Annotated in this window: 108 protein-coding genes (2 of these 108 cut by a window edge); 50 read left to right on the top strand and 58 right to left on the bottom strand. The window is 63.4% G+C overall.

The window, feature by feature from the left end; all coding sequences use genetic code 11:
* Positions 1-1566, top strand: partial view of a ligase-associated DNA damage response DEXH box helicase gene (locus CFE35_RS05230; protein ID WP_292928625.1) — the 3' portion only. The gene continues 918 nt to the left of window position 1, outside the view; 1566 of the gene's 2484 nt are visible here — the last part of the coding sequence; its start codon lies beyond the left edge, outside the window; it ends in the stop codon at positions 1564-1566.
* 320 nt (positions 1567-1886) lie between these two features.
* Here CFE35_RS05230 and CFE35_RS05225 read toward each other — a convergent pair whose 3' ends face one another.
* The 4 genes from CFE35_RS05225 to CFE35_RS05210 form a co-directional block, all read right to left on the bottom strand.
* Positions 1887-2318: a biopolymer transporter ExbD gene (locus tag CFE35_RS05225; protein WP_292928623.1), complete on the bottom strand. Its 432-nt coding sequence runs from the start codon at positions 2316-2318 to the stop codon at positions 1887-1889.
* Between the two features lie 58 nt (positions 2319-2376).
* Positions 2377-2904, bottom strand: coding sequence for a biopolymer transporter ExbD (locus CFE35_RS05220; RefSeq protein ID WP_292928621.1), 528 nt, complete (start codon positions 2902-2904; stop codon positions 2377-2379).
* A 167-nt stretch (positions 2905-3071) separates the two neighbouring features.
* A complete protein-coding gene (locus CFE35_RS05215; RefSeq protein ID WP_292928619.1) occupies positions 3072-3839 on the bottom strand; it encodes a MotA/TolQ/ExbB proton channel family protein in 768 nt (255 codons plus the stop codon).
* Between the two features lie 105 nt (positions 3840-3944).
* Positions 3945-4604 (bottom strand): energy transducer TonB, encoded by a 660-nt coding sequence (locus CFE35_RS05210; RefSeq protein WP_292928617.1) that lies wholly within the window; start codon positions 4602-4604, stop codon positions 3945-3947.
* Between the two features lie 500 nt (positions 4605-5104).
* Here CFE35_RS05210 and CFE35_RS05205 point away from each other — a divergent pair, with 500 nt between their 5' ends.
* Both CFE35_RS05205 and CFE35_RS05200 read left to right on the top strand, forming a co-directional pair.
* Entirely contained in the window at positions 5105-5878 is a 774-nt protein-coding gene (locus tag CFE35_RS05205; RefSeq protein WP_292928615.1) for a hypothetical protein, read from the top strand.
* Positions 5879-5952: 74 nt separating this feature from the next.
* A complete protein-coding gene (locus tag CFE35_RS05200) occupies positions 5953-7269 on the top strand; it encodes a homoserine dehydrogenase (RefSeq protein ID WP_292928613.1) in 1317 nt (438 codons plus the stop codon).
* A 21-nt stretch (positions 7270-7290) separates the two neighbouring features.
* Here the strand turns inward: CFE35_RS05200 and CFE35_RS05195 are convergent, their stop codons facing one another.
* Entirely contained in the window at positions 7291-7737 is a 447-nt protein-coding gene (locus CFE35_RS05195) for a hypothetical protein (RefSeq protein WP_292928611.1), read from the bottom strand.
* Between the two features lie 115 nt (positions 7738-7852).
* Here CFE35_RS05195 and glpX point away from each other — a divergent pair, with 115 nt between their 5' ends.
* On the top strand, positions 7853-8845 hold the full coding sequence (glpX, locus tag CFE35_RS05190) for a class II fructose-bisphosphatase (RefSeq protein ID WP_292928609.1): 993 nt from the start codon (positions 7853-7855) through the stop codon (positions 8843-8845).
* Positions 8846-8922: 77 nt separating this feature from the next.
* Positions 8923-10068: a serine hydrolase domain-containing protein gene (locus tag CFE35_RS05185; RefSeq protein ID WP_292928607.1), complete on the top strand. Its 1146-nt coding sequence runs from the start codon at positions 8923-8925 to the stop codon at positions 10066-10068.
* A 16-nt stretch (positions 10069-10084) separates the two neighbouring features.
* On the opposite strand, the gene CFE35_RS05180 is transcribed toward CFE35_RS05185, so the two are convergent.
* The 3 genes from CFE35_RS05180 to rpoB all read right to left on the bottom strand — a co-directional run bounded on the left by CFE35_RS05180 (position 10085) and on the right by rpoB (position 20626).
* Positions 10085-11899 carry a HAMP domain-containing methyl-accepting chemotaxis protein gene (locus CFE35_RS05180; protein ID WP_292928605.1) on the bottom strand — a complete coding sequence of 605 codons (1815 nt, stop codon included), beginning with the start codon at positions 11897-11899 and terminating at the stop codon, positions 10085-10087.
* Between the two features lie 185 nt (positions 11900-12084).
* The gene (gene rpoC, locus CFE35_RS05175; RefSeq protein WP_292928603.1) at positions 12085-16365 is read right to left on the bottom strand and encodes a DNA-directed RNA polymerase subunit beta'; all 4281 of its coding nucleotides are present in this window, start codon (positions 16363-16365) and stop codon (positions 12085-12087) included.
* Between the two features lie 82 nt (positions 16366-16447).
* Positions 16448-20626: a DNA-directed RNA polymerase subunit beta gene (gene rpoB / locus CFE35_RS05170; RefSeq protein ID WP_292928601.1), complete on the bottom strand. Its 4179-nt coding sequence runs from the start codon at positions 20624-20626 to the stop codon at positions 16448-16450.
* Between the two features lie 621 nt (positions 20627-21247).
* Between rpoB and rplJ the strand changes: the two genes are divergently transcribed.
* Complete coding sequence (gene rplJ / locus CFE35_RS05165) at positions 21248-21763, top strand: 50S ribosomal protein L10 (RefSeq protein WP_292928599.1); 516 nt, start codon at positions 21248-21250, stop codon at positions 21761-21763.
* 63 nt (positions 21764-21826) lie between these two features.
* Entirely contained in the window at positions 21827-22204 is a 378-nt protein-coding gene (gene rplL / locus CFE35_RS05160) for a 50S ribosomal protein L7/L12 (RefSeq protein ID WP_292928597.1), read from the top strand.
* Between the two features lie 103 nt (positions 22205-22307).
* Here the strand turns inward: rplL and CFE35_RS05155 are convergent, their stop codons facing one another.
* Positions 22308-23495, bottom strand: a complete 1188-nt coding sequence (locus CFE35_RS05155) for an MFS transporter (RefSeq protein ID WP_292928595.1) — start codon at positions 23493-23495, stop codon at positions 22308-22310.
* Between the two features lie 161 nt (positions 23496-23656).
* On the opposite strand from CFE35_RS05155, the gene CFE35_RS05150 reads away from it, so the two are divergent.
* From CFE35_RS05150 to groL, 3 genes are all read left to right on the top strand, one after another.
* Positions 23657-25033, top strand: coding sequence for an MATE family efflux transporter (locus tag CFE35_RS05150; protein WP_292928881.1), 1377 nt, complete (start codon positions 23657-23659; stop codon positions 25031-25033).
* A 118-nt stretch (positions 25034-25151) separates the two neighbouring features.
* Positions 25152-25439, top strand: a complete 288-nt coding sequence (gene groES, locus CFE35_RS05145; RefSeq protein ID WP_067906513.1) for a co-chaperone GroES — start codon at positions 25152-25154, stop codon at positions 25437-25439.
* A 49-nt stretch (positions 25440-25488) separates the two neighbouring features.
* Positions 25489-27132, top strand: coding sequence for a chaperonin GroEL (groL, locus tag CFE35_RS05140; protein WP_292928590.1), 1644 nt, complete (start codon positions 25489-25491; stop codon positions 27130-27132).
* Between the two features lie 78 nt (positions 27133-27210).
* Here groL and CFE35_RS05135 read toward each other — a convergent pair whose 3' ends face one another.
* Positions 27211-27795 carry a TetR/AcrR family transcriptional regulator gene (locus tag CFE35_RS05135; protein WP_292928588.1) on the bottom strand — a complete coding sequence of 195 codons (585 nt, stop codon included), beginning with the start codon at positions 27793-27795 and terminating at the stop codon, positions 27211-27213.
* Between the two features lie 45 nt (positions 27796-27840).
* Between CFE35_RS05135 and CFE35_RS05130 the strand changes: the two genes are divergently transcribed.
* The 4 genes from CFE35_RS05130 (at position 27841) to CFE35_RS05115 (ending at position 33403) form a co-directional block, all read left to right on the top strand.
* Entirely contained in the window at positions 27841-29289 is a 1449-nt protein-coding gene (locus tag CFE35_RS05130; protein WP_292928586.1) for a carotenoid oxygenase family protein, read from the top strand.
* 79 nt (positions 29290-29368) lie between these two features.
* On the top strand, positions 29369-30556 hold the full coding sequence (locus CFE35_RS05125) for a serine hydrolase domain-containing protein (RefSeq protein WP_292928584.1): 1188 nt from the start codon (positions 29369-29371) through the stop codon (positions 30554-30556).
* A 235-nt stretch (positions 30557-30791) separates the two neighbouring features.
* Entirely contained in the window at positions 30792-32474 is a 1683-nt protein-coding gene (locus CFE35_RS05120) for a M28 family peptidase (protein WP_292928582.1), read from the top strand.
* Between the two features lie 122 nt (positions 32475-32596).
* Positions 32597-33403, top strand: coding sequence for a ferredoxin--NADP reductase (locus CFE35_RS05115; RefSeq protein ID WP_292928580.1), 807 nt, complete (start codon positions 32597-32599; stop codon positions 33401-33403).
* Here CFE35_RS05115 and CFE35_RS05110 read toward each other — a convergent pair.
* The 5 genes from CFE35_RS05110 to CFE35_RS05090 all read right to left on the bottom strand — a co-directional run bounded on the left by CFE35_RS05110 (position 33400) and on the right by CFE35_RS05090 (position 40243).
* Positions 33400-33921 carry a GNAT family N-acetyltransferase gene (locus tag CFE35_RS05110; RefSeq protein ID WP_292928578.1) on the bottom strand — a complete coding sequence of 174 codons (522 nt, stop codon included), beginning with the start codon at positions 33919-33921 and terminating at the stop codon, positions 33400-33402. The two genes, CFE35_RS05115 and CFE35_RS05110, sit on opposite strands and share 4 nt — an antisense overlap.
* Positions 33918-35129: a DUF445 domain-containing protein gene (locus tag CFE35_RS05105; RefSeq protein ID WP_292928879.1), complete on the bottom strand. Its 1212-nt coding sequence runs from the start codon at positions 35127-35129 to the stop codon at positions 33918-33920. The genes CFE35_RS05110 and CFE35_RS05105 overlap by 4 nt, the downstream gene beginning before the upstream one ends.
* Before the next feature lie 59 nt (positions 35130-35188).
* Entirely contained in the window at positions 35189-38368 is a 3180-nt protein-coding gene (locus tag CFE35_RS05100; protein WP_292928576.1) for an efflux RND transporter permease subunit, read from the bottom strand.
* Between the two features lie 16 nt (positions 38369-38384).
* A complete protein-coding gene (locus CFE35_RS05095; protein ID WP_292928877.1) occupies positions 38385-39602 on the bottom strand; it encodes an efflux RND transporter periplasmic adaptor subunit in 1218 nt (405 codons plus the stop codon).
* A gap of 341 nt (positions 39603-39943) precedes the next feature.
* A complete protein-coding gene (locus CFE35_RS05090) occupies positions 39944-40243 on the bottom strand; it encodes a DUF1153 domain-containing protein (protein ID WP_147159651.1) in 300 nt (99 codons plus the stop codon).
* A gap of 508 nt (positions 40244-40751) precedes the next feature.
* Here CFE35_RS05090 and mnmA point away from each other — a divergent pair.
* Entirely contained in the window at positions 40752-41972 is a 1221-nt protein-coding gene (gene mnmA / locus CFE35_RS05085; protein ID WP_292928571.1) for a tRNA 2-thiouridine(34) synthase MnmA, read from the top strand.
* A gap of 4 nt (positions 41973-41976) precedes the next feature.
* On the opposite strand, the gene CFE35_RS05080 is transcribed toward mnmA, so the two are convergent.
* On the bottom strand, positions 41977-42261 hold the full coding sequence (locus CFE35_RS05080) for a hypothetical protein (RefSeq protein ID WP_366557114.1): 285 nt from the start codon (positions 42259-42261) through the stop codon (positions 41977-41979).
* Between the two features lie 120 nt (positions 42262-42381).
* Between CFE35_RS05080 and CFE35_RS05075 the strand changes: the two genes are divergently transcribed.
* The gene (locus CFE35_RS05075; RefSeq protein WP_292928569.1) at positions 42382-43512 is read left to right on the top strand and encodes a serine hydrolase; all 1131 of its coding nucleotides are present in this window, start codon (positions 42382-42384) and stop codon (positions 43510-43512) included.
* Here CFE35_RS05075 and CFE35_RS05070 read toward each other — a convergent pair.
* Together CFE35_RS05070 and pdxH are read right to left on the bottom strand one after the other, a co-directional pair.
* Positions 43501-44499, bottom strand: a complete 999-nt coding sequence (locus CFE35_RS05070; protein WP_292928567.1) for a cation diffusion facilitator family transporter — start codon at positions 44497-44499, stop codon at positions 43501-43503. The two genes, CFE35_RS05075 and CFE35_RS05070, sit on opposite strands and share 12 nt — an antisense overlap.
* A 19-nt stretch (positions 44500-44518) precedes the next feature.
* Positions 44519-45130, bottom strand: coding sequence for a pyridoxamine 5'-phosphate oxidase (gene pdxH, locus CFE35_RS05065; protein WP_292928565.1), 612 nt, complete (start codon positions 45128-45130; stop codon positions 44519-44521).
* A 118-nt stretch (positions 45131-45248) separates the two neighbouring features.
* On the opposite strand from pdxH, the gene CFE35_RS05060 reads away from it, so the two are divergent.
* From CFE35_RS05060 to fabI, 3 genes are read left to right on the top strand one after another with little or no spacing between them, the layout of a single operon-like run.
* Positions 45249-46199 (top strand): DnaJ C-terminal domain-containing protein, encoded by a 951-nt coding sequence (locus tag CFE35_RS05060; protein WP_292928563.1) that lies wholly within the window; start codon positions 45249-45251, stop codon positions 46197-46199.
* A 56-nt stretch (positions 46200-46255) separates the two neighbouring features.
* Complete coding sequence (locus CFE35_RS05055) at positions 46256-47254, top strand: YihY/virulence factor BrkB family protein (protein WP_292928561.1); 999 nt, start codon at positions 46256-46258, stop codon at positions 47252-47254.
* Between the two features lie 13 nt (positions 47255-47267).
* A complete protein-coding gene (gene fabI / locus CFE35_RS05050) occupies positions 47268-48101 on the top strand; it encodes an enoyl-ACP reductase FabI (protein ID WP_292928559.1) in 834 nt (277 codons plus the stop codon).
* A gap of 7 nt (positions 48102-48108) precedes the next feature.
* Here fabI and CFE35_RS05045 read toward each other — a convergent pair whose 3' ends face one another.
* The 9 genes from CFE35_RS05045 to CFE35_RS05005 form a co-directional block, all read right to left on the bottom strand.
* A complete protein-coding gene (locus CFE35_RS05045) occupies positions 48109-48699 on the bottom strand; it encodes a hypothetical protein (protein WP_292928557.1) in 591 nt (196 codons plus the stop codon).
* Positions 48700-48799: 100 nt separating this feature from the next.
* Positions 48800-49312 (bottom strand): demethoxyubiquinone hydroxylase family protein, encoded by a 513-nt coding sequence (locus tag CFE35_RS05040; RefSeq protein WP_292928555.1) that lies wholly within the window; start codon positions 49310-49312, stop codon positions 48800-48802.
* The gene (locus CFE35_RS05035; RefSeq protein WP_292928553.1) at positions 49309-49803 is read right to left on the bottom strand and encodes a disulfide bond formation protein B; all 495 of its coding nucleotides are present in this window, start codon (positions 49801-49803) and stop codon (positions 49309-49311) included. The genes CFE35_RS05040 and CFE35_RS05035 overlap by 4 nt, the downstream gene beginning before the upstream one ends.
* A gap of 4 nt (positions 49804-49807) precedes the next feature.
* Complete coding sequence (locus CFE35_RS05030) at positions 49808-51148, bottom strand: S41 family peptidase (protein ID WP_292928551.1); 1341 nt, start codon at positions 51146-51148, stop codon at positions 49808-49810.
* A 96-nt stretch (positions 51149-51244) separates the two neighbouring features.
* The gene (locus CFE35_RS05025; protein WP_292928549.1) at positions 51245-52453 is read right to left on the bottom strand and encodes a peptidoglycan DD-metalloendopeptidase family protein; all 1209 of its coding nucleotides are present in this window, start codon (positions 52451-52453) and stop codon (positions 51245-51247) included.
* Positions 52454-52457: 4 nt separating this feature from the next.
* Positions 52458-52883 (bottom strand): 23S rRNA (pseudouridine(1915)-N(3))-methyltransferase RlmH, encoded by a 426-nt coding sequence (locus CFE35_RS05020; RefSeq protein WP_292928547.1) that lies wholly within the window; start codon positions 52881-52883, stop codon positions 52458-52460.
* Positions 52884-52957: 74 nt separating this feature from the next.
* Positions 52958-53365: a ribosome silencing factor gene (gene rsfS / locus CFE35_RS05015; RefSeq protein ID WP_292928545.1), complete on the bottom strand. Its 408-nt coding sequence runs from the start codon at positions 53363-53365 to the stop codon at positions 52958-52960.
* A 64-nt stretch (positions 53366-53429) separates the two neighbouring features.
* Positions 53430-54125 (bottom strand): nicotinate-nucleotide adenylyltransferase, encoded by a 696-nt coding sequence (locus tag CFE35_RS05010; protein WP_292928543.1) that lies wholly within the window; start codon positions 54123-54125, stop codon positions 53430-53432.
* A complete protein-coding gene (locus CFE35_RS05005) occupies positions 54089-55399 on the bottom strand; it encodes a glutamate-5-semialdehyde dehydrogenase (RefSeq protein WP_292928541.1) in 1311 nt (436 codons plus the stop codon). The genes CFE35_RS05010 and CFE35_RS05005 overlap by 37 nt, the downstream gene beginning before the upstream one ends.
* 296 nt (positions 55400-55695) lie before the next feature.
* Between CFE35_RS05005 and CFE35_RS05000 the strand changes: the two genes are divergently transcribed.
* Both CFE35_RS05000 and CFE35_RS04995 read left to right on the top strand, forming a co-directional pair.
* On the top strand, positions 55696-56880 hold the full coding sequence (locus CFE35_RS05000; RefSeq protein ID WP_292928539.1) for a peptidoglycan DD-metalloendopeptidase family protein: 1185 nt from the start codon (positions 55696-55698) through the stop codon (positions 56878-56880).
* A 4-nt stretch (positions 56881-56884) separates the two neighbouring features.
* On the top strand, positions 56885-57241 hold the full coding sequence (locus tag CFE35_RS04995; RefSeq protein WP_292928537.1) for a polymer-forming cytoskeletal protein: 357 nt from the start codon (positions 56885-56887) through the stop codon (positions 57239-57241).
* A gap of 75 nt (positions 57242-57316) precedes the next feature.
* Here CFE35_RS04995 and CFE35_RS04990 read toward each other — a convergent pair whose 3' ends face one another.
* On the bottom strand, positions 57317-57997 hold the full coding sequence (locus tag CFE35_RS04990) for a DUF1013 domain-containing protein (RefSeq protein ID WP_292928873.1): 681 nt from the start codon (positions 57995-57997) through the stop codon (positions 57317-57319).
* 165 nt (positions 57998-58162) lie between these two features.
* Positions 58163-59164, bottom strand: a complete 1002-nt coding sequence (locus CFE35_RS04985) for an NAD(P)H-quinone oxidoreductase (RefSeq protein WP_292928871.1) — start codon at positions 59162-59164, stop codon at positions 58163-58165.
* Between the two features lie 129 nt (positions 59165-59293).
* Between CFE35_RS04985 and CFE35_RS04980 the strand changes: the two genes are divergently transcribed.
* The 7 genes from CFE35_RS04980 (at position 59294) to CFE35_RS04950 (ending at position 66381) form a co-directional block, all read left to right on the top strand.
* Positions 59294-59512 carry a DUF1192 family protein gene (locus tag CFE35_RS04980; protein WP_292928535.1) on the top strand — a complete coding sequence of 73 codons (219 nt, stop codon included), beginning with the start codon at positions 59294-59296 and terminating at the stop codon, positions 59510-59512.
* A 182-nt stretch (positions 59513-59694) separates the two neighbouring features.
* On the top strand, positions 59695-62070 hold the full coding sequence (clpA, locus tag CFE35_RS04975; protein ID WP_292928533.1) for an ATP-dependent Clp protease ATP-binding subunit ClpA: 2376 nt from the start codon (positions 59695-59697) through the stop codon (positions 62068-62070).
* Positions 62071-62213: 143 nt separating this feature from the next.
* A complete protein-coding gene (locus CFE35_RS04970; protein ID WP_292928531.1) occupies positions 62214-62540 on the top strand; it encodes a hypothetical protein in 327 nt (108 codons plus the stop codon).
* Positions 62541-62598: 58 nt separating this feature from the next.
* Positions 62599-63603, top strand: coding sequence for a ligase-associated DNA damage response exonuclease (locus CFE35_RS04965; protein WP_292928529.1), 1005 nt, complete (start codon positions 62599-62601; stop codon positions 63601-63603).
* Between the two features lie 33 nt (positions 63604-63636).
* Positions 63637-65232 (top strand): cisplatin damage response ATP-dependent DNA ligase, encoded by a 1596-nt coding sequence (locus CFE35_RS04960; RefSeq protein ID WP_292928527.1) that lies wholly within the window; start codon positions 63637-63639, stop codon positions 65230-65232.
* A gap of 72 nt (positions 65233-65304) precedes the next feature.
* Entirely contained in the window at positions 65305-65706 is a 402-nt protein-coding gene (locus tag CFE35_RS04955; protein WP_292928525.1) for a globin, read from the top strand.
* Positions 65707-65742: 36 nt separating this feature from the next.
* Positions 65743-66381, top strand: coding sequence for a YoaK family protein (locus CFE35_RS04950; RefSeq protein WP_292928523.1), 639 nt, complete (start codon positions 65743-65745; stop codon positions 66379-66381).
* Here CFE35_RS04950 and CFE35_RS04945 read toward each other — a convergent pair.
* The 5 genes from CFE35_RS04945 to CFE35_RS04925 all read right to left on the bottom strand — a co-directional run bounded on the left by CFE35_RS04945 (position 66359) and on the right by CFE35_RS04925 (position 70389).
* Positions 66359-66646, bottom strand: a complete 288-nt coding sequence (locus CFE35_RS04945; protein WP_292928869.1) for a DUF167 domain-containing protein — start codon at positions 66644-66646, stop codon at positions 66359-66361. The genes CFE35_RS04950 and CFE35_RS04945 overlap by 23 nt on opposite strands.
* Positions 66627-67196 carry a gamma carbonic anhydrase family protein gene (locus CFE35_RS04940; protein WP_292928521.1) on the bottom strand — a complete coding sequence of 190 codons (570 nt, stop codon included), beginning with the start codon at positions 67194-67196 and terminating at the stop codon, positions 66627-66629. The genes CFE35_RS04945 and CFE35_RS04940 overlap by 20 nt, the downstream gene beginning before the upstream one ends.
* An 11-nt stretch (positions 67197-67207) precedes the next feature.
* Complete coding sequence (locus CFE35_RS04935; RefSeq protein WP_292928519.1) at positions 67208-67741, bottom strand: GNAT family N-acetyltransferase; 534 nt, start codon at positions 67739-67741, stop codon at positions 67208-67210.
* Positions 67742-67748: 7 nt separating this feature from the next.
* Positions 67749-68744: a porphobilinogen synthase gene (gene hemB, locus CFE35_RS04930; RefSeq protein ID WP_292928517.1), complete on the bottom strand. Its 996-nt coding sequence runs from the start codon at positions 68742-68744 to the stop codon at positions 67749-67751.
* A 64-nt stretch (positions 68745-68808) separates the two neighbouring features.
* Positions 68809-70389, bottom strand: coding sequence for a M23 family metallopeptidase (locus CFE35_RS04925; RefSeq protein WP_292928515.1), 1581 nt, complete (start codon positions 70387-70389; stop codon positions 68809-68811).
* 238 nt (positions 70390-70627) lie between these two features.
* Here CFE35_RS04925 and CFE35_RS04920 point away from each other — a divergent pair, with 238 nt between their 5' ends.
* A complete protein-coding gene (locus tag CFE35_RS04920; RefSeq protein ID WP_292928513.1) occupies positions 70628-71662 on the top strand; it encodes a DUF3667 domain-containing protein in 1035 nt (344 codons plus the stop codon).
* Between the two features lie 13 nt (positions 71663-71675).
* Here the strand turns inward: CFE35_RS04920 and CFE35_RS04915 are convergent, their stop codons facing one another.
* The 7 genes from CFE35_RS04915 to CFE35_RS04885 all read right to left on the bottom strand — a co-directional run bounded on the left by CFE35_RS04915 (position 71676) and on the right by CFE35_RS04885 (position 80419).
* Entirely contained in the window at positions 71676-72659 is a 984-nt protein-coding gene (locus tag CFE35_RS04915; RefSeq protein WP_292928511.1) for a quinone oxidoreductase, read from the bottom strand.
* A gap of 10 nt (positions 72660-72669) precedes the next feature.
* The gene (ftsH, locus tag CFE35_RS04910) at positions 72670-74610 is read right to left on the bottom strand and encodes an ATP-dependent zinc metalloprotease FtsH (RefSeq protein WP_292928509.1); all 1941 of its coding nucleotides are present in this window, start codon (positions 74608-74610) and stop codon (positions 72670-72672) included.
* Positions 74611-74700: 90 nt separating this feature from the next.
* On the bottom strand, positions 74701-75627 hold the full coding sequence (gene tilS, locus CFE35_RS04905; RefSeq protein ID WP_292928867.1) for a tRNA lysidine(34) synthetase TilS: 927 nt from the start codon (positions 75625-75627) through the stop codon (positions 74701-74703).
* 43 nt (positions 75628-75670) lie between these two features.
* Positions 75671-76678 carry a hypothetical protein gene (locus CFE35_RS04900; RefSeq protein WP_292928507.1) on the bottom strand — a complete coding sequence of 336 codons (1008 nt, stop codon included), beginning with the start codon at positions 76676-76678 and terminating at the stop codon, positions 75671-75673.
* Between the two features lie 66 nt (positions 76679-76744).
* The gene (locus CFE35_RS04895) at positions 76745-77716 is read right to left on the bottom strand and encodes a RodZ domain-containing protein (protein WP_292928505.1); all 972 of its coding nucleotides are present in this window, start codon (positions 77714-77716) and stop codon (positions 76745-76747) included.
* Positions 77717-77798: 82 nt separating this feature from the next.
* Positions 77799-80072, bottom strand: coding sequence for a phosphoenolpyruvate--protein phosphotransferase (ptsP, locus tag CFE35_RS04890; RefSeq protein ID WP_292928503.1), 2274 nt, complete (start codon positions 80070-80072; stop codon positions 77799-77801).
* A gap of 179 nt (positions 80073-80251) precedes the next feature.
* Positions 80252-80419, bottom strand: coding sequence for a DUF465 domain-containing protein (locus tag CFE35_RS04885; RefSeq protein WP_292928501.1), 168 nt, complete (start codon positions 80417-80419; stop codon positions 80252-80254).
* Positions 80420-80727: 308 nt separating this feature from the next.
* On the opposite strand from CFE35_RS04885, the gene CFE35_RS04880 reads away from it, so the two are divergent.
* From CFE35_RS04880 to CFE35_RS04850, 7 genes are all read left to right on the top strand, one after another.
* Complete coding sequence (locus CFE35_RS04880; protein WP_292928499.1) at positions 80728-80925, top strand: DUF465 domain-containing protein; 198 nt, start codon at positions 80728-80730, stop codon at positions 80923-80925.
* A gap of 138 nt (positions 80926-81063) precedes the next feature.
* Complete coding sequence (locus tag CFE35_RS04875) at positions 81064-81558, top strand: DUF1465 family protein (RefSeq protein ID WP_292928497.1); 495 nt, start codon at positions 81064-81066, stop codon at positions 81556-81558.
* Positions 81559-81624: 66 nt separating this feature from the next.
* Positions 81625-82584, top strand: a complete 960-nt coding sequence (locus tag CFE35_RS04870) for an MBL fold metallo-hydrolase (protein ID WP_292928495.1) — start codon at positions 81625-81627, stop codon at positions 82582-82584.
* Entirely contained in the window at positions 82566-83237 is a 672-nt protein-coding gene (locus CFE35_RS04865) for a DUF4230 domain-containing protein (RefSeq protein WP_292928493.1), read from the top strand. The genes CFE35_RS04870 and CFE35_RS04865 overlap by 19 nt, the downstream gene beginning before the upstream one ends.
* Positions 83238-83301: 64 nt before the next feature.
* Positions 83302-84042 (top strand): adenylate cyclase, encoded by a 741-nt coding sequence (locus tag CFE35_RS04860; protein ID WP_292928491.1) that lies wholly within the window; start codon positions 83302-83304, stop codon positions 84040-84042.
* Positions 84043-84098: 56 nt separating this feature from the next.
* Positions 84099-85088 carry a quinolinate synthase NadA gene (gene nadA / locus CFE35_RS04855; protein ID WP_292928489.1) on the top strand — a complete coding sequence of 330 codons (990 nt, stop codon included), beginning with the start codon at positions 84099-84101 and terminating at the stop codon, positions 85086-85088.
* Positions 85089-85103: 15 nt separating this feature from the next.
* On the top strand, positions 85104-86024 hold the full coding sequence (locus CFE35_RS04850) for a CDP-alcohol phosphatidyltransferase family protein (RefSeq protein ID WP_292928487.1): 921 nt from the start codon (positions 85104-85106) through the stop codon (positions 86022-86024).
* Between the two features lie 6 nt (positions 86025-86030).
* Here CFE35_RS04850 and CFE35_RS04845 read toward each other — a convergent pair whose 3' ends face one another.
* Complete coding sequence (locus tag CFE35_RS04845; RefSeq protein WP_292928865.1) at positions 86031-87368, bottom strand: MFS transporter; 1338 nt, start codon at positions 87366-87368, stop codon at positions 86031-86033.
* 5 nt (positions 87369-87373) lie between these two features.
* On the bottom strand, positions 87374-88183 hold the full coding sequence (locus CFE35_RS04840) for a hypothetical protein (RefSeq protein ID WP_292928485.1): 810 nt from the start codon (positions 88181-88183) through the stop codon (positions 87374-87376).
* Positions 88184-88300: 117 nt separating this feature from the next.
* Between CFE35_RS04840 and lipB the strand changes: the two genes are divergently transcribed.
* Positions 88301-88984: a lipoyl(octanoyl) transferase LipB gene (gene lipB, locus CFE35_RS04835; RefSeq protein WP_292928483.1), complete on the top strand. Its 684-nt coding sequence runs from the start codon at positions 88301-88303 to the stop codon at positions 88982-88984.
* Complete coding sequence (locus CFE35_RS04830) at positions 88981-89322, top strand: hypothetical protein (protein ID WP_292928481.1); 342 nt, start codon at positions 88981-88983, stop codon at positions 89320-89322. Before lipB ends, CFE35_RS04830 begins: the two co-directional genes overlap by 4 nt.
* 10 nt (positions 89323-89332) lie before the next feature.
* Here the strand turns inward: CFE35_RS04830 and CFE35_RS04825 are convergent, their stop codons facing one another.
* Positions 89333-90217: a CoA ester lyase gene (locus tag CFE35_RS04825; protein WP_292928479.1), complete on the bottom strand. Its 885-nt coding sequence runs from the start codon at positions 90215-90217 to the stop codon at positions 89333-89335.
* A gap of 32 nt (positions 90218-90249) precedes the next feature.
* Positions 90250-91359, bottom strand: a complete 1110-nt coding sequence (locus CFE35_RS04820) for an alkene reductase (protein ID WP_292928477.1) — start codon at positions 91357-91359, stop codon at positions 90250-90252.
* A gap of 268 nt (positions 91360-91627) precedes the next feature.
* Between CFE35_RS04820 and CFE35_RS04815 the strand changes: the two genes are divergently transcribed.
* From CFE35_RS04815 to CFE35_RS04805, 3 genes are all read left to right on the top strand, one after another.
* Positions 91628-92527 (top strand): DMT family transporter, encoded by a 900-nt coding sequence (locus CFE35_RS04815; RefSeq protein ID WP_292928475.1) that lies wholly within the window; start codon positions 91628-91630, stop codon positions 92525-92527.
* Between the two features lie 349 nt (positions 92528-92876).
* Positions 92877-93977 (top strand): inositol-3-phosphate synthase, encoded by a 1101-nt coding sequence (locus CFE35_RS04810; protein ID WP_292928473.1) that lies wholly within the window; start codon positions 92877-92879, stop codon positions 93975-93977.
* A gap of 99 nt (positions 93978-94076) precedes the next feature.
* Positions 94077-94817 (top strand): NTP transferase domain-containing protein, encoded by a 741-nt coding sequence (locus CFE35_RS04805; RefSeq protein WP_292928471.1) that lies wholly within the window; start codon positions 94077-94079, stop codon positions 94815-94817.
* A 9-nt stretch (positions 94818-94826) separates the two neighbouring features.
* Here CFE35_RS04805 and CFE35_RS04800 read toward each other — a convergent pair whose 3' ends face one another.
* The gene (locus tag CFE35_RS04800) at positions 94827-95282 is read right to left on the bottom strand and encodes a DUF2141 domain-containing protein (RefSeq protein WP_292928469.1); all 456 of its coding nucleotides are present in this window, start codon (positions 95280-95282) and stop codon (positions 94827-94829) included.
* Between the two features lie 338 nt (positions 95283-95620).
* Here CFE35_RS04800 and rpe point away from each other — a divergent pair, with 338 nt between their 5' ends.
* Genes rpe through purH form a run of 3 tightly spaced genes read left to right on the top strand, consistent with a single transcriptional unit; the run spans position 95621 to position 99818 of the window.
* Positions 95621-96283, top strand: a complete 663-nt coding sequence (rpe, locus tag CFE35_RS04795; RefSeq protein ID WP_292928467.1) for a ribulose-phosphate 3-epimerase — start codon at positions 95621-95623, stop codon at positions 96281-96283.
* 4 nt (positions 96284-96287) lie between these two features.
* Positions 96288-98210, top strand: coding sequence for a heparinase II/III family protein (locus CFE35_RS04790; RefSeq protein ID WP_292928465.1), 1923 nt, complete (start codon positions 96288-96290; stop codon positions 98208-98210).
* 15 nt (positions 98211-98225) lie between these two features.
* Positions 98226-99818, top strand: a complete 1593-nt coding sequence (purH, locus tag CFE35_RS04785) for a bifunctional phosphoribosylaminoimidazolecarboxamide formyltransferase/IMP cyclohydrolase (RefSeq protein ID WP_292928463.1) — start codon at positions 98226-98228, stop codon at positions 99816-99818.
* A gap of 51 nt (positions 99819-99869) precedes the next feature.
* Here the strand turns inward: purH and CFE35_RS04780 are convergent, their stop codons facing one another.
* The 10 genes from CFE35_RS04780 to CFE35_RS04735 form a co-directional block, all read right to left on the bottom strand.
* Positions 99870-100523 (bottom strand): cell wall hydrolase, encoded by a 654-nt coding sequence (locus CFE35_RS04780; RefSeq protein WP_292928461.1) that lies wholly within the window; start codon positions 100521-100523, stop codon positions 99870-99872.
* A 200-nt stretch (positions 100524-100723) separates the two neighbouring features.
* Positions 100724-101101 carry a DUF1491 family protein gene (locus CFE35_RS04775; RefSeq protein WP_292928459.1) on the bottom strand — a complete coding sequence of 126 codons (378 nt, stop codon included), beginning with the start codon at positions 101099-101101 and terminating at the stop codon, positions 100724-100726.
* Positions 101098-101613 carry a PaaI family thioesterase gene (locus tag CFE35_RS04770; RefSeq protein ID WP_292928457.1) on the bottom strand — a complete coding sequence of 172 codons (516 nt, stop codon included), beginning with the start codon at positions 101611-101613 and terminating at the stop codon, positions 101098-101100. Before CFE35_RS04770 ends, CFE35_RS04775 begins: the two co-directional genes overlap by 4 nt.
* Complete coding sequence (locus CFE35_RS04765) at positions 101588-102049, bottom strand: PTS sugar transporter subunit IIA (RefSeq protein ID WP_292928455.1); 462 nt, start codon at positions 102047-102049, stop codon at positions 101588-101590. The genes CFE35_RS04770 and CFE35_RS04765 overlap by 26 nt, the downstream gene beginning before the upstream one ends.
* 166 nt (positions 102050-102215) lie before the next feature.
* The gene (gene raiA, locus CFE35_RS04760; RefSeq protein ID WP_292928453.1) at positions 102216-102779 is read right to left on the bottom strand and encodes a ribosome-associated translation inhibitor RaiA; all 564 of its coding nucleotides are present in this window, start codon (positions 102777-102779) and stop codon (positions 102216-102218) included.
* Positions 102780-102833: 54 nt separating this feature from the next.
* Positions 102834-103523, bottom strand: a complete 690-nt coding sequence (gene dnaQ / locus CFE35_RS04755; protein WP_292928863.1) for a DNA polymerase III subunit epsilon — start codon at positions 103521-103523, stop codon at positions 102834-102836.
* 40 nt (positions 103524-103563) lie between these two features.
* A complete protein-coding gene (gene coaE / locus CFE35_RS04750) occupies positions 103564-104166 on the bottom strand; it encodes a dephospho-CoA kinase (RefSeq protein ID WP_292928451.1) in 603 nt (200 codons plus the stop codon).
* On the bottom strand, positions 104163-105017 hold the full coding sequence (gene aroE / locus CFE35_RS04745; protein ID WP_292928449.1) for a shikimate dehydrogenase: 855 nt from the start codon (positions 105015-105017) through the stop codon (positions 104163-104165). The genes coaE and aroE overlap by 4 nt, the downstream gene beginning before the upstream one ends.
* Complete coding sequence (locus tag CFE35_RS04740) at positions 105014-105598, bottom strand: nucleoside triphosphate pyrophosphatase (RefSeq protein ID WP_292928861.1); 585 nt, start codon at positions 105596-105598, stop codon at positions 105014-105016. The genes aroE and CFE35_RS04740 overlap by 4 nt, the downstream gene beginning before the upstream one ends.
* A 10-nt stretch (positions 105599-105608) precedes the next feature.
* Positions 105609-106454, bottom strand: a complete 846-nt coding sequence (locus tag CFE35_RS04735; protein WP_292928447.1) for a pyruvate, water dikinase regulatory protein — start codon at positions 106452-106454, stop codon at positions 105609-105611.
* Between the two features lie 347 nt (positions 106455-106801).
* Between CFE35_RS04735 and hemE the strand changes: the two genes are divergently transcribed.
* The 3 genes from hemE to rho all read left to right on the top strand — a co-directional run bounded on the left by hemE (position 106802) and on the right by rho (position 109779).
* A complete protein-coding gene (gene hemE, locus CFE35_RS04730) occupies positions 106802-107839 on the top strand; it encodes a uroporphyrinogen decarboxylase (RefSeq protein ID WP_292928445.1) in 1038 nt (345 codons plus the stop codon).
* A 75-nt stretch (positions 107840-107914) separates the two neighbouring features.
* The gene (locus CFE35_RS04725; RefSeq protein ID WP_292928443.1) at positions 107915-108358 is read left to right on the top strand and encodes a CopD family protein; all 444 of its coding nucleotides are present in this window, start codon (positions 107915-107917) and stop codon (positions 108356-108358) included.
* A 164-nt stretch (positions 108359-108522) separates the two neighbouring features.
* Positions 108523-109779 carry a transcription termination factor Rho gene (rho, locus tag CFE35_RS04720; RefSeq protein WP_292928859.1) on the top strand — a complete coding sequence of 419 codons (1257 nt, stop codon included), beginning with the start codon at positions 108523-108525 and terminating at the stop codon, positions 109777-109779.
* A gap of 28 nt (positions 109780-109807) precedes the next feature.
* Here rho and CFE35_RS04715 read toward each other — a convergent pair whose 3' ends face one another.
* Positions 109808-110191, bottom strand: coding sequence for a nuclear transport factor 2 family protein (locus CFE35_RS04715; protein ID WP_292928441.1), 384 nt, complete (start codon positions 110189-110191; stop codon positions 109808-109810).
* A gap of 92 nt (positions 110192-110283) precedes the next feature.
* On the opposite strand from CFE35_RS04715, the gene CFE35_RS04710 reads away from it, so the two are divergent.
* Positions 110284-111426 (top strand): aspartyl/asparaginyl beta-hydroxylase domain-containing protein, encoded by a 1143-nt coding sequence (locus CFE35_RS04710; RefSeq protein ID WP_292928439.1) that lies wholly within the window; start codon positions 110284-110286, stop codon positions 111424-111426.
* 7 nt (positions 111427-111433) lie between these two features.
* Here the strand turns inward: CFE35_RS04710 and CFE35_RS04705 are convergent, their stop codons facing one another.
* Positions 111434-112132 carry a dienelactone hydrolase family protein gene (locus CFE35_RS04705; RefSeq protein WP_292928437.1) on the bottom strand — a complete coding sequence of 233 codons (699 nt, stop codon included), beginning with the start codon at positions 112130-112132 and terminating at the stop codon, positions 111434-111436.
* A 111-nt stretch (positions 112133-112243) separates the two neighbouring features.
* Between CFE35_RS04705 and CFE35_RS04700 the strand changes: the two genes are divergently transcribed.
* Both CFE35_RS04700 and mnmE read left to right on the top strand, forming a co-directional pair.
* On the top strand, positions 112244-112519 hold the full coding sequence (locus CFE35_RS04700; RefSeq protein ID WP_292928435.1) for a DUF6489 family protein: 276 nt from the start codon (positions 112244-112246) through the stop codon (positions 112517-112519).
* 25 nt (positions 112520-112544) lie between these two features.
* A protein-coding gene (gene mnmE, locus CFE35_RS04695) for a tRNA uridine-5-carboxymethylaminomethyl(34) synthesis GTPase MnmE (protein WP_292928433.1) crosses the window boundary here: on the top strand, positions 112545-113769 show its 5' portion. It continues 71 nt past the right edge of the window; only the first 1225 of its 1296 coding nucleotides appear in the window; its start codon is at positions 112545-112547; the stop codon falls past the right edge of the window.

Raw genomic sequence — 113769 nt, 5'->3', positions numbered from 1 at the left:
CACCACGGCTCGCTCTCGAAAGAGGCGCGCCGTAAGGTGGAAGGCGCGATGGCGCGCGGTGAACTGCGCGCGCTGGTCTGCACCGCCAGCCTCGATCTCGGCGTCGATTGGGGCGATATCGACATGGTCGTGCAGATGGGCGCGCCCAAGGGCTCCTCGCGCTTGCTCCAGCGCATCGGCCGCGCCAACCACCGGCTCGACCAGCCGAGCCGCGCCCTGCTCGTCCCCGGCAACCGGTTCGAGTTTCTTGAGGCGATGGCCGCGCGCGATGCGGTGAACGAAGGCCAGCGCGATGGCGAGGATTTTCGCCCCGGAGGTCTGGATGTGCTGGCCCAGCATGTCATGGCGATGGCCTGCGCGGGGCCGTTTGGCGAGGCGGAGCTGCTCGCCGAAGTGCGCTCTTCGCTCGCCTATGCCTGGGTGAAGGAGGCCGTCTGGGAGCGCGTCCTCCAGTTCGTCGCCACCGGCGGCTATGCCCTGCGCGCCTATGACCGCTTCCAGCGCATTGTGCGCCTGAAGGACGGCACCTGGCGGCTGACTCACCCGCAGCAGGCCGCGCGCCACCGGATGAACGCGGGCATCATTGTCGATTCCGAAATGCTCGAAGTGCGTTTCCGCAATGGACGCTCGCTCGGCAGAGTGGAGGAAAGCTTCGGCGCCAGCCTCAGCCCCGGCGATACCTTCCGCTTCGCCGGGATGGACCTTGAGGTAGAGGGCGTGCGCGACCTCGAGCTCATCGTGCGCGGCGCGAAGTCCGCCGGGCAGATCCCCAGCTACAGCGGTGCAAGGATGCCGCTCACCACGCACCTCTCCACCCGGGTTCAGGCCATGCTCGCCGACCGTTCGGGATGGGCACGCTTCCCGGATGACGTGCGCGAATGGCTTGAAGTGCAGGGCTGGCGCAGCCGCCTTCCCGCCCCCGGCGAACTGCTGGTGGAGAGTTTTCCCCACGGCGGGCGCGCTTATACGGTTTACTACACCTTCGAAGGCTGGAACGCGAACCAGTCGCTCGGCATGCTGATTACCCGGCGGATGGAAGAAGCGGGGCTCGGGCCTATGGGATTCGTCGCCAATGACTATGCGCTCGGCGTCTGGGGCCTGCGCCCGGTCAAGGATCCCTCCTCCCTGCTCTCGCCCGATATCCTCACCCACGAATTCGTCGAATGGGTGCAGAACTCCCACCTCCTGCGCCGTGCCTTCCGGGAGGTTGCAGTGATTTCCGGCCTAGTCGAGCGCCAGCAACCCGGAGCGCGCAAGAGCGGGCGGCAGGTGACGTTCTCGACCGACCTGATCTACGACGTGCTGCGCAAGCACGAGCCCGAACATCTGCTGCTCGAAGCCGCATGGGCCGATGCCCGCGCTCGGATGACCGATGTGGGCAGGCTGGGCGCTTTGCTCGACCGCGCGGCTGCCGAGTTGGTGCACGTCGAGCTGGACCGCGTCACCCCGCTGGCGGTGCCGCTGATGGTGATGATCGGACGGGAATCGGTGCCGGCTGGCGCGGCGGATGACGAGCTGCTGTTGGAAGCAGAGAGCCTCGCATCGGCTGCCATGCGGGCAGAGTGAAGGGATTCTCGTTTCGCGCGGAGGCGCGGAGATGCACCACGACAGGAGTATATGCGGCTTCGGAGCAAGTGTGCCGAGCTGCCCCGGCCTGCCAACGGCGATGCGATCCGCCATGCGCTCGCCGAATTGGGCGCGTTGCCTGCGGGAGCGCAGCCATGGTGCTATTGACGGTCTCTGTGCGGACATTCCCTGAAATTTCAGGCCCACCCCCCATCCAGATTTCGTAAGCCTGCGCACGCCGTTGCCTCACCGCCACCGCCCAACGAAAAAGGGGCGGATTGCTCCGCCCCTTGATCGATTGTGGCTGAAAGCCCGCGCCGTTACTTGCTGAACGTCGCGAAGTTCTCGTTGCCCACGAAGCCGAACTTGCTGACCTTCACCTGGGTGATGATCTTGAGCAGGCGGTTCGCGATTTCATACGAGGCATATTCCTCCGGCTGGAACTGGAGTTCCGGCTCGGGGTTCATCGCCTTGGTCGCCTGAAGCAGCGAGACGAGGTTACCTTCGTTGATAGGCGAGCCGTTCCACAGAATGATGTTCTGCGTCGTCAGCACGAGCTTGTTCTTCACCGGATCGACCAGCGGCTTGTTCGTCGGCGGCGTCGCCTGCGGCAAGTCGATGTTGACCGAGTGGGTGGCCACGGGGATGGTGATGATGAACATGATGAGGAGCACGAGCATGACGTCGATCAACGGCGTCGTGTTCATTTCCATCATCGGCGAGCCATCGTCTTTGCCGCCGCTCATTGCCATAGGGGGTACTCCTGTCTGGTATCGTATGCCCGGTCGGGCGCCACAAACGGACTAGGGTTTAGCCGTTCGGATCAACCGGGGTGGAGATGAAGCCGACCTTGGGATAACCCGCCGACTGCACGTTGTAGATCGTTCCGGCAATGCACTTCCAGGGGACATTGACGTCACCGCGGATGTGGACTTCGGGGATCTTGTCCGGCTCCATGTTGGCTGCACCACCAGCGCGCTTCACGATCGCATCGAGGCGATCAAAGGCCTGCTTGTACAGTTCCATGTTATCGACCGGCGTGACGTTGTTCACGTACACGCGGCACTGGCCGACGCGCGAGGAACCTTCGTACCCCGCCTGGCCCGGGCTGCGCCCGCCGGAGTCGGTCGAGACGACCGTAACGAGGAGGTTCTCGACCTTGTCCTGCGTCTCTTCAGACGGCAGGACAGGGACCTTGAGCTTCTCGACGGTCTGGATCGCGACCGGAACCGCGATGAGGAAGATGATCAGCAGCACGAGCATCACGTCCACGAGCGGCGTGGTGTTGATGTCCGACATTGGGCGTTCTTCGCCCCCGCCGCCTACAGACATTGCCATTGGTTAGTTCCTATCCGATCTATGCACGGTGAACCGGTTCATCTCGGTCCCCAGTGAGGCATCCGCCACAAGCAGGGGCCCGTGTTGTTCCCGAAGTAGGGATGGTGGGCTCGCTTGTTACAACTAGGCCCAACAATCCCCGCTTCGTCTTTCCGCGTTTTCGGGACTTACTTCTTGGCCGGGGCAGCAGCCGGCGCAGCGGCCTTGGCAGCCGGAGCAGCGGTGACAGCAGGCTTCACCACGCCCTTCGAGGCGAGGTTGGCCAGCACGTCGGTGCTGAAGCCGGTGAGCAGTTCGGCGATGCGCTTGTTGCGAGCCTGCAGGAAGTTGTACGAGAGCACCGCGGGAACCGCGACGAGCAGACCGAGCGCCGTCATGATCAGAGCTTCACCGACCGGGCCTGCGACCTTGTCGATCGACGCCGAACCGGCGATGCCGATGTTGATCAGAGCGCCGTAGATGCCGACGACGGTACCGAACAGACCGATGAACGGCGAAGTTGCACCGACGGTTGCGAGGAACGGCAGACCGCCAGCCAGCTTCGCGTTGATCGAAGCTTCCGAGCGGGCAAGCGAATTGTGCATCCAGTCATGGCTTTCCGATTCGTCCATCTTGCCGGCAGCATCTTCCGCCGCAAGACCGTCATCGGCAATCTGGCGCCATGCCGAGTTCTTCTCGAGCTTGGCAGTGCCTTCACGCATGGTGGCAGCGCGCCAGAAAGCCGAAAGCGACTGGTGCTGCTTCATGACCTTCGACTGTTCCGCCCACTTCGTGAAGAGGATGTAGAACGAGCCGACCGACATGACCACCAGAATGCTGAAGGTCGAGAGCGGGATCCAGGCGGGCTTGCCACCGGGAAACAGGACTTCGGCAATACCAAACTTGTTCTGGGGCGCGGCAGTGGCAGCAGCTGCGGCGAGCGTGTGGATGAACATTCGGATCTTCCTCTTCAAAATATCGTAGCAAGGGTCAAAAAGATAAGCTCGGTCCTGGTGGTCACCCCCCGCCATCGGGGCAATGACCACTAGCGCCGGATCAGATCAGTCCTTCGGGATCACCCACCGGATCGAGTTCGTGTACGAACCCGTGGTCGGAGCGCCTTCACCATCCGTGGCCGGAGCAAACCGAGCGCGGCGGCGGACGTTGTCGCACGTGGCCTGATCGAGATCGGGACTACCGCTCGACCGGGTGACTTCGCACGACGTGACCTTACCGTCAGGGCCGACCGACACACGGAAACCGGTAACGCCTTCCCGCTCTTCACGCAGCGCGCGAGAGGGGTAGTCGTTCGACGTCGCCCAGTTGCCGGGACTGCCTTTGGGCGCGGGGCCCTTCGGCTGGAACTTCGGCGGAGGCGGCGGCGGCGGCGGCGGCGCAGCCGTGGTAAACACCGGAGCCGGAGGCGGCGGCGGTGCTTCGGTCACGGTCTGCACTTGCGGCGCAGGCGCGTTGAACGAGATCGGAGGCGGCGGCGCCACGATCGGCGGCGGCGGCTGGTCCTTCGGCGGAGGAGGAGGCGGCGGCGTTTCCGGCGGCTTCTCTTCCTCGATGTTAACCGCCGAGGTCACCTCTTTGACCTTCTTATATGCCTCATAAGCCAGCCCTGTCACCAAAGCATAGCCTAGGACGATATGAAGGATCGCAACGATGATGAGCGCGGTGATCTTGTTACCGCTCATCTGTTGGTCAGCGTATGCCATTCAGCTCCAAAACTCCTGATCTTCCGCAGGTCGCACACAGCGCAAGCGGTGTCTGCAACCACGGAATCGCGCATGGAATCACCCATCCAGCGCGATTGGCCAATCCAGCGATTTAATTCCACCCTGCCGGCAAACCGGACCGCCGACATCGGGTGCAAGGAACCCGGCGGCGGCTTTTGCGAGTTTTCATTGTTGAAATCCCCGACGACTGGGAGCTTTAACGCCGAAGGCATAGGCGCGCAAATGCTTTATCGGTTAACCTTCAATTCACGGTTTCGCTGCCTGAAACGTGCCATAGCCAAACCGGAGTCACTCCGGGGCCATTCCGGCGCACGTTGCCCCGGCTGCGAATCACAAGGACCCACGCAATGTTTCCGTCAGAATGTCCCCGCTTCGCCAAGCCCATCCGCCGGGCCGCAATGCTATTCGCCGCCAGTTTGGCGCTCACCTGCGGCAGCGCAGGCGCAAGTTACCGAGAAGAAATACCTTTGTCCGTCCCGATGACACCGGGACTGGAAGCCGATCCGGACCTTTCCTACGCCGACCTCGTCGATCTGGCGCTGCCAGCGAACGTCGTGCTCAAGGCAGAGATCCGCAAGGCGGTGCGCCTCAAGCCCGAAGAAGCGCCGGGGCTGCCCGCTGGCCGTGCGCGGTTCTATATCGAGGCGCGGACGTCTGCGCTGCTGATCGGGCCTGATCTGGGCGAATCGACCCGCTTCCTTGCCGATGTGCCGCTGGATGCGCGCGGCAAGCCGCCCAAGCGGGGCAAGGCGCCGGTCCTTGTGCTGGCCCGGACCGTTCCGGAACGGCCGGGTGAGCTCCAGCTCGTCGCCCCAGATGCGATGCTGCCGCTCACCCCCGCGCGCGAGGCGACACTCCGCGCGATCCTGACAGAGACCGCACAGAGCGATACCCCGCCCGCGATCACCGCCCTGCGCGAGGCACTGCACGTCTCCGGCAACCTTGCAGGAGAGGGCGAAACCCAGCTTTTCCTCGGCACGGCAACGGGTGCGCCCGTATCGATCTCGGTGCTGCGCCGCCCCGGCCAACCGGCCACATGGGGCGTGAGCTTCACCGAGATCGTCGATTCGGCAGCCCGCCCGCCGCTCCCCGCCACGCTCGCCTGGTACCGCCTCGCCTGCGGCCTGCCGCGCCGCATGCCCGAACGCGCCAACATTTCCGCGACGCTGGCCGACCGGCGAATCGCCGCCGAGGACTACGCGCAAGTGCTGGCCGATCTTGGCCCCTGCCTGCGCAAGCGGGCGACGCCCTGAAGCATCTGCTGCCGCTGGTTGCGGCAAAACATCGGCTCCCCTAAGGCCCCCGATAAGATTTAGTGAGGATCATCATGAGCGAACCTTTGCGCATCGCGCTGGCAGGCCTTGGCACCGTTGGCGGCGGCGTTGTCCGCCTGCTTGAGGCCAATGCCGCCCTCATTGCGCGCCGTGCCGGCCGGCCGATCACGATCAGCGCAATCAGCGCGCGCAACCGCAGCAAGGATCGCGGCGTCGATCTCTCGGGCTATGCCTGGGAAGACGACATGGTGATTCTCGGCGAACGGCCCGATGTCGATGTGGTTGTCGAACTCGTCGGCGGTGCCGATGGTCCCGCGCTCGCCCTCGCGCGGACCACGTTCGAAGCCGGCAAGGCCCTGGTTACCGCCAACAAGGCGATGGTCGCACACCATGGGCTCGAACTCGCTACCAAAGCCGAAGCCGCCAAGGTCGCCTTCAAGTTCGAAGCGGCGGTCGCGGGCGGCATCCCGGTAATCAAGGCGTTGAAGGAAGGTGCGGCCGCCAACTACATCGACCGAGTCTACGGAATCCTCAACGGCACCTGCAACTACATCCTCTCCACGATGGAGGACACCGGCCGCGATTTTGCCGACGTGCTCGCCGAAGCGCAGGCCAAGGGCTATGCCGAAAGCGACCCGACGTTCGACATCGACGGCATCGATGCAGCGCACAAGCTGGCGATTCTCTCCAGCATCGCCTTCGGCACGGCGGTTGATTTCAAACCTGTCGCCGCCACCGGCATCCGCCGCGTGCTCGCCGCCGATATCGCGCAGGCCGATGCGCTGGGCTATTATATCCGCCTGATCGGCATGGCCGAAACCGAAGTGGATGCGGCAGGCCAGCGCCGCCTGTTCCAGCGCGTCCACCCGATGCTCGTCCACCGCGATCACCCGCTCGCCCATGTCGATGGCGCAACCAATGCCGTGGTGGCGGAAGGCAACTTCGTCGGCCGCCTGCTGTTCCAGGGCGCGGGCGCGGGCGATGGGCCGACCGCCAGCGCCGTGGTGGCAGATCTCATCGACATCGCGCGCGGCGATATCGGCGCGCCGTTCTCGATTCCCGCCGCCGAACTGGAAAGCGCCGCCCCGGCGGAAAGCGGCCACCGCACCGGCAAGGCTTACTTGCGCTTCACCGTGGCGGATCGCCCCGGTGTGCTGGCCGAAATCACCGCCGCGATGCGCGATGCGGGGGTTTCGATCGAAAGCCTGATCCAGAAAGGCCGTGCCGCCATCGGCAGCACCGAGGCCGTGCTTGTCGCGATGGTCACCCACGAAGGCCCCGAAAGCGCCATCGCAGAAGCCTTGCGCCTGCTCGAAGGCTCCCCCAGCCTCGCCGCTGCACCGCTGGTCATGCATATCCTGGAGGATTGAGGCGCCAGCGGGCGCCCCCGCTCAAGGGGCCCGGATTTCCCCGCGCGCGATCTTGTCGGCATCTGAATCGGCCGGTGCTTCGGGCAGCTTGGTGATATCGAAATAGTACATTGGCGGAGGCACGCCGCCGATGCCGATGCAGCCCCGGCTGCAATCACGCAGGCCGCTCACGTTCGGCGCACGGATCATCCCATCCTTGGTGGAGCGTGCCGAATCGAGCTGATCGCGCATAGGCAGGCGCTCCTTCTCATTGGCCTCGCGGCCTCCGCAGACGACGATGCCGCCGTCCGGACCGGCCGTCTCGCAGCGCTTGGGCTGGCCTGCCGTGAGCAAGCGCTGCGCAATGGCTGCATTGGCGGCGGCCTCAGCCGAATCGGTCGGTCCCGCAGCATCGCCAGCAGGCACCTGCCCCGCTTCAGCAGCAGGCGCAGACTGCGCATAAGCCCCGCCAAACGCTCCGAAAGCCAAGTTTACGCATAGGAATGCGCGAAGCGCGTGCCTGTAAAGTATTCCGCGCCTCGACAACCGTGCATCCTCCCGTCTAGGGCAATCGTACTGCAGCCAATCAGCCCAAGGAGTCAACGTGACCGACGCACGCCCCGCACCCGCCCCCTCGCAGGTTCTCGATCGCGTCCTTGTGCTGGAGATGGTCCGCGTCACCGAAGCAGCCGCCATCGGGGCCTCGCGCCTGATCGGCCGGGGCGACGAGAAGGCCGCCGATGCCGCCGCCGTCGAAGCGATGCGCGCCGCCTTCAACGAACTCTACATGGATGGCACCGTCGTGATCGGTGAGGGCGAGCGCGATGAAGCGCCGATGCTCTATATCGGGGAAAAGGTCGGTGCCGCGCCGGGCAAGGGCCCGAAGATCGATATCGCGCTCGATCCGCTCGAAGGCACCACGATTACCGCAAAGGCCGGGCCGAACGCGCTTGCCGTGCTCGCGGTTGCCGAAGAAGGCGGCCTGCTCAACGCGCCCGATGTCTATATGGACAAGCTCGCGGTCGGCCCCGGCTACCCCGATGGCATCATCGACCTGAACCGCACGCCCACCGAAAACGTCAAGGCCGTGGCCGAAGCCAAGGGCGTGCGCCCGGAAGATATCATCGTCTGCGTGCTGGACCGGCCGCGCCACTCCGATCTGATCGCCGAACTGCGCGGGCTGGGCTGCGGCATCAGCCTGATCCCGGATGGCGACGTGGCGGGCGTGATCGCGGTGACCAACGAAGACACCGGGATCGACCTCTACATGGGCACCGGCGGCGCACCGGAAGGCGTGCTCGCCGCAGCCGCGCTGCGCTGTGTCGGCGGGCAGTTCAAGGGCCGCCTGCTGTTCCGCAACGAGGACGAAAAGAGCCGCGCGCGAAAGTGGGGCATCACCGATCTGAACAAGGTCTATGATCTCAAGGAACTGGCCAAGGGCGATTGCATCTTCGCCGCAACCGGCGTGACCGACGGCTCGCTGCTCGCGGGCGTGAAGACCAACAAGAGCGGCGTGATGACCACCGAAAGCGTGGTGATGCGCGCCAGCTCGGGCACGGTCCGCTGGGTCAAGGGCGAGCACCGCAAGGCGCGCTGATCGCCCACGCCGATCAAGCGAACGCATCGCGCCGAGCCAGCCCCGCAAGAGGGCTGGCCGGCCATGAGGAGAGAGACATGAAGGGCATTGCCGAATTCGAGGCAGCGGTCGCCGCAGCGAACCTGCCGGGCGTAGTGGCGCTGATCACGGACAGCAAGGAAACGCGCTACGCCAAGGCTTTCGGCATGGCCGATGCCGTGAATGGCGTGCCGATGCGCGAGGATTCGCTGTTCCAGATCGCCTCGATGACCAAGGCGCTGACCAGCACGGCGGTGCTCCAGCTGGCCGAACGCGGCCTGCTCGATCTCGACGCCCCCATCGGCGCGCTCCTGCCCGAACTGGCCGCGCCGCAAGTGCTCGACGGCTTTGACGCAGACGGCGCACCGATCCTGCGGCCCGCGCACACGGCGGTCACCATGCGCCATCTGCTGCTGCACACCTCGGGGTGCGCCTACACCTTCATGAACGCCGATCTGCTGCGCCACGCCATGGCCACCGGCAAGATGGCTGCTGGCAAGCGCGCCAGCCTCGATCTGCCGCTGATGTTCGATCCGGGCACGAACTGGCAATATGGCACCGGCATCGATTGGGCCGGTCTCGCCGTCGAAGCCGTCGCGGGCATGAGCCTTGGCGACTGGTTCGCGCGCGAGATCACTGGCCCGCTGGGCATGACGCAGACCGCTTTCCGTTCCGCATGGGATGCGAACGAACCGCAAGTCCACGTGCGCGAGGCCGATGGCGGCTTCAAGACGCAGGCCATGGTGCTGGGCGGCGGCGAGTACCACAACGGCGGCGGCGGGCTTTCCTCCACTGCGGGCGATTATGCCCGTTTCCTGCGCATGATACTGCGCGGCGGTGAACTGGATGGGGTGCGCGTGCTCTCGCCCGAGTCGGCCCGGATCGCGCGCGAAGATGCGCTCCCCGCACACTTGTCTGCGGGTGAGATGACCACCGCGATCCCGAGCTTCGCCACAGCCTTCAATCCGCTCCCGGGCCAGCGCGGCGGCTGGACGCTCGGCGGCTACCTCGTCAACACCGAGACCGGCCCGGCCGGCCGCTCGCCCGGCAGCCTGCACTGGGCGGGCATCTTCAATTGCTACTACTGGATCGACACAGACCGCGATCTGGCCGGCGTCATCCTCGCCCAGATCGCCCCGTTCGCGGATCCGGGCGTGCTCGATACGTTCACTGCACTCGAACAGATGGCCTGCGCCAACGCCTGATCAAACCGCCCGGCGGTCAGCTCGCAAGGGCGAACGCAGGCAGTTCCAGCGGCGCATCGACAGCCGTCTTGCGCCGCATGCTGTCTGGGGCAACCACGGCGGCTGGGCGTTTGGACACGTCGCGGGTGCGAAACGTGGCGACCAGTTCGTTGAGCCGGACGGCCTCGGCGGCAAGGCTGCGCGTCGCGGCTGACGATTCTTCCACCATCGCCGCATTCTGCTGGGTCATCCGGTCCATTTCGCCCATCGCGGCGTTGATCTGGTTGAGGCTGGCAGCCTGCCGGGTCGCCGATCCGGCGATGGTGCCCGTCAGCGCGCTGATCTCACCAATGCGGCGCACGATGGCCTCAAGCCTGGTCCCGCTTTCGCGCACCAGCTCGACGCCTGTGCCCACTTGCTCGCCGCTCGTGGTGATCAGCGCCTTGATGCTCTGCGCCGCATCGGCGCTGCGCTGCGCCAGCGCACGCACTTCGGTGGCGACGACAGCAAAGCCCTTGCCCGCTTCGCCGGCCCGCGCCGCCTCAACCCCGGCATTGAGCGCCAGCAGGTTGGTCTGGAAGGCGATTCCGTCGATCACCGTGATAATCTGGCCTATCTCCTGCGCAGACGTCTCGATTGCGGCCATGGCATCAATGGCGCGGCGAACGACCTCGCCGCCTTCGCCCGCCTCGCGGTCTGCCTGGGTAATCGTCTGGCTCACTGCCTGCGCGCCGGTCGCCGTTTCCTGCACGATCCCGGTTACGGCATCCATCGCCCGTGCCGTCTCGGCAATCCGGGCGGCTTGCGCTTCGTTGCGCAGCGCCAGATCATGCGACGCCGCACCGATCTCTGAAATGCTGCCCTGCACGCTCGCCGTGCCGATGCGCACGATCCGCAGTGCTTCCGCCAGCGAGGCCACAGCGGCGTTGTAATTCTCCCGCAGCCGCTCGTAATCCGGCGGAAACGGCTCATGGAGTTGATGTTCAAGGTCCTTGGCGGCCAATCGGGCAAGCCCGCCGGAAAGCGCCTGCACCACAGCCGCCTGTTCGGCAGAGGCTCGGCGGCGACCTTCCTCCGCCTCACGGAAGACCTCCATCGCGCGCGCCACCTGGCCAATTTCGTCGGGCCGGGCAGTGCCTTCGATCGCGACCCCGGTATCACCATCGGCCATGCGCTGCATCACCCCGGCTGTTTCGACCAGCGGCTTCACCACCAGCCGCTGCGCGGCGCGCGCGCTCCAATGGATCAGGCCCAGCATGGTGATCGCCAGCGCGCCGAGCCCGGCCAGTGCCAATGCAGTCATCGTCGCATTGCTGCGCGCCGTTTCGTTGCTGTAACTGCGGCTGAGCGCAACGATGCCCCGCACCTGCTCGCGCTGCACGCGGTAGATCGGCGCGATATCCATCGTGAAGGCTTCCTCCATCGCGGGACGATTGCCCGCCATGACCGCTGGCAGGAACTTCGCATCCATCACCTTCCAGAACCGGTCGGCAGCAGCGATGGTATCGTTCAGCGGCTGGCGCAGATGCCCCGGCACCGGCGCCGTTTGCCAGTAGGTCTTGCGCGCTTCGAATTCCGCGCGTTCGTCCTTGAGCTCGCTGAGATAGGGACCGGCACGCGAGGGATCCCGCAGGATCAGCGAGGCGTTGAGGTAGGGCTCGACGACAAAGGCCGGGGGCGGCAGCACATCCGCAAGGATCTCGGCCTGCAAGGCACTGCCCTGTGTCATCGGTCCACCAGCCCGGATGGCGTAAACCACCGCTGATGCCAGCGCGATGATCGCCAGCAGAATGCCGATCAGAAGCCGCGCGCCCCTACGCGCCTTATCGCCAAGCATAACGCCGCTGAGCATGCCAGAAACTCCAGTTTCAGCCCAGACACCTGGCGCTGATGTTCCGTCGCTTACCCGCCTGCACCTTGCCATGCTGTCCGCGCCATACCTGCAAGGATTACGTAGGGGCAGGAGATCGAATCAAAAAACCCCGCCGGCTGGGCCGACGGGGTCTTCAGATTGCTCATTCAGAGTGGATCAGGCGATCAGGCCTCATCGCCCTTGATCAGGTAATCACCGGCATCGGCATCAAGACCATGGGTCTCGCCTTCGACTGCCGCCAGCGGATCATCGCCGATTGCAGCTTCGGGGCCTTGCGCCAGCTCGGCAGCATGCTCTTCGGCCGCCGAAGCGGGCGCGATGAGCGATTCCTGCAGCTTGCGATACGAAGCCCGCAGCGCCGCATCGCGGCTGGTGGCCGCGACGCGCAGGCGGTTCATGCCAGCGCCCGTGCCCGCCGGGATCAGGCGGCCGACGATCACGTTTTCCTTGAGGCCGATCAGCGAGTCCCGCTTGCCTTCAACCGCCGCCTGCGTGAGCACGCGGGTGGTTTCCTGGAACGAGGCCGCCGAGATGAACGAACGCGTCTGCAGCGAAGCCTTGGTGATGCCGAGCAGCACCGGCTTGCCTTCGGCCGGGGCCATGCCCGGAGCCAGCTTGGCGTTGTATTCGTTCATTTCTTCCAGATCGACCTGCTCACCAGCCAGCAGCGTGGTATCGCCGCCATTGGTGATCTCGACCTTCTGGAGCATCTGGCGAACGATCACCTCGATGTGCTTGTCGTTGATCTTCACGCCCTGCAGACGGTAGACTTCCTGAATTTCCGCGACGAGGTACTCGGCCAGCGCCTCGACCCCCATCACTTCCAGAATGTCGTGCGGGTTGGGCGAACCGGAAATCAGGTTGTCGCCCTTCTTGACCCAGTCGCCTTCCTGAACGTCGATCACCTTCGACTTGGGGATCAGGTACTCGACCGGATCACCTTCCTCGGGGATGATCGCGATCTTGCGCTTGGCCTTGTAATCGCGAACGAATTCGATGCGGCCCGAGATCTTCGCGATGATCGCGTTGTCCTTCGGTATGCGCGCTTCGAACAGTTCGGCCACGCGCGGCAGACCGCCGGTGATGTCGCGGGTCTTGGCGGCTTCGCGGCTGGCACGCGCCAGCACGTCACCCGCCTGCACCGTCTGGCCATCCTCGACCGAAAGCGTGGTGCCCGGCGCCATCAGATAGCGCCCGGTTTCACCCGAGTTCTCGTCAAGCAGGGTCAGGCGCGGACGGAGGTCTTCCTTCTTGGCCCGGCCACCTGCGCGGTTTTCCGTCACGACGCGCTGGGCAATGCCGGTCGCGTCGTCGACCAGTTCGGTCAGCGTGCGGCCGTCGATGAGGTCCTGATAGCGGACCACACCCGGCTTGTCGGTGATCACCGGCAGGGTGAACGGATCCCATTCGGCCAGGCGTTCGCCCAGCTTCACGGTGGCGCCGCTCTCGTGCAGCAGGTGCGTACCATACGGCACGCGGTGCATCGCGCGCTCGCGGCCCTCGTTGTCGAACACCACGATCTCGCCGTTGCGAGCAAGGCTGAGGCGGCGACCGCGCGAGTCGGTGATCGTCGGGATGTCGCGGTACACAACCGTACCATCGCACAGCGATTCAAGGTTCGACTGCTCGTTGACCTGCGCCGCACCACCGATGTGGAACGTGCGCATCGTCAGCTGCGTGCCCGGCTCACCGATCGACTGCGCCGCGATGACGCCGACCGCTTCGCCGATGTTCACCGGCGTACCGCGCGCGAGATCGCGGCCATAGCAGGTACCGCACACGCCGACTTGCGCCGCGCAAACCAGCGGCGAGCGGATGCGCGCCGACTGTGCGCCCGCAGCTTCGATCTTCGTGATCGCGGCTTCGTCGAGCAGCGTGCCCTTGGGCATCAGCACTTCGCCGGTCTTGGCCTCGATCATGTCCTCGGCCAGCGTGCGGCCCAGGATGCGCTCGCCCAGCGAGGCGATCGTCGAACCGCCCTGCACGATCGCGCGCATTTCGAGCGCCCGCTCGGTGCCGCAATCGTCGACGGTGACGACGCAATCCTGCGACACATCGACCAGACGCCGCGTCAGGTAGCCCGAGTTGGCGGTCTTCAGCGCAGTATCCGCAAGACCCTTTCGGGCACCATGGGTCGAGTTGAAGTACTCAAGGACGGTCAGGCCTTCCTTGAAGTTCGAGATGATCGGCGTCTCGATGATCTCGCCCGAAGGCTTGGCCATCAGGCCGCGCATACCCGCCAGCTGCTTCATCTGGGTCGGCGAACCACGCGCACCGGAGTGGCTCATCATGTAGATCGAGTTGACCTGCGCCTCGCGGCCCTGATCGTCCAGCGGGGTGGCCTTGATCTCTTCCATCATGGCCGCCGCCACCTGATCGCCGCAACGGCTCCAGGCGTCGATCACCTTGTTGTACTTTTCCTGCTGGGTGATCAGGCCGTCCTGATACTGCTGCTCGTAGTCAGCCACCAGTTCCTTGGTCTCGCCGACCAGCGCATCCTTGGTGTCCGGGATGATCATGTCGTCCTTGCCGAACGAGATGCCCGCCTTGAACGCGTTGCGGAAGCCCAGGCTCATGATCGCATCGGCGAACAGCACCGTGTCCTTCTGGCCGGTGTGGCGATAGACCTGATCGATGACGTCGGCGATTTCCTTCTTGGTGAGCAGGCGGTTCACCAGCTCGAAGGGAACCGTGCTGCTCTTGGGCAGGCATTCGCCGATCAGCATGCGGCCCGGCGTCGTATTGTAACGCTTGAGGTACTGCTTCCCGTTCTCGTCGGTCTGCGGCACGCGCGCGACAATCTTGGTGTGCATGGTGACCGCACCAGTAAACAGCGCCTGATGCACTTCGGCCATGTCGGCCATCATCATGCCTTCGCCCGGCTCACCCTGACGGTCCATCGACAGGTAATAGAGGCCCAGCACCATGTCCTGCGAAGGCACGATGATCGGCTTGCCGTTGGCGGGCGAGAGGATGTTGTTGGTCGACATCATCAGCACGCGCGCTTCAAGCTGGGCTTCCAGCGAAAGCGGCACGTGGACGGCCATCTGGTCACCGTCGAAGTCGGCGTTGAAGGCCGAGCAGACGAGCGGGTGCAGCTGGATCGCCTTGCCCTCGATCAGCACCGGCTCGAACGCCTGAATGCCGAGGCGGTGGAGCGTCGGCGCGCGGTTGAGCATCACCGGGTGCTCGCGGATCACTTCGTCCAGGATGTCCCAGACTTCCTTGCGCTCCTTTTCGACCCACTTCTTGGCCTGCTTCAGGGTCATCGACAGACCCTTGGCATCGAGGCGCGCGTAGATGAACGGCTTGAACAGTTCGAGCGCCATCTTCTTGGGCAAGCCGCACTGGTGCAGCTTGAGTTCCGGCCCGGTCACGATGACCGAACGGCCCGAATAGTCGACGCGCTTGCCGAGCAGGTTCTGGCGGAAGCGGCCCTGCTTGCCCTTGAGCATGTCGGACAGCGACTTCAGCGGACGCTTGTTGGCACCCGTGATGATGCGGCCGCGGCGACCGTTGTCGAACAGCGCGTCAACGGCTTCCTGCAGCATGCGCTTTTCGTTGCGCACGATGATGTCCGGCGCGCGCAGTTCGATCAGGCGCTTCAGACGGTTGTTGCGGTTGATCACGCGGCGATAGAGATCGTTGAGATCCGAGGTCGCGAAACGGCCACCATCGAGCGGCACCAGCGGGCGCAGTTCGGGCGGGATCACGGGGATCACGTCGAGGATCATCCACTCCGGACGGTTGCCCGAATCGATGAACGATTCGACGACCTTGAGGCGCTTGATGATCTTCTTGGGCTTGAGCTCGGACTTGGTGGTGGCAAGCTCTTCCAGCAGATCCTTGCGTTCCTGGACCATATCGAGGTCCATCAGCATCTGCTTGACCGCCTCGGCGCCGATCCCGGCCGAGAACGCATCCTCGCCGTATTCGTCCTGCGCGTCGAGCAGTTCGTCTTCGGTCAGCAGCTGGTAGCGCTCGAGCGGGGTGATGCCCGGCTCGATCACGACATAGCTTTCGAAGTAGAGGATGCGCTCAAGCTGCTTGAGCTGCATGTCCAGCAAGAGACCGATGCGCGAAGGCAGCGACTTCAGGAACCAGATGTGCGCAACCGGCGCGGCCAGCTCGATGTGGCCCATGCGCTCGCGGCGCACCTTGGTGACGGTGACTTCGACGCCGCACTTTTCGCAGACGACGCCCTTGTACTTCATGCGCTTGTACTTGCCGCACAGGCACTCGTAGTCCTTCACGGGGCCGAAGATGCGCGCGCAGAACAGGCCGTCACGCTCGGGCTTGAACGTGCGGTAGTTGATCGTTTCCGGCTTCTTGATTTCGCCGAAGGACCAGCTGCGGATGCGCTCGGGGCTCGCCAGACCGATCTGGATCTGGTCGAAGGTCTCGGGCTTGGCGATCTGGTTGGTGAACTTGGTAAGGTCGTTCATTCTTCAATCCTCACTTGGAGGGAAATTCTAAGGGCGAGCAGTCAGTTGGCCGGCGGGCAGACGCCGCACCGGCCGAAGACTGTCACTCCGCCGCCATCGGCATGCCGTCGTCATCCTCGGGCTCATCGAGCGAGGAGAGTTCGACATTGAGACCCAGGCTGCGCATTTCCTTGACGAGCACGTTGAAGCTCTCGGGAATGCCGGCCTCGAAGGTGTCGTCGCCCTTGACGATCGCTTCGTAGACCTTGGTGCGGCCGACCACGTCGTCGGACTTCACCGTGAGCATTTCCTGCAGCGTGTAGGCAGCACCGTAGGCCTGGAGAGCCCAGACCTCCATTTCGCCGAAGCGCTGGCCGCCGAACTGGGCCTTGCCGCCCAGCGGCTGCTGGGTAACGAGGCTGTACGGCCCGATCGAACGTGCGTGGATCTTGTCGTCGACCAGGTGGTGGAGCTTGAGCACGTACTTCATGCCCACCGTGACCTTGCGGTCGAACGCTTCACCGGTGCGGCCGTCAAACAGCGTGACCTGACCCGATTCATCGAGCCCGGCGAGACGCAGCATGTCGGTCACGTCCTTCTCGACCGCGCCGTCGAACACTGGCGAGCCCATCGGCACGCCTGCGCGGACCGACTGCGCGAAGTCGATGATCTGTTCATCGGTGCGCGCCGCGATCTCGGCCGTGTAGTTGGCGCCGTAGATTTCGGACAGCAGTTCGCGCACCGCTTCGGGCGGCGATCCGGCTTCGGGGTTCGGATTGGCTTCGCGCCACGCATCGAGCGCCGCGCCGATCCGCTTGCCAAGGCCGCGAGCGGCCCAGCCAAGGTGCGTCTCGAAGATCTGCCCGACGTTCATGCGCGAAGGCACGCCCAGCGGGTTGAGCACGAAGTCGACCGGCGTGCCGTCCTCGAGGAACGGCATGTCTTCCTGCGGCAGAATGCGGCTGATGATGCCCTTGTTGCCATGACGGCCAGCCATCTTGTCGCCCGGCTGCAGCTTGCGCTTCACCGCGACGAAGACCTTGACCATCTTGAGCACGCCGGGGGCGAGTTCGTCACCGCGTTCGAGCTTTTCCTTGCGGTCCTCGAACTTCTCCTGGATCGCCTTCACGGCGGCGTCGTACTGCGCCTTGACCGCTTCCAGCTGCTGCTGGCGCGCATCATCGGCCAGCGCGAACTTCCACCATTCGTGGCGCTCGACATCGGCCAGCACCTGCTCGCTGATCTCTTCGCCCTTCTTCACGCCCTTGGGCGCGGCCGCCGAAACCTCGCCCAGCAGCATTTCGCGCAGGCGGTTGAAGGTCGCACGGTTGAGGATCGCGCGCTCGTCCTCGCGGTCCTTGGCGAGGCGTTCGATTTCCTCGTTCTGGATCGCGCGGGTACGGTCGTCGATCTCGATGCCGTGGCGGTTGAACACGCGCACATCGACAATCGTGCCCGAAACGCCCGGCGGCAGACGCAGCGAGGTGTCGCGCACATCGCTTGCCTTTTCGCCGAAGATCGCGCGGAGCAGCTTCTCTTCCGGCGTCATCGGGCTTTCGCCCTTCGGCGTGATCTTGCCGACAAGAATGTCGCCCGGATGCACTTCCGCGCCGATGTAGACGATGCCCGCCTCGTCGAGGTTGCGCAGCGCTTCCTCTCCCACGTTCGGGATATCGCGCGTGATGTCTTCCGGCCCGAGCTTGGTATCACGGGCCATGACTTCGAACTCCTCGATGTGGATCGAGGTGAAGACGTCTTCCTTCACGATGCGTTCGCTGATCAAGATCGAGTCTTCGTAGTTGTACCCGTTCCACGGCATGAACGCGACGAGCACGTTGCGGCCCAGCGCGAGTTCGCCGAACTCGGTCGAGGGGCCGTCCGCGATGATCGAGCCCTTCTCGATCAGATCGCCCACCTTCACCAGCGGACGCTGGTTGATGCAGGTCGACTGGTTCGAACGCTCGAACTTCTGCAGGCGGTAGATGTCGACGCCCGACTGGCCGGGTTCGATATCGCCCGAGGCGCGGATCACGATACGGGTCGCGTCGACCTGATCGACCACACCCGAACGCAGTGCCGAAATCGCGGCGCCCGAATCGCGCGCCACGGTCTCTTCCATGCCGGTGCCCACGAACGGCGCATCGGCCTTGACCAGCGGCACCGCCTGGCGCTGCATGTTCGAGCCCATGAGCGCGCGGTTGGCGTCGTCGTTTTCAAGGAACGGAATGAGCGAGGCGGCGACTGAAACGAGCTGCTTGGGGCTGACGTCCATCAGCGTCACCTGCTCGCGCGGGCTCATCACGAATTCGCCGTTCTGCCGCGCCGAGACGAGTTCTTCCGCGAACGAACCGTCCGCCGTCAGTTCGGCCGAAGCCTGCGCCACGGTGTGCTTCTGCTCTTCCATCGCCGAGAGATAGACCACGTCGCCGGTGACCTTCTGGTCGACGACCTTGCGGTACGGCGTTTCGATGAAGCCGTACTTGTTGACGCGGGCGAAGGTGGAGAGCGAGTTGATCAGACCGATGTTCGGGCCTTCCGGCGTTTCAATCGGGCAGATGCGGCCATAGTGCGTCGGGTGAACGTCGCGCACTTCGAAACCGGCGCGCTCACGCGTCAGACCACCCGGCCCGAGCGCCGAAACACGGCGCTTGTGGGTGACTTCCGAGAGCGGGTTGGTCTGGTCCATGAACTGCGAAAGCTGCGACGAACCGAAGAACTCGCGCACCGCGGCCACGGCGGGCTTCGCGTTGATCAGGTCGTTCGGCATCACGGTCGAAACGTCGACCGAGCTCATGCGCTCCTTCACGGCGCGCTCCATGCGCAGCAGGCCGACGCGGTACTGGTTTTCCAGCAGCTCGCCCACCGAACGCACGCGGCGGTTGCCGAGGTTGTCGATGTCGTCGACCTCGCCCTTGCCGTCCTTCAGGTTCACCAGTTCCTTAACCACGGCGAGGATATCCTCGGTGCGCAGCGTGGTGACGGTGTCCTCGCAGTCGAGGCTGAGGCGCATGTTGAGCTTGACGCGGCCCACCGCCGAGAGGTCGTAGCGGTCGGGGTCGAAGAACAGGCCGTCGAACAGCGCTTCGGCGGTTTCGCGCGTCGGCGGCTCGCCAGGGCGCATCACGCGGTAGATGTCCGAGAGCGCCTGATCGCGGTCCTCGGCCTTGTCGGCCTTCATCGTGTTGCGGATCCACGGACCCGTATTCATGTGGTCGATGTCGAGCAGTTCGAGGACGTCCACCCCGGCCTTGTCGAGCACTTCGAGGTTCTCGGGCGAAACCTCGTCGCCCGCTTCGATCCAGATGCGGCCAGTGCTTTCGTCGATCATGTCCTTGGCGGCATAGCGGCCAAAGATTTCCTCGGTCGGGATCAGCAGGTGCTGCAAGCCATCCTTCGCCGCCTTGTTGGCAGCGCGCGGCGAAATCTTGGTGCCTGCGGGGAACACGACTTCGCCCGAAGCACCGTCAACGATGTCGAACGTCGGCTTCGCACCGCGCCACTGGTCGAGCACGAAGGGAACCTTCCAGCCGCCCTCGGCGCGCGCCCACACGACCTTGGCGTAGAAGAAATCAAGGATCTGCTCACCATTGAGGCCCAGCGCATAGAGCAGCGCCGTGACCGGCAGCTTGCGCTTGCGGTCGATGCGAACGTTGACGATATCCTTGGCGTCGAATTCGAAATCGAGCCACGAACCGCGATAGGGAATGACGCGCGCGGCAAACAGGTACTTGCCCGAGGAGTGCGTCTTGCCGCGGTCATGGTCGAACAGCACGCCCGGCGAACGGTGCATCTGGCTGACGATGACGCGCTCGGTCCCGTTGATGATGAAGGTGCCGTTGTCGGTCATGAGCGGGATATCGCCCATGTAGACGTCCTGCTCCTTGATATCGATGAGGCTCTTGGTCTCGGTCTCGCTGTCGACCTCGAAGGTCGCGAGCTTGAGCGTGACCTTCATCGGCGCGGCATAAGTGATCCCGCGCTGACGGCACTCATTGGTGTCGTACTTCGGCGCTTCGAGCACGTAGCCATCGCGCTCCTTGATATCGAGGCTGGCAGTGCCGGCGAAATCCTGGATCGGGAAGACCGAGCGCAGCGTCTTTTCAAGGCCGGACACATAGCCCGTCGCCGGATCTGAGCGCAGGAACTGCTCGTAGCTTTCGCGCTGAACCTCGATCAGGTTCGGCATCTGCACCACTTCGTGGATGTCGCCGAAGATCTTGCGGATGCGCTTCTTGAAACCGGCACGGGCCGGCTTGGCCGAGGGAGTTGCCTTGGTAGCCATGGAAGGTTCAGCCTCTTGTCTGTCACTCGTGCCGGGCAGGTATCCCGGCGAAAACCACACGCGGCGTGTGGTGCCTGAAGGCGCGAAACGCGAAACGCCACCCATGGATTCCAGCTGGATTCCCGGTGGCATTTGGCATCATCGCGTCAGACGAAACCCGTACTGCTTCCTTCCTGGGCCATCCCCCGCGTATGGGACAGCCTTGCTCGAAGCCGTGGGCAAGAGCGGCCAACTAGGCGGAATGGGCTGATCTGTCAACTCAAACACCAACAGGCTCGGCGCCATGCAAGCGCTTGTCGGCACTGCTTCGCTTGACTCCTGCCCCCACTTGCGCCAGTGGCCGCCGCGACCGCAGGGCTTCGGCCCCGCGTTCATCCGTCCGAGACAGCTGGTGCAGGCTTCCTGCTTAATCTCCAGCCTAGACGGGGAAAAGAGATACCGGGTGCCTCAAGCACCCCTGGCCTGATGGTCCGCTCCCATGCGGAACGCCAGCCTCTCGTGCGGAACTTTCGCACGCTCCTTCCCCCCTCAGCGGACTCGCCCGTGGTGCATTTGCGCCATGGACAATGTAGCCGGCCGCGCGGGGTTCGCCCCTTGCGGTCATATGTGAAGGAGTATGGCATGGATCGTTCGCAGAAAGCCGAATCGGTCGCCTTCCTGAACGAGGTGTTTGGCGAAGCCGGGGCGGTGGTTATCACTCGCAACCTCGGCATGACGGTGGCCCAGTCCACCGCGCTGCGCATCAAGATCCGGGAAGCGGGCGCTTCGTTCAAGGTTGCGAAGAATTCTCTGGCCAAGATTGCCATCGCAGGCACCGATTACGAAGGGCTGAGTGAATTCTTCACTGGCCCGACCGCCATCGCCGCCTCGGCCGATCCGGTCGCGGCTGCCAAGGCCGTGGTCGATTTCGCCAAGACCAACGACAAGCTTGAAATTGTCGGTGGTGCGATGGGTAGCGTGGTTCTCAACGCAGACGGGATCAAGGCACTCGCCACGATGCCGTCGCTCGACGAGATGCGCGCCAAGCTGATCGGCCTCATCCAGGCTCCGGCAACCAAGATCGCCCAGCTCACGACCGCTCCGGCGGCCAAGCTGGCCCGCGTCTTCGCTGCCTACGCCGAGAAGGACGCCGCATAAGCGGCAGCAATCCGAAACCAATATCGCCCATCCGGGCAGACCATCATTCAGGAGTGAAACATCATGGCCGATATCGCCAATCTCGTCGCTGAACTTTCGAAGCTCACCGTTCTCGAAGCTGCTGACCTCGCCAAGGCTCTCGAAGAAGCATGGGGCGTCAGCGCCGCTGCTGCCGTTGCCGTTGCTGCGCCCGCCGGTGGCGGCGATGCCGCTGCTGCGGTCGAAGAGAAGACCGAATTCGACGTCATCCTGACCGGCGACGGCGGCAAGAAGATCCAGGTCATCAAGGAAGTCCGCGCGATCACCAACCTCGGCCTCACCGAAGCCAAGGCGCTGGTGGAAGCCGCTCCGAAGGCGATCAAGGAAGGTGTCAACAAGGCCGAAGCCGAAGACATCAAGGCCAAGGTCGAAGCCGCTGGCGGCACCGTCGAGATCAAGTAATCTCGATATCAGTTTCGCGGGTGTCTTGAAGCGCCCGTGTCACGGAAAGGGCGGGCCGCAAGGTCCGCCCTTTTTGTTTGGGGCCGAACCTGGGGCAACCGCTTCAGGCCCCCTCGATCTGCCGCACCGGGGGCAGCGCGAACTGGAACAGCAGCGCCCCAACCGCGCTTACCCCGGCCGCAAACACGAACGCGCCCACATAGGAACCGGTCGCATCGACGATCATGCCCGTCACGATCGGCCCGATCATCCCGGAAATGCTGGCGATGCCGGTCTGCCAGCCGATCCAGCTCCCGGCCAGCCGCGGCCCGGCATAGACCTGCCCCAGCCCCAGCACCATCGTCGGCCCGATCCCCATCGCCGTGCCGGTCAGCAAGAGCCAGACCAGCACCGCCGTGGGTGAAGCAGCAAAAGCCACGCCCAGAACGCCAATTGTCATGCCGATCTGCCCGCCCACCGCAAACCGGCGCAGCACCGTACCCTGATCGGCCCCGCGCTTGATCAGATGGTCCGAAACCTGCCCGGCGCACAGCGACGACAAGGCTTGAACGCCGAACGTCGCGGTCGCAAACACCGACATCGTGGCAATCGAGAAACCCCGGCTCGCCGTGAGATAGAGCGGCAGCCACACCACCACGAAAAACATGCAGTAATTGGCGGCTGCGTTGGACAAGCCCAGCAGCCACAACGCCTTCTGCGCCAGCAGCTGGCGATAGGGCATCGGCGGGCTGATCGCTTCGGCATCATGGCGCTGCGGCAAGGCGCGCACGGCCCAGAACCACGGCCCCAGCCACAGCAAGGTGCATGCGCCAAACACGATGAAGATCGTGCGCCAACCCCAGCCGCCCAGAATCGCGCCGCCTGCCAGCGTGCCCACCGCCGGACCCAGCGCGATGCCCGTCGCCAGAACCGCATTGGCAAGGCCGCGCCGCCCCGGCGGCACGTGGCGGGCAATCATCTTGGAGCTGCCCGAGAACGCGCAGCTTTCGCCCAGCCCGAGCACCATGCGCAGCACCACAAGCCCAGCCAGCCCGCCAACGAACCCGGTGAACAACGTGCTGGCCGCCCACACCGCCACGCCCGCCGCGTAGAGATGGTAGACCGACACCCGGTCCGCCAGCCAGCCAACGAGCGGCTGCGCAGGCCCATAGATCAGGAAGAAAGCCGAAACCGCGATGCCGAACTGCGTGGCAGACAAATGCAGATCGGACTTCATCAGAGGGGCGGCAACGCCAATAGCGCCGCGGTCGATGTAATTGAGCAGAACCGCAAGGCCAAGCAGTGCCACCATGACGGCAACAGCCCTGTTTTCGGCCCTGTTTACGGCGCTTTCCCGCGCTGCCGATGCCGTCATCCCTGCCCCTCTCCCCGATCAATGGGCATGAGGGTAGGGGCGCGCCTGCCCGCCGACAACACTTGTTCTTTGCGCTGCACACCGCCTATGGCCCGCTCATGTTCGAAAGCCCCCCAACCAGCTGGAATGCCGAATGGCGCGCGACCATGCGCCTTGCCGCGCCGCTGGTGGGCGCGAACCTGCTGCAGATGGCGGTCTTTGCGGTCGACGTGATCTTCATCGCGCGGCTCGGCCCCGTCGCGCTGGCCGCCTCGTCGCTGTCGGTTTCGCTGTTCGGCCTCCTCATCTGGAGCCTCACCGGCCTCGTCGGTGCGGCCTCGCCGCTAATCGCCGCAGAGATCGGCGCGCGCCGCCATGCTGTGCGCGAAGTGCGCCGCACCGTGCGCATGGCCGGATGGGCGGGCGTGATCGCAGGCTTCGGCGCAATGGGCGTGTGCCTCCTCGGCGGCCCGCTGATGCGCGCCACCGGGCAGAGCGAGGACGTGATCACGCTCGCCGTTCCCTTCCTGAATGTCCTGATGTGGGCCTCGATCCCCGCCGTGCTCTCGGCTTTGCTGCGCACCGTCGTCTCCACGCTGGGCCGCCCGATGATCGGCACGGTGATCAATGCGCTGGCAGTCGCGGTCAATGCGCTGGGCAACTACGCCTTCGTCTATGGCCACTTCGGCGCGCCCGAACTGGGCCTCACCGGCTCGGCGCTTTCGTCGATCGTCACCGGCCTCATCATGCTCGGGGCCTATGTCATCGTCATCCGCACCGATCGCCGCCTCAGGCGCTACCGCTTCGGCGGGCGCTGGTGGCGGTCGGACTGGACGCGCTTCGTCGATGTGCTGCGCATTGGCCTGCCGATCACCGCCACGATCATCGCCGAAGCGGGCATGTTCAACGGCGCGGCCTTCCTGATGGGCCGCATCGGCGAGGTGGAGCTGGCCGCACACACCGTCGCGCTCCAGTTCGCCGCCTTCACCTTCCAGGTGCCCTTCGGCATCGCGCAGGCCGCCACGATCCGCGTCGGCCTTGCCTATGGCGCGCGCGACAAGGCGGCGATCACGCGGTCCGGACAAGTCGCCATGGTCCTCGGCATCGGCTTCATGGCCGCGATGGCCACGCTGATGCTGGCGTTCCCCAACCTCATCCTCGCCGCCTATATCGATCCGGCAGACCCGGCCAACGCGCGCCTTGTGGCGCTGGCCACGCAGTACATGGTCGTCGCCGCCGCGTTCCAGATCTTCGACGGCGCGCAGGCCGTCGGCGCGGCGTTGCTGCGCGGGCTGCAGGATACCCGAGTGCCGATGGGCATTGCGCTGTTCGGTTACTGGATTCCGGGCATCGGCACCGCGCTGTGGCTGGGCCTGATGACCCCGCTGCAGGGCCTCGGCGTATGGATCGGCCTTGCCGTCGGCCTCATCGTTGTCGCCGCGCTGCTGCTCTGGCGCTGGCACCGCCGCACGGCGCTGGGATTGCTTCCGGCATAAAGAATCTTGCCCAGGGTGGTTGACGCCCCTTCTAGCCAAACCCATATGCGCCCTGCTGGCACTCTCCCCATGAGAGTGCCAAGTACCATTTCAGTATCATGGAACAAGGGAGATACCCATGACCTTCCGTCCGCTGCACGACCGCGTGCTCGTGCGCCGCGTCGAAGCCGAGGAAAAGACCGCCGGCGGCATCATCATTCCCGACAGCGCCAAGGAAAAGCCCGCTGAAGGCGAAATCGTCGCCATCGGTTCGGGCGCCCGCGCCGAAAACGGCACGATCACCCCGCTCGACGTCAAGGTCGGTGACCGCGTCCTGTTCGGCAAGTGGTCGGGCACCGAAGTCAAGGTTGGCGGCGAAGACCTGCTGATCATGAAGGAAGCCGACATCCTCGGCGTGATCGGCTGATCCAGCCGAACTTCCTTCTTCACATCCCTATCATTCAAAGGAAATCATCATGGCTGCCAAGGACGTAAAGTTCGGCCGCGACGCCCGCGAACGCATTCTGCGCGGCGTCGATATCCTCGCTGATGCCGTCAAGGTCACGCTGGGCCCCAAGGGCCGCAACGTCGTGATCGACAAGAGCTTCGGCGCGCCCCGCATCACCAAGGACGGCGTCACCGTCGCCAAGGAAATCGAGCTCAAGGACAAGTTCGAGAACATGGGCGCGCAGATGCTGCGCGAAGTGGCCTCGAAGACCAACGACCTCGCCGGTGACGGCACCACCACCGCGACCGTGCTGGCCCAGGCCATCGTGCGCGAAGGCATGACCGCGGTTGCCGCCGGCATGAACCCGATGGACCTGAAGCGCGGTATCGACATCGCCGTCGGCAAGGTCGTCGAGAACCTCAAGGCCCGCTCGACCCCGGTCAGCGGCTCGTCCGAAATCGCTCAGGTCGGCATCATCTCGGCCAATGGCGATATCGAAGTCGGCCAGAAGATCGCTGAAGCGATGGACAAGGTCGGCAAGGAAGGCGTGATCACCGTGGAAGAGGCCAAGGGCCTCGAATTCGAACTCGATGTCGTCGAAGGCATGCAGTTCGACCGCGGCTATCTTTCGCCCTACTTCATCACCAACCCGGACAAGATGACCGTGGAGCTGGAAAGCCCCTACATCCTGATCCACGAAAAGAAGCTCTCGTCGCTCCAGGCGATGCTTCCGGTGCTTGAAGCTGTCGTCCAGACCGGTCGTCCGCTCCTCATCATCGCCGAGGACATCGAAGGCGAAGCACTCGCCACGCTCGTGGTCAACAAGCTGCGCGGCGGCCTCAAGGTCGCGGCCGTCAAGGCTCCGGGCTTCGGTGATCGCCGCAAGGCCATGCTGGGCGATATCGCCACGCTGACCGCTGGCGAAATGATCTCCGAAGACCTCGGCATCAAGCTGGAGAGCGTCACGCTCGCCATGCTCGGCCAGGCCAAGAAGGTCACGATCGACAAGGACAACACCACCATCGTCGACGGCGCCGGTTCGGCGGACGAGATCAAGGCCCGCGTCGAACAGATCCGCGCCCAGATCGAAGTCACCACCAGCGACTACGACCGCGAAAAGCTGCAGGAACGTCTGGCCAAGCTGGCTGGCGGCGTGGCCGTGATCAAGGTCGGCGGCGCTTCGGAAGTCGAAGTGAAGGAGCGCAAGGACCGCGTTGACGACGCGCTCCACGCTACCCGCGCTGCGGTCGAAGAAGGCATCGTCCCCGGCGGCGGTACGGCTCTCCTCTATGCAACCAAGGCCCTCGCCGGTCTCAAGGGTGCGAACGACGATCAGACCAAGGGCATCGACATCGTGCGCCGCGCGATCATGGCGCCGGTCCGTCAGATCGCCACGAACGCGGGCCACGATGGCGCCGTCGTTTCGGGCAACCTGCTGCGCGAAGGTGACGAAAGCCAAGGCTTCAACGCCGCGACCGACACCTACGAGAACCTGAAGGCCGCCGGCGTGATCGACCCGACCAAGGTCGTGCGCACCGCGCTTCAGGATGCAGCTTCGGTTGCCGGCCTCCTGATCACGACCGAAGCCGCGATCAGCGAACGCCCTGAAGACAAGCCCGCGATGCCCCCGATGGGTGGCGGCATGGGCGGCATGGGCGGCATGGACTTCTAAGTCCTGCGCTGACCAAGCCGACAGAAAACGGGGCCGGAGGGGAAACCTTCCGGCCCTTTTTCTTTATAATCCGTCAGGTCAGGACGGCTTGCCCCACATCGAACGCCCATCGATCACCTGATCGATCAGCGCTTCATCGGCGGGCAGCTGGCCATCCAGCATCAGCATCGCCAGCCCGTGGACCAGCGCCCAGGCCTGCAGGGCAAAGCGGCGCGCTTCGGCCTTGTCGCCGCCGGTGAATTTCGCCGCGCTTCCCAGCAGCATGTCGGCCGCAAGATTGCCCTCTGGCAGGCCATCCCCGCGCAGTTCGCAATGCGTGAAGACAAGGCGAAACAGGCTCGGGTTCGCCAGCGCGAATCGCACATAGGCGCGGCCCGTTGCCGAGAATGCCTTGTCCCCGCCTGCCTGCGCTGCCTGCTGCTGCATCTGGCCCAGCATGGCCAGCCCCGCCTGCGCCATCGCCCCCAGAAGCGCCCGCTTGTCTGGGAAATGGCGATAGACTGCCGTGGCGGAAACCCCCACCTCACGCGCCAATCCGCGCAGCGAAATATCGGAAATATCGGTGCTTTCCAGCGCGTGCAGCCCCGCCGCGACAAGCGCGGCCCGCAAATCGCCATGGTGATAGGCGCGCTGATCCACATTCGATGTTGACACTGTTACCATTGCCTATATGTTTACAGCATAAACATCTAAAGGGAGTTCCGTGACGTGGCAAGCATCGTCGAAACCACCATCCGCAGCGTGGTCACGAAAGGCGTCGAAACCGTCGCCGCCTTCAATCGCAAGCGCCAGTCATCAGATCGGCCCCATGCCTTCCTCTCGGGCCTCCACACCCCCGTCACGGAAGAACGGACAATCACCGACCTCACCGTGACCGGCACGATCCCGCCCGAACTCTCGGGCCGCTACGTGCGCATCGGTCCCAACCCGTTCCGGCCCGATCCGCGCGGCCATCACTGGTTCGTGGGGGATGGCATGGTCCACGGCGTCTGCCTCAAGCACGGCAAGGCCGAATGGTATCGCAACCGCTACATCCGCTCGCGCACCCTCGAAGCCGCGGGCGGCCCCGCCGCCGCGCCCGGCCCGCGGCTCTCGGCAGACTTCGATACGGTCAACACCAACATCATCCAGCATCGCGGCAAGACGTACGCGCTGGTAGAGGCCGGAAGCTTCCCGGTCGAACTGACGCACGAGCTGGAAAGCATCACCTACTCCGATCTCGAAGGCACCCTGCGCGTGCCCTTCACCGCCCACCCGCACGAAGACCCGCTGACCGGCGAGCTTCATGCGATCACCTATGCCGGCACCGTGCAGGACAAAGTCTGGTACGTGCGCATCTCGCCGGAAGGCAAAGTGACGCGCGAAGTGGTGATCCCGGTCGAGCACGGCCCCTCGATCCACGAATGCAGCATCACCGCCAACCATGTGCTGGTGTTCGATCTGCCGGTGACGTTCTCGATGAGCGCGGTGATCGGCGGCGCGACCTTCCCCTATCGCTGGAACCCCGAACACAAGGCCCGCGTCGGCCTGCTGCCGAAGGATGGCAGCGCGGAGGATATCATCTGGTGCGAGGTCGATCCGCTCTACGTCTTCCATGTCGCCAACAGCTACGAAGCGGAGGACGGCACGGTCGTGGTCGATCTGTGCGCCTATGAAACCATGTTCGAGCCCGGACAAGGCGGCGGTGTCGATGGCCCCGCCGGAAAGCCGCTGGGCCTTGAGCGCTGGACGATCGATCCCACGACCTGCAAGGTCAGCCGCAAGACCATCGACGCCACCCCGCAGGAATTCCCCCGCCCGGACGAACGCTTCTTCGGCCAGCCCTATCGCTATGCCTGGTCGATGGGCCTTGCCACGCAGGATCCGGACAACTTCATCGGCCACGCCCCGATCTTCGCGTTCGATCTGCACACCGGCGCGCGCACCGAGCGTGATTTCGGCCCCGGGAAGGTTCCGGGTGAATTCGTGTTCGTGCCGCGCGGCGCGCAAGCGCCCGAAGGCGATGGCTGGCTGATGGGCTATGTGATCGATACGGCGAGCGGCACCACCGATCTTGTCATTCTCGATGCCCAGGATATCGCGGGTGCGCCCATCGCGATTGTCCATATTCCCTGCCGCATTCCACCCGGCTTTCACGGCAACTGGCTGGCGGACTGACGCCAGACGACAGCCCACTGGACAGCCGCCCCCGGATCGCTAGCTTCCCCCTCAAAGCATAGCATAAAGAGGGGAAGGCATGCGCAAGCGGACAATCGGTCTGGGGTTGGTGGCTCTCGCAGGTTTGGGCGGGCTCGGCTGGTATGGCAGCCTCGATGCGGAAACGCGCGGGCTGTTGGCGGCCATGCCCACCAACCGCGATGTGCTGATGTGGACGATCCCGCAGCGCGATGCCGCCTTCCGCGCGATGGACCGCCTGCCGGTTCTGGCACAAGCGCACACCATTGCCCCATCGGACAAGCCCTTGCCGCTGCCAGCGGGGAAACCCCTGACCGTGCCGGGCGTCGAAGGCTACATGGCCAGCCAGCGCGCCGCAGGGCTGGTGATCGTGCAGGATGGCAAGATCCGGCTCGAACGCTACGGCCTCGGCTTCGATGCCAAGGGCCGCTGGACCAGCTTCTCTGTGGCAAAATCCTTCACCTCCACCCTCGTCGGCGCGGCGATCAAGGACGGCTATATCAAGAGCCTCGACGACAAGGTCAGCCAGTACATCCCGGATCTCAAAGGTTCCGCCTACGATGACGTCAGCGTGGCGCAGCTCCTCACCATGAGCTCGGGCGTGCGCTGGAACGAGGATTACGAAGACCCCAAGGCCGATGTTGCGATGTTCAACAACGCCGAGCCCGAAAATGGCATGGACGCGACCGTGAGCTACATGAGGAAACTGCCCCGCGCGCATCCGCCCGGCACCGTGTGGCACTACAACACGGGCGAGACCAACCTCATCGGCGTGCTCGTCTCCTCGGCCACGAAGAAGCCGCTGTCGCAATATCTCGAAGAGAAGATCTGGAAGCCCGCCGGGATGGAAGCGCAGGCGACATGGCTGCTCGGCAAGACCGGACACGAGATCGCTGGCTGCTGCCTTCAGGCCGCGACCCGCGATTTCGCGCGGATGGGCCTGTTTGTGCTGGCCAACGGGAACGCAGGCGGACAGCAGATCGTGCCGCAGGACTGGTTTACTGCGGCCATCCACAAGCAGAAGGATATCGGCGAGCCGGGCAAAGGCTATGGCTACCAGTGGTGGACCTATGACGATGGCTCGGTCGCTGCGCAGGGCATCTTCGGGCAGGGCATTTTCATCGATCCCAAGCGGCGGCTGGTGATCGCCAGCAATGCCGATTGGACCCGCGCGACCAAGGGCCCCGAAGGCGATGCGCGCGAGGCATTCTACCACCGCGTGCAGGCACTGATCGACGCGGGGAATTGATCGGCGCTGTCCTACAGGCGGCGGACCGGGGTATGCCAGGTGCATGGCCCCGACAGCCACTCTCGGCATCCGAGTCCGCCGGTTTGCAGGCCGCGCGGGAAGGGCCTGGAGTTTTCCCTCTGGACTGTGTCAACTGTGCCAACCTGACCTGAATTCGGCGCGACTCCCCCAAGGGCCAATGGACAAGGCGGCCGGCTGGCCCATACGTCTCATCGTCTGTTTGGGGGGAACGGCTATGCGCAAAGCGGCATGGAGCGCTGCACTCGGGTTTCTGGCGCTTTCCGGCACGGCTTCCGGTATTGCGCGCGCCGCCGATGGCGGGCTCGCGCCTGTGCCTGCAGCGCAAGCAACCGGCTACGACAGGATACTCGAAACAGACCTGCGTGCCGACCTCACCTTCATCGCCTCCGATGCGCTGCAGGGGCGCATGTCGCTCCAGCCCGGCGATGACGCTGCCGTCCAGTGGATCGCAGCCGAATTCGCCAAGGCGGGCCTCCAGCCTGCGGCGAAGGACGCCAACGGCGCACCGAGCTGGTATCAGGCGGTGCCGCTCGTCGAGTACCGCCCCAACCCGGCCGCCAATGCCCTCACCTTGCGCATCGGCATGGCCGAGCAAAGCTGGAAAGCGCCCGATGTCCTCGGCGGCTACCGCGACGATGTCGATCTGTCCGGGCCGCTCGTCTTCGCGGGCTACGGCGTGACCGCCCCCGGCGTCGGTTACGACGATTACAAGTCTCTCGACGTTCGCGGGAAGATCGTCCTCGTGTTCGAGCATGAGCCGCAGGAAAACGATCCCGCCTCGCGCTTTGGCGGCACCGGCAACACCCGCCATGCCACCAACCGGGTCAAGGCGCTGAACGCGCAGGCGCGCGGCGCGCTTGCCGTGCTCGTCATGGCCGAGCCGAACCGCAAGCATCCCTCGAACCTTGAGCGCTACAACCGCATCGGCGGCAGCGCCCGGCGCGTGCCCCCGCTTCCCGGTCAGGCCCTGCTCGATGACGAACTGCGCATTCCGGTGCTCACCGTATCGGATGCCGTCGGCACCGCTCTGCTCGCCAAGGCCGGGATGACCCCGCAGGCGCTGCAGGCCGCAATCGACGGGCCGCTTGCCCCGCAGTCCCGTCCGCTGGGCGAAACGACGGTCGCGCTCCATCTTGAGAACACCGCGCGCCGCCGGGGCATGTCCGCCAATGTCGTCGGCCTGCTCCCCGGCTCGGACCCCGCCCTCGCCCCCGAAACAGTGATCATCAGCGCGCACCACGATCACGATGGCAGCACGCTGGACACCGGCGGAAACGAAATCTGGCACGGCGCGGATGACAACGGTTCGGGAACGGTAGGCGTCGTCGCGCTGGCCCGCGCCTTCATGGCCAATCCCGTAAAGCCAAAGCGTTCGATCCTGTTCGCCGTCTTCGCGGCCGAGGAACGCGGCCTGCTCGGCAGCTACGCCATGGCGATGCACCCGCTGCGCCCGCTCGGCACGACTCGCGCGATGATCAATTTCGACATGATCGGCCGCAACGAGGCGCCGAGCGACCAGACCACGGGCCTGATCGAGCTTCCCAGCGCCACGACCAACCGCCTCAACCTCATCGGCGCGAGCTACAGCCCCGATTTCGACCGCACCGTGCGCGCCGCCAACCGCAGCGTAGGGCTCGATCTCGATGACCGGTTCGACCACGAGAACGCGCTCAACGTGTTCTTCCGCAGCGATCAGTTTCCCTTCGTTCTGAAGGACGTACCGGCGATGTGGTTCAACACCGGCTTCCATCCCGATTACCACCACACCACCGACACCGCCGACCGGATCAACTATCCCAAGATGACGAAGATCGTGAAACTGGCCTATCTTTCCGCCTGGCGCTTCGCCAGCGAGGCCGCGCCTCCAGCCTTCGTCTCCGATCCGGCAGGCCACTGATCTCCCGTATCCGCCTCGCACTTCCTGCTTCGGCAAGGTGTGAAATAAATTTGACAGTCTTTTTGTAAAGACGGATTGTCACTCATCCGGCAGCGCCGCTGCCCGCAATGGAGGGCCGCCCAATGCCCGACCAATTCCCCCTTGAACCCACTGGCAGCCTTTCGGTCGAGACGGTCGTCTCGGTGCGCCACTGGAACGATTTTCTCTTCTCGTTCACGATCACCCGCCCGCCAAGCTTCCGCTTCCGCTCAGGCGAATTCGTGATGATCGGGCTGATGGGTGATAACGGCAAGCCGCTGCTGCGCGCCTATTCGATGGCGTCCCCCGCCTACGATGAAGTGCTGGAGTTCCTGTCGATCAAGGTGCCGGACGGCCCGCTGACCTCGCGCCTGCAAAAGATCAAGGAAGGCGATCACATCTACCTCGGCCGCAAGCCCACCGGCACGCTGGTGGCCGATGCACTGCTGCCGGGTCGCCGGCTGTTCCTCCTTGGCACGGGCACGGGCCTTGCGCCGTGGATGTCGTTGATCCGCGATCCCGATATCTACGACCGCTTTGAGCAGATCGCCGTGGTCCATTCAGTGCGCGGCGTCTCCGATCTTGCGTATCGCGATATGCTGGAAGCCAGGCTGGCGGATGATCCGCTGGTGGGCGAATACGCAGCCGAGCGACTGACTTATATCCCGACCGTCACGCGCGAACCGTTCCACACCAGCAAGCGGATCGAAGGCCTGATGCTCGGCGGGACTCTGTTTCAGGGCTCGCTGGGCGATCCCAAGGCCTTCGACCCGGTGCACGACCGCGTCATGCTGTGCGGTTCGATGACGATGATCAAGGAAGTCGCCGCAATGCTGGAGGGCTTCGGCTTCACCGAAGGCGCCAACTCGCACCCCGGCGAATACGTGATCGAACGCGCCTTCGTCGGCTAGGCGGATCGCTCCAGCAGGATCAACGTGGTGTCCTCATCATCGTGCACGCCGTAGCGCACGAAACCCATCTTGGCGGCCACCGCGAGTGAAGGCAGGTTGGTATCGTTGATCATGCAGGCCACGCGCCGGCCGGGAAAGGCAGCATCGAACCACGTGAGCGAGGCCCGGGCCGCTTCGCTCGCCAGCCCTTGGCCCCACGTCTTGCGGGCAAAGATCCACCCGATTTCGGGCGTATCATCAAAGCCTTCGCCAAAGCCGCGCCAGGAATGGAACACCCCGCAAATGCCCAGCACCTCGTCCGTTCCGCGCGCGCGGCAGGTGAAGATGCCATAGCCGAACAAGGCCCACGAACCGGCATTGCGGCACAGCCGGTTGAACTCCTCGGCCGCACCGGTCGGGCGATTGCCAAGGTGGCGGCGCACCTCGTCATCCGCCAGCAAATCAACGAGGCCTGCGTGATCACGCGGGGCGGGTCGCCACATGTCGAGGCGACCGGTCGAGAATTCTGGTCCTGTCATAGCGCAACATCTACCGCGTGGATCGCCACGCCGACAAGCCCGCCCACCAGGGTGCCGTTGATCCGGATGAACTGAAGATCGCGCCCGACCGCCCCTTCGATGCGGTCGGTCACGGTGCGGGCATCCCACCGGCGCACAGTCTCCGAAACCAGCCGCACAATCTCGCCGCCATAGCGTGTCACGACGCCCACCAGCGTGCGCCGGGCAAAGCGGTTGACGAGCACTTTCAAACGCCCATCCTGCTGCAGCGCGCGCCCAAGCTCGGCCAGCGACGCGCCGATCCTGTCACCGCCTTCAGCGCTCAGGCCGCCAGAGCGCACGGCCGCAAGCAATTGCGCCCTGCCGTGCTCCCACAAGCCATCGAGCCAGGCGGCAAAGGCAGGGTTTGCCAGCACATCCCGCTTCATCGCCTCCACTCTGGCATGCATGGCGGGATCATGAACCAGCGCCTGTGCAAGTGCGGCGAGGCTTTCCTCGATCTTGCGGCGCAGCGGATGATCTTCGATCACCACGGTTTCGGCGAGGAGCTTGTACAGCCCGTCGAGAATGCCGTTGGCCAGCCGCTCGTCGAGCCCGGTCCAGCGCATGACCGTGCTCGCCTTGTCATGGATCATACGGCGGACGAGATCCTCGTTCGCTTCCAGCGCTTCGGCGGAGCGGCGGATCAGCGCCTCGATCAGCGGCATGTGTCGGCCTTCCGCAATCATCGCGGCAAGCAGGTTGCCGAGCAGCGGCGCGAGCGTGAGGCGTTCGATCCGGCTGCGCAGCGCCGCCTTGGCCATGCCGCCAAGCTTCTCCTGATCGAGCGACTCAAGCACGTCGGCGATCAGGCTGGCCGCGCCCGCCCCTAGCCGGCTTTCTCCGGGGCGCGGATTGGCGAGATACTGGCCAGCCGCATTGGCGGCGTTGAGGCTCCGCAAACGGCGGGCCACGACCGGCGGCGTGAGGAAATTCGTGCGCAGGAACGCCGCCATCGAATCGGCAATGCGATCCTTGTTTTCAGGGATGATCGCGGTGTGCGGGATCGGCAGGCCAAGGGGGCGCCGGAACAGGGCCGTAACGGCAAACCAATCTGCCAGTCCGCCCACCATCGCCGCTTCGGCAAATGCGCGCAGAAAGCCCCAGCCAGCGTGCTGATATTCAAGCTGCCGTGCCGCGAGGAACAGCACGGCCATGAGCAGGAGCAGCGCGGCGGCGAAGAAACGCATCCGGCGGGCAGGATCGGCCATGCGCCCTGTGATGGCGGACGAAACGCTTGGCGTCGCGGTCACTCCGCCGGGAAAGCCTCGCCGGACGCGTGCGCGCGCTGCTCACGCGCAGCTTCCTTCGGGTCGTAGGACAACACGCGGCGGCCGATCCACGGGCCGACCCGCTTTTCGAGGCCATCGGCAAGGCTGAACCCTGCAGGCACGAGCAGCAGTGTCAGCAAGGTCGACAGTGCCAGCCCGCCGATCACCACGATGCCCATCGGCGCACGCCAGCCCGCATCGCCGCCGAGCGAGACCGCGGTTGGTATCATGCCCGCGATCATCGCCACGGTGGTCATCACAATCGGCTGGGCGCGCTTGTGGCCAGCCTCGATAATGGCCTCCAGCTTAGGCGTGCCCTTGGACATTTCCTCGATCGCGAAGTCGATCAGCAGAATCGAGTTCTTGGCGACGATACCGAACAGCATCAGCACACCGATGAACACCGGAAGCGATAGCGCCTGCCCCGTGGCGAGCAGCAGGAGCAGGCCGCCAAGGGGCGCGAGGAACAGCGAGCCCATGTTGACGAGGGGCGAGATAAACCGGCGGTAGAGCAGGACCAGCACGGAGAAGACCAGCAGCACGCCGGCCGCCAGCGCGACCATGAAGTTGGTGAGCATTTCCTGCTGCCAGCGATCTTCGCCAGCCGCGGCATTGGACACGCCCTGCGGCAAGTTCTTCATGATCGGCAGGGCCTTGATCGCGGCATCGGCCGTGCCCTTGACCACGCCCGGCGGCAGATCCGCGCCGATGAACACGCGGCGGTTCTGGTTGTAGCGCTGGATGCTGGTCGGACCCGAGCCGAACCCTATCGAGGCCACGCGCGAAAGCGGAACCGAGCCGCCCGAAACGGTCGGGACCGGGAGGTTCTGCAGGGTTGAGAGATCACGGCGGGACGCAACGGGTAGCTTGACCCGGATCGGCACCTGGCGATCGGACAACGAGAACTTGGCACTGTTCTGGTCGATCTCGCCTTGCGTTGCGATGCGGATGACCTGGCTGAGTTGCTGCGTGGTCACGCCAAGCGAGGCGGCAAGATCAAGGTGCGGCGTGATCACGATTTCCGGACGACGCAAATCGGCGCTGATCCGCGGCGCGACCACTTCCTTGAGCCCACTCATCTGTTCAACCAGCGTTTGCGCGGTCTTCTGGAGGAGATCAGGATCGGAACCGGAGAGCATCACGCTGATGGCGCGCCCCGAACCACCACCGGGGCCGCCCCCGTTCTGGTTCATGAAGCTGACGCGGGCATCGGCCACCTTCTGCAGGCGCGGGGTTATCGCCCGCTCGAACTCGATGCTGGATCGCGTGCGATCCCGCTTCAGTTCCATGAAGACGCGGCCATTGCCTTCGTTGATGCGCTCGAGAGCGACGTCAATTTCCGGCTCGTCCTTCACCAGCGCCAAGACTTCGTCGACCTTGCGCTCGGTCTGCTCGATCGTGGTACCAGGCACCATCTCGATCGTGATACGGCTGAAATCGCCATCCGTTTCCGGGAAGAACTGCGAAGGAATGAGGACGAACAGCAACCCCGTGAACGCGAGTGCACCGACAGCCACGCCCATCATCCACAGGCGATGATCGCGCAGCCGCGCGCGGAACCAGCGGCGCGGGAAGCGTTCCTGATAAGCGGCCACCGCCCCCGTATCGAGGGACCATGTGAGCACCTTCATGTAGCGCTGCATCCACGGGCCATTGCCGTGTTCAGCCTCGCCATGCGCTTGCAGGAAATAGGCTGCGATCATCGGCGTGATCATGCGCGCGACGAGCAGCGAGAACATCACCGAGATCACCACGGTGAGGCCGAAGTTCTTGAAGAACTGACCCGAGACGCCCGGCATGAGCGCGACCGGAAGGAACACTGCGACAATCGAGAAGGTCGTCGCGACCACTGCGAGACCGATCTCGTCCGCAGCGTCAATTGCGGCCTGATAGGCCGATTTGCCCATGCGCATGTGCCGCACGATGTTTTCGATTTCCACGATCGCATCGTCGACCAGCACACCGGCAACAAGACCGAGCGCGAGCAGCGACATCGTGTTCAGGGTGAAGCCAATCAGGCTCATCAACCAGAACGTGGGGATCGACGAAAGCGGGATGGCGATCGCCGAAACGATCGTCGCGCGCCAATCGCGAAGGAAGAAGAACACCACGATGACCGCAAGCACCGCGCCTTCGACCATCGCCGACATCGAGGACTTGTATTGGTCCTTGGTGTAGCCGACGCTCGAGAAAAGCTGGATGAAGTGCACCCGGCCGCCCTGTTCCTTCTCGATCTTCGCGAGTTCCTTCACGGTCTCGTCGAAAACACTGACATCGGATTCGCCGCGGGCGCGGGCGATGCTGAAGGTGACCACCGGCTTGCCATTGTTCTTGGCGATCGAGGTAATCTCGCTGAAGCTGTCACGAACATCGGCGACATCCGATAGGCGGATGGTGCGCCCGCCTGATAGGCCCACTTGCGTGCGGGAAAGCTCGAACGCGCTGGCGGCATTGCCCAGCACGCGCACGGCTTGGCGCGATCCGGCCACTTCGGCCTTGCCGCCAGCCGCGTTGAGATTGACCTGTCGCAGCGCCGCGTTGATCTGGGTGGCAGTGACGCCCTGCGCCTTCATCCGCATGGGATCGAGCGTCACCGCGATCTCGCGGTTCACGCCGCCATTGCGTTCGACTTCGGCCATGCCCGGAACCGAAAGCAGGCGCTTGCGCACCGTATCATCGATGAACCACGAAAGCTGCTCGATGGTCATGTCGTCGGCGGAGACCGCGAAGTAGGCAATCGCCTCGGACGAGGTTTGTGCCTTGATGACCTGTGGCTCGAGGATGCCGTCAGGAAGATCGCCGCGCACCTGATCGACGGCGTTCTTCACCTCGTTCACCGCGGCGTTGATATCCGTGCCGATGGCGAACTGGACCATCGTCTGGCTGGACCCTTCGGTCGCCGTCGAAGTCAGCGTATCGACCCCGGCAATCGTGCGGACAGCAGATTCGATGCGCTGGGTAATCTGGTTTTCGATCTCGGTCGGAGCAGCGCCCGGCTGGGAAATCGTGACGATGACGAGCGGAAATTCGATGTCCGGCTGGTCCTGCACCTTCATGCCCAAGAACGCCACGATCCCAGCCAGGGTCAGGCCGAGGAACATGACGATCGGCACCACGGGGTTGCGGATCGACCAGGCGGAGATGTTGCGGAAGTTCATGAATGCCGCTCGCCGCTCACGCGCCGCGGCGGGCGGCGGGCGGTGTCGGCGCAGCTGTCACCGGCCGCACCACGTCACCCGGGTTCAGGAACCCGCCGGCCCGCATGACCACCTTTTCAGTACCGGAAAGGCCGTCCATCACCACAATGCCCTGCGCCGTGACGTCACCGGTCTTGACCGCGCGGCGGGAGACTTTGTTGCGATCGCCGACGACGTAGACGAATGTGCCTTGCTGATCAGAAAGGATCGCTGATTCCGGAAGGATCGGCGCTGTCACCGCCCCGCTGCGGATCTGCGTGCTGGCGAAGCCGCCCGGGCGCAGCGCGGGATCATAGGCAAGCGCGATCCGGGCGACCCCTTCGCGGGTCTGCGCATCAATCGTGGGAGACAGCTGCCAGATCTGCCCTGTGAAGGGCTTGCTGGTCCCGACCGGCGTGACGTCCGCCGACTGACCGACGGTCAGACGCGCCAGATCGTTTTCGGCAAGCCGCGCCTGCATTTCAAGCTGGCCTTCCTTGGCGATGCGGAACAGCACGCCGCTGCCGGGGCTGACGATCTGGCCGGGCTCTACCCCGCGCGTGAGCACAAGGCCGGCCGCCGGAGCGACAATATTGAGGCGGGCGCTACTGGCACGCAGTTGTTCAAGCTGGGCCGCAGCAACACGCACTTGCCCGGCCGCTGCATCGCGCGTTGCAATCAGGCGATCAACGTCCGCCTTTGAGATGAAACCGCGCTCGACCAGCTTGAGCGCACGATCGAGATTGGCCTGCGCGATCCGCGCGTTGGCGCGTTGCACTTCGATATTGGCGGCCTGGCCCGCAATCTGTTGCACCTGCACCGAGCGATCGACAACGGCGAGGACCTGCCCCGCACGTACCCAATCGCCTGCGTCGACGAGGACACTGACGACCTGACCGCCCTCACCGGCGATACCGACCGGCATTTCACGGCGGGCGGCGATAGTGCCGCTTGCGGTGATGGTGCCCGTCACGCTGGTACGGCCCGGCGTGACCACGCTGACCGACTGGGCCTGCGCATTGCGCGCCGAAGCCTCATCAGTCGCAGCGGGTGCGCGATGCATGAAGAACCAGGCAAGGCCGAGCGCGAGGGCGATGACCGCGCCAACGATGATCATCCGGCCGCGGCCGGTTCCGTGCGCGCCGAACTCTCCTTCGCCCGCAATGGGGTCGAGGGCAGGCTGCAGCCCGGTCTTGATCGTCGATTCGTAATTCATGTCGTTCACGTGCCTTAGTCCCGGTCGGGCGCCGTAGTGTCGTCGCAGGAAATGGTTCCCATCCCTGACGGAAGTGTATTATCTGCCTATATCACTTCCCGCAAGCGCGGGGAGCCTCGTTCATGCCGCACGCGAGCGATTTCATAGCGCCGCATCCGACCAGTGACAATTACGGCTCGACAAAGCGCATGAACAATTGCGTCGAGCGTGGCTTGGATGCCACCGCTAGCCCCGCGAGGCACGCGCCTTTTGGGGCATTCAAGCACGAATGGCCGCCCCGATGATCGGGGCGGCCATTGCGAGAACTTTGTTCCGGCAGACCCGGGCAAATTGCCGGGCAATCAGAACTTGAGTTGGCGCTCGTAAAGATCGCGGTAATGCTGGATGCGTGTCACGCGAAGGCCCTGCATGCCCGAACGATCGACCGCGCGCTGCCAGGAAGCGAATTCCTCGAGCGTCAGACTATAGCGTTCGCAAACTTCGTCGATCGTGAGCAGACCGCCGTTAACGGCAGCCACCACCTCGGCCTTGCGGCGCACGACCCAGCGGGTAGTCGACGGGGGCGGGAGGCTATCCAGTGTCAGCGGCTCGCCGAGCGGGCCAATGACTTGCGACGGCTTGATTTTCTGGTTCTCAATCATGACTATTCTCGTCTGGTCGACATTGCAGGGCGGCGTTAGGAACGAATTCCTTTGTGCCTTCCGCGTCATTTCCATTCGCTGAAGAGGCGAGGTTAACGAGCCCTTCAGCTTCCGCTTCAACGCTCCTGAGCAACGTTGCAGCGGATTCATGAAAACTGAAGACATGCCCCCGATCCGCTGAAGATCCGCCGATTGTTGTCCCCGAACTTCGACCAGTGCCCGGACTTCGGCCCACCTCGGCAAGTACGCCGCGGGTGTCATGCGCCGCGACGAGCCGCGCACAAAGCTCGCGCCAGCCGAGCGGTCGCAGCCCGGGGCTAGAATCGGCCGGCACCGGGGGCCGTGAATCGGAAAAGCTCATCTCCATGCGGAGGGCTCTAGTCCACAGTCCTATAAAGGAGGGTAAAGCTCGTCTTCACCAAAGGTTAGGTTTTGACCAAAATGGACCGAGTGGCACGACCGCCTTTTTAGCCTGCCGCTTGCGCAAGAAAGGCCCTATGAGACCGGAATGCATAGTATCTCGGCCTCTGACGGGGCATCTGCTGCCGGGCACGCAGCCTCTGAACCTGCCTCGGGGCTATCGCTTGGTGAAGGCGAAGCCGCCGAACTTTTTGCGCTCCCGGCCGGCAAGTCCGCGAAACGAATCGTCGTCGCCATGTCTGGCGGGGTCGACAGCTCGGTCGTTGCCGGGATCGCGGCAAGGAGCGGTGCCGAAGTCATTGGCGTCACGCTTCAGCTTTATGATTATGGCGCTGCGACCGGACGCAAGGGCGCGTGCTGCGCCGGTGACGACATCCGCGATGCCCGTGCTGTCGCCGACCGGTTGGGCATAGCGCACTACGTATTCGACCATGAGTCGCGCTTCCGCGAAGATGTCGTCGATCGTTTCGCTGACGACTATCTTGCCGGACGGACTCCGATCCCGTGCATCCGCTGCAACATGGGACCCAAGTTTACCGACTTGCTCAACATGGCACGCGACCTTGGTGCGGACTGCCTCGCAACAGGGCACTATGTGCAGCGGATTGTGGCAGCGCATGGTCCCGAGCTTCACCGCGCGATCGATCCAGCGCGCGACCAGTCATACTTCCTCTACGGCACCAACGAGGAACAGCTCGCGTTTCTCCGCTTTCCGCTGGGCAGCCTGCCCAAGCCGGAAGTGCGCGCCATGGCGGCGGCGCTGGGCCTTGGTGTAGCTGCCAAGCCGGACAGCCAGGACATCTGCTTTGTGCCCGATGGCGATTATGCCGCGATCGTCACGAAGATGCGGCCGGAAGGTTCTGCACCGGGCGAAATCGTTCATGCTGCCAGCGGCGAAGTTCTGGGCACCCATCGCGGGGTGATCCATTACACGGTCGGACAGCGTCGCGGGCTTGAGATCGGCGGACAGAGCGAGCCACTCTATGTCACCGCACTCGATGCACCAGCCCGGCGCGTTCTGGTCGGCCCCAAGGCCATGCTCGCCGTCAGTGCTGCGCGGCTGGGTGATACGAACCGGATCGGGCCAATGTCTGAAGATGTCATGCTCACCGCCAAGGTCCGGTCGCTGGCCAAGCCTGTGCCGATCACGATCGAAGGTGGGTTGGGCGGCGGGGCTTCGTGCACCATCCGCTTCAATCAGGCAGAATTCGGCGTGGCGCCGGGACAGGCAGCGGTTATCTATGCCGGAGAGCGCGTGGTTGGCGGCGGCTGGATCGAAGAAACGGTGCCCTGGACCGACGCGCCATAGCGCGTCAGTCGTTCCACGGCTCCAGCACGCAGCCCCAACCTTCGCGATATGTTGCCGTCTGCCGGGCAATCAGCGGGAACCGCGCGGTCACGCTGCGGGCGGAAGGATCTTCCGACAGGGTGATGAGCTGCATCCCCGGCTCGAAATCCTTGCGGCAATCGCCTATCGGCCGACCGCCGACGAAGCGGCACGAGCAGGCCACCCGAGCCCCGTAGGACACGCCGGTCACCGCGTAGCCACGCACTTGCGGCCAGACGAACACCCCTGCCCCAACCAGAACGGCGATCACGATCAGGGCCCAGAACAGACGGCCACGGCGCGGTTGGCCACGTTGGGAAGCAAGTTTCGGGAATGCAGCCGGTTTCGCCATTGCAATGCCAGGTCGATCTGGAGAAAAGCTGGCCGCCACATGGCCCGCTACTTTCTTGCCCTTATCGCTCCGCTCGCGCTTGTGCCAGCCCTCATCAGCTGCAGCCCTGCCGCGCCGCCTGCACCTCCGCCGCTGCCCGCCGAGGCACTGAAGGCGGTGGTCAAAGATCCTGGCGTGCCGCGTGAAGAGCTTGCGCGGCGAGTCGATAGGCTCTTCAGCGAAGAAGATGAGTCAGAAACCCGCGCTGTTGTCGTGATGCAGGGCGGGCGCGTGCTCGCCGAACGCTATGCCTCCGGCTATCACGAGAATACCCGGTTCGTGAGCTGGTCGATGGCCAAGTCGATCACCGGTGTAATGATCGGGATGCTCATTTCGGATGGCAGGCTGCGGCTGGACGAATCGGCACCGATCCCGGCTTGGCAGCGCCCGGGCGATCCGCGCGGCGAAATCACGCTGCGCCAACTTCTCCAAATGCGTTCGGGCCTGCGCCATGGCGAGGCCATCTCACCGCCCTGGAAATCGGACGAAGTGCGCATGCTGTTCCTCGATGGGCGCGGCGACATGGCCCGCTATGCGGAGGACCAGCCCCTGCAGTACGAGGCAGGCCGCAAGTGGGTCTATTCGAGTGCGACCAGCGTGATCCTGGCCGATCTGGCGGCGCGCGTGCTGGCACCGGCCCCCGATCCGGAAAGCCGCCGCCGGGCCGTTTCGGAATACCTGCGCACGCGCCTGTTCGAACCGATCGGCATGCGCTCGATGCTCCCAGAGTTCGACGCTTCGGGCACGCTGATCGGCGGCAGCCTGATCCACGGCACAGCGCGGGATTGGGCCCGATTTGGCGAATTCCTGCGCAATCGCGGTGCGGTGGCCGGGGCGCAGCTGGTGCCGCGGCAATGGATCGACTTCATGGTAACGCCTTCCCCGCGCGAGGCACAGTATGGGGCACAGATCTGGCTCAATCGCACGCCGACCAGCGGCAAGCCCGCCCTGTTTCCGGATCGTGGCCCCCGCGATCTGTTCGCCTGCCTCGGCCATCTCGGGCAATATGTGCTGGTATCGCCCTCGCGGCGGCTGGTCGTGGTCCGGTTGGGCAAGACGCAGGAGGATCGGCTTGATCCCGTTACGGCGCGGCTGGGCGAACTTGTGGCGATGTTTCCGTCAGGCGCCTGAAACTGCCGGATTCGAAGAAGGGCCGCCTTGCACCCGCAGTGCCGGGCTTGAGCCATCGGGCGCGGGCGCAAGCAGATCGTGCGAGCCGAGAGCGGCCTCATCGACGTGGCCATCGGGATCCGGGTGAATCAGGATTTCCACACCGGGAAACGCTTCGAGCAGCTTGTCCTCGATCTCGTCCATCACCCGGTGCGCTTCGGTCACCGTCATGCGGCCATCGACCCAGACGTGGAACTGCACGAAATCGCGGTTGCCGCTGGTGCGGGTGCGCAAATCATGCAGGCCCTTGAGTTCGGAGTGCTCAGCCACGACCGCCAGGAAACGCTCGCGCTTTTCGAGCGGCCATTCGTGATCCATCAACTGCTCGATTGCCGCCTGCGATGCGCTCCACGCGCCCCAACCGAGCCAGAGCGCAATGCCGAATGCGAACACGGCGTCCGCACCTGAAAGCCCGAGCCAGTGATCGAGCGCCAGCGCTGCGATGACCGCGAGGTTGAGCACGAGGTCGGACGAATAGTGGAGGTTGTCCGTGGCGATCGCGAGGCTCCCGGTCGCCCGGATCACCCGGCGCTGATAGCCGAGCAACAGGAACGTTGCACCAATCGCGACAAGCGAAACCACCATGCCAGCTTCCGCATCGGCAGGGCGTCCGCCACCAAGGAACTCCTCGACCGCACGCCACGCCAGACCAAGCGCAGAAAACGAGATCAGCACGACCTGGAACATCGCCGCGAGCGCCTCGGCCTTGCCGTGGCCGAAGCGGTGGTTGGCATCAGCGGGCTGTGCGCCGATCCACACGCCGAGCAAAGTCGCCAGACTGGCGACCAGATCGAGCCCGGTATCGGCAAGGCTGCCGAGCATCGCGGTGGAGCCGGTGGTGACGACGGCATAGCCCTTCATCCCCAGCAGCAGCGACGCCACGGCGATGCTGGCGTAGGCCGCCCGGCGATTGAGATCGCCGTGATCAGGGCTGCGGGTCATATCCATCCTGAAACCTTGCTATTGCTCAGGGATAGAGCAGCGAACTGGTCCATCCGCTGCTGTCGATGTGCGTAAAGCGGCGACGTTCGTGGAGGCGGAATTCCCGATCCTGCCAGAACTCGATCGCATGGGGCGTAACGCGGTATCCCGACCAATGCGCAGGGCGCGGGATGGATCCATCGGGATACTGCGCGCGGAGAGCTTCCACCCGCTCCATATAGACATCACGCGAAGGCAGCGGGCGCGATTGGTCCGAAGCTGCCGAGCCGAACCGCGATTCAGGATGGCGGCTGGCGAAATAGGCATCAGCCTCATCCGGTGTCACTTCCTTGATCGTACCTTCGATCCGCACCTGCCGGCGCAGGCTCTTCCAGTGAAACAGCAGCGCGACCTGCGGATTGGCCGCCAGCTCACCGCCCTTGCGGCTTTCGAAGTTCGTGTAGAACACAAAGCCATCAGGGCCATGGCCCTTGAGCAGGACCATGCGCACCGAAGGCGCAGCACCGGGGGTGGCTGTCGCGAGTGCCATGGCGTTCGGATCGTTGGGCTCGCTGGCCCTGGCTTCGGCGAACCAGGTTTCGAAAATGGCGAAGGGGTCGGACGCGGGAATGGCGTACTCGTTCGTATCGGTGGCCATGGCTGGGGTCCTGCCTGTTCCTGATTACACACCATGTGTCGCGGTTCGCCCTAGCCCAGTGCAACCCTGGTGCAAAGCGAGCCTTGCGGGTTAGCCGGTGCGACCCTAGCTAGAGGATATGGCAGACCCTTATTCCATCCTCGGCGTACCCCGCACGGCTAGCGAAAAGGACATCAAGTCCGCCTATCGCACGCTGGCCAAGGAACTGCACCCCGATCGCAACGCCGGAAAGCCCAACGCGGCGGAACGCTTCGCCGAGGTGACGCAAGCCTATGACCTGCTGTCCGACAAGGACAAGCGCGCCCGGTTCGATCGCGGCGAAATCGATGCAGAGGGCAATCCTGCTGGCCCCTTCGGGTTCGGCGGCGGCGGCGGCGCGGGTGGTGGATTTGGCGGGGCGCAGCGCGGCTATCGGCACGACGGGTTTGAGGGCTTCGGCCAGGGCGGCAGTGAAGGTGTTGACCTGGGCGACATTTTCGAAGGCCTGTTTGGAGGACGTGGCGGCATGGGCGGCGGTGCCGGACCAGGGGCGCGCAGGCGTCAGGCACCACGCGGCGCCAACGTGACATACACTCTCAAAGTCCCTTTCAACGAAGCCGCCCGGCGCGAGCCACAGCGCGTGACGCTGGCCGATGGCAAGACCATCGACCTCAAGCTTCCGGCAGGGCTGATGGATGGGCAACAAGTTCGCCTCGGTGGCAAAGGTGAAGCTGGCCCGGGCGGGTTTGGGGATGCGATCGTGACAATCGAGATCCAGCCCAGCCCGTATTTCGAGCGCGAGGGAGATAACATTCGGCTTGAAGTGCCAATCAGCCTCGACGAAGCGATCTCGGGTGCTAAAGTGCGCATACCGACTGTTGAAGGGGCGGTGATGATGACCATCGCCCAGGGCAGCACCAGCGGCAAGACGCTGCGACTCAAGGGCCGCGGCTTCACGCGCAAGAATGGCGAGCGCGGGGATCAGCTGGTCACCCTGATGGTGGATGTTCCCGCCGAGGATGCCGATCTCAAGGCGCGCCTCGACGGCTGGCGCGACAGCCGCGACCTGCGCGCCCGCTTCGGGGTCTAGCACATTGGTCGGCGACGCCCCCTCCCCCGGATGCCGCCCGGCCCCGCCGAACACCCATGAACCCCCTGACTGATCTTTCACCTGAGGCGCGGCGGCGGGCCGCTTTGGCGCAACGACCGGGCACCGCCGGCGCAGGCGGTCGCCGCGCGCTGGAACTCCGTTCGCGGGAAGTGCTGCGCCGTGTGTGGACCGGCGTGATCCATGACGGCACGATCCATGCGGGCAACTTCGCCTACATGGTGCTCATCGCGCTGTTTCCGTTTTTCATCACCGGCGCAGCACTGTTTTCTCTGGTCGGCGAGGCGAATGACCGGACCGCAGCGGTCAACACAGTGCTGATGGCGCTGCCGCCTGTTGTTGCCAACGTGCTGTCGCCGGTTGCCCACGCCGTGATTGAAGCGCGAACCGGCGGACTGCTGTGGATTGGTGGCCTCGTGGGCCTCTGGACAGTCGGCAGTCTGGTCGAGACGATCCGCGATATCCTGCGCCGCGCCTATGGGACAGGGATGGCGTATGCATTCTGGCGCTACCGATTGATGTCGACCGGTCTCATCATCGCCTCGGTCGTACTCATCCTGCTCTCGATTGCGGCTCAGGTTGTGATCGGGACGGTCATGGAAACGGTCACCACGTTCCTGCCGCGAGCAACCAGCTTGATCGACACGCTGGCGCTATCGCGCATCATACCGGCGTTTGTCCTGTTCGGCTCGCTGTGGCTGCTGTTCATCTCGCTGACCCCGGGCGCCTACAGTTCCAGAATCTACCCGAAATGGCCGGGCGCCCTCTTCGTCACGCTTTGGTGGCTGATCGTCACCACGGTGCTGCCCAAGCTGCTGAGACATCTTTTTATGTATGATCTGACGTATGGCAGCCTGGCCGGTGTGATGATCGCGCTTTTCTTTTTTTGGCTGATTGGCCTAGGGATGGTTGTAGGAGCCGAACTCAACGCTGCCTTGGCGGAAACGCCCGAGGAACAGGATGTGGTAGGCCAGGCAGACGACCGGACGCGCGCGAGGAAACAGCGCGAGGCCGGGCATATGCAACGGGACCAGTGAAGCAAGAGGTCGCATGACGGGACTAATGGAAGGAAAGCGCGGCCTGATCATGGGTCTCGCAAATGACAAGTCGCTCGCATGGGGTATTGCCCGGAAGTTGCGTGAACAGGGTGCGGAGCTCGCATTTTCCTATCAGGGTGAGGCGCTCGAGAAGCGTGTTCGCCCGCTCGCGGCAAGCCTCGACAGCGATTTCCTCATCGAATGCGATGTGTCTGACATGGCCGCGCTTGATACTGCGTTTGATACGCTGGCGGCGCGCTGGCCGACGATCGACTTTCTGGTCCATGCGATCGGATTTTCGGACAAGAACGAGCTGCGCGGCAAGTTCATGGACACGTCATTGGACAACTTCCTGATGACCATGAATATTTCGGTCTTCAGCATGGTGGCCGTCACCCGCCGTGCCGCTGCGATGATGCCCGTGGCTAACGATGAAAACGGCGTAGTGACCGGCGGCGGCTCGATCCTGACGCTGACGTACTACGGTGCCGAGAAGGTCGTGCCGCACTACAACGTGATGGGCGTAGCGAAGGCGGCGCTTGAGGCCAGCGTGCGCTATCTGGCGAACGATTGCGGGCCGCAGGGCATCAGGGTCAACGCACTGTCAGCCGGACCGATCAAGACACTTGCAGCCAGCGGAATCGGCGATTTTCGCTATATCCTCAAGTGGAACGAGCTCAACGCGCCGCTGCGCCGCAATGTCACGATCGACGATGTCGGCGGAGCCGGGCTCTACCTGCTTTCAGATCTGGCTTCCGGTGTGACCGGCGAAGTACACCACGTCGATTCCGGTTACCATACCGTGGGCATGAAGCAGGAAGACGCCCCGGATATCGCCCTGGGCTGAGAAGCCGTCAGGGCTGAGGGGGCGCTGCCAAGGGGGCGGCGGGAGCGGACGTCGCTGCTGTTGGCGGCGCGGCTTCGGCATCCCGCTCGCGCTTCAGCCGTGCCTCGTACTCCTTTTCGAGCACTTCGACCCGGGCCTGCTCGGCTGCAGTGTCTGCGTCGATCGTCTGAAGGCGCCGCGCGCGCTCTTCCTCGATCAACTTGCCGAACTGCACATCGCTGGCCTGCTTCTTTTCCGAATAAGCGCTGTTGATGAGCTGCGCCATGCAGCCGGTTGCGCCGCCAGCGCCGATGGGTGAGCACGAATTCACGCCCGTTGCACCAACGGTCTCGTAAGCCTTCACCCGCTGGGTCCAGCCCTGGTTGACCGAAGCGTTGGGGTTGTCACGCAGAGGCTTGGGAATGCGGAACCGCTCCTCCTCATCCTTGCGGGCGCAGACGGTGATGGCCCCGTCCGTTGATGCCGGACACGGATCATCGCCATAGACGATCAGCTGGTTGATCTTTTCGGCCGGGTTTTCCTGCGCCTGCACTGCGGCTGGAAGCACCGTGGCAAGCACCGCGGCGAAAAGTGCGGCTGCGGTGGATGAGCGTTTCATTGCAAGGGCTCCAGCTGGGATCGGGCGCTTTGATATAAGGCTTGGGCGGGGTGAACGATAGCTGAAGTGGATGCCTTGCGGTGGATCAACCCAAGCGCAATCAGATGCGCTTGGATACGGCAATCGCCACCCGGCAACCCATGCGGATTGCATTGAAGAGAAGCGGATAGGCCGGTGCCCGCTCTGCGCCGGAGGCCAGCGCGGTGTCGCGATGTTCGCGTTCATCATCGCGGAATTCACGAATCATCCCGGCCAGCTCCGGGTCCTCGTCGCCCAATACCTCGAGTTGCTCGGTATAGTGGCGGTCGATCTCGGTCTCGATCGCAGCGGTGCAGGCCATAGCCGCCTCAGGCCCGATCAGCGCGGTTGCTGCGCCAAGTGCAAATCCTGCTGCCGACCAGACCGGCTGCAATATCGTGGGGCGCACCCCGCGCTGCACGAGCAACGCATCGAAACGCTCCCGGTGCGCTGCTTCCTGCTGGGCCATCGCCGCGATCTCACCCGAAAGCGGAGAACGATCGCCCATAACCGCCAACTGCCCCGCATAGATCCGGATCGCACCGAATTCGCCAGCCTGATTGACTCGCAGCATCGCCTCGCGCGTTTCCGTCATCGTCCCGATCCTTTGCCGCCACGGCCGAGCACCACCAGAACAAGCGTGGCGCTGGCAACCGAAATCACAAAATTAAACCCCGCCAGGCTCACGCCAAACAATGTCCAGGCGGGCGTATCGCAGCGGATGAGCGGGGCATTCATGATCGACGCAAGTGGATCATTGCCAAGGGTGGTGGACGAACACGCCGTCAGCCCTTGCCACCAGCCGTACTCGACGCCGGCATGAAAGGCACCGATCAGGCCGCTGATCGCAATCGCCAGCGCCGCAAGCCGGACCAGTGCTTCACCCATCCGGGTCCGGCGCATTGCCAAAGCGCTTGCGGCCAGCGCGATGGCGGCAAAATGCGGGTAACGCTGCCACCAGCACATCTCGCACGGCGCAAGGCCAAAGCCATATTGCGCCACATAAACTGCCAGGATCAATCCGGCTGGCACGGCGAGCGCAACCAGATAGGCCTTGTCTGCGGAAATGTCTTCCAACTTGGTCATGATTTCAGGGCTTGCGTGCGGCCAGCGCCTGAGGCGTGGTCCGCCCCAACGTCTGCATAGCGTAGTACAGCTGGAAGTCGTCGATGCCTTTGGCCTTGAGTTCCTCAGGCGTCATCTTGAAACGCGGATCCTGGACCTTGTCGCGTTCCAGATCCTTGTCATCCTTGATCTCGTTGATCAGATGCCCGCGCAGGTCGCTTTCGCGATAGAACTTCTGAGCGCGCTTGCGCAGATCGGGATCCGAAATCTGCGGCACGGCGATATCCGGATCGATACCACCCTCCTGCACCGAACGCCCGGAAGGCGTGTAGTATCGAGCGGTCGTGAGCTTCAGGGCCGTGTCACGCGTCAGCGGCATGAGCGTTTGCACGCTACCCTTGCCGAAGCTGCGCTGGCCCATCAGCACAGCGCGGTGCTGATCCTGCAGCGCCCCGGCGACAATCTCTGACGCCGAAGCCGAACCTTCGTTGATCAATACGATCAACGGAACGCCCTTGGCGATATCACCCCGGGTCATCGATTCGGCAGAATAAGTCTCGTTATCGCGCGGATAGCGGCCGCGCTGCGAGACGATCACGCCGTGATCAAGGAACAGATCGGACAGCGCGACCGCCTGATCGAGCAAGCCCCCCGGATTGCCTCGAAGATCCAGCACCAATCCTTTGATGCGGCCTCCAGCCTTGGTCTTGATCTGCTGGAATGCATCGAGCACTTCACTGCCCACGTTGGCACTGAAGCTGGAAACCGAAATCACGCCGACATTGCCCTCAACCTTCCAGTCGACAGGCTTGAGTTCGATGATCTGGCGCGTGATCTTAACATCAATCGGTTCATCGCGGCCCGAACGGAACAAGGTCAGGCTGATCGTCGTGCCCGGTGCACCGCGCATCTGGTCCACGGCTTCATCGAGTGTGCCGCCATAGATCAGCTTACCGTTGATGTGCGTGATGTAGTCACCCGCCTTGACCCCGGCGGCATCAGCGGGGCTGCCTTTGGTCGGGGCAATGACCTTGACCGCACCGTCATCCATGGTGACGGAAAGGCCGAGACCGCCGTAGGAGCCATCGGTCTGCGTGCGCAGGTTCTCGAAATCGCGGGCATCGAGATAGGAACTGTGGGGATCTAGCGCCGCAAGCATCCCGTTGATCGCGCCCTTGATCAGCTTGTCGTCATCCACCGGCTCGACATAGCTCGTCTTGATCCGCTCGTAGACCGCCATGAGCTTGCTGAACTCCGGGCCTGACCGGGCATCGACGGCGGCGAGCCCGGCAGTTGCCACCGGGATGAGCGCAACCGCGCTGACGAGCGCAGCGGCGCGAAACAGAGAAGCGAACTTGAACGACATGACCGTCTTTCGGCAGAGAGTGCAGAGCCTTGAAGCTGCTTCTATAGGGCCGGGACAATTAACGCCAGATGGGCCCGCGCCATGCAAAAAGGGCAATCACGGGACGGCTAGGGCCAGCGGGTTGACCGGCGTCCCGTCCTTGCGCAATTCGATCGTCACGGTAGGCCGACCGGGACCAGCCAGTCCAATCGGCGAGCCTTGAACAACGCGCGCCGTCACCGCGACATTCAGCCGACCAAGATTGGTAACCAGCGAGGTCCAGCCGCCATCGTGATCAATGATCACGATGCGCCCGTAACCACGGTAATCGCCCGCAAACGCGACTCTGCCGGCAGCTGGCGCAATCACCTGCGCTCCAGCTGCGGGAGCAAGCGTAACGCCCATTGCGCGCGCACTGCCAACCGCATCGCCAAAGCCGGAGATGATGCGGCCGCTCACCGGCATGATCCATGACAGCCCGGCCCCCGATATCTGAGCCGGTGCCGCTTCATCGATAACCAGCAACGAACCGGGGCGATCGGGCCTTGGTACTGGCCCAGGCAGTGCCGCCAATTGGCTGCGCAACGCCCCATCCGCGCGCAAACGCTCGATCAGTGCGGTGATATCGCGGGCGTCTTCAGCCAAGGCCAAAGCTCGATCGGCTTCCCGGCTGGCGATGCCTTGCGCACTACGCGAAGCAATGCGCTGGCGGCTTTCCAGTGCCGCAAGTTGTTGTCGGCGTTGATCAAGCGCCTGCTCGCTCGCCTTGAGATCGCGTGCGGCACGCCGTGCTCTGTCCTGCAATTGCCGCCCCCGCTCAATCTCGGACCGAAGACCGGCGGTACGGCGCTGGACTTCAGGCAGCATCGTCTCAAGCACTGCGCGCAAGTAGACCGTCTCACGCAAGGTATCTGCACGCATCAGGCTGAATACAAGCGGGCGGCGAGACATTAGCTGCAAGGCGGCGGTGAGGCGCACGACAGGCTCCTGCCGCGCGGCAATACGCAGACGCAAGGCCGCACGCTGCCGGTCGATCGCCGCAATTTGCGCCTGTGCGAGCAGGATCTCGGCCTCGGATTGCTGGATGCGCGCCGCCACTGCCGCCGCTTCACTGGCAGTTCGATCTGCAGCTGCCGTTGCGCGGCGAGCGGCGTCCTCAAGTGCGTCACCGCGTTGCCGCGCCTCTGCCAATGCCCTTGTCGCCGCACGCAGGGCGTCGCCAGCCTGATCGGCGCTTTCAAATGGCGCATCCTGCGCGAGGCTCTGCCAACCCGCCAAGCCAACGAGCGCCAAGGTAATGGCAAAGAACGCCTTCTGCGACGTCATGACTTTAGCCATCGCGATGATAAGGGTGGCCGGAGAGGATGCTCGTCGCACGCCAGAGTTGTTCGACGAGCATCGCGCGAGCAAGCATGTGCGGCCAGGTGGCGGCCCCAAAAGCAAGCAGGACATCAGCCTTCTCTCTCAGCTCTGCGTCATGGCCATCGGCCGCTCCGATGAGGAAGCGCGCTTCGCGCACGCCATCATCGCGCCAACGGCCAAGGAGGGCAGCAAAGGCAGTCGAGGTCAGTTGCTCGCCGCGTTCATCGAGTGCCACAACGCGGCAAGGGGTTGGCGCAGGAGGCGGAAATGTTCCGCCGCGGTCCGGCAATTCGGTGACCTTGAAGCCCCACGAAATACGCCGTGCATAGCGTTCAACCAGCTCGGCTTCAGGCGAGCGGCCAATCTTTCCGCGGGCGATCACGTGCAACTGCATGGCTTCGCCCTAGCGCAGAATGGCGACGCAATGAATCCCTGCCTACCCGGACCTGTGGAGCGAAACAGCAAACGTCAGGCTGCACCCTGATCGCCAAAAGCCCACATCCGCTCAAGGTTGTAGAAACTGCGCACTTCGGGCCTGAACACGTGAACGACGATATCGCCAGCATCAATCAAAACCCAGTCCGCCGCTGGCAAACCTTCGATGCGGACGTGGCCAAACCCGCCTTGCTTGATGCGCTCCGCCAGCTTCTGCGCCATTGCGGCAACCTGACGGGTCGATCGGCCCGAAGCGATCACCATGTGATCGGCAACAGAGCTCTTGCCCTCAAGCGGGATAGCCACGACTTCCTGCGCCTGATCATCGTCAAGTGAACGTAGCACCAGATCGAGCAGCGAGCCGGGCTCCGCCGAAAGCGGGGCAGAAGCGGAACTGGGGGTGGTGCCGGCATCGGCCGGCAGGGGCTGTATGCTTGTCATGGGCGTGCAATTGGTCTCCGTGGCTGACAATCTGATGACTTCCGGTTCAAGATGAGTGGCATGCTCATCGCATTGCTGCCTTTGGTGCAGCCGCCGCAATGAGGCGATGGGTCAGCATGTCATGCTGTGAGGTGCGTTCATAGCGACGATACCACTCCGGATCGGCGGCGCGGATGGCCGTGGCCGATCGGGCATCAGGATCGAAACGCAATATGACCAGCGCCGGGGCGCTCCGCTTTGCGCCGATCAAATTCTGGCTGTGCCGCCGACGCCAGCGGTGCAGCCAAGCCATGGCAGGGCTCGCCATCGCCTTTGCATCATACCCCGGACGAGCCACAACAGCAATCGGCATCTCATACGCAATGCGGCGCCATCCGCGCCAGCGATGGAACTGCGCAAGATTGTCTGTTCCCATCAACCACACGAAGCGGCGACGGGGATAACGACGCTTCAACTGCCGCAAGGTATCGATGGTGTAGCGCGTTCCCAGCTCCGCCTCGATCGCGGTGACCCGGATCGGGGCACGACGCGCCATTTGGCGGGCCGAAGCATACCGTGCAGGCAAAGGCGCCATACCGGCGGCTGGCTTGAGCACATTGCCGGGCGATACCAACCACCATACTTCGTCCAGCGCGAGTGCATCACGCACAAACAGACTGATCCGGCGATGCGCACCATGCGCCGGATTGAAGCTGCCGCCGAGCAGTCCGGTAAGGACAGGTTTCAGGGGCGGACCTGCCCGGAACCCAGGACCAGCCACTTGTAAGTGGTCAAACCCTCCAAAGCGACTGGCCCACGTGCGTGCAATCGCCCTGTGGCAATGCCGATTTCGGCCCCCAATCCGAATTCACCGCCATCGGCAAACTGGCTGGAAGCGTTGTGCATCACGATGGCGCTATCGACTTCGGACAGGAACCGCGCAGCTGCATCCGAATCATCGGTCACGATCGCATCGGTATGCCCGGAGGCATGCGTCGCGATATGCGACAGCGCGCCGTCAAGGCCATCGACCACTGCCACCGAAAGAACGGCATCGAGATATTCGGTATCCCAGTCGTCCGCATCGGCAGGTGCAATGCGGAAGTCGATGGCGCAAGCCCGCGCATCGCCGCGCAGTTCGCACCCCGCATCGAGCAAGGGTGCGACCAGCCCCTGCGGATCGGGAAACAAGGCGTCCACCAGCAGGGTTTCCATGGCCCCGCATACGCCCGTGCGGCGCATTTTCGCGTTGAGGGCAATGTCCCGCGCCATGGCCGGATCAGCGGCCCGATCAACGAACGTGTGGTTGATCCCGTCGAGATGCGCGAGCACCGGCACCCGGGCATCGGCCTGCACCCGCGCCACGAGGCTCTTGCCACCGCGCGGTACGATCATGTCGATCAGCCCGGCAGCGGCCAGCATCGCGCCGACCGCGGCACGGTCCTGCGTTGGCATCAGTTGCACGGCTGCAGCAGGCACCCCGCCCGCCACCAGTCCTGCAACCAAGGCGGAATGGATCGCGCTGTTGGATCGAACCGCTTCACTCCCGCCGCGCAGCAAAGCGGCATTGCCAGAACGCACGCACAACGCAGCAGCATCTGCGGTCACGTTCGGGCGGCTTTCGTAAATGATTCCGATCAGACCGATCGGTACGCGCACCCGGCGCAGCGTCATGCCGTTGGGCCGATGGGTCTCGTCCATCACCTGTCCGACGGGATCATCGAGCGAAGCGACCTGCGCAACCGTAGCAGCAATGGCCTCGATTCGCGCAGAATCGAGCTTGAGCCGGTCAACCATAGCTGAAGACAGGCCTGCAGCCACGCCATCAGCGACATCCTGTGCATTGGCCTCCAGAATGATAGGCGCCGCATCCCGCAACGCTTCAGCTGCGAAGCGCAATGCACTGGCCCGCGCCTCGGACGTCATCCGGGCAAGCTCACGCTGGGCGGCACGGCCTTCGCGAGCAAGTCTTTCAACAACAGCGGCAACATCGCCTATCGCGCCGCGCGCGGGGATGACTGCATCAGCGGAAACGGGAGAAACGAGAGTGTTCATGGCCCGCCAATACCAGCGCGCGTTTAAACTGTCAGCCTGAATGCCCAGCGAGTCGTCAATACTGGCTTCTGACCGCCAACGCAGCCCCCGATTCGCAAGGGAAAATCCTGCGGTAAATCACGACCACATCACCGTTCATCGCCGTGAGCGCACGATTCATCCCGCGTTTCACCGTCATGATTCGACCCCGGCGCGGCACGAGACTAAGCGGCGCGCTCGCGCAGAACGACAATCAGCGCAAAAAGACGGGGGTCGCTATCCTGCCAGGCAAAACTCGGACCAAGGCGGATCCGCCGGTGGCTGGCGGTCGCCTGTCATCGGGTCGGCGCGCGCTTGTGGAACGGGTGCGGGGCTGGTTTCCCGACCGCGAGTTCTTCATGCGCTCGAACGGCCACGTGCGCTTCATTCGCCTTTCGGCACAGTTCCAGATGCGGGTGGCCGGTGCCATCGCAGGCGCTATCTTCCTGTGGGCGGCCATGATGGCGTGGATGGTCATCGGCCAAGCTATCGCCGCCTACAATCAGGTCTCGCTGCTTGAACGGGAAGCCGCTGTTGCAACGGCTGAAAGCCGGGTCGCGCAATATCGCTCAGGACTTGGCACAGTGGCCAGCGACCTCGCCAAACGCCAGGACTTCATTGAGAAGAGCGTAGAAGGCGCAATCGGACCACTGCCGCGCACGGCGCCCTCCGGCACGGTTTCAGACAGCACGGAAGAAGCAGGCAAAACTGTCCGCAAGATATCGATGATCCTTCCGGAAGCGACCGGGCTGGCGCAAGTGGAGGCCCGCCAACTGGCCTTCATCGAGGCGCTCACACGCTTCGCTGATATCCGCGCGGCTCGGGCGGAAACCGCGATCCGCCGCCTCGGCCTGAACCCGGCGACGATTGCCGTGTCCGACCGCAAGGCGATGGGCGGGCCACTCATTCCGATGATGACCGGGCCGGGCAACACGCTCGATCCGCGCTTCGCCAGATTTGGCGCCAGCCTTGCGCGCATGAACGCAATGGAACAGGCGCTGGTGCGGATTCCCAACACGCTACCCGCCAGTCTGGAGTATATCTCCAGCGGCTTCGGCTATCGCGTCGATCCCTTCACCGGCGGCGGTGCGTTTCATGCCGGCCTTGATTTTCGCGGGCCGATCGGCGCGCCAATCCTTGCTGCAGCGGCCGGAAGCGTGAGCTTCACCGGTGTGAGGCAAGGGTATGGAAATTGCGTCGAAATCAGCCACGGCAACGGCCTTTTGACGCGCTACGCCCATATGTCGCGGATTGCAGCACGTGTTGGCGAAAGTGTCGGCCCGGGCGCTGTGATCGGGGCTATCGGCAATACCGGCCGATCCACGGGCCCCCATTTGCATTTTGAGGTGCGAATCAGCGACCGTCCGGTCGATCCGCGCCCGTTTCTGGAGGCGATGCCGCATGTTTTCCAAGAAGCAAGCTCCGGGAACGGACGCGTCCGCCCGGTCGGCCGCACAGGCTAGCGCCATGGCTGCACCCACCTTTTCGGTTCTGGGAGCCGATCTGACGATCAAGGGCGACATAACCGCCAGCGCCGAACTGCATATCGATGGCAATGTGGAGGGAGACATTACCTGCGCTGGCTTGGTGCAGGGCGAATCGAGTGCGATCCATGGCGCAATCCGTGCCCAGACGGCTCGGCTGGCTGGAACCGTGCGCGGCGGGATCGAGGTTTCCCAACTCGTCGTGCTCAAGACCGCGCGGATCGAAGGCGACGTGAAGTATGACGTTCTGACCATCGAGCAGGGTGCGCATATCGATGGCCGGTTGAGCCATGGCTTGGCGTCCATCGAAACGGAAGCCTCACTGACACTCGTCAGCTAAACAAAAAACCCCTCCCGAGGGGGAGGGGTTCTGGAATACATCGCGGCCCGTTCAAGGCCGCGAAATCAAAAACACTCAGCTGTCGGACAAACCTTCTGCGCGGCGCGCCTCAAGCCAGGCTGCGGCTTCTGCTTCCTGCGCGGCCTGCGATGCCGCCTTGGCATGAGCATCGCGCTCGGCGCGAAGCTCTTCAATCAGGGCCTCACGATCGTTGCCGAGCCGGAGATTGCTGGCGGTATCATCTTCTTCGATGCCGGCCCGCTTTGCTGCCTTGGCGACAAGCGCATCGAGCTCTCGCTGCGAGCACAGACCTAGCGTCACCGGGTCCTTCGGGTTGATATTGGAAATGTTCCAATGACTGCGGTCGCGGATCGCAGCAATCGTGTTGCGGGTCGTACCGATGAGCTTGCCAACCTGAGCGTCCGAAATCTCGGGATGATTACGCAGGATCCATGCGATGCCATCCGGCTTGTCCTGCCGCTTGGACACTGGCGTATAGCGTGGTCCTTTGGTGCGGCTGACCGAGATCGGCGCCTTTTGCATCCGCAGGCGGTAATCGGCATTGGCTTGCCCACGCTCGATCTCGCCCTGAGTCAATTCACCCGAATGCACCGGATCGCGGCCCGTATACTTGGCGCCCGCCAGATCATCGGCCATCGCCTGAACTTCGAGGATGTGCAGACCGCAAAAATCGGCAATCTGCTCGAACGTCAGCGCGGTGTTGTCGACAAGCCACGACGCCGTAGCATGCGGCATCAGCGGATAGGTGGGCTGGTTGCTCAAGGGGAGCTTCTCCGGACAGCAGAAACAATAAGGGCCGCCCCTTGCGGAGCGGCCATCTTGCCCAAGATGTAGGCGAGCCAGCGCCTGACGGCAAGCCTATTCCGGTTGCCAGCGCCGCGAAGAGCCCTGATTCGCCGATTACGCGACAGTCAGTACAATCTTGCCGACATGCGTTCCGGCTTCCATCCGCGCATGGGCTGCGGCCGCCTCATGCAGAGGGAATGCCACATCCATCACGGGCCGAAGTTGGCCATCAATCACCAGCGGCCAGACAGTCTGGTGGATCTCGTCAGCCAACAAACCTTTGAATTCATTTGATCTGGGTCGAAGCGTCGAGCCAGTCAGAGTGATCCGTCGCCGCATGACCTCGGCCATGTTGATCTCGGCCCGAACACCACCCTGCACCGCGATCGTAACATGCCGACCATCGTCGGTGAGGCACTTGAGATTGCGCGCGACGTAATCACCTGCAACCATGTCGAGTACGAGGTGAACACCTAGGCCTCCAGTGATTCGGGCCACCTCGGCGACAAAGTCACTCGCCTTGTAGTCGATCGCGTGTGCAGCACCGAGTGCCAGAGCAGCTGCGCATTTTTCGGGGCCTCCGCATGTCACAAGCACCTCGAGGCCGAAGAGCTTGCCAAGCAGGATCGCCATTGTGCCGATTCCGCTGGTACCGCCATGAACGAGAACACGCTCGCCTTCGGTGGCCCAGCCGCGCTCGAACACATTATGCCAGACGGTGAACAGTGTTTCCGGCAGTGCTGCTGCCTGATCAAGCGGCAGCCCTTCCGGCACGGGAAGGCATAGTGCCGCTTCCGCAAGGCAATACTCGGCGTATCCGCCACCTGCGACCAACGCGCAAACAATCTGACCGAGGAATGGCGATGTGACGCCTGCTCCAGTAGCCACAACCTGACCAGCAATCTCGAGGCCGGGAACAGGTGAAGCACCAGGCGGCGGCGGGTAGAAGCCCTGGCGCTGAATGACGTCAGGCCGATTGACCCCCGCACAGGCCACCCGAACCAGAACCTGGCCCGAACCGGGTGTTGGCACAGGCAAAATCTCAGGCCGAAGCACATCCGGCCCGCCGGGTGTATCAAAGCCGATGGCGGTCATTGTCGCTGGTACCGGCTTCATGCCATGCCCCCTGATCAGATGCAGTTCGGCGGTATCTGATTTCGCCGAGAACTGGTAGACAGTTCGCTGCGCCAAGTACCTACGGAGCCGGTTGACAGCAAGGCTCTAGCGGCCACAAAGTGCCTGTCTATGGAACTCGACGAGCGCCCGCGCCCAAGAGGTGATTTGGCCAGCCAACTGGCGCTGGAGTCGCTCGACACGTATTCGAACCACGAACTGAACGAGCGCATCGCCTTGCTTGAAGCCGAGCTCCTTCGCGTCGCGGCCCATCGCGACAAGGCAGCTGCCCATCGCAAGGCTGCGGAAGCGTTGTTTGGTGCGTCCTCACCTGAGGGCAGTGGATCGTGATGCCGGCCGCCCTTCACGTTCGGGGGCGGCACACCCATATTGCCAATCGCGTCGGGTCGTTGTCCCGGCGAGGTGTATCTTGTGCGAAGTCGCGGCTTAGGCCCGGTTGAACACAAGCCTGTCCATCTCCCGCAAGGGAACCAGCCTCGATCGGCTATTCCGGCCGAAAAGAAAGAACTGCCATGCCCAGTTTCGCGCAAAGCCTTGAGAAAACGCTGCATTCTGCGCTCAGTAACGCATCGGAGCGCAGCCATGAGTATGCGACTCTGGAGCATCTCCTGCTGGCCTTGATCGATGATCCGGACGCAGCGCAAGTCATGCAGGCCTGCGGCGTCGATCTGGGCGATCTTGGTGAGGTGGTTCGGCAGTATCTCGATCAGGAATACCAGTCGCTCAAGACACAGGACAAGGCGGATCCGCAGCCAACCGCCGGATTCCAGCGCGTGATCCAGCGGGCCATCCTGCATGTCCAGTCTTCGGGCAAGGACACAGTGACAGGCGCCAACGTTCTGGTCGCCTTGTTCTCCGAACGCGATTCCTACGCGGTCTATTTCCTGCAGCAGCAGGACATGAGCCGCCTCGACGCGGTGAGCTTCATCAGCCACGGCATCGGCAAGGGCGGTCGCCAGGTCGAAAGCCGCAGCCCCAAGGGCAGTGAGGAAGCGCAGCCGCAGCAAGAGGAAAAGGCCGAACCCAAGGGCGGCGCGAAGAAGGATTCCGCGCTCGATCAGTTCACGGTCAATCTCAACGAGAAAGCACTGAGCGGAAAGGTTGACCCTCTGATCGGTCGCGGCCCCGAAGTCGACCGCACCATCCAGATCCTCTGCCGCCGCTCCAAGAACAATCCGCTCTATGTCGGCGATCCCGGCGTGGGCAAGACTGCGATCGCCGAAGGGCTCGCTCGCAAGATCGTCGAGGGCGACGTTCCTGAAGTGCTGAACGAAGCGGTGATCTATTCGCTCGACATGGGCGCACTTCTGGCTGGCACGCGCTATCGCGGCGATTTCGAGGAACGGCTCAAGCAGGTTGTTTCGGAGCTTGAGAAAATGCCGCACGCTATCCTGTTCATCGATGAAATCCACACCGTGATCGGCGCTGGCGCCACCAGCGGCGGGGCGATGGATGCATCGAACCTGCTCAAGCCTGCGCTTTCGGGCGGCACGATCCGTTGCATCGGTTCGACCACCTACAAGGAATTTCGCAATCACTTCGAGAAAGACCGCGCGCTGCTGCGCCGGTTCCAGAAGATCGACGTGAACGAGCCGACCATCGAGGACACGATCAAGATCCTCAAGGGCCTGCGCACGGCCTTCGAGGAACACCACAAGGTCCGTTACACGCCGGATGCGATCAAGACGGCTGTCGAGCTTTCGGCGCGCTACATCAATGATCGCAAGCTGCCGGACAAGGCCATCGACGTGATCGACGAAGTCGGCGCGATGCAGATGCTGGTGCCGCCTTCCAAGCGCAAGAAGATCATCACCGCGCGCGAGATCGAGCAGGTCATCGCGACGATGGCGCGCATCCCGCCCAAATCGGTCTCCAGCGATGACAAGAAGGTGCTCGAACATCTCGACCGCGATCTGAAGCGGCTGGTGTTCGGACAGGACAAGGCCATCGAAGTGCTGGCGAGCGCGATGAAGCTCAGCCGGGCTGGCCTGCGCGATCCGGACAAGCCCATCGGCTCGTTCCTGTTCAGCGGCCCTACCGGCGTCGGCAAGACCGAAGTGGCTCGCAGCCTTGCCCAGATCATGGGCATCCCGCTGCAGCGCTTCGACATGTCCGAATACATGGAGCGCCATTCGATCAGCCGCCTGATCGGTGCGCCGCCGGGCTATGTCGGGTTCGATCAGGGCGGTCTGCTCACCGATGCCATCGACCAGCAGCCGCATTGCGTGCTGCTGCTCGACGAGATCGAAAAAGCGCACCCCGATCTGTTCAACATCCTGCTGCAGGTGATGGACAACGGCCGGCTCACCGATCACCACGGCAAGACAGTCGATTTCCGCAATGTCGTGCTCGTGATGACCACCAATGCCGGCGCTTCGGACATGGCACGCCAAGGCATCGGCTTCGGCGACGTGTCCAAGGCGGATGCGGGTGACGAAGCGGTGAAGAAGATGTTCTCGCCGGAATTCCGCAACCGGCTCGATGCCATCGTGCCCTTCGCCTACCTGCCGCCCGAAGTCGTCAGCCGCGTGGTCGACAAGTTCATTCTCCAGCTCGAACTCCAGCTGGCCGACCAGAACGTGCACATCCAGTTCGACAGCGATGCGCGCGCCTGGCTCGCCAAGCAGGGCTATGACCGGCTTTATGGCGCGCGCCCGATGGGCCGCGTAATCCAGGAGAAGGTAAAAAAGCCGCTGGCCGAGGAGCTGCTGTTCGGGAAGCTCGCCAATGGCGGCGAGGTCCACGTCAGCCTCAAGGAAGAGGAGGGCAAGGACACCGCGCTCTCCTTCGAACTGACTCCGGCTGCGCCGAAACTGGTCAAAAAGAAGGCGCGCAAGGGCAAGGGCGGATCAGCCACGGCAGAGGAACCGAACGCCGACGAGGCTTGAGTTCCGCATGCAAAGCTAGTCTGGAAAGAAGAGAGGGCGGCAATCATCCATTGCTGCCCTTTCCTTCCAACCAAACTGGATTGCATCATTAAGGTTGGTTGCACCACAAGCCGTTGTAGCTGTCCTCATCGCGGACCATGCTAATGCTCGATTTGCTTTATTCTGACGAAATGTCGGGTCATGACTCGCAAGTACGGTCTGTCGAGATTGATCCGGCTGAACGGACGGTCACGGTCTGCCTGATGGCATATCCAAGCTATCAGGCACCGGAACGCGTCCCACTCACAGTTCACTTCTCGGATGTAACAGCCGTGAACATGATTGCGGACTTGACCGAAATGGCTGACAACCATGGCCCAGGGAACGTACAGTTCTGGAATGTCGCCAAAGGCGCTGGAACATCGTATTTCTACGTGACGCAAGGATGTCTCGCGATCACATCAGAAACCGCGCCGACATTGGTCGACTAAACAGCCTTCCCCAATTCCTCTCTGGAACCCAGCCCCCAGCTGCGTCATTCCTAGCTCCATGGCCGGATGTTTCACGTGGATCAAAGCGGAGCCGATGGGCATCCGTATCGTGCCGGCAGATGCGTGGATCGATCCCTCGCGGGCGGTGGCGCGGGCGCTGGTGACGCATGGCCATGCTGATCATGCGCGGGGCGGGCATGGGCAGACTAGTGCGACGCCTGCCACGCTGGCGATCATGGGCGTTCGCTACGGCGTAGCGGATGGAGCCAACCCAGCCAGCTATCACGAGCCCATCACACTGGGCGGCGGGGTGACGGCCACCTTCCTGCCCGCCGGGCATGTGCTGGGCTCGGCGCAGATCCTGCTGGAATATGCTGGCGAGCGGGTGATCGTGACCGGCGACTACAAACGTAGCCCCGATCCCACCTGCCGGCCCTTCGCAGTCACGCCCTGCGACCTGTTCATCACCGAAGCCACGTTCGGCCTCCCGGTGTTCCGCCACCCGCCGATTGCCGACGAGATCGCCCGGCTGCTGGCGGCGCGCGCGGCCAATCCGCAACGATGCGTGCTGGTCGGCGCTTATGCGCTGGGCAAGGCGCAACGCGTGATTGCCGAACTGCGCGGGGCGGGCTGGCATGAACCGATCTATCTCCACGGCGCGATGGAGACGATGTGCCGGCTCTATGAGGCGCAAGGCGTGCCACTCGGCGATTTGCGGCCCGCAGCAGGTGTGCCGAAGGCAGAACTGGCGGGTGCCATCGTGATCTGCCCTCCCTCCGCGCTGAACGACCGCTGGAGCCGCCGCTTGCCCGAACCGCTGACCGCGATGGCGAGCGGCTGGATGCGCGTGCGCCAGCGCGCACGCCAACGCGGGGTGGAACTGCCGCTGGTCATCTCGGACCATGCAGATTGGGATGAACTCACCACGACCATCGCAGAGGTGAACCCCGCCGAGACCTGGATCACCCATGGCCGCGAAGAGGCGCTGCTGCGCTGGTGCGAACTCCACCAGCGCCGCGCCCGCGCACTCGCACTCACCGGCTATGAGGACGAGGATGATTGAGCCAAGCCAGCCCTGCTGTTCCGGCGACCGCTGATGCAGCGCTTTGCCGAATTACTCGATAGCCTCTTGCTGACTCCGGCTCGCAATGGAAAGTTGGCGTTGATAGCCAACTATCTTCGTGAAACGCCCGATCCCGACCGCGGCTGGGCGCTGGCGGCGCTGACCAGTTCAGTGGATTTCCCTGCAGTGAAAGCGGGAACCATCCGCAGCCTGATGGCCGAGCGAGTCGATCCAGTGCTGTGGGGTCTATCGCGGGATTTCGTAGGAGATACGGCCGAAACCGCGAGCCTGCTATGGCCCGAGCCCGAAGCTACGCCATCCTTGCCTCCGCCGACCTTAGGCGAGGTCGTTGTAGCCCTTAGTGCTGCCTCCCGCACTTCAGCGCCGACGTTGCTCGCCACTCTGCTAGATCGGCTGGATGCCGCAGGACGTTACGCGCTGATCAAATTTGCGACTGGCGCGCTCCGCATCGGCGTTTCAGCGCGCCTCGCGAAAGTGGCATTTGCACAAGCCTTTTGCGTGCCAGTGGATGCGGTCGAAGAATACTGGCACGGGCAGAGCCCGCCCTACACCCCGCTATTCGAGTGGGCGACCGGCGCAGCACCGCCGCCGCGAACCGACCTTCTTCCGCTGTTTCGCCCGTTCATGCTGGCCCATCCGCTGGAAGACGAGGCGATCAACCTCACCGACTATGTTGCCGAATGGAAGTGGGACGGCATTCGCGTGCAGCTGGTCCACGTGAACGGCGACACAAAGGTGTTTTCGCGCGGCGGTGACGAGATTTCGGCAAGCTTTCCGGAGATTGCGGGCGCACTGCCCTTCCCGGCTGTGCTCGATGGCGAACTGCTGGTGCGGGGCAACCAGCAGGGCGGCGAGGCTGGCGGTGCCGCCAGCTTCAACGCCCTGCAACAGAGACTGGGCCGCAAGACTGTCTCGAAAGCCATGCTGACCGAAGCGCCCGCGTTCGTGCGGCTTTATGACCTGTTGATCGAGGGCGGCGAAGACTTGCGCGAGCAACCGTGGACTGAGCGCCGTACCCGGCTCGAGGCCTTGATACCTCGGCTCGATCCTGATCGATTCGATCTATCGGAGACGATCCCCGCTGCCGACATGCAAGCTCTCGCAGAAATCCGCGCAGGTGCACGGGACGCTGCGATCGAGGGCGTCATGCTGAAGCAGCGCAGGTCACCCTATGTTGCGGGGCGCAGAGCAGGCCTGTGGTACAAATGGAAACGCGAGCCGCTTTTGGTTGATTGTGTCCTGATGTATGCGCAGCGCGGCTCGGGTAAACGGTCCTCGTTCTATTCCGACTTTACATTCGGCTGCTGGAATGGAGACCCCGACGCAGGTGCCGATCTGCTCCCGGTCGGCAAAGCCTATTTCGGTTTCACCGATGAGGAACTGAAGTTCCTCGACCGGCATGTGCGCCAAAACACCATCGCCAAGTATGGCCCGGTGCGAGAGACCAACCGGAGCCTGGTGCTCGAGATTGCCTTTGATTCCGTGCACCTTAGCAAACGGCACAAATCTGGCGTCGCAATGCGCTTTCCACGGATCAACCGGATCCGTGTGGACAAGCCCGCACACGAGGCTGATCACCTTGTAACCTTGAGAGCCTTGGTAACTTGATCGTAGTCAAGGCCGCAGGCCAAGCGAAGTGTTAGGTCCGGCTCACCGTCCCCCGAATAGAGGCAGCCTTCCTTGGCCACACAGACTGCAACCGCACCCAAGAGCCCCTATGATCGGATCGGGGGAATGCCGACATTGCGCCGGATCACCGACCGATTCTATGATCTGATGGAAACGGAACCGGCTTATGCTGAGCTACGCGCCATGCATGCTGCAGATCTGGCGCCGATGCGCACGTCGCTCCCCTTGTTCCTTGCCGGCTGGAGCGGAGGCCCCCGCGAATGGTGGGAGGCCAACCCTGGCAAATGCATGGTGAGCCTGCATGGCCCCTTCGCCATCAACCGTGAGACGGCGGGCCAATGGGCGGAAGCGATGCGCCGCGCGATCGCCGATGCAGCGATCGCCGACCACGAGATTGCCGCAGCTCTGGCCGATACACTCAGCCAGATGGCGCTGGGTATGGCGAAAGGCTGATTTGCCTGCATAGCGTAACCGTCTAGGCTGACGGTGATGAACCGTTATGACCGCCCTCGCCGCCGGTTCGCCATGGCCCTCGCAGGCTTGGCCGGGTTCATCGATGCCGTCGGTTTTCTGTCAGCGGGCGGCTATTTCGTCTCGTTCATGTCCGGCAACACAACCCGCTTGGGTGTCTCGCTCGCCCTTGATCCAACTGAAGCGCTGCTTCCTGCGTTGCTGATTGTAGGCTTTGTGATCGGGGTCACGTCAGGCGCAGTGCTGGCGCTGCGGGCTGGTAACTGGCGAAAGTCTGCCGTTCTGGCGCTGGTGACCGCACTGCTGCTAGCGGGCGGAATTGCGCGGACCTGGGGCGCCGAGCGGGCGCTCATCCTGGCGCTGGTGCTCGCCATGGGCGCGATCAACAACACCTTTCAGCGCGGCGGCGAAGTCACCGTCGGGCTGACCTACATGACCGGCGCACTCGTCCGGCTAGGACAGGGTTTTGCGCTGTGGCTGACGGGAAAGTCGGAACCGGGCTGGACGGCATGGGGCGCGCTGTGGGCAGGATTGCTTTGCGGCGCAGTGCTCGGGGCATATCTGCAGCAGCACTTTCCGTATGGTTGTTTGTGGATCGCCGCGGCCTGGGCCGGGTTGATGGCCCTGCTTGCACTCAGGTTTCCGGCGGAATCCTGAAGAGCTTTTCGCGCGAAGTTGCGCCGCGCAACAAGGCAATCCGGGAAGGCGGGACCCCGAGCGCCGCAGCAAGCAGGTCAATCACCGCAGCGGTTGCCTTGCCGTCTTCGGGCTGCGATCGCACTTTGACCAGCAAACGGCCATCCGCGATTTCAATCCCCTCGCTCCGCGCGCCTGGGGTTACCCGCAAGGCCAATCGTCCCTCTGCATCGGCAAGCGCATGCAAGGCTTGGCTGGGCGGGAAATCAGTTCTGGGACGCGCCATGTACGGCCAGCGCAGCATCATGCGCGCGCGCATTGCCGACATAGTGGGCGACCCCCAGCTGCATTTCTGCCAGCGCGATATCGGTCAGATCGCGCATGTAGGCAGCGGGGCGGCCACCCCAGAGCTGGCGCGCGGCGATTCGCTTTCCAGGAGTCAGCAACGCTCCCGCGGCAAGCATGCCATCGCCCTCGATCACAGCGCCATTCATCACCACCGCAGCAAGCCCGACGAAAGCACGATCTTCAAGCGTGCAACCGTGAAGCATGACCATATGGCCGACCAGCACATCATCGCCAATGATCGTGGGAAAGCCCTGAGGGTGGCGCGGATCAGGACTGTCACAGTGAATCACGGTGCCATCCTGGATGTTGCTGCGCGCACCAATCACAATGCGGTTTACATCGCCGCGGATCACGCAGTTGTACCAGATCGAAGCTTCGGGACCGATCTCGACATCGCCAATGATGCGGCAGCCCGGGGCGATGAAAGCACTGGTATGGATGCGCGGTGCCTTGCCGTGAATAGCGGCGATGGTCACATCTTGATGCATGGCTTTTCCCTTTACGCGGCCTGCGATTGGGGCCGATGGATTCGATAGAGAATGTGAGGGCGGAGCGGATCGCCTTCCGCCAGATCAGGGTGATCGAAATCCTCCTCAGGACAGCACGCCATGCCAAGGCGCTCCATCAGCCCCCAGCTGCGCAAGTTGGCCAGATTGGTGATCGCCATGATCGCGGGAACCGGAAGATTGGCCCACGCCCAATCGAGCGATGCTTCTGCTGCCTCCCTCGCCAATCCCAGACCCCACGCGTGATGCGCGAGGCGCCAACCAATCTCATGTTCGAAGATCGGCGAACGCGGGGGAAGTATTCCGCAAAAGCCGATAAAGTCACCTTCTGCCTTGCGCTCAAGCGCCCAGAAAACGTGGCCATGTGCCCGCTCGATCGAGATCATCCGATCAACCGAAGCATCGGCTTCCGCCCGAGTCAGCGGCGGGAGATAGGCCATGACCCGTGGATCACACGCCATAGCCCAGAATGGCTCTCGGTCAGCATCGTGCCAGGGCCGCAGAATCAGCCGCTCTGTCTCGATCATGCAGCGCTCAGCCGCCCATCAGCCGCGCGGCATGAAGCGCATGGTACGTCAGCACACCCGAACAACCCGCGCGCTTGAACGCGAGCAGGGTTTCGAGGACCAGCGCATCGCGGTCACCCGCTCCGGCGGCCACCGCCGCCTCGATCATCGCGTACTCTCCGCTCACCTGATACGCAAAGACCGGCACCTGGAAGGCCTCTTTCACGCGCAGCGCGATATCGAGATAGGGGAGGCCAGGCTTGACCATCACGCTGTCAGCGCCTTCGGCAATGTCCAGTTCGACCTCGCGCAGCGCCTCCTCGGCATTGCCGGGGTCCATCTGGTAAGTTTTCTTGTTGCCCTTAAGCAGACCACGCGATCCCACGGCATCGCGGAACGGCCCATAAAAGGCGGAAGCATACTTTGCCGCGTAGGCCATGATCTGCACATTAATGTGGCCATCGCCTTCAAGCGCCTCGCGAATCGCACCAATGCGGCCGTCCATCATGTCGGACGGTGCAATGATATCTGCACCGGCCAACGCCTGGTTGAGGCTCTGCCCCACCAGCACATCGACCGTGGCATCGTTCAGAACGTAGCCTTCGCCGTCGATGAGGCCATCCTGACCATGACTGGTATAGGGATCCAGCGCCACATCGGTCAGCACGCCCAGCGACTCACCGCAGGCATCCTTGATCGCCTTGATCGCCTGACACATCAGATTGTCGGGGTTTAGCGCTTCTGCACCATCTTCGCTGCGCCGATGCGGCTGCGTATTGGGGAACAAGGCAACGCACGGAATACCAGCCGCAGCGGCCTCGCGCGCACGCTCAGCAATGAGATCGATCGACCAGCGCGAAACCCCGGGAAGCGACGCAATCGGCTCCTCCACACCGCGCCCCTCGGTCACGAACAGAGGCCAGATCAGATCGGCTGGCGTGACGAGGACTTCACGGTGAAGGGCGCGGCTCCACGCGGTGGCGCGGGTGCGGCGAAGGCGAACGTGGGGATATCCGGCAGACATTTCGATATCCTAGGCGTTGCAGCACCATTGGGCAACCAGGCCGGTTCGTAACGAAACCGGGAGCCTAGCGTTGGGAACCGACAAGTGCGCTAGGCCGGACAGCAAGCAGTGCCTGCAACCGCGCCTTGAACGCGGCGATTTCCTTCGGATCTACTACCTGCGGGCGCTGAACCATTCGCACGGACATGGGATCAACCGTCTGCCCACCCCGATAGACTTCGTAATGGAGGTGCGCGCCAGTCGAAAGTCCGGTCGAACCAACATACCCGATGATCTGCCCTCGGCGTACCGGCATGCCGGATGAGACGGCGATCCGGCTCATGTGGCCATAGCCGGTGGCGATACCACTGCCATGATCAAGCCGCACATAGTTGCCATGCCCACCATGCCATCCGGCGTACTGCACGCGTCCGTCCGTTACGGCATAAATGGGCGAACCCCAAGCAGCCCCGTAGTCAACGCCTGCATGCATACGGACATAGCCCAGAATGGGGTGCCGCCGCAGGCCGAAGCCCGAAGTGAGGCGCCCGGCCACAGGCGCGCCAAACAGGCCTGTATCGGCCTGCCCGGTTCCGGCAAGATCGTCCAGTGATGTGAAGTGCCCGTCAGAGCCCCAACGCAGCAACTGCGCACGCGGCTGCCCTGCGCGCAAAACGCCTGCGTAAAGCAAATCGCCTGCTGCACCCTCACCATCGACTGCGTGCTTGTACGCGACGACAAAATCGAAAGAGTCGGTTGGTGATAGATCATCGAACGGAACGGCCTGGTCGATGGCCCGGAGATAGTCTTGCACGGCGCTCGGCGGCGCGCCTGCAGCTCGCGCAGACCGGTAAAGGCTTGCGCCGACAAGCCCCTGGATGCGCAGCGGGGTCACATCGACTGCAATGGGCTTGCGAGCGAGCGTGAAGCCCCCTCCCTGACGTTTGATCTCCAGCGCCAGATCAAACCGCGGACGAAATGCAATGGCCGTAACGGGGCGCGGGTCAGACGGGCTGGAACGCGCGCCAAGCTTGATGGAAAACCGGGTCCCCGGTGCGATATCCGAAAGCGAAACTGCGCTGGCCACCATTGCAGCAACTTGTCCGGCATCGCCCGAACCGACCCCAGCGCGCTGAAGCATGCGCGGCATGCTGTCGTTCTCGCCGATAGTGGCAAAAAGTTGAATCATGGGCCGCTCTGGTGCGGCTGGCAGGCGAATCACGCCTTCACCCGCCGCAAAGTGACGGCCTTGCATGGACCCAGCGGCGAAAGACCTGAGCGCTTGAGCGCGAAACTCCCTTTGCGCCGCCTCATCGATGGCAACCAGCTGCGCCGCCTCAAGCGGGGCAAAACGTGGCCAGAACATCAGCGCGAGAACTATCAAGCAGACCAGCAGGGCAAGGCTCTTGAACCAGCCGCGCGTACCGACATTTTCTGCGAGATCAGGCGCAGGTCCGTAGAAGGCAGTCCATATCTCGATCCGCTTGCAGAGCTTGCCCCAGCGCTTGGCGACCGGATGGATAGGGCCAAGAACCGTCGGGCGCGGAGGGGCCACTGCTGCGGCGGTCGGAACGAGTGGTGCGCGGCGCGCCGGCGCAATCCCGGGGCGCGCACGACCAAACGTGGCACCGCCAGCAAGCCCCAGATCTTCGCGCGGGCCAAACACTTCCGCCGCTTCCCTTTCTGCTGGACTGTTCCAGCAGGTTGATCGCTCGTCGCTCGGTGTCGACGCAGCGGAATCCCTGCACCCGCAAGGTTAATTCAGGGTAAAAGACTGCAGACAAGCGCAAGAGGAGGGCTTCCAGGATGACACTGCACCGTCTCGCACAAAGGTGCTCATGAGCATGGCCACCTGCCAGGCCATTGGCTATCATCATCCAGATTGAATGGCGGCAAGGCGGGGCATGAGCGAGTCACAAGTTCTGGGAGATGCAATCGGCACTGGCCTGACTGCACGGGCGATCGAACCGAATGCAGGAGAGGGCGATTCCGGCCACACCCATGAAAGTGCGTGCCTCAATTGCAATACGCCGCTGGTTGGAAGCCATTGCCACAATTGCGGGCAGGCGGCGCACGTTCATCGCACCCTGGCGGCGTTCTTCCATGATCTTCTTCACGGCGTCTTCCATTTCGAAGGCAAGATCTGGCGCACATTGCCAATGCTGGCCGTTAGGCCTGGCCGCCTGACGCGCGAATACATCGACGGCCGCCGGGCAAGCTATGTGTCTCCGCTGGCACTATTCCTGTTCAGTGTTTTCCTGCTTTTCGCGGCCATCCAGTCGGCAGCGGGAGAAACAAAGATCGCTGAAAAGGATCAGATTGCGATCAAGGTTGATGCTGGCAAGGCAGCAGCAGACGCCCGCAAGGAGCTACCGGCACTGCAGGCCAAGCGCGCGCAAATGGTCGCCGCAGGCGCAGATACCAACGATATGGACATGGAGATTGCCAGCCGCGAAAAAGTCGCTGCGGTGATGCATGGCGTTGCCAGCGGAGAGAAAATCAAGTCGACCGGCTTCACGCTGCTGGACGACGTGGTGAGCGAAGCCTCGGCCAACCCGAACCTTGCGCTCTACAAGATGCAGAGCCACGCGTACAAATACAGCTGGGCACTGATCCCGATTTCCGCACCATTCCTGTGGATGCTGTTTCCATTCAGCCGCCGCTTTCATCTCTACGATCACACAGTTTTCGTCACCTACTCGCTGAGCTTCATGACACTCCTGACCGCTACGATAACCTTCGCAGGTACTTTGGGAATCTCGGGAGCAACCGCGCTCATGGGCATCGTTCCGCCCATCCACATGTACCGCCAACTGCGCGGCGCTTACGGTGTATCACGGCTTGGCGGATTGTTGCGGACCGCCGCACTTACCCTGTTTGCGTTCATAGCCTTGCTGATATTTGCGATGGGCATCGCCGCCGAGGCGGGTGGAGGCTAAGTAGCCAGATCCCTCAGCAATCGAGCACAAATGGCCCCGCGGCTCGCGCTTCCAGCGCAGAGTGAGCTTTGTGTGCTTCGGCAAGATCGAACCGCCCGCCAAGCGCAAGTGGCAGCTCCCCGGCGGCCATTGCCATGAAGAGTTTCTCAGCCGCACCGACGAGAGCTTCGCGCGTTGATATGTATGGCCACAGGAAGGGCCGGGAGACCTTGGCCGACTTTGCGCCCAGCCGCGAAAGATCAAACGGGGGAATTGGTCCGGATGCTTGCCCGTAGTGGACCAGGTGCCCCCTGACCGCGAGCGAGGCGAGTGAACCCTCGAATGTATCGGCACCTACTGCATCGAATGCTACGCCCACACCGGCACCGGCAGTGCACGCCATGACCCGCGCTGCAACATCCTCCTCGCGATAGAGAATGACATCCTCGCAGCCCGCGGTCTTGGCGATTGCAGCTTTTGCGGGCGACCCCACAGTGCCAATCACGCGCGCGCCGCGCTGGCGCGCCATCCGGGCAACCAGTTGACCGACACCGCCAGCAGCCGCTTGCACAAGCACCGCCATACCCGGCCGGACTGGTTCAACCTCTTCCACAAGCGCCCGAGCGGTCAGCCCCTTGAGAAACCAGGCAGCCGCAACGCCGTCCTCAATTCCACCCGGCACAGATACGGCAAGGGCTGCGCTGATCACACGTGAACGGGCATAGCCCCCGTAGTTCCGCGAAATATAGGCAACGCGGTCACCAACAGCGAATGCCGTAACACCTTCGCCGATCGCTTCGACGGTGCCCACCGCTTCAATCCCGGGAATGCCTGGGAGCTGAAGAGTGCGGTATGAGCCACTCCGCACATAGATATCGTGGAAATTGACCGAGGCGGCGGACTGGCGGATAAGCAATTCGCCAGCCGCAACCTGCGGCAAAGTGACCGGCTCAAGCCGCATGACCTCCGGCGCTCCGTAAGTGCGGACAACAATAGCCTCGCTTGTAGCGGCGGGCATTGTACTGCCTTCAGGCACCTGCCGGCTGGGGATCACCAGAGCCAGAGAACTTGCGGCCAGCCCGAGGGACCGTGGCGCCCTGAGAGGCCACAGGGCGCGCAGGGCCGTTCGGCATTTCGGGCCGATCGAGCTTGCCATCCTCCATCAGCGCGCGGATATCGTCACCGCTCAAGGTTTCGTATTCCAGCAGTGCTTGCGCCAGCAGATGCAGCTTGTCCTCATTGGACTTCAGAATGTCTGTAGCCCGGGCATGCGCACCGTCCACCAGCATGCGGATTTCGCTATCGATAAGCTTGTTGGTTTCGTCCGACATCATCGTGCGCTGAGAACCGCCCATGCCAAGATAGCCTTCCTGCGCCTCTTCATACTGCAGGGGACCCAGCTTGTCTGACATGCCCCATTTCGTGACCATGTTGCGCGCAAGGCTCGTGGCATACTGGATATCCGACGATGCCCCGGACGAGACCTTGTCGTAGCCAAAAATCAGTTCTTCGGCGACGCGCCCCCCCATGCTGACCGAGAGGTTCGCATGCATCTTGTCGCGGTGATAGGAGTAGCTATCTCGCTCAGGCAGACGCATCACCATGCCGAGCGCGCGGCCGCGCGGGATGATCGTGGCCTTGTGGATCGGATCAGACGCAGCTTCGTTCACCGAGACAATCGCATGTCCCGCCTCGTGATAGGCGGTCATCTTCTTCTCGTCGTCGGTCATGACCATCGACCGACGCTCAGCGCCCATCATGACCTTGTCCTTGGCGTCTTCGAATTCCTGCATGGCAACCAGCCGCTTGTTGCGGCGCGCCGCAAGCAATGCAGCTTCGTTGACGAGATTCGCCAGATCAGCACCAGAGAAGCCCGGAGTACCGCGAGCAATCACCCGGGGCAGCACATCAGGTGCCAACGGAACCTTCTTCATGTGAACGCTGAGGATCTTCTCTCGTCCATCGATATCCGGGATCGGCACGACCACCTGGCGATCGAAGCGGCCAGGACGCAGAAGCGCCGGATCAAGCACGTCAGGCCGGTTCGTGGCGGCAATGATGATGATGCCTTCATTGGCTTCAAAACCGTCCATTTCGACCAGCAACTGGTTGAGTGTCTGTTCACGCTCGTCGTTGGAATTGCCGAGGCCATGCCCGCGATGGCGACCGACTGCATCGATTTCATCGATAAACACGATGCATGGCGCGTTCTTCTTCGCCTGCTCGAACATGTCGCGCACGCGGCTTGCGCCTACGCCGACAAACATTTCCACGAAGTCGGAGCCCGAGATGGTGAAGAATGGCACCCCCGCCTCACCAGCAATGGCGCGGGCGAGCAATGTCTTGCCGGTCCCGGGGGAGCCGACCAGCAGCGCGCCCTTGGGGATCTGGCCCCCGAGCTTCGAAAAGCGGCTGGGATCGCGGAGAAACTCAACGATTTCCTGCAGCTCCTCACGGGCCTCGTCGATACCGGCCACATCGTCAAACGTGACTTTGCCAGAACGTTCGGTCAGCAGCTTGGCCTTCGACTTGCCAAAGCCCATTGCGCCCGAACCGCCGCCCTTTTGCACCTGACGGAGCGCGAAGAACGCAACGCCCAGGATCAACAGGAACGGAAGCGACTGCGCAAGGATGTAGAGCAGGATGTTGGGCTCCTCCTGCGCCTTGCCGGCATAACGGACACCATGCTCTTGCAGCAACCTGGTCAGTTCTCCATCGCCAGGCACCGGCACAGTCGCGAATTGCTGGTCGTTCTTCAGCGTCCCGGTAATCCGGTCAGGTCCGACTTGCACTTCGCGCACGTTGTCCTGCACGACGCTCGCACGGAAATCAGAGTAGGGGATCATGGTCCCAGCAGGATCGGTGCGTGTATTGAACATCGAGACCACAAGGAGCAGCGCGAGAAAGATGCCGCCCCAGATGAGAAGGCTCTTGATCCAGGGGTTACCCTGCGGCTGGTCGTCGTTCATGGCACTGCTTTCGAAGCGGGAAATTTGCTCTTCCAATGTAGGATGCCCCAGAGGAATGGCAATATAACGCGTTGAGCGAATTTCTTGCCCTTAGGGTCTTTCCGCTCGTTCTTTCTGATGATGGCGCGGGTCCGGCGCCGTGGTGAAGCACCATGCGCTTTTGCGGCCATCGCCGCGCACTCCGGCAAGCGTGGCGACTTCGCCCGCAGACAGCCGACCATGCCATCGTGCAAGTGCACTGCCACGCGGTTTGCCGCCGGAAAGCTCCATCACGATACGCTCAAGTACCCGCAGGCCGACTGCGCGCGGCGTATCTGCAGGCGTCCATTGCAGCACCCCCACGTGCACTTCTGTTGAGGCCAGACTGCGCTCGGCGGCCCACTCGATAGCAGCGTCAGCTTCCGCAAGATGATGCGCGCTGGCGGCCAGGGCCGAAGGATCGAGGCTGGGCGTTGCAGCAAGCATCTCGCGAAACCGCACCCGCTCGAAACGCGCATCCCAGTTGGAGGGGTCATCGATCGCCTCAATTCCGGCAGCAGTTACGACCTTTGCCAACTCGGTCCGCCGCCAGCCCAGCAGAGGGCGCAGCAAGCCAAGTTCGGGCCATTCAGGAAGTGGCGAAGCGGCTCGCATCGCCGCCAGGCCGCGCACTCCGGCACCGCGGGCCAGCCGCATGAGTAGCGTCTCGGCCTGATCTTCGACATGATGCGCCGTCACGACTGCTGCAAGACCGGCCACCCTCGCCCACGCGCCGAGCGCCCTGTAACGTGCCGCTCTTGCGCGCTCCTGCAGCGCTGGACCCAGCTCGAGGTCGAGCCGCAGCACGGTGTGCCGGATGCCTTGAGCCTCAGCAATGCTTCCGACGTGAGCAGCTTCTCCGGCGCTCTCAGGCCGAAGGCCATGATCGACCGTTGCCACCTCGAACGAACCTGGCAACACGGCATGAGCAAGGAGAAGCAGAGCCAGGCTATCCGGGCCGCCGGAAACCGCGAGGCCTACGCGCTCAGGTACAGGCAGAAGCGCTGCCCAGTCCTCAGCAAACCGGGCGCGCAGCAGGCTATCAATTGCAGGTTACCGGCTTGGTGGCCGCCTCGTATTGGGATTTCAAGCGGCCCACTAACTCCGCAGGGTAGGTCTGCCGGAACTCTGCGAAGGCCACGCATGCGCGCTTTTCTTCCTTCAGGCGGCCCATTGCAACGCCCAGGTAAAGCAGGCTGTCCGCCGCGCGATCACCTTTGCGATCTGCCTGATAGTTCTGCAGAAAATACTGAGCTGCCGTACCCGGTTTGCCGTCGTCGAGATAAGCTCGGCCCAGCAGGTTGCGCGCATAGCTGATCCGGGTGTGACGCGGGTACTGCTGGACCACCCGCAGCAATTGTTGCTGCGCTTCGGGAAAGAACTTGGCCTCCCACAGCCGGTAGCCATAGGTATAATCATCTTCGCCCTTGTCGTCGGTTGAGGGCTTTTCGACGGCCATCACGGCTGCAACGCGGTCTGGCTTGGGTACGGGCTTGGCAGCCTTGGGCGGCTCGGGAACAGCGGCCGGAGCGGCGACTGCGGGGCTTGCTGCTGGCGGCTGCACCGCAGCAGGCACAGCACTCGGCGTAGGTGAGCCGGCGACCTCAAGGGCAGCAAGCCGTGCTTCCAGCTTTGCCAGATGATTCTGGTTTTCCTCGCTGGCTGCTGTCAGGCGCTGCAATTGCGCTTCTACTGCGTCCATGCGGGTAAGGAGATCGGTTACTGCTGTCGGAGTTGGCGCAGACGTGGTCGCTTCGCTTCCGGGCGCAGTGATTTCCGGCGCGAAAGTCTTGCCCGCACCGTCAGGGAAGACCTTGCGCTGGACCGCGCGCAATTCCGCCTCGATCCGGCGCAATCGAACATCGGTGCTTTCTGGCGCAGTTTGCGCGTAAGCTGAAGGAAATGTCCCAAACGGCAGCAATGTCGCCGAGAGGCCTGCAAGCGTGAGGGCCATCGCCGAACCTGCACGGACATTGCCAATCAAGATTTTCATCGTCACTCCAGTCGGACTATCGCCACTTCCATGCGCCCTCTGCACGTCTGCGCGCAAGCGGTTGCAGATGAAATGCTGGCGTGAACGCAGGGTTTCTCACAGATCAAGGCCAAGTCGGTCAACTCACAGCGAGGGCGGGGGCGCTGCTGCGGTTTTCTGCTGAAGCGGCGGCGCGGTCATCGGCACACGGGCACGAAGGCTGGAAGCATCGACCGCAACGTCCTTGATAATCCCCTCGGCGTCTGCCAGCCGCGGTATCGGCTGCCCTCCGATAGTGATCGACAGGGCATCCGGCCTGCCAGTCCAGATTTTCGGGCCAACAGCATCCGCGGGCACAATATAGGCCTCACCTTTCGCCAGCTGCTTTTGCATCAACTGCTTGCCTTGCCCGTCATAGAACTTCACCCAAACGCCCTCCTCCAGCGCGGTGAAAACAACGGGTCCAGTGACCGGACTGGCAGGTTTGCCGATTGGAGCCGCTTGCACAGGCGAGGACTCAGCGACTGGTTGCCGTGCTTCATCGATCAGAGAGGGCAGCGCAACGGCTGGCGCATAATAACTGCGCCAGAAGACACCCCCCAACCCCAGAATCGCACCGACCAAAGCCAACGCCAGCCATCCAACCAGCCGCGACGGCGTCTTGGCAGGGTCTCCCACTTCGAACTGATTGAGAACCCTCATATCGGATCGCGGCGCGGTGCTGACCAGCTCTGATCTCACCGCATCGGCAATCTCTGCATCTTTCAGCCCCACGGCCCGCGCGTAAGCCCGAGCGAAGCCGATGGCATAAGGCCGTCCGGGCATTGCACTATAGTCGCCAGCCTCCAGCGCTTCGATGTGGCGAAGCGTGACTCGAGTCCGTGCGGCGACGTCACCCACCGAAAGGCCGAGCGCCTGACGCGCTGCCACGAGCCGGCCAGCAACAGAAACAGGTTCGTCAGGCTGGCAATGCACCGCAGACGACCCCGGTGTCATGGGCTCCGCGTCGCGGAATCGGTCTGAGGCGACCATATGACTTTCGCCGTCCTCGGCCACGGCATAGTTCCCGTCGTTCATTGTTCTTCCGGGTAATATCTGGATCGGATGCGAACCCATGCACGAGGCAGCATGCGCGCATGGAAATTGTCAACGATTTTAGCTCGAAGAAGGCATCATCGGTGCCCCTAATGCGACGAATTCAATCGAAATCAATTCCACGCGCCGTCGCCCAGGCGGCGATTTCCGATCGCAGATTGGCGGGGGGTTCCGCAAGCCAGCCTTCCATCGCCGTCCGAATCGCCGAAAGGTCAACTGTGCGCACAAGCTCCTTGATCGGCCCGACAGCCGCCGGAGTAATCGAAAGCCGGTTTATGCCGATTCCGAGCAAGGCGAGTGCCTCCAGCCGGCGGCCACCCATTTCACCACAGACGGTGACGTCAGTCCCAAAGGGGGCGACGGTTAGCACAACTCGCCGAAGGAAGCGGAGAATGGCTGGCGAAAGCCAGTCATAGCGCTCGGCAAGTTTCGGATTGGCACGATCGGCCGCAAACAGAAACTGCGTGAGATCATTGGTTCCTATGGAAAGGAATGAGAGCCGCGGGGCCAGCACGTCGAGATATTCCGCGAGCGCGGGAACTTCGAGCATTGCGCCATAGTGAATGGCATCCGGCAGCAACTTTTTCTGCTTCTTCAGAAAAGTGAGTTGGCTTTCGAACACGGCCTGCGCCGCATCGAATTCCCAAGGCTCGGTCACCATCGGGAACATGACATTGAGCGTGCGCCCGCCAGCCGCTTCGAGCAGCGCGCGGGCCTGTACCTTGAGCAGACCATCCCGCTCAAGCGCCACGCGCAGTGCCCGCCATCCCATTGCCGGGTTCTCTTCCGTCTCGCCGTCGTTGTGCCGCAGATACGGGAGCACCTTGTCACCGCCAATGTCGACGGTGCGGAACACGACCGGACGGTCACCAGCCGCGTCGAGCACATCCCGGTACAGCCGGGTCTGCCGTTCACGCGCGGGGAGCGTCGCCGAGACCAGAAACTGAAACTCTGTGCGGAACAGGCCAATGCCGTCTGCTCCGGTCAGATTGAGCATCGGCATGTCATCACGCAGACCAGCGTTGATCATTACCCGGATGCGCTGCCCGTCTGCCGAAATAGGCTCCACGTCACGCATTGCGGCGTAGAGCGCCTGCCGCTCGCGATTGCGGGCAAAACGCGCTTCAAACGCTTCGATCAGGCTGGGCGCAGGCCGAACATCGACCACGCCCTGATCGCCATCCAGCAACAGATGGTCGCCCTCACGCACTTTGGCGCGCAGTGCGCGAATCCGACCGACCACGGGGATGCCCATAGCCCGGGCGACAATGACGACGTGCGCCGTCAGAGAACCTTCCTCGAGGATCACCCCCTTCAAGCGCCGCCGGTCATATTCCAGCAGTTCGGCCGGCCCAAGATTGCGCGCGATCAGAATCGCATCACCCTTCAGCCCGAGACTCGCCGCCGTGCCGAGCTGTCCCGACACAATGCGCAACAGGCGATTGGAGAGATCCTCGAGATCATGCATCCGATCGGCCAGCAGCGGATCATCGATCTGCCGCATGCGCATGCGGGTGCGCTGCTGTACGCGCTCGATCGCAGCTTCTGCAGTGAGGCCCGAATCGATCGCCTCATTGATCCGCCTGCTCCAGCCTTCGTCGTAAGCGAACATGCGGTACGTCTCGAGTACCTCTTCGTGCTCGCCGCCCATGCCGAATTCAGCCTGGCTCGCCATGCGATCGATCTGTTCGCGCATTTTGTCGAAGGCGAGATAGACGCGCTGCCGCTCTGCCTCGGTATCCTCCGCCACGACATGCTCGATAGTCACGCGAGGCTGGTGGAATACCGCGACACCACTCGCGAGTCCCTTGACCAATGTCAGACCCGGAATGCGTTCGTGACCCGTGAGGTGCGCATCTGCGCCGAGAGCATCTTCCTCATCGATCAGATCCGCATTGGCGATCAGTTCGGACAGCACCATCGCCACGGTTTGAAGTGCCTCGATCTCGACTTCTTCGTAACGCCGCGGCTCGACATGTTGCACGCCGAGCACGCCGACCGCACGGGCCCGGCGCACGATTGGAACGCCAGCAAACGAATGGAACCGTTCTTCACCGGTTTCCGGAAAGAACGCGAAATCGGGGTGCGCCGCCGCTTCGGCAAGATTGAGTGTTTCGATGTTGGCGGCAATCGTGCCGACAAGACCTTCTCCAACAGCCATTCGCGTCACGTGCACTGCGGCCTGGTTGAGTCCGCGGGTCGCGAAAAGTTCCAGCATACCCTCGCGCAGAAGGTAGATCGAACAGACCTCGCTGTTCAGCTTGTCGCCGATAACATCGACGATCTGGTTCAGTTTCGCCTGCGCACCGGCACGGGATGCCATGACCTCATGAAGGGAAGTCAGGATCGCGCGGGCAGCGGCAGCGGCGGTGATCATGTACTAGGGCCTAGCGCAGACCGCGCGGTTTGCAAACTGCAGTGCCGAGAGCCCTCAAGAATTCGTATCCGCGCAAAGCAGCATTCTCGGCACGAAAGCATGCGGTCGGTCAACGCGTGGGTTTCCCGAACCACGACAGGCTGGCCGCTGGACATGGCCAGCCTGTCCTGAATCTGATCTCAATGAACCTGTTGAACGTGAGCCAGCTCTTCCTTGATTCGCAACTTGCGCCGCTTGAGTTCCTTGAGCAGCGCGTCATTCGGCGCCGGTCGGGCACGTTCTTCGGCAATTCGCCGTTCAAGACCTGCGTGTTTGGATTCAAGGGCGCTGATATGCGTCAGTTCCATGCGGCAACCTCCTCAGGACACCAGCTTCGACCCGCTCCGGCGGCAGGATCGCTGCCGGAGGGTTAAGCCGAAGATAAGCGCCAGCAAGGACATGTCAGCCTCGACTCATCCGAGCAGACGCGTTGTCATGCTCCCACAATCACCGTATCTTGCAAGCCCGTCTTCGCCGGAATGTCCAAATTTCGGGATCATGCGTATGAGGGGTCTTGCCAAACGTTAACGTGGCGGGGCGCGCCAGTATCGTGCAGGCTTCGGCCGAGCGTTGCAGGCGCAGATGGCATTGACTTGGGCATTCAGGAGTGGCGGGTTTGACAGAAGACGAAATGCGCAAGCGGCTCGAAATGCTGCGGATCGAACATCGCGATCTCGATGCGGCAATCGATGCCCTATCAGGGACCGGCGCGCATGATCAGCTGCAGGTTGCCCGTCTCAAAAAGCGGAAGTTGCTGCTCAAGGATCAGATTGCCCTGCTGGAAGACTACTTGATTCCAGACATTATCGCCTGATTACAGATTCTTGACTCACGCTGAACGAGAGCCGTCAACCAGAGCGTACCGTACCGTTCCGGCACAGTTCAAAAACGTGGTGAACGTGCGTCCACCCATGTGTTGAGCGCAGCCTTGGGATGGGACTATGCGCGTTTGATGGCACTGACGCCCAACCTCAATCCGCGCATCATCGAAGCGCTCTACGCAGAGGCACTGGTCCTCTCCGAAGAGGTCCGCGCGGTGTTCGACAGGCTGCGGCAGGGGCACGACAAGCGCGCGCTGATTGGAGCCAACGACGATCCCGAGGCGGATCTGGCGCATGTGCAGCTCAGCTGCGAAGCTCTTCGAACCACAACCCGGATCATGCATTGTCTCGCATGGCTGCTGAATCACCGCGCCTATTTTGCTGGCGAACTAAGCGAGTTGCAATTGCGACGCCACGGACGGCTCATCGCCAACTTTCCATTGAGCGACCCCTTGCAGGTACTGGCCATTCCGGCGGATGCGCAGCGCTGCGTGCATGATAGCGAACGCCTCTATGCGCGCATACAGCGGCTGGAAAACGCGTGGCGTGGAGCAACGCAGCCAACCGGCAGCGCCATAGAGCGCCTACGGAGCAGGTTGGCAATGGCAATACCCGCAGCTCTCTGAGGCGACCTTTCGCCAAGAGACTGGCATAGCGTTGCGCCGCCGATCGAAAAACCGCATACCGTGCGGATGGCTTCATCCAGTTCTGCGCCCGGCATCACCATCCCCGATCAGTCCGAGTGGAATACCGGACTTGCGATCATAGTCGAACCGCTGGTCCGACGCGTCCTTGCTCCCAACCCATCACCTTACACATTCAACGGGACGCAGACCTATCTGGTTGGAAGCGGCACAGACGTTGTCGTGATCGATCCCGGTCCGATAGGAGGCGGAGTGGCCGGTCACGCCGATACCAACGGCGAGGGCCATGTGGATGCGATCCTGAAGGCGATCGCGGGGCAGAAGCTCGTCGCGATCATGTGCACGCACACCCACCGCGATCACAGTCCGGCCGCCCGGCCGCTTCAAGATGCCACCGGCGCACCGATCATCGGCTGCGCAGCGCTTGCCATCGACGATAGCGGAGCGGGAAGCGGCGTGCGTGCCGATGCCGAGTTCGATCCTCTCTACACGCCAGATCGTGTTCTGTCCGATGGCGAGCGGCTCAACGGCGATGGCTGGACGCTCGAGGCAGTCGCAACCCCCGGCCATACCAGCAATCACCTGTGCTTCGCCTTGCTGGAAACCGGCGCCTTGTTCACGGGCGACCATGTCATGGGCTGGTCTACTACTGTGGTTTCGCCTCCGGATGGAGACATGAGCGCCTACATGCTCTCGTTGCAGAAGCTGCAATCGCGCGAAGACACTGTCTACTATCCCGCTCATGGTCCTGCCGTGACCAAACCGCAGCAACTGGTGCGAGGCATGATCGGGCATCGCCGCCAGCGCGAGACACAGATCCTCAGGCTGCTCGGCGAGGCGCCGTTCACGATTCCGGAAATGGTGACGCAGATGTACAAAGGCCTCGATCCGCGCCTAACCGGCGCAGCCGGACGCTCGGTGCTGGCGCATCTCATCGACCTTGAGGCGAAAGGCCGGATTGCGCGAGGAGCGGACGCGCCGGAGCAGACATGGACCTTGATCGCCTGACACCGCCCGCAGCAAGCCAAGCCGCTGCACGACCAACAAGGTGGCGCGCACGGGCGTTGCCGTGGCTGCTGCTCATTGCTGCTGCGGGCATCGCGGCATGGTTGGCCTGGCAGCTTTGGCGGCCGACTCCCGTCGGCGACCCCTTGGCCACCAGTCTGGTTGCCTTCAACAAGCAAGACCGGCTGACTGTATTCAGCGCCGAACTGGCTCCCGTTGTGGCAAGCGATGATAGCCGCCTGTTTGGCCTGGTGACGTCGCACCAGGTCGCGGTCATTCCCGCGCGAGTGGACTACGCCATAGATCTGGGCAAAGTCGGCCGCGATCGCATGCGCTGGGATATGGCCAGCCGGACTCTGACCGTCCGACTGCCCGCGCTTGAGGTGACACGCCCGAACCTTGATGAAGCGCGCGCGCAATACTTGCGCGAAGGCGTGTGGATCACCCGCGCGGCGCAGGACAAGCTGACGCGGGACAATACCAAGCTCGCCGAGCGACTGGCGGTCGAACAGGCGGCCAACCCCGTACTGCTGGGACTGGCGCGTTCGGCAGCGAAGGACGCCATCCGCCAGAACTTGGCTATTCCATTGCAAGTGGCTGGTTTTGGCGACGTCAAACTGTCGGTTTCCATCGATGGGGAGCCTGAGAATCCTTAATCGTCTGGCCTGGTGAGACCTTTACACGAGCGCTGTTAGAAAGCTGGAACTGGGGGACAAACTCATGGACTTTGCAGCCACGCAGCCAAACGCTTCCTACCTTGCCGACCAGCACTTTTTCACCCGCCTGTCGCTCACGCTGGCAGTGGTCATTGTCTTCGGCTTTCTCCAGTGGGCCCTGCGCGGCTTTGTAGCACCTCTGGCGACGCCAATCTGGATTCATCTCCACGCCATCGCCATGCTGGGCTGGCTGGGCACCGTGGTGCTGCAAAACCGTCTGGCTGAATGCGGCAATCTTGCTCTGCACCGGAAGCTCGGGTGGACCAGCCTTGTCCTCGTCGCGGCGATTGCAGGACTTGGTATCTTCGCAGGCCGCATGGCACTGGCCATGCACCGCGTCCCTCCCTTCTTCTCGGATGCGTACTTTCTGGCGCTGACACATGTCGAGGTCATCGTTTTCGCAGCTGTCGTAACAGCCGCCATAGCGCTGCGCAGGCATACGCAGTGGCATCGCCGTCTGATTATCGGCGCAACCATCATCCTGATGGAACCGGCGCTCGGACGGCTCCTGCCAATGCCCTTCCTGGGCCAAACCCTCGGCGGCTGGCTCGAGGCCGGGTTGCAACTCTGCTTTCTCGGCATTCTGGCACGACATGACCACAGGACGCTGGGCCGCATGCACCCTGCCACATTGCTTGCGATGGCAATCATTGTCGGCATTCACGGATTGATCCAGATGCTGGCTGGTACGCGTTCCATCGCTGTGCTCGCAGAGGCTATTGCCCGCGGCTCCGGTGCTGCCTAAGTGCCGGAACGTGGACAGTGGGCAACAGCCCTCTTTCGATCAGGGAATTTCCAGCGATGACAGCCCAGCCCACCAATCTTTCCGGCCTCGATCTGCGCGCCGAGATCGATCGGTTGCGCAAGGACCGCAACGCGGTGATCCTTGCGCACTATTACCAGAAGCCCGAAATTCAGGATCTTGCCGATTTCGTGGGCGATTCGCTTGAGCTTTCGCGCAAGGCCGCCGCGACGGATGCGGAAGTGATCGCGTTTTGCGGTGTGAAGTTCATGGCTGAGACCGCCAAGATCCTGAGCCCACAGAAGATCGTCGTGCTGCCCGACATGGACGCGGGCTGCAGCCTTGAGGATTCCTGCCCTCCCGAGAAGTTCCGCGCCTTTCGCGAAGCCCATCCTGACCATATCGCGCTGACCTACATCAACTGCTCGACCGAGGTTAAGGCACTCAGCGACGTCATTGTCACCTCTTCGAGCGCGGAGACGATCCTCGCCCAGATCCCGCCCGAACAGAAGATCATCTTCGGCCCGGACCGGCATCTCGGCGGTTACCTCAATCGCAAGTTCGGGCGCGAAATGCTGCTCTGGCCAGGCGTTTGCATCGTGCACGAGGCCTTTTCGGAAACCGAGCTGCTGAAGTTGATGGCGCAGCACCCCGGCGCGCCTGTCGCCGCCCATCCCGAATGCCCGCCGACCATCGTCGATCACGCAGAATATGTCGGATCGACCAGCGGCATTCTGCAGTTCGCCCGCACCTTCCCAGGTGACACGCTGATCGTGGCGACGGAACCGCACATCATTCACCAGATGCAGCTGGACCTGCCGGAAAAGACTTTCATCGGCGCGCCCGGAGCGGACGGGAACTGCAACTGCAATATCTGCCCCTACATGGCACTCAACACGCTCGAGAAGCTCTATGTTGCCCTGCGCGATCTGACCCCGCGGATCGAGATCGAGGAAACGTTGCGGCTCGGTGCAAAGAAGAGCCTCGATGCCATGCTGGCCATGGCCAGCGGCACAGTCGGCCAGGGTGATCTTGGCGCGCGCAAGTAAGGTAGCAGCATCAGAATGAGCACCGCGACTTCCGGCACCGGCAAAGCGCCGATCAAGCGCCCCGCGCGGGCGCGGGAACTGCAGGACGCGCTCAACCACTACATCTATCACCCGCTCGCCTGGCAGCTGGCGCGCCTGCTGGCTCCCACGCCGATCACGCCGAACATGGTGTCGGTTTTCGGCGGATCGCTCGTCGTCGCCGCGGGGGTGATCTACTGGAGCACGTCTGGCCCACTGTGGGCGGTGCTGGGCATGTTGCTTCATGTTTCGTGGCACGTCGTTGATGGTGCTGACGGCGATCTCGCCCGCATCACCGGCAAATCCAGTCCGCTGGGCGAACTGGTGGACGGCATCTGCGACTACGTGAGCCACATCGTGCTCTATGTCCTGCTGGCTTTGGTGCTCACCCGGGCATTGGGCAGCGGCTGGGCGTGGTTCTGGACGCTCGCGGCTGGCGCTGGCCATATCGTGCAGGCCAACCATGTCGAAGTGCAGCGCCGGTTCTACCAGCACTGGACGTACGGGACGCCCTGGCTCCACAATGCGAACAACAACGGGCCTGCATTGTTCCGCGATCTTGGCGGGCTCGGCTGGCTCTTGCGCGTGGCCGTGGCCGGCTATCTACGCCTCGCCGCCGGCATGAGCCCCAACGCCCTGCGCATCGATGCCGCCGTTATCAGCGCCATGGCGAACGATCCGGTCCGCCTGGCACAGATCCGGGCCGAAGTGCAGCGCGAGCAGCGCCCTTTGCTGGCCCTTCTGCGCTACCTCGGGCCGAACCCTCGGGCAATCCTGCTCGGCCTTTCGATGATCGCAGGTAGCCCCTTGTGGTATTTCATGTACCTTTCGGTGGGCCTCAACCTGCTGCTGATGCTCTCCGTGCGGCTACACGATGCTGCGGCCGGGCGGGTCGTTACCCGGCTGGATCTTCCCTGATTGGAATCAGGCAGCCTGATCGCGCCGCATCGCGAAAAGGCAGATGCACATGACGAGCGCTGACAGCAGCTCGACTGCGCCCCACGCCAGCCAGTTTGAATGATTGTAAAGCCACACACCGATGGCCGGTGAGATGATATAGGCTGACCCATTCACGGCCGCGACAATGCCAGCGGCCTGCCCCTGTTCAGCGGGCGTCACCGCTAGGCTGGCGCCGGATGTAAACCCGGGCCGAAACAGGCCGAAGCCAAGCGAGCAGACGGCAAAGCCGGTGGCGATCGCATGCAGATCACGGCCCGCGCCCATGCCAAGAGTGCCGATCACAACCAGACTCATGCCCCACAACGTCGATGTCCGCGGCCCCAGCCGCATCATCGGAATAAGACCCCATTGCGCAAGGAGCGTGGCGACTGCGCCGCACATCAGCACAAGGCCGATCGGCCCGGCGGCAGCATCTGGCTGATGCCGCAAACCGAGCCTGTCGAGCAGCAGAAAGCCGATGACGCCCAGCAGGATAGACTGGGCCTGTCCGCCAAGCATGCCAACTGCCAGCCATGCACGCAGGCGCGGATCACTCCAGCGCAGCCGCCCGGAAAGGGAAGCCTGCGAATGGTCTTCAGCTGCCAGTTCTGCATGGACATGCTCAACTTCGGCACCGCGCGCATCGGTCAACCGGGGGTTGGAGGAGGCGCTGAGCGGCTCGCCAAGGATCTGGCCGCGACCGGCAAAACGCGGATCATCGTCGGGGAGCCGGAGCCGCAGCAAGACCAGCACGACCAACGCCGCGATGGTGAACGCAGCAAACGGACCAATCAGGCCAATGCCGGGCAGAATGAGCAAGGGCGCAAGTGCCGGGCCCAGCACGGTGCCCAGACCGAAACTCGATGAAACCATGGACAGGGCCTGCGTGCGCTCGGCCCGGCTCGTCCGGCTGGCGACGTAGGCTTGGACCGCAGGCGGCGCAGCCGAACCGAAACCGCCGTAAAGCGAGCGGGCAGCTGCGAACAGGAGGATTGCGGTCAGCCCGCTGATCGCACCGTTGAGCCCGGCATAGAGCGCGGCCCCGCACAAGGCGAACGACACGGCAAAGCCCACGAGCCCCAGCGCCATCATCGCCTTGCGCCCACGCCGATCCGACCGTCGCGCCCAGAAGGGGGCGAGCAGCATCCAGAGCAGCGCAGACCAGCTGTAGGCCAAGCTCACCCAGACATCGGCGATCTTCAAGTGCGTCCCGATCGAGGGCATCACCGATTGCATGGCGGTGTTGCCAGCCGCCGTGACGAGCATGACCATGAACAGCAAGGCCATCCGGTTGCGAGGCAGTTGGACGTCTGGTTCGTCCATCACGGTCACCCGTTGGTTGCGCCTGGCGCACCGCCGGCAAGCTGGTTGTAGACCGCCGCCAGCATGGCAACGAAATAGGTATAGGCGACTGCCAGCAGAACGCCCGCCACACCCTCCCCGATCAGGCGCTGCGGCTCGCCCTTGAACATGAGCACCAGCACCACCCCGACAAACATCATGGCGAGCCCGTAAATCACAAGGAAAACAAAGCCGGCAAGACCGATGAACAGCAGGATCCGCCCGGCATTGCCTTTGGTCAGGCGGAAGCTCTCGCGAATGGCAGCGACGGGATTGCGCTCGGTCTGCCCCGCAACCACCGGGCCGACCAGCATCGTGCGCATGATCGGATAAAACAGCAACCCCAGCGAGACGGACACCGCGATGCGATCTGGCAGAAACAGGGAGAGCACCACCGCCAACGCCATTGAGAGCGGCAGAACGCCGAGCGCGATCAGCAGCTGTGAGGCAAAATAGGACGGCAGGGCGCGCATGCTGTGGCGGATCGCCTGCGCCACAGTCGGGCGCGCCGCATCGAGCATGACGACAAGCATGGTCAGCATGCCGACCATGGGAAGCAGGGAGAGGGCCAGCAAGGCCGGCAGCGAGCTGGCATAGTAGCTCTGCATGACTTCCAGCATTTGCGCTTCGGTCATGCCCGAGGTCATGGCGGGGGACGGCACGAACACCGCGCCAGCCAGCCCCGGCAGCACGTAGAACACGCCGGCAATGGCCACGAGCAGATCTCGATTGGCGGCAACCATGCGCGTGGCGCTGGCCCATGCCGCACTGCTGTCCAAAATCGTCACGACCGTCATGTCCCTTTCCGGATGGAGCCCTAGCAGGACCAAAAGGGTTGCGCACCCCCCGCTGCGGTGCAGTTGGCGAGATGCCGGTGCTTGCCAGCGCCTGCGCACAAGGCCATGCGTTTTGCCATGCAGACACCGGAGCAGATCGAGATCAAGCAGAGCCCGTCGCTCGTGCCCTATCGCGAGGCGCTGAGCGAGATGACGGCCCGCAATGCCGCTGTCAGCGAAGGCACAGCCCGCGAACTCATCTGGCTGCTCGAACATCCGCCCGTCTATACGGCTGGCACCAGTGCCGCCGCAGACGAACTGCTCGATCCGCGCTTCGATGTGGTCGAGGCAGGCCGCGGCGGACGCTATACCTACCACGGCCCCGGCCAACGGGTCGGCTATCTGGTGCTCGATCTGGGCCGCCGGGCGCGGGATGTGCGGGGCTTTGTCCATGCAGTAGAAGGCTGGGTCATCGATACACTTGGCGATTTTGGCGTCGAGGCATGGCGCGCCAATGGGCGCGTCGGCATCTGGACGCGCGGTGCAGATGGCGGTGAAGCCAAGGTCGGCGCGATCGGCATCCGCATCCGGCGGTGGGTCACGATGCATGGCTTCTCGGTCAATCTCGCGCCGGACCTTGGCCATTTCGGCGGCATAGTGCCGTGCGGTATCGAGGATTATGGCGTCACCAGTCTCGCCGCGCTCGGCATTTCGGTTGCACCGGAGGAGTGGGATCGGGCATTGCTGGCAAGGAAAGAAGATTTCTTCGCCCGTCTCGAACCTCGCGGCGCACCGGAACGACCCGCCAAGGACCTGCCATGAATCGCGTAATGCCAACCGCCAAGCTGGCCATCATGCTAGCACCGCTGCTGCTGATCGGCGGTTGCGGAACGTCGACCGGACCACAAGCAGGCTCGACGGCGAGCGGAGAGGTCCTGCCGGGCTCGGTGAGCGATGCCATGCTGGATACCAATGGCTCGCAGGCACAAGCACCCTTGGCACCCGCTGCGCACAAAGCCTCCGACAAGTCCAACGCTGATGCGGGTGCGGAAAGTTCGGACGCGGCAGTTGATGCCGCCAGCCCTGCCGAACCTGCGGCCGCAGATCAGGCTCCGCCGCGCCCCAATCCGACCGCGAGCGCGAAACCGGCCACGCCCTGACTTTTCGGCCTTACTCGATCCCGAGTAGGGCCTTCGCCAGCCGCAAATGGGGCTGATCGAGCATTCGTCCGTCAAGCTGGATTGCCCCCACCCCGGGGTTTGCCGCGAAGGCCTCGACGATAGCGCGGGCGTTGGCGACTTCCTCCTCGCTGGGCGTAAAAGCTGCGTTGATCAGCGGCACTTGCGAAGGATGGATCGCGAGCATCCCGGCAAAACCGTCCGCGCGCGCAGCCTCCGCTGCACGCTGCGTACCTTCCACATCGCGGAAATCCGCATAGAGCGTATCAATCGCCCAGACACCGCGGGCATGCGCCACCAGCAAAGTCTGCGCCCGCACGAACCGGAACGCATCGGTCCACTGACCATCAGCATCGCGTTTGCGCGCAGCGCCGAGTTCAGCCGAAAGGTCTTCCGCACCCCAGGTCAGCCCCGCCAGTCGCGGCATCGAGGCATCCATATAGGCGGTGATGGTGAGCGCAGCCCGCGGGGTCTCGCTCACCAGCGGCAAAAGCCGGGTCTGGCCGTTTGGAATGCCATTACGCTGCTCATGCTCATAGATCTCGGCGGCAACCTGGCGGAGTTGCTCCGGCCCTTCCGCCTTGGGCAGCATGATGCCTTCCGGCGCCCCCACCATCACTGCCGCAAGATCCTCGCGCCACAACCCCGTTTCGACGGCATTGATCCGTACCCAGCGCGCCTGCTTGCGCATGGTGATCTGGCGCTTGTGGGCCTCCAGCCAGTCGCGCGTCAGGCGGCGCGCGGCTGGCTTTGCGGAAGGCGCCACGGCATCTTCCAGATCGATGATCAGTGCATGCGCGCCCGTTTCCGGCGTCTTGAGCAGCTTCTTTTCGCTATCCCCGGGAACGAAGAGCCAGGATCGCGGAGTGGTGCGCATGTGATGCTCCTATGGCCTTGTCCGGCAAACCGTCACGCCGAAACGCGGGCCTGCTCCTCGGCGAGCGTCGGATAATCGATATAACCTGCTTCGCCCGGGAAATACCACGTTTGCGGCACGCCCACATTGGGCGCGAGTTCCGCACCGACCCGAATCCGTTCCACGAGATCGGGGTTCGAAATGTAGGGACGGCCAAAACTGATCGCATCCGCACGCCCCGAAGCAACATCGGCAGCCGCTCCCTCGGGCGCGTAATCACTGTTGAGCACCAGCGGCCCTGAATAGTGGGCGCGAATCACGTGATCCTGCGGCGGCACGGTCGTTGCACCGAAGGTGCCGTCCGGCCCAGGCTGGCGCAGTTCGACAAACGAAACCTTCAACGCCTCAAGCGCTCTGGCGGCCTCGGCATAGAGCGTGGCGGGATCGCTGTCGTCCACACCCTGGCTCTCGCCATTGGGCGAAAGACGGATCGAAACGCGATCAGCGCCCCAGATGCTCACGAGGCGCTCCATGACTTCGCGCATCAGCCGCACGCGGTTGGCCGGGCTGCCGCCGTAATCATCGTCGCGCAGGTTCGAGGAATCGCGCAAGAACTGGTCGATCAGATAGCCATTGGCACCGTGCAGTTGCACGCCATCGAAACCGGCCCGCTTGGCGTTCTCGGCAGCATGGCCATAATCATCCACCACGCGCGGCATTTCATCGAGCCGCAGCGGGCGGGCATCTACATTGTCCATGCGGCCTTCCGGCGTGTGGGCATGGCCCGGAGCCCGCGTTGCGGAAGCGGAAACGGCCAGTTCGCCACCAAGGAAATAGGGATGAACGATGCGTCCCATGTGCCACAGCTGCATGATGATCCGGCCGCCGGCATTATGAACCGCCTCGGTCACCGGCTTCCACGCTTCGACTTGCGCTTCGCTCCAGATACCCGGCGCACTCGGCCAGCCCAGACCTTCCCGGCTGATGCCGGTCGCCTCGCTGATGATCAGGCCCGCCGTCGCGCGCTGACGATAGTACGTCTGCATGATCTCGGTCGGCACACCATCAGGCATGGCGCGCCCCCGCGTCAGCGGCGCCATGATGATGCGGTTCGGTGCGGCAATGGCGCCAAGCTGGATCGGCTGGAAAAGCGGTTCGTGCATGGCTGGGTCCCCCCTTGAATGGTGAAGTGCTGATCGAATGTGGAAACGCTGAAACGAGATAAAGAGCGCCGCAGCCGGAAACGACCGTGGCAGGGGCTTGGGAAACGCGGGCAGGCGTTCTATGGCCCGTGCCAACCGATGACCCTCGCTCAACTGGCGAGGGACCACCTCGTGACAACATGGCCCCGTCGCGCCTGACAGGGTTTCCTTTTGCAACCTAGCTAGGATGCCGGTGTCCGCATGACAAGCGCGAGTTGAATAGCGGACAATGACGACCATCGACGACCAACGCGAGGTTCCACGTCCCGATCCGTGGCACTTCGTCGCTCTGTTGGGCGGAAATTTTGCGCTCGCGCTGGGGCCATGGTTTGTGCGGCTGGCTGATTCCGGTCCAGTTTCAGCCGGATTTTGGCGCCTGTTTTTGCCTCTTCCGATCCTCGCCTTGCTGGCCCTGCGGCAACGCGGACCCGCAGGGCGTGCGAAGCCGGGGCTCAAGGCGTGGGTGCTGATTGCCACCGCAGGCGTGCTCTTCGCGCTGGATCTGGCGAGTTGGCACATTGGAATCGCCTATACCCGGCTGGGCAATGCCTCGCTCTTCGGCAATTCCGGAAGTCTGATCCTCATGGTCTGGGGCCTCGTCGCGGCCCGCCGCCTGCCCCGTCTTGTCGAACTGGCCGCCATTGGCGCAGCGGTTGGCGGAGCCGCCATCCTGCTTGGCCGATCCCTGGAAATCGATCACGCAACGCTGGTGGGCGATCTGTTCTGCATACTCGCGGGGGTGTTCTATTTCTTCTACATCATGCTGCTGCAGGGCTCGCGCGGACAGTTCGAAAGCTGGGGACTGCTGTTCACCTCTACGCTGGCCAGCGCCCCGGTGATGCTGGCCATCGCGATCTGGCTGGGCGAGCCGGTTTGGCCGCACGTCTGGTGGCCGCTGATTGCACTCGCCTTTTGCAGCCAGGTTATCGGCCAAGGCTTGATCGTCTTTGCCTTGCGCCATTTCTCGGCGCTGATCATTGGTGTTGTGCTGCTTACCCAGCCCGCCGTTTCCATCCTTCTTGGGTGGCTGGCGTTTGGCGAAACCATGGGCCCGCTCGACGCGCTCGGCATGGCTCTGATTGCTGCTGCGCTGCTGCTCGGGAGGCTGAGCGAGAGCGCGAAACGCTGATTCGTGATCTTGGCCGGAGCGCTTCTGGCTTGTGAATTGAGGCTGAAACTACCCCCACACATCGCGCCAAAGGCCAATAATGCTGCATCGCATTATACGTCATCGTCATCCGGCGGCGTGATTCTGGCGTCTTGGAAGTTTAAAAAATCAGAAACTTATGAACGTCCGCCATACATCTGCGCGGGAAAATTTTTCGCATCGGCAACATGCACTCTATGTGGCCTTGCAGGCAGCCCCGAATCCCCGCTTGCGTGACGCTGCGGAAATATCCTTGCAATCTGGTGCTTTTGTGTGGAGTGAGGCAGTTTAGTTACAACGGCATTCCGTTTGTCCAAGGGGATCGGGTTAAATGAAGCCAATCAAGGTCGCAGTGATCGGCGTGGGCAACTGCGCGAGCTCGCTGGTGCAGGGTGTAGAATTCTATCGCAACACCAACTCTTCCGCGGGCCTGATCCATGAACGGATTGGCGGCTATGGCGCTGGTGACGTCGAGTTTGTCATGGGTGTTGACGTCGACGCGCGCAAGGTCGGCAAGGACATCTCGGAAGCGATCTTCGCTGCGCCGAACTGCACCGCCGTGTTCCAGCCGACTGTGCCTGCATCCGGTGCCAAGGTCATCATGGGCAAGATCCTTGATGGCGTTGCCGATCACATGACTGGCATGGGCGATCGCGGCTTCATCCTGGCCGATGCGCCCGAAGCCACCCGCGAATCGATCGTGGCGGCGCTGCGCGAATCGGGTGCAGAAGTGCTGATCAACTTCCTGCCGGTCGGTTCGGAAACGGCGACCGAGTTCTACATGGAATGCGCGCTCGAAGCCGGCGTCGGCGTCGTCAACTGCATGCCGGTGTTCATCGCCAGCCGTCCGGAATGGGAAGCCAAGTTCCGCGCCAAGCGCCTTCCGATCGTGGGTGACGACATCAAGGCGCAGGTCGGCGCAACAATCGTTCACCGCGTGCTCTCCAGCCTGTTCGGTGCGCGCGGCGTCACGGTCGAAAAGACCTACCAGCTCAACACTGGTGGCAACACCGATTTCATGAACATGCTCGATCGCCAGCGCCTTGGTTCCAAGAAGGAATCCAAGACCGAGGCGGTGCAGGCCATGCTCGCACAGCGTCTTGCCGACGAGAACATTCACGTCGGTCCTTCGGACTACGTGCCGTGGCAGAAGGACAACAAGCTGTGCTTCCTCCGTCTCGAAGGGACGCAGTGGGGCAATGTCCCGATGAACCTCGAGCTGCGTCTTTCGGTGGAAGACAGCCCGAACTCGGCGGCATGTGTGATGGATGCCATCCGCTGCTGCAAGGTCGCGCTTGAGCGCGGCGAGGGCGGTGCGCTGATCGGGCCTTCGGCCTACTTCTGCAAGCACCCGCCGCAGCAGTTCAACGATGACGTCGCAGCCCAGCTGGTCGACGAGTACATTTCGGAAACCGCGCTCGCTGCCGAGTAAGCGTTCCGTACCAAAAACGCTGGCGGCGTCGGTCCTGGTGAAGGATCGGCGCCGTTCGCTTTGCGGGGCCTGCGGTGCCCCTCAAGAAGGGCCTGCTTCATGGATGCCGTGATCATCGCCGCTGGCTATGGCAGCCGGCTGGCCTCGCTCTCAGCCTCAAAACCGCTGACACCAGTCTGCGGCGTTCCGCTGATCGAGATAGGCATTCGGCAGGCCGCCGCCGCCGGTATCACGCGGGTGGTCGTGGTGACCGGGCATCAGGCCGATGCGGTCGAAGGCTTCCTTGCCGATCTCGCCCTGCGCCTTCCTGTTGCTGTCGAAACCGTGCGCGTGGCCGACTGGAATCTACCGAACGGGCACTCGGTCATCGCCGGTGCCGCGCTTTGCGCGGGCGATTATCTGCTGATGATGGCCGATCACATGTTCGAAAGTGCGATCCTTTCAAACCTGTTGGCAGTGGGTGACGAAACCCGCGATGTCACGCTTGCAGTCGACCTGCGTACCGAACATCCGCTGATCGATCCGGATGACGCCACGTGGGTGAAGATGGACTCTCGGGGATACATCAGCGCCATCGGCAAGACGATTTCGGCATGGGACGCTGTCGATTGCGGTGCCTTCCTCGCCACCCCGCGACTGGCGGAAGCCATCCAGTCCGCCGTTGCGGCAGGCAAGGCAGGCAGCCTCTCCGACGGGATGCAATGGCTGGCAGATCGCGACAGAGCCGCCACCCACGAGATTGGCGGCGCCTGGTGGATGGATGTTGACGATCCGCGTGCCCATGCGTTCGCGGAGGAACTTGCTCCGCGCTATCTCACCGCCGCATTTGCTTCGGTCTGAGCCGAATTCTCAGAATTTCTTGAGATTGATGGTGAACGCCTGATTGGCGCGATCGACTGTGAACAGCACCGACCGGAGCGAAGGCGGGCCAAACAGAATCGTGGGGTTGTTCGAAAAGCCCACGGCTTCGCTCGGGATGCCGAACAGTCCGCCGCGATTGATCGTGCCCGACGAATCCTCGTCATGATAGATCGCGATGGCATAAGTGCCCGGATGGGGGACGAACAGGCAAAACCGGGTCTGGCCCGCAGAAGCCGGAGTGCTCGCTACGTACAGCGACCCATTCTTGACCAGGAACCGTTTGCGATCATTTGGATAGAGCGTGGCCGTAATCAGCCCTTTGCCGTTTCGCACCCGATCAACGGTCAGGTGGATCCACGTATCGCTGGCTGGTCCGACGCAGGACGGCGCTGCATGCGCAGCAGGCGCAAAGATTCCCAGCTGCGCAACCATCAGCGCCAGCACAGCTGCCGGGGCAAAGCGCCAGTTCCGCAAAATCATGACATTCTTCCCAAAAACGCCCGCCTCTGATCAAGGCCGCGCCATCGCGCGGGGCAATACTAGGCCTTTGCACCGTTCGGCAAGGCCAACCTTTGCGGTGCCCATACGCCCTGCTCGGCAAGACGGCACCCAACTTGAACCAGCTTTGCGCCGAAACGGCCGCAAATAGGGACATTGCGTGTGGAAAAGGGGGCAATCGCGCTTGTTCCACCGATTCGCCACCGGTAATCCCAACTATGGATGGACGCCGCCATGCGCGTTAAGTGCCAAGTTTGCCTGATCCCAATTTGCGAGTTTTCGTAATGGCTGCGCCGCTGATTGCCCCTTCGATTCTTTCCGCCGATTTTGCCCGGCTTGGTGAGGAGGTACGTGCGATCGACGCGGCCGGTGCCGACTGGATCCACATCGATGTGATGGACGGCCACTTCGTGCCAAACCTCACGATCGGTCCTGCCGTGGTGAAGGCGCTACGGCCCCACAGCGCCAAGCCGTTTGACGTCCACCTGATGGTTTCGCCGGTCGATTCCTATCTTGAGGCGTTCGCGGCAAGCGGAGCGGACATCATCACAGTCCACCCCGAAGCGGGGCCGCATGTGCACCGCACCGTGCAGGCCATCCGTGCGCTGGGCAAGAAGGCAGGCATTGCGCTCAACCCCGCCACGCCGGCCAAGACGCTCGACTATCTGATCGATGACATCGATCTCGTGCTGGTGATGAGCGTCAATCCCGGTTTCGGCGGGCAGAGCTTCATCACCAGCCAGCTGCGCAAGATCGAAGCCGTGCGCAAGATGATCGACAAGAGCGGCCGGGCGATCCACCTGCAAGTGGATGGCGGGGTCGATACGGGTACCGCCCCGCAATGCCACAATGCGGGAGCCGATGTGTTGGTGGCAGGCACGGCCTCGTTCAAGGGCGGCCCACAGTGCTACAGCGCCAACATTGCCGCCCTCAAGGCTGGCGACTGACGCCATGGCACGCCTCTTCCCAGGATCACGCGAAGCCCCGGAAGATGGTGTAGTCCTTGGGCCCGCCGCCGCCACAGCGCTTGCTCCTGAAGGAGGGCGCAAGGCACTTCCGCTTGGTCCCGAAACCGAACCGCTCGTCGTCGCAACCGACGTCACCAGTTCGAACACCAGACCAGAAGCAAAGGCTGACAATCCGTCTGACGCAGACATTGCGCCGGTTGAACCAGGCCGCGCCCTTGCGCTTGCGGATTTTTCGCCGCCGCAGGTCAGCGCCAGCGAACGCCTGATCCGGCTCGCCTACGGGCTCGGCCTGCCGCCCTCGGCGCTTAACCCTTTCCGCAAGCGGGCCCGTCCGCGGTTGACGGCAACCGTTGCCAGCCCCCTTGCCGGTGATCCGGCCTCAGGCACCGCCTTGCGGGCCGGACACTTCCTGCTTCATGGCGTCAAATTGCCGATCGCCGACACCGAATTCACTGGCCCGCGCCTCTCGCCGCCATTCGAGCGGCTGGTACACGGCTTTGGCTGGCTGAGCGATCTGGCAAGCTGCGCTGCAAGGCCGCAATGCGCGCCAGTGGCTGAACGGATTTTCGGCGCTTGGCTCGGTGCCAACCCGCGGCCCGGTGCCGGTCCGGCTTGGGCCATCGGCAATACCGGTCATCGCCTTCTCGCGTGGCTGATCCACGCCCCCCTGCTCCTATCGAGCAACGACCGCAAATTGCGGGCAAGGGTCCTGACAACCCTAGACGACACAGCACGTTGGCTCGACCGCCACGTCGGCAGGGCCGAAGACAAGCTTGCAGAAGTGGCGGGATGGACAGCCATTACCGCAGCCGGTCTTCTGCTCGCCGATGGTCGTGCGCGGCGCCTTTATGGCGAAGGCGGGCTGATCCGTGCTTTGGGCGACCTCGTCTCAGATGATGGCGGGGTCCTTTCGCGCAGCCCGCTTGGCCAGATCGAAGCCATCGAACTGCTGATCGATTTACGCGCGTGCTACGCGGCCGTGCGCAGCACACCGCCGCCGCAGCTGGATACGATCCTTGAACTGCTGGTCCCCCCGCTGCTCACGCTGCAACATGGCGATGGCGGGCTCGGTTCATGGCAGGGCGCAGGCGCCATAGCACCAGACCGCATCGCCGCTTTGATCAAGGCAAGCGGCGTCCGCACGCGTCCCCTGCGCGATGCGCGCCACTGGGGCTATCAGCGGATCAACGCCGGCAAGTCGGTGCTTCAGTTCGACGCCGCGCCGCCGCCAGTTGCCCGGCATGCGCGCGATGGCTGCGCCTCCACGCTGGCGTTCGAACTGAGCCATGGCGGCGAACGGCTGATCGTCAATTGCGGCGGGGCCTCCTTTGCTGGCGGGCTCATCCCCCTGCGGCTCGCGCAGGGTCTCCGCGCGACTGCCGCGCACTCGACCCTTGCGATTGACGACTTCAATTCGACTGCGGTGCTCATCAACGGAAAGCTCGGCCCCGGCGTTTCGGAGGTCGAAGTCGACCGCCGGATTCTGACCGGCGAAGGTGCGGGAGCAACGCGGATCGAAGCGAGCCACAACGGCTATGTCGCGCGGTATGGCCTCACTCACCGCCGCATCCTGATCATGCGCGATGATGGCAGCGAACTGCGCGGCGAAGACCTGCTGGTGCCGACAGGCCGGCGCGGCAAGCGCGGGATGATCGGGGTCGCCTTGCGCTTTCACCTCGGCCCTCATATCGAGCTGGCGCAGGGCCGGGACGGCCTCGGCGTGACTCTCGCCCTGCCGGATGGCAGCCTTTGGCAGTTCCGTTCGGGCCGCGATCCGGTCACGCTCGAAGAGAGCCTCTGGTCCGACGGCCTGGGCCGTCCGCTGGCAACGCGCCAGCTGGTCATATCGGCCAAGATTCCCCGCAGCGGCGAGACATTCTCGTGGCTGCTCAAGAAGATGCGCTAGACAGGATTCTTCAAAGTGACTGACGTGACGATCAAGCGGGCACTCCTCTCGGTGTCCGACAAAACTGGCCTTGCAGAACTCGGCCGCGCGCTTGCCGGCTACGGGGTTGAGCTCGTCTCGACCGGGGGGACTGCCGCAGCTTTGCGGGATGCTGGCCTTGCCGTGCGCGATATCTCCGAACTGACCGGCTTTCCGGAGATGATGGACGGCCGCGTCAAGACGCTGCACCCGAAAGTCCACGGCGGCCTGCTCGCCGTTCGCGATGATGCTGCCCACACCGCTGCGATGGCAGAGCATGAAATCGGCGCGATCGACCTTGTCATCGTCAATCTCTATCCTTTTGCCGCCACCGTGGCGAAAGGTGCAGACCGCGATGAAGTGATCGAGAACATCGATATCGGCGGCCCCTCCATGGTTCGCTCGGCAGCCAAGAACCATCGCTACGTGACCATCGTGACTGACCCCGCTGACTACGCCGAACTGGCAGCGGCGCTGGAAAGCAAGGCCGGTGCAACCAGCCTTGAATTCCGCAAGGCCATGGCCGCCAAGGCTTTCGCGGCAACGGCAGCCTATGACGCTGCCATCGCACAATGGTTCGCCCTGACGGATCAGCAGCACCACTTCCCGCCAACCCTGATCGGCGCGCACAAGCTCGTCTCCACCTTGCGCTACGGCGAAAACCCGCACCAGAGCGCGGCGCTCTATGTGCCGGGCCAGGGCAGCGCGGTCAGCGGATTGCCGCAAGCCCGCCAATTGCAGGGCAAGGAACTGTCTTACAACAATTACAATGACGCCAATGCGGCACTGGAACTGATCGCAGAGTTTGGCACGGACCAGCCTGCCGTCGTGATCGTGAAGCATGCCAACCCGTGCGGCGTGGCGGTTGCGGCAACACCGCTCGCCGCTTGGCAGGCTGCGCTTGCATGCGATTCAGTTTCGGCGTTCGGCGGTATTGTCGCTCTCAACCGTCTGCTCGATGGTCCGACAGCGGAAGCGATCTGCGAGATTTTCACGGAAGTCGTCGTCGCCCCGGGCGCAGATGATGCGGCCCTTTCTGCTTTCGCGCGCAAGAAGAACCTGCGCCTTCTGCTGATCGATAGCCTGCCCGATGCCGGCCGCAAAGGGCTAGTCACGGTGCCGATCGTCGGCGGTCTGCTGGTGCAGGATCGTGACAGCGGCATGTTGACGGATGACATGTTGCAGGTCGTCACCAAGCGCCAGCCGACAGAGCAGGAGCTGGCGGATTGCCGCTTTGCCTGGACTGTGGCGAAGCACGTGAAATCCAACGCGATCGTCTATGCCCGCGAAGGCGTGACGGCCGGGATCGGTGCGGGTCAGATGAACCGCCGCGACAGTGCAAGGATCGCTGCTGCAAAGGCGCAGGAAGCCGCTGAGACCCACGGCTGGGGCGCACCGCGCACGGTCGGCTCAGCCGTGGCCTCCGATGCCTTCTTCCCCTTCGCCGATGGCCTGATGGCCGCAGTTGAAGCGGGCGCGACAGCCGTTATCCAGCCGGGTGGATCGATCCGTGATGATGAAGTGATCGCCGCAGCAGACGCGGCCGGCATCGCGATGATGTTCACCGGTATGCGCCACTTCCGGCACTGAGGCCGAAAGCAGTCGGCGGGTACTGGCTACACCGGTACCCGCTGACAGCACTCAACGATAGAAAACGTGATTGTCGACCCGGGCCATGCGGGTCTTGCCCCATGACGGCGCGACATGTGCCGCATGGAAGAACATGGCACCTTCCACCGGGCTCTTCCACGTGCCGCTATCGGCGATGAGCGCGATCTTCACGGCCTGCTGCCAAAGGCGGCTGTCATGATTGACCGCGGGCATCGTGTTGGCACGGATGAACGAGAACTGCGACGGCTGGTAGACCACGCCGCAATAGGAGCTGGGGAAGCGCCCTGACGCTGCGCGCGTCACGATCACGCGGCCCACGGCAAGCTGACCGGCCAGCGTTTCGCTGCGGGCCTCGAAATAGATAGCACCGGCCAGGCATTCCATCTCGCGCGAGAGGGAGGCGGGCAGCGGGGTGCGCTCGATCAGATCGGCAAGCGTGGCGGCGCTGGGCAGGCCCTCCCGATCATTCTCGGGATCAACGCGCTCAGGCTGGGGAAGAGGCTGTTCGGCGGGCCGGAACACGCTCTGGTGCGGTTCTACGGTGATGGCCGAGGATCCAGGCGCTTCAGCAACCGGGATCTGGATGTCCTGTGCCTTGGCACCGGATCCGCCGGTGCTGAACAGGATAGTAGCAAGACTTGCGGCAATGCACACGGCACTGGCAACGCGAAATTGGCGGCTCATGCATCTTCGTCATTGGGCGGTGAACGTCGGCACAGTGCGCGATGGAATCCGGTGCAACAGGGACATCCCTGCATGTCGGAAGCCCATCGAAGGCTCTGGCGTCTGCCCCCCGTCTGCGTGCTGGCGGGGAGGACTTCTTGCCATCCCATCGCTGCCTACGCTCGGTTGAGTGCGCGCCCTTATGGGCTGGACCGCACAAGTCAACCCATGAATCTTGGTTTGTTCTCCGCTTCGCCCAGATTCAGGATGAACTGTTCGCCCTCAGCGACAGTCAGTTCGATGATCCACAAATCGCGGTCCTGCGACTTCCGGCGTGCCAGATATGCCTCAAATTCCATTTTATTTTCAGGATCTTGAGCCTTGGCAAGGGTCCAACCGCGCGTGCCATCCGGCCTGGGCAGCCGCTCGAACAGGCGGGCGCTGGTCTGCCCAAACCCCTGATTATCGAGGATAACAATCAGCAGTGTGCCGCTGTCAGTGTCACCCTTGCTCAGAACCATCCCGAAGCCGCCTGCCGTTTCCGCCAAACGAATCAAGGCTGACGCTTCAACGGCTGTTGGCAGACGCGGCGCGGTCATTCATCCGCACCGGACGGAGTGGCCAGGCCGGCATATCCGCTGAGGGTAGAGAGCGCGATGCGCGACCGCTGGAACGTCCCCGTGCCGCGGCCGACTTCGTTGCCATCGCCATCAAGAATGCGCGATTCCGCCACGAGAACTCGCCTGCGGCCCGAGATCCAGCGGCCTTCTGCAATCGCCGGACCGGCCTTAAGAGGCCGCGTGAACAACAGGTTGAAGGCGGTCGTCAGCAGAAAGCGGTCGGTAACCAGCGTGTTCGCGGCATAGAACGCCGCGTCATCCAGCATCTTGAAATAAACGGTGCCGTGCGCCGCCCCGGCCGCATGAAAGTGCGGCGCACCAACCTCGAAGTGGATCCGCGCGACGCCTTCTTCGACCACCTTGAGCCGCGAATTGAAAAAGCGGTTGATCGGTGCAGAGGCATAGAGCCTTTCGAGCGCGCGCCAATGACGCTCCGCCCCCAGCAATGCGGAATCGGCACAGTGATCAGGCGGCGTCGCGGTCGATGACATTGACGAGCAGGGCATAGATCGCATCAGCATCGGGCGCGGCGATCAACCGCTCGTGCATCCGCTCGTCCCGCATCAGGCGGGAAATCGCTGCCAAAGCCTGGAGGTGTGTTGCGCCGGCCTGTTCGGGCGAAAGCAGCCCGAACACGCAATCCACCAGCATCCCATCCGATGAAGCAAACTCGACCGGGTTTTCAAGGCGGAAAAACGCCGCAACCGGGCGAGCAAGCCCTTCCAGCCGCGCGTGCGGGATCGCAACACCGCGTCCGAAGCCGGTGCTTCCCAACGTTTCACGTTCTTCGATGCGTTCGAGCACGACCTCACGGTCAAGCCCGTAGACCTCGGCAAAGCAATCCGCGAGCCCGCCGAGGATCTGCGTCTTGGTCTCGGCGCGCACGATGCGCACCGCTTGAAGATCGATCGTAAAAAGAGCGGTCATGGAACCAGTGATACCGGAAAAGGCGCAAGCGCGCTTGATGCGGAGCGGCCTTTGCGCCCGAACGCGACGCGGTGCAAGCACCGAATCGCGCTGGGCAAGGGACAAGTCCCATGCAGTGACGTCAGAAACCCAAGCAGTTTCGCCGCTCCGGTTACTTGGGCCGCTACTAAGCCGGTTCAACCCAGCCGATCGAACCATCACCGCGCCGGTAGACCATGTTGTGCACCCCTGTGCCTGCGTTCTTGAACAGGAGCGCATTCGTGTTGCGCAGATCAAGCATCATGACCGCATCGGAAACACTGGCGGTCGGGACGTCCACCCGCGTCTCCGCGATGACCAGCGGCGCATCAGCAGGCTCCTCGGCTTCGGTTTCCTCCACCATGAACACGGTGTAGGCGGCGTCTTCCTCGCGGCGGGCGTGATCGGCCTGATCCTGCCGCGCGGTGATCCGGCGCTTGTAGCGGCGCAACTGCTTTTCGATCTTCTCCGCCGACTGATCGAGCGCAACGTGCGCATCCTGTGCAACGCCGCTACCCTTGAGGATCAGCCCCTGAGCGACATGCGTCACGATATCGCAGCGAAATCCCCCGTGCGGCGCCTTCCCCAGCGTGACGTGCGAAGTGAGCGCGCGCGAGAAGTACTTGTCGACAATCGCGGAAAGGCGCTCCCCGGCATGCGCTTCGAAGGCGGCGCCGGTGTCGACCTGATGGCCTGAAACGCGAATATCCATAGTACACTCTCCTTGGCTTGACCTGTTCCCCGCTGTGGGCGGGGCGAAGTCCGCTCATCGGAGCCAGATGGCCCCTTTGATGGCCTCGACAAAAGCAGTGTGGCGGGCGATTTCCTCGGCACTGGGGGCATGGGGCCGGGCGGGTCGCAAACCACGCGGTGCGGCAGGCCGGATCGGCAGCGGGACAGCCGCAACCTTGACCTCAACTTCTGCCGCAAGTTCCAGGCCGATCTGCCGCCCACCCATGAGTTCGACGTAGAGTTGGGCGAGAAGTTCCGCATCGAGCAGTGCGCCATGGCGAACGCGGTGGCTGCGATCGATACCGTAGCGCGAGCACAGGGCATCGAGACTGAGTTTGGCACCGGGATGCTTGCGCCGGGCAATGGCGACCGTATCGACCATGCGCGCCCGGTCGACAGCCGGCAGTCCGCTCATGGCAAGTTCTGCATTGAGGAAGCCGAAATCGAACCCGGCATTGTGCGCTACAAGCGGTGCATCACCGAGAAAATCGAGCAGTTCGGCCGCGCGTGTAGCAAACAGGGGCTTGTCAGCCAGGAAGGCGCTGGACAAGCCATGCACTGCTTCGGCTTCTGCCGGCATCGAACGCTCAGGGTTGAAATAGGCATGAAAGACCGCGCCGGTCGGCACGCGGTTCATCATCTCGATGCAGCCAATTTCCACCAGCCTATCGCCGCTTTGCGGATCAAGGCCGGTGGTCTCCGTATCGAAAACGATCTCACGCATCTGGTGTAATCTGGACCCGTGCGGAGGGGGTTGCAAGGCTTCAGCGCGGGTTTTTTTGCCGGATGGATTCCACCAGCGCCGCCACTTGCGCGCGCGTTTCAGCAAGCGTGACGCCGGTATCAATGACATGATCCGCGCGGGCACGCTTCTCGGCATCCGGCACCTGCAGCGCCAGAATCTGCGCGAACTTTTCCGGGGTCATTCCGGGGCGAGCAAGAACGCGGGTGCGTTGCATCTCCGCTGGTGCCGAGACGACTGCGACGGCATCGAGGCCCGCACCGTGTCCCTTTTCATAGAGCAGGGGAATATCGAAAACGACAAGCGCTTCGCCCGCGTGTTCAAGGAGGAAAATCGCGCGTTCTTCCGCGACCGCCGGATGGACAATTGCCTCGAGCCGGGCGAGCGCTTCGGCATTGCCAAACACTTGCGTGCCGAGCGCTGGGCGATCCACGCCAGCCGGGCCCGTCGTGCCGGGAAATGCCGCCTCGATTGCGGAAAGCAGTGCGCCGCCAGGGCCTTGCAACCGGTGCACGGTGGCATCGGCATCGAACACCGGCACGCCCAGTTCGCGCAGCATCAGCGCGACGGCCGATTTGCCCATACCAATCGAACCGGTGAGGCCGAGAATGAAAGGATGGCTCATGCGCCGAGTACCTTGCGCAATTCATCATCGCGTTCGCGCGGCGGCGCTGCGCCGAAGAAGCGGCGAAACGCGTGATCGGCCTGCCCGATCAACATCGAAAGCCCATCAATCGTCCGGAAACCTGCCGCCCGAGCTGATTGGAGAAACGCCGTATCCAGCGGACTGGTGACAATATCATAGACAATCGAACCGGGCGGCGCGTGGCTCATGTCGAACGCCAACGGTGGCTGTCCTGTCATGCCCAGTGAGGATGCATTGACGATAAGATCAAGGCAGCCTTCGCGGTCATCAAAGGCAAAATCGGTGGGATCGGCAAAGTGCGCAAGATCGGCGGCATGATGCTCGCCGGCAGGTGCCAGTTCATCGAGCAGTGCGCCCGCTTTTTCTGGATTGCGTCCCGCCAGCACGATGACAAGCCCTTCGTCGGCCAGCCCCTTGATGATCGCCCGTGCCGCACCGCCAGTGCCAAGGATGCGGGCCATGCGGAAGTAGTGCGTCTGATCCAGCTCCGCGCGCAAAGGTTCGAGGAAGCCGGGGACATCGGTGTTGTACCCGGTCAGCTTTCCGTTTTCCGGAACAATCGTGTTGACCGCGCCGACTGCGCTGGCAAGCGGATCGAGGCGGTCGAGCAGGGGGATGACGGCCTGCTTGTGCGGCATGGTTACATTGCAGCCGCGCCAATCGGGATCGGTGCGGCGGGTGTTCAGAAATTCGCCAAGTTCATCTGTGTGAACATGTGTAGCTTGATATTTTGATTTTATATCAAGCGCTTCCAGCCAAAACCCATGGATTGCGGGCGATTTTGACTGCGCGATCGGATCACCGATCACTTCAGCGTAGGAAAGCCTCATGCGGGCAGCTCGCCATGCGTACGCAGCGCGCCGAGCAGAGCCAGAAGCGGCATGCCGAGCACCGTGAAATGGCTGCCTTCGATATGGTCGAACAGTTGGACGCCGAGCGCCTCGATTCGGAATACGCCGACACAGCCCCCGACCGCAGGCCATTCCTGCGCCAGGTACCCCTCGATAAAATCAGGGCTCAGTGAGCGCACCTTGAGCATGGCCGTTTCACAATGACGCCACACCGGCACGCCGTCACGCACGAGGATCGCCGCCGAGTGCAGCTTCATCGTCTGCCCTGAAAAGAACGCGAGATGCCTTGCGGCATCGGCCCGGCTGCCGGGCTTGTCGAATGTCCGTCCGCAAACCTCAACCAGCGAATCGCCGCCCAGCACCAGCCGCCCCGGCGCGCTGACCGATACGGTAAGCGCCTTGGCTTCGGCGAGGATCATCGCGATTTCACTGCCGGGCACGCCGATCAGTTCGCGCTTGATCTCCGCTTCGTCCACGTCTGAACTGCGCGCCTCGAACGGCACCCCGGCTGCGGTCAGCATCGCCTTTCGGCTCGCGCTTTGTGACGCCAGTATCAGCATTTTCTCACCTTCACAGGGCATGTCCTCCACCGCCGCCACCGCCCGCGTCAGGCCTGCGCTCGTTGTAGAGGTTGATAACCGCAGCCGCCGTCTCCTCAATCGAGCGGCGCGAGACGTCAATCACCGGCCAGCCGTTATCCGCGAACATGCGCCGGGCATACTGCACTTCGCGCGCCACGTGATCGCCATCGACATAGGCTGTTTCGGGCGCCTGGTTGAGCGAGAGGAGGCGGTTGCGGCGGACCTGAATCAGCCGCTCGGGACTGGTCGTAAGGCCGACGACCAGCGGACGCCGCAAGCTGAACAGCGCGGGCGGCGGCGGGCTTTCCACCACGATGGGGATATTGGCGACACGGTAGCCGCGATTGGCGAGATAAATCGCGGTCGGTGTCTTGGAGGAACGCGAGACACCGGCAAGCAGGATATCCGCCGCTTCCCAGTCCTCCCACGCGATGCCGTCATCATGGGCAATGGTGAACTGGATCGCCTCGACCCTGCGGAAATAAGCATCGTCCATCGTGTGCTGGCGGCCCGGCCTGCCCTTCGCCGCCTGCCCGAGCTGCGCTTCGAGCGCGAGCGTGACAGCATCGAGTGCAGGAACGCTGGGAAGGCCAAGCGCAGCGCAGCGGGTTTGCAGCAGCTCGCGCGTTTCGGCATTGACCATGGTGAACAGCACCAGCCCCGGATTCGCGGCGATCTCGCCCATGATCCGATCAAGGTGTTGCTGCGACCGGACCATCGGCCAGAAATGACGCACGACATCGGCATCATCGAATTGCGCCAGCGCCGCCTTGGCGATCATCTCGAGCGTTTCGCCGGTCGAGTCCGACAGAAGATGCAGATGCAGGCGCGCCATCGAAGTTCCCGGTCCGCCTTCGGGAGAAGGCTGTGGATTGAGCGAGGATAAACCACGGGAGGAAACGGCGGACAAGTTTGCGCTGCGATTATGCCCCCGACACCAGACCATGGGCAGGCAGATTGCCAACAGGCGCAGCGAACTTTCCACAGGCTGGGGACAGCAGGGACAAGTTTCGCTTGCGCCGCAGGGATGGCAGCAACTGTTCAGAGTCGCTGACACGCTTTTTTGTGGAGACGGCGGGACAATTCGGGCACACGCATCTCGTCCCCGCTTTCCACAGGGCCAACAAACTACCTCAATCTGATTCAAGAGAATCTATAGATTTGAATTGGACCGACCGACTGATGCCTAGCCCTGCCGAAAAGCCGCTTCTCCAGACCCTCAAGGGTGCCAACTTGTCCCGCCGTCCGATCTGGCTCATGCGCCAAGCGGGGCGCTATCTTCCGGAGTACCGCGAACTGCGGGCCGAGAAGGGCGGGTTCCTTGCGCTGGTCTATGATTCCGAAGCCGCGGCCGAGATCACGCTCCAGCCGCTGCGCCGGTTCGGTTTCGACGGCGCGATCCTGTTTTCCGACATCCTGATCGTGCCTTACGCGATGGGTCAGGATCTCCAGTTCCTCGCCGGTGAAGGCCCCGCGCTTTCTCCCCGCCTCCTCGATGTGGGTCTGGAGACGCTCAGGAGCGTGCCAGAGCGTCTTTCACCGATTTATGAGACCGTGGCACAGGTCAGCGCCGCTTTGCCGCCTGAGGCCACCATGCTGGGCTTTGCAGGCAGCCCCTGGACCATCGCGACCTACATGGTCGCTGGCGAAGGCAGCCGCGACCAGCACGATACCCGCGCGCTCGCCTATCGCGATCCGGGTGCGTTTCAGGCGATCATCGATGCGATTGTCGAGGTGACCGTGGAATACCTCAGCGGCCAGGTGAAAGCCGGTGCCGAGGGCTTGCAGTTGTTCGACAGCTGGGCGGGCAGCCTCGCCCCGGCAGAGTTCGACCGCTGGGTGATTGCGCCCAATGCGCGGATCACCGAGGCGATGCACAAGCTGCACCCCGATGTCCCGATTATCGGTTTCCCCAAGGGCGCGGGCGAGAAGCTTGCTGCCTACGCCGAAGGTACCGGCGTGGACGCCATCGGTGTGGACGAAACGATCGATCCGGTCTGGGCCGCGAAAACCTTGCCTGCCGGAATGCCGGTGCAGGGCAACCTTGATCCGCTGCTGCTGCTGGCAGGCGGCCCCGCGCTGGAGGACGGCGCGCGGCGCGTGCTCGATGTTTTTGCCGACCGGCCGCATGTGTTCAACCTCGGCCACGGCATCGGGCAGTTCACGCCGATCCCGCATGTCGAGCGGCTGCTTGAAGTGGTGCGGGGCTGGTCGCGCTGAAGCGTCCGGGGGGCGGGTTGATCCGCCCCAAATCCCAAGTTCCGATCTGGCCGCGAAAGCGCTAGACTCGGCAGAATGATGCAGGTTCTCGCGATGCTCTATCTCTGGCTCAAGGCCGGCCATGTCATATTCGTGATCTTCTGGATGGCGGGGCTGTTCATGCTGCCGCGGTTCTTCGTCTATCATCAGGAAGCGCCGGAAGGATCGCCGGAAAACGCGATCTGGGTGGACCGCGAACGCAAGCTGATGAAGATCATCATGTGGCCTTCGCTGTTTGCCGTCTGGGGCTTCGGTCTGGCGCTGGCAGTCAGCGGCGAGTGGTTCACGCAAGGCTGGTTCCATGCCAAGCTGGCGCTGGTGCTGGTGTTATCAGCCTATCACCTGTGGCTGGCGGGCTATGCCACCAAGCTTGCGCGGGGCGAACGCGAGTTGACCGGTCGTCAGCTGCGTCTGCTCAATGAAATTCCCGGCGTGACGGCGGCGCTGATCGTCATCATGGTCATCGTCAAGCCGTTCTGATCCCGCGCTTCCGCGATTGACGCCTCGGATACCGGGGCCTATGCGAACTGGGCATTCCGGTTTTCGGCAGCGCGTTTGCGCCCTGCCCCCTTTGGTCCGCTTTCCCCAAGCCCCATGACCTCCCGGCGCGCGCAACTGCCCCTTTTCGGATGAAGTTCAAGCCCATGCATCTCAAGGAACTCAAGAAGAAGACGCCCGCCGAGCTGGTCCAGATGGCCGAAGAGCTCGACGTGGAGGGTGCAAGCACGCTGCGCCGGCAGGATCTCATGTTCGCCATCCTCAAGGAAGTGGCGGAAGACGGCGAGGAAATCCTTGGCATCGGCACGATCGAAGTGCTTCCCGATGGCTTCGGTTTCCTGCGCAGCCCCGAGGCGAACTATCTGGCCGGGCCTGACGATATCTATGTCTCGCCGAATCAGGTCCGCAAATGGGGCCTGCGCACGGGTGACACCGTGGAAGGCGAAATCCGCGCACCCAAGGACGGCGAGCGCTATTTCGCGATCACGCGCCTCATCAAGGTCAACTTCGACGATCCGGACGCCGTGCGTCACCGGGTGAACTTCGACAACCTGACCCCGCTCTATCCGAACGAACGCCTGCGGCTCGATACGCTGGATCCGACGGTCAAGGACAAGTCGGCCCGCGTGATCGATCTGGTCAGCCCCCAGGGCAAGGGCCAGCGCGCGCTGATCGTGGCACCGCCGCGCACCGGCAAGACCGTGCTGCTGCAGAACATGGCCAAGGCCATCACCGACAACCATCCCGAAGTGTTCCTGCTCGTCCTGCTGGTGGATGAACGCCCCGAGGAAGTTACCGACATGCAGCGTTCGGTGAAGGGTGAGGTCATTTCCTCGACCTTCGACGAGCCTGCCACCCGCCACGTGCAGGTCGCGGAAATGGTGATCGAGAAGGCCAAGCGCCTTGTTGAGCACAAGCGCGACGTGGTGATCCTGCTCGATTCGATCACACGCCTTGGCCGCGCCTACAACACCGTTGTGCCGTCATCGGGCAAGGTGCTGACCGGCGGCGTCGATGCCAATGCCCTGCAGCGCCCCAAGCGCTTCTTCGGCGCGGCGCGCAACATCGAGGAAGGTGGCTCGCTTTCGATCATCGCCACCGCGCTGATCGATACCGGTAGCCGCATGGACGAAGTGATCTTTGAAGAGTTCAAGGGCACCGGCAACTCGGAAATCGTGCTCGACCGCAAGGTGGCGGACAAGCGCATCTTCCCGGCGCTCGACGTGGGCAAGAGCGGCACCCGCAAGGAAGAGCTGCTCGTGCCGCAGGATCAGCTCAGCAAGATGTGGGTGCTGCGCCGCATCCTCATGCAGATGGGCACGATCGACGCGATGGAGTTCCTGCTCGACAAGATGAAGAACTCCAAGTCCAACGAGGACTTCTTCGCAACGATGAACCAGTAGGCCGGAAGGCCTCGAAGGTGCGCGGCGCTCAGGCTTTCTGGAGCGCCGCCGCCATCATCTCCCACAGCTTGTTCATGGCCTTGAGCGGCCGCACCATCACCTTGAAATCGATGATCTTTCCATCGAGATCAAAGCGGATCAGGTCGATCCCGTTGACATGTATGCCGTCTACCGTGGCAGTGAATTCAAGCAAGACTTCGGGTCCGTCGACTAGCTCGCGGACATACGTGAACCCGGTATCGGCGAAGACTTCGCCCGCAGCGGAAAGATAGGCCAGCACTTTGCCGTGGCCTTCCTGCGGGGTGTGAACCACGGGTGAGTGGAACACTGCATCAGGCGCGATCAGCTCTGCCAGGAGGGCGGTATCGCCCGTGTGCATGTAGCGGTGCCAGGCGGCGAGGCCGGTGTGCATGAGGTCTCTCTCCTTGTTCTCTCGCGGCCTTGTGGCACGCGGACCGCATGCCTGCCATTGATCCAGCGCAGGTTTGCGCTAACCGTGCGTGGATGACAACCATGCCGCCAGAGAGCCTTGTTGGCGAAGGAATGGCTGCGCTGAGGGCGCGCGATCCGGCGCGGGCGGCAGACTTGCTGCGCGAAGCAGGGCGTCTGCTACCGGCTGACCGCATGCCCTGGCCCGCGTTGGCGCAAGCCGAGCTAGCGCTGGGCAACCATGTGGCGGCAGAAGCAGCGCTGGACCGCCAACTGGCGCTGACCCCGCGCGATGTTGGTGCCCTGCTGGCCAAAGGGCAGCTGCGCCAGCACGCGCGCGATGACCGGGCTGCGGTCAGCTTCTACACTACGGCACTCGCGCAGGCGGGCGTGAGCGGTATTCCGCGCGGGATGGAGGGCATGGCTGCCGCTGCGCAGGCCTTCGTGCGGGAGGCGCAGGGCGCTTTCCAGCGGCATCTCGATGCCGTGATGGACGGCGGGCTCTCACCAGCGATGGATGAAGCCCTGGGTCTGCTGCGCGGCGCGCGGGAAATCGATCTGCAGCAACCCTCGCTGTTCTATTATCCGGGGCTGCCGCAGCGCCGGTTCTATGATCCGGCGGAGTTCCCCTGGCTGGCAGAGATGCTGGCGCTGCTGCCAGAAATGCAAGCCGAGCTGGCTGCCGTGTCGGCGAGCGAGACATCGGACACGTTTGCGCCCTATGTCGTCGCGCCTGAGGATCGGCCTGCACCCAACAATCCGCTGTTGAGCGATCCTTCGTGGGGCGCGTTCTACTTCTGGAAAGATGGCGCGCCCGTTGCTGCCAATGCCGCGCGCTGCCCCGCTACGATGGCGGCCCTTGCCCTTGCGCCGATGCCGATGATTCCGGGCCGCGCGCCAAATGCACTGTGGTCGCGCCTCAAGCCCGGCACGCATATTACGCCGCACTTCGGAATGCTCAACACGCGTCTGATTTGCCACATTCCAATCCGTACCGCGCCCCAGTGCAGCTTGCGGGTGGGTAGCGAGATGCGGACGTGGGAACCGGGTGTGCCGTTGATCTTCGACGATTCGATGGAACACGAAGCGCGCAATGCCGGGCGGGAGACGCGCACAGTGCTGCTGTTCGAGATCTGGCGGCCCGAAGTGCCGGAGGACGACCGCGCCGCCATTGTCCGCCTGCTCGAAGGCATTGCGGGGTATGACGGCGCGGCCTGATCCGGCTTCAGGTCAGGTGGGCCTTGAAGAAATCGCGGGTGCGTTCATCGGCGAGGGCAGCACCAGCAACATCGCGGCGTGAGCCCATTTCGGCGGCGAAGCCGTGATCGAGGCCCACATAATCGTGCAGCACGACCTTGGGATGCGAATCGAGTGCGCCGTGGATGGCAGCCTGCGCTTCGGGGCCGACGAAATGGTCGGCAGTGGGGATGTGCAGCATCAGCGGATTGGCGATGGCATGGGCCTCGTTCAGCATTTGGTCGATCATCACGCCGTAGTAGCCGACGGAGGCATCGATATCGGTGCGCGCCGCAGCCATATAGGCCATGCGGCCGCCGAGGCAGAACCCGACGAGGCCGATCTTGTCGACCGCCTGCTCCTGCCGCAGCCAGTGGATCGCCGCTTCGATATCCTGCACGCCGAGATCGGGGTTGTACTGCCCGAAATAGCCGAGGGCTTCCTGGAACTGTTCGGGCACATCGGGATCGAGCTGAACGCCGGGGGCGAAGCGCCAGAAGATATCGGGGGCAAGCGCGACATAGCCGAGCGCGGCCCAGTCGTCGCACTTCTTGCGGATGCCGGCGTTCACGCCGAAGATCTCGGGAATCACGATGATGGCGGCTTCGGTCTGGTTCTCAGGCGTCGCGACGTAGACGGGGAACTCAGCCTCTCCGTCCAGCGTTCCGATCATCGTCATCTCACCCATGATGCTTGTCCTTCTGGCATGGCGGTTGGTCGATGCGGTGTTAAGCGCGCAGCGTAGACTTTGCCAAGCGTGCATGACAGTGTCGGTGCATCAGAGCGAAAGGTGAAGGCCATGAAAGTCAACGTCGAGGTGGAATGCACACCCGAAGAAGCGCGCCGCTTTCTGGGCCTGCCCGATGTGACGCGCGCCAATGACGTCTACGTCGACGCGCTGGCCAAGGCGATGCAGGGCATGAACAGCGTTGACCAGTTGCAGGGGTTTGCCAAGCAGATGGCGCCGATGGGCGAGATGGGGCTGAAGCTGTTCCAGCAGTTCGTCGAACAGGGTGCTGGTGCGGCGATGGCCGGGTTCAAGGCAGGCGCATCGGGCGATAAGCCCAAGTCCTGAACGAACGCCTCTGAAACGAACAGATGTGACCGAGACGATTTTCGCGCTGAGCTCCGGCGCGCCCCCAGCTGGCATTGCCGTGATTCGCATCAGCGGGCCTGAGGCTGGACCGGCTTTGACGGCGCTTGCCGGCAAGCGTCCGCAGCCGCGCCGGGCTGCGCTGGCGGCTTTGACCAATGCAGCCGTGGAGCCGCTGGATCACGCACTAGTGTTGTGGCTGCCCGGACCGGGGACGGCAACGGGGGAGGATTGCGCCGAGCTGCACCTCCACGGCGGCCGCGCGGTTGTCGCGGCAGTCGAGGCGGCGCTGGGCGGCTTGCCCGGTCTGCGCAAAGCCGAGCCGGGCGAGTTCACGCGCCGGGCTTTCGCCAATGGCCGGATCGATCTGGCCGAAGCCGAAGGCCTGGCCGACCTGCTGTCTGCCGAGACCGAATTGCAGCGGCGCGCGGCCTTGGCGTTGGCGGATGGAGCGCTTTCGCGGCAGGTCGCGGATTGGCGTGGTCAGGTGTTGGCGCTTTCTGCTGCGCTTGAAGCGGCACTCGATTTCGCTGGAGATGATGACATCGATGAGCAGGGCGGCGGCCTGCCTGATGGCTTTGCCGGCGCGGGCAGGGCTTTGGCGGAAGACCTTGCGGCCTGGCTTGCGCGTCCACGTGCGGAACCCTTGCGCGAGGGTTTCCGGGTGGTGCTGGCGGGGCCGCCCAACGCCGGAAAATCCACGTTGTTCAACGCGTTGGTGGAGGACGAGGCGGCCATTACCGCAGCCGAGCCGGGCACTACGCGTGATGTGTTGCAGCGCGCGGTGGCCTTGGGCGGTGTACCGTTCACCTTTGTCGACACGGCAGGTCTGCGTGATGAAGGCGCAGGAGCCATCGAACAGATCGGCATTGCGCGCGCGCGCGCTGAAGCAGCCCGGGCAGACCTTGTGCTGTGGATGGGGCCGGAGGGTGCCGGACCGCTCGGCGGCGTTGTCTGGGAGATTGCCGCTCAGTGCGACCGTACCGATGCGCCGAAGAAGCACAACGCGCCGTTTCGCCTCTCTGCCATGACGGGTGAGGGCGTCGATGCCTTGCGCGCGGCGCTGATTGCGCACGCGCGCGCTGCGCTCCCGGCGCCGGGTGACGTTGCGCTCAATGCCCGGCAACATGGGCTGCTGACGGAAGTGGCCGACGCGGTAGCTGAAGGCGCTCGACAGCGCGATCCGCTGCTTGCGGCGGAGAACCTTCGGGTGGCAAGGCTGGCGCTGGATC

This window comes from Novosphingobium sp. PASSN1 (assembly GCF_002278815.1).
The sequence above is the reverse complement of the archived record's forward strand: the minus strand, read 5'-3'. Positions and strand labels throughout refer to the sequence as shown.

Coding starts and splice junctions, on each gene's coding strand:
- CFE35_RS04715 (WP_292928441.1), bottom strand. CDS start 110,191: ATGCACACCGGCCTCGCCGCCTGGCACCGCTACATGCACACGGGCGAT.
- CFE35_RS04915 (WP_292928511.1), bottom strand. CDS start 72,659: ATGCCCGCCGCTACAAGCGAGGCTATTGTTGTCCGCACTTACGGAGCG.
- hemB (WP_292928517.1), bottom strand. CDS start 68,744: ATGTCTGCCGGATATCCCCACGTTCGCCTTCGCCGCACCCGCGCCACC.
- CFE35_RS04985 (WP_292928871.1), bottom strand. CDS start 59,164: ATGAAGCCGGTACCAGCGACAATGACCGCCATCGGCTTTGATACACCC.
- hemE (WP_292928445.1), top strand. CDS start 106,802: ATGCCTAGCCCTGCCGAAAAGCCGCTTCTCCAGACCCTCAAGGGTGCC.
- CFE35_RS04860 (WP_292928491.1), top strand. CDS start 83,302: ATGGACTTTGCAGCCACGCAGCCAAACGCTTCCTACCTTGCCGACCAG.
- CFE35_RS04870 (WP_292928495.1), top strand. CDS start 81,625: ATGGCTTCATCCAGTTCTGCGCCCGGCATCACCATCCCCGATCAGTCC.
- CFE35_RS04735 (WP_292928447.1), bottom strand. CDS start 106,454: ATGGCGCGCCTGCATCTGCATCTTCTGTCGGACTCGACCGGCGAAACG.
- CFE35_RS05125 (WP_292928584.1), top strand. CDS start 29,369: ATGCGCAAGCGGACAATCGGTCTGGGGTTGGTGGCTCTCGCAGGTTTG.
- CFE35_RS04810 (WP_292928473.1), top strand. CDS start 92,877: ATGAAGCCAATCAAGGTCGCAGTGATCGGCGTGGGCAACTGCGCGAGC.
- CFE35_RS04940 (WP_292928521.1), bottom strand. CDS start 67,196: ATGCATCAAGATGTGACCATCGCCGCTATTCACGGCAAGGCACCGCGC.
- CFE35_RS04935 (WP_292928519.1), bottom strand. CDS start 67,741: ATGATCGAGACAGAGCGGCTGATTCTGCGGCCCTGGCACGATGCTGAC.
- CFE35_RS05120 (WP_292928582.1), top strand. CDS start 30,792: ATGCGCAAAGCGGCATGGAGCGCTGCACTCGGGTTTCTGGCGCTTTCC.
- CFE35_RS05180 (WP_292928605.1), bottom strand. CDS start 11,899: ATGCTCAGCGGCGTTATGCTTGGCGATAAGGCGCGTAGGGGCGCGCGG.
- CFE35_RS05025 (WP_292928549.1), bottom strand. CDS start 52,453: ATGACGTCGCAGAAGGCGTTCTTTGCCATTACCTTGGCGCTCGTTGGC.
- CFE35_RS05055 (WP_292928561.1), top strand. CDS start 46,256: ATGAACCCCCTGACTGATCTTTCACCTGAGGCGCGGCGGCGGGCCGCT.
- CFE35_RS04830 (WP_292928481.1), top strand. CDS start 88,981: ATGAATCGCGTAATGCCAACCGCCAAGCTGGCCATCATGCTAGCACCG.
- CFE35_RS05030 (WP_292928551.1), bottom strand. CDS start 51,148: ATGTCGTTCAAGTTCGCTTCTCTGTTTCGCGCCGCTGCGCTCGTCAGC.
- CFE35_RS05090 (WP_147159651.1), bottom strand. CDS start 40,243: ATGATTGAGAACCAGAAAATCAAGCCGTCGCAAGTCATTGGCCCGCTC.
- CFE35_RS04990 (WP_292928873.1), bottom strand. CDS start 57,997: ATGCCGCATGCTACGGCGTCGTGGCTTGTCGACAACACCGCGCTGACG.
- CFE35_RS05215 (WP_292928619.1), bottom strand. CDS start 3,839: ATGTTCATCCACACGCTCGCCGCAGCTGCTGCCACTGCCGCGCCCCAG.
- groES (WP_067906513.1), top strand. CDS start 25,152: ATGACCTTCCGTCCGCTGCACGACCGCGTGCTCGTGCGCCGCGTCGAA.
- aroE (WP_292928449.1), bottom strand. CDS start 105,017: ATGAGGCTTTCCTACGCTGAAGTGATCGGTGATCCGATCGCGCAGTCA.
- nadA (WP_292928489.1), top strand. CDS start 84,099: ATGACAGCCCAGCCCACCAATCTTTCCGGCCTCGATCTGCGCGCCGAG.
- rpe (WP_292928467.1), top strand. CDS start 95,621: ATGGCTGCGCCGCTGATTGCCCCTTCGATTCTTTCCGCCGATTTTGCC.
- CFE35_RS05095 (WP_292928877.1), bottom strand. CDS start 39,602: ATGAATTACGAATCGACGATCAAGACCGGGCTGCAGCCTGCCCTCGAC.
- CFE35_RS05070 (WP_292928567.1), bottom strand. CDS start 44,499: ATGGATATGACCCGCAGCCCTGATCACGGCGATCTCAATCGCCGGGCG.
- CFE35_RS04980 (WP_292928535.1), top strand. CDS start 59,294: ATGGAACTCGACGAGCGCCCGCGCCCAAGAGGTGATTTGGCCAGCCAA.
- rpoC (WP_292928603.1), bottom strand. CDS start 16,365: ATGAACGACCTTACCAAGTTCACCAACCAGATCGCCAAGCCCGAGACC.
- CFE35_RS04970 (WP_292928531.1), top strand. CDS start 62,214: ATGCTCGATTTGCTTTATTCTGACGAAATGTCGGGTCATGACTCGCAA.
- CFE35_RS05115 (WP_292928580.1), top strand. CDS start 32,597: ATGCCCGACCAATTCCCCCTTGAACCCACTGGCAGCCTTTCGGTCGAG.
- CFE35_RS04840 (WP_292928485.1), bottom strand. CDS start 88,183: ATGACGGTCGTGACGATTTTGGACAGCAGTGCGGCATGGGCCAGCGCC.
- CFE35_RS04945 (WP_292928869.1), bottom strand. CDS start 66,646: ATGGCGCGTCCCAGAACTGATTTCCCGCCCAGCCAAGCCTTGCATGCG.
- CFE35_RS05135 (WP_292928588.1), bottom strand. CDS start 27,795: ATGGTAACAGTGTCAACATCGAATGTGGATCAGCGCGCCTATCACCAT.
- CFE35_RS05200 (WP_292928613.1), top strand. CDS start 5,953: ATGAGCGAACCTTTGCGCATCGCGCTGGCAGGCCTTGGCACCGTTGGC.
- ptsP (WP_292928503.1), bottom strand. CDS start 80,072: ATGATCACCGCCGCTGCCGCTGCCCGCGCGATCCTGACTTCCCTTCAT.
- rplJ (WP_292928599.1), top strand. CDS start 21,248: ATGGATCGTTCGCAGAAAGCCGAATCGGTCGCCTTCCTGAACGAGGTG.
- raiA (WP_292928453.1), bottom strand. CDS start 102,779: ATGGATATTCGCGTTTCAGGCCATCAGGTCGACACCGGCGCCGCCTTC.
- CFE35_RS05150 (WP_292928881.1), top strand. CDS start 23,657: ATGTTCGAAAGCCCCCCAACCAGCTGGAATGCCGAATGGCGCGCGACC.
- CFE35_RS05045 (WP_292928557.1), bottom strand. CDS start 48,699: ATGAAACGCTCATCCACCGCAGCCGCACTTTTCGCCGCGGTGCTTGCC.
- clpA (WP_292928533.1), top strand. CDS start 59,695: ATGCCCAGTTTCGCGCAAAGCCTTGAGAAAACGCTGCATTCTGCGCTC.
- rpoB (WP_292928601.1), bottom strand. CDS start 20,626: ATGGCTACCAAGGCAACTCCCTCGGCCAAGCCGGCCCGTGCCGGTTTC.
- ftsH (WP_292928509.1), bottom strand. CDS start 74,610: ATGAACGACGACCAGCCGCAGGGTAACCCCTGGATCAAGAGCCTTCTC.
- fabI (WP_292928559.1), top strand. CDS start 47,268: ATGACGGGACTAATGGAAGGAAAGCGCGGCCTGATCATGGGTCTCGCA.
- CFE35_RS04780 (WP_292928461.1), bottom strand. CDS start 100,523: ATGAGCCGCCAATTTCGCGTTGCCAGTGCCGTGTGCATTGCCGCAAGT.
- CFE35_RS05185 (WP_292928607.1), top strand. CDS start 8,923: ATGAAGGGCATTGCCGAATTCGAGGCAGCGGTCGCCGCAGCGAACCTG.
- CFE35_RS05105 (WP_292928879.1), bottom strand. CDS start 35,129: ATGCGTTTCTTCGCCGCCGCGCTGCTCCTGCTCATGGCCGTGCTGTTC.
- CFE35_RS04725 (WP_292928443.1), top strand. CDS start 107,915: ATGATGCAGGTTCTCGCGATGCTCTATCTCTGGCTCAAGGCCGGCCAT.
- CFE35_RS05020 (WP_292928547.1), bottom strand. CDS start 52,883: ATGCAGTTGCACGTGATCGCCCGCGGAAAGATTGGCCGCTCGCCTGAA.
- CFE35_RS04820 (WP_292928477.1), bottom strand. CDS start 91,359: ATGCACGAACCGCTTTTCCAGCCGATCCAGCTTGGCGCCATTGCCGCA.
- groL (WP_292928590.1), top strand. CDS start 25,489: ATGGCTGCCAAGGACGTAAAGTTCGGCCGCGACGCCCGCGAACGCATT.
- CFE35_RS04920 (WP_292928513.1), top strand. CDS start 70,628: ATGAGCGAGTCACAAGTTCTGGGAGATGCAATCGGCACTGGCCTGACT.
- CFE35_RS05155 (WP_292928595.1), bottom strand. CDS start 23,495: ATGGTGGCACTGCTTGGCCTTGCGGTTCTGCTCAATTACATCGACCGC.
- CFE35_RS04885 (WP_292928501.1), bottom strand. CDS start 80,419: ATGGAACTGACGCATATCAGCGCCCTTGAATCCAAACACGCAGGTCTT.
- rplL (WP_292928597.1), top strand. CDS start 21,827: ATGGCCGATATCGCCAATCTCGTCGCTGAACTTTCGAAGCTCACCGTT.
- CFE35_RS04845 (WP_292928865.1), bottom strand. CDS start 87,368: ATGGACGAACCAGACGTCCAACTGCCTCGCAACCGGATGGCCTTGCTG.
- CFE35_RS05040 (WP_292928555.1), bottom strand. CDS start 49,312: ATGACGGAAACGCGCGAGGCGATGCTGCGAGTCAATCAGGCTGGCGAA.
- CFE35_RS05075 (WP_292928569.1), top strand. CDS start 42,382: ATGGCCCGCTACTTTCTTGCCCTTATCGCTCCGCTCGCGCTTGTGCCA.
- CFE35_RS04895 (WP_292928505.1), bottom strand. CDS start 77,716: ATGGGTTCGCATCCGATCCAGATATTACCCGGAAGAACAATGAACGAC.
- CFE35_RS04805 (WP_292928471.1), top strand. CDS start 94,077: ATGGATGCCGTGATCATCGCCGCTGGCTATGGCAGCCGGCTGGCCTCG.
- CFE35_RS04775 (WP_292928459.1), bottom strand. CDS start 101,101: ATGACCGCGCCGCGTCTGCCAACAGCCGTTGAAGCGTCAGCCTTGATT.
- CFE35_RS04875 (WP_292928497.1), top strand. CDS start 81,064: ATGGCACTGACGCCCAACCTCAATCCGCGCATCATCGAAGCGCTCTAC.
- CFE35_RS04710 (WP_292928439.1), top strand. CDS start 110,284: ATGACAACCATGCCGCCAGAGAGCCTTGTTGGCGAAGGAATGGCTGCG.
- CFE35_RS05220 (WP_292928621.1), bottom strand. CDS start 2,904: ATGGCAATGTCTGTAGGCGGCGGGGGCGAAGAACGCCCAATGTCGGAC.
- CFE35_RS04825 (WP_292928479.1), bottom strand. CDS start 90,217: ATGCGCACCACTCCGCGATCCTGGCTCTTCGTTCCCGGGGATAGCGAA.
- CFE35_RS04950 (WP_292928523.1), top strand. CDS start 65,743: ATGAACCGTTATGACCGCCCTCGCCGCCGGTTCGCCATGGCCCTCGCA.
- CFE35_RS04790 (WP_292928465.1), top strand. CDS start 96,288: ATGGCACGCCTCTTCCCAGGATCACGCGAAGCCCCGGAAGATGGTGTA.
- CFE35_RS04740 (WP_292928861.1), bottom strand. CDS start 105,598: ATGCTGATACTGGCGTCACAAAGCGCGAGCCGAAAGGCGATGCTGACC.
- CFE35_RS04965 (WP_292928529.1), top strand. CDS start 62,599: ATGGCCGGATGTTTCACGTGGATCAAAGCGGAGCCGATGGGCATCCGT.
- dnaQ (WP_292928863.1), bottom strand. CDS start 103,523: ATGCGTGAGATCGTTTTCGATACGGAGACCACCGGCCTTGATCCGCAA.
- CFE35_RS04700 (WP_292928435.1), top strand. CDS start 112,244: ATGAAAGTCAACGTCGAGGTGGAATGCACACCCGAAGAAGCGCGCCGC.
- CFE35_RS05005 (WP_292928541.1), bottom strand. CDS start 55,399: ATGAACACTCTCGTTTCTCCCGTTTCCGCTGATGCAGTCATCCCCGCG.
- CFE35_RS04865 (WP_292928493.1), top strand. CDS start 82,566: ATGGACCTTGATCGCCTGACACCGCCCGCAGCAAGCCAAGCCGCTGCA.
- CFE35_RS04995 (WP_292928537.1), top strand. CDS start 56,885: ATGGCTGCACCCACCTTTTCGGTTCTGGGAGCCGATCTGACGATCAAG.
- CFE35_RS05110 (WP_292928578.1), bottom strand. CDS start 33,921: ATGACAGGACCAGAATTCTCGACCGGTCGCCTCGACATGTGGCGACCC.
- CFE35_RS05100 (WP_292928576.1), bottom strand. CDS start 38,368: ATGAACTTCCGCAACATCTCCGCCTGGTCGATCCGCAACCCCGTGGTG.
- CFE35_RS05060 (WP_292928563.1), top strand. CDS start 45,249: ATGGCAGACCCTTATTCCATCCTCGGCGTACCCCGCACGGCTAGCGAA.
- CFE35_RS04850 (WP_292928487.1), top strand. CDS start 85,104: ATGAGCACCGCGACTTCCGGCACCGGCAAAGCGCCGATCAAGCGCCCC.
- CFE35_RS05035 (WP_292928553.1), bottom strand. CDS start 49,803: ATGACCAAGTTGGAAGACATTTCCGCAGACAAGGCCTATCTGGTTGCG.
- lipB (WP_292928483.1), top strand. CDS start 88,301: ATGCAGACACCGGAGCAGATCGAGATCAAGCAGAGCCCGTCGCTCGTG.
- CFE35_RS04765 (WP_292928455.1), bottom strand. CDS start 102,049: ATGACCGCTCTTTTTACGATCGATCTTCAAGCGGTGCGCATCGTGCGC.
- CFE35_RS04705 (WP_292928437.1), bottom strand. CDS start 112,132: ATGGGTGAGATGACGATGATCGGAACGCTGGACGGAGAGGCTGAGTTC.
- CFE35_RS04960 (WP_292928527.1), top strand. CDS start 63,637: ATGCAGCGCTTTGCCGAATTACTCGATAGCCTCTTGCTGACTCCGGCT.
- CFE35_RS05225 (WP_292928623.1), bottom strand. CDS start 2,318: ATGGCAATGAGCGGCGGCAAAGACGATGGCTCGCCGATGATGGAAATG.
- CFE35_RS04815 (WP_292928475.1), top strand. CDS start 91,628: ATGACGACCATCGACGACCAACGCGAGGTTCCACGTCCCGATCCGTGG.
- pdxH (WP_292928565.1), bottom strand. CDS start 45,130: ATGGCCACCGATACGAACGAGTACGCCATTCCCGCGTCCGACCCCTTC.
- mnmA (WP_292928571.1), top strand. CDS start 40,752: ATGCATAGTATCTCGGCCTCTGACGGGGCATCTGCTGCCGGGCACGCA.
- rsfS (WP_292928545.1), bottom strand. CDS start 53,365: ATGACAAGCATACAGCCCCTGCCGGCCGATGCCGGCACCACCCCCAGT.
- coaE (WP_292928451.1), bottom strand. CDS start 104,166: ATGAGCCATCCTTTCATTCTCGGCCTCACCGGTTCGATTGGTATGGGC.
- rho (WP_292928859.1), top strand. CDS start 108,523: ATGCATCTCAAGGAACTCAAGAAGAAGACGCCCGCCGAGCTGGTCCAG.
- CFE35_RS05205 (WP_292928615.1), top strand. CDS start 5,105: ATGACACCGGGACTGGAAGCCGATCCGGACCTTTCCTACGCCGACCTC.
- CFE35_RS05210 (WP_292928617.1), bottom strand. CDS start 4,604: ATGGCATACGCTGACCAACAGATGAGCGGTAACAAGATCACCGCGCTC.
- CFE35_RS04770 (WP_292928457.1), bottom strand. CDS start 101,613: ATGTCATCGACCGCGACGCCGCCTGATCACTGTGCCGATTCCGCATTG.